96 protein-coding genes (1 of these 96 running past the window's edge) are annotated in these 115,343 nt (G+C 41.7%); 56 read left to right on the top strand and 40 right to left on the bottom strand.

Annotated features, from left to right (window positions below):
- On the top strand, positions 1-685 hold the 3' portion of the coding sequence (locus LLW17_RS09435; RefSeq protein ID WP_228230004.1) for an MIP/aquaporin family protein. The gene continues 47 nt to the left of window position 1, outside the view; 685 of the gene's 732 nt are visible here — the last part of the coding sequence; its start codon lies beyond the left edge, outside the window; its stop codon occupies positions 683-685.
- Between the two features lie 18 nt (positions 686-703).
- On the top strand, positions 704-1,483 hold the full coding sequence (locus tag LLW17_RS09430; RefSeq protein WP_228230003.1) for a hypothetical protein: 780 nt from the start codon (positions 704-706) through the stop codon (positions 1,481-1,483).
- A 1-nt stretch (position 1,484) separates the two neighbouring features.
- On the opposite strand, the gene LLW17_RS09425 is transcribed toward LLW17_RS09430, so the two are convergent.
- Both LLW17_RS09425 and LLW17_RS09420 read right to left on the bottom strand, forming a co-directional pair.
- The gene (locus LLW17_RS09425; protein WP_228230002.1) at positions 1,485-2,171 is read right to left on the bottom strand and encodes a potassium channel family protein; all 687 of its coding nucleotides are present in this window, start codon (positions 2,169-2,171) and stop codon (positions 1,485-1,487) included.
- Positions 2,172-2,182: 11 nt separating this feature from the next.
- Positions 2,183-3,949 (bottom strand): TrkH family potassium uptake protein, encoded by a 1,767-nt coding sequence (locus tag LLW17_RS09420; RefSeq protein WP_228230001.1) that lies wholly within the window; start codon positions 3,947-3,949, stop codon positions 2,183-2,185.
- A 169-nt stretch (positions 3,950-4,118) separates the two neighbouring features.
- On the opposite strand from LLW17_RS09420, the gene LLW17_RS09415 reads away from it, so the two are divergent.
- The gene (locus LLW17_RS09415) at positions 4,119-5,549 is read left to right on the top strand and encodes a pyridoxal phosphate-dependent decarboxylase family protein (protein WP_228230000.1); all 1,431 of its coding nucleotides are present in this window, start codon (positions 4,119-4,121) and stop codon (positions 5,547-5,549) included.
- A gap of 65 nt (positions 5,550-5,614) precedes the next feature.
- Here LLW17_RS09415 and LLW17_RS09410 read toward each other — a convergent pair whose 3' ends face one another.
- The 3 genes from LLW17_RS09410 to LLW17_RS09400 are packed head-to-tail and all read right to left on the bottom strand — an operon-like array spanning position 5,615 to position 9,376.
- Positions 5,615-6,508 carry a carbohydrate kinase family protein gene (locus LLW17_RS09410; protein ID WP_228229999.1) on the bottom strand — a complete coding sequence of 298 codons (894 nt, stop codon included), beginning with the start codon at positions 6,506-6,508 and terminating at the stop codon, positions 5,615-5,617.
- 48 nt (positions 6,509-6,556) lie between these two features.
- Positions 6,557-7,894, bottom strand: a complete 1,338-nt coding sequence (locus LLW17_RS09405) for a sugar porter family MFS transporter (RefSeq protein ID WP_228229998.1) — start codon at positions 7,892-7,894, stop codon at positions 6,557-6,559.
- A gap of 21 nt (positions 7,895-7,915) precedes the next feature.
- A complete protein-coding gene (locus LLW17_RS09400; protein WP_228230033.1) occupies positions 7,916-9,376 on the bottom strand; it encodes a glycoside hydrolase family 32 protein in 1,461 nt (486 codons plus the stop codon).
- 233 nt (positions 9,377-9,609) lie between these two features.
- Here LLW17_RS09400 and LLW17_RS09395 point away from each other — a divergent pair, with 233 nt between their 5' ends.
- From LLW17_RS09395 to LLW17_RS09380, 4 genes are all read left to right on the top strand, one after another.
- Positions 9,610-10,653 carry a LacI family DNA-binding transcriptional regulator gene (locus tag LLW17_RS09395; protein WP_228229997.1) on the top strand — a complete coding sequence of 348 codons (1,044 nt, stop codon included), beginning with the start codon at positions 9,610-9,612 and terminating at the stop codon, positions 10,651-10,653.
- A gap of 1 nt (position 10,654) precedes the next feature.
- Entirely contained in the window at positions 10,655-11,311 is a 657-nt protein-coding gene (pgmB, locus tag LLW17_RS09390; protein WP_228229996.1) for a beta-phosphoglucomutase, read from the top strand.
- Positions 11,312-11,315: 4 nt separating this feature from the next.
- Positions 11,316-13,622: a glycoside hydrolase family 65 protein gene (locus LLW17_RS09385; protein ID WP_228229995.1), complete on the top strand. Its 2,307-nt coding sequence runs from the start codon at positions 11,316-11,318 to the stop codon at positions 13,620-13,622.
- A 64-nt stretch (positions 13,623-13,686) separates the two neighbouring features.
- Positions 13,687-14,154: a DUF4564 domain-containing protein gene (locus tag LLW17_RS09380; RefSeq protein ID WP_228229994.1), complete on the top strand. Its 468-nt coding sequence runs from the start codon at positions 13,687-13,689 to the stop codon at positions 14,152-14,154.
- Here LLW17_RS09380 and LLW17_RS09375 read toward each other — a convergent pair.
- The 7 genes from LLW17_RS09375 to LLW17_RS09345 form a co-directional block, all read right to left on the bottom strand.
- Complete coding sequence (locus LLW17_RS09375; RefSeq protein WP_228229993.1) at positions 14,151-15,065, bottom strand: GyrI-like domain-containing protein; 915 nt, start codon at positions 15,063-15,065, stop codon at positions 14,151-14,153. The genes LLW17_RS09380 and LLW17_RS09375 overlap by 4 nt on opposite strands.
- 52 nt (positions 15,066-15,117) lie before the next feature.
- Positions 15,118-16,473 (bottom strand): vanadium-dependent haloperoxidase, encoded by a 1,356-nt coding sequence (locus LLW17_RS09370; RefSeq protein ID WP_228229992.1) that lies wholly within the window; start codon positions 16,471-16,473, stop codon positions 15,118-15,120.
- 25 nt (positions 16,474-16,498) lie between these two features.
- A complete protein-coding gene (locus LLW17_RS09365) occupies positions 16,499-19,705 on the bottom strand; it encodes a VCBS repeat-containing protein (RefSeq protein ID WP_228230032.1) in 3,207 nt (1,068 codons plus the stop codon).
- Between the two features lie 25 nt (positions 19,706-19,730).
- Entirely contained in the window at positions 19,731-23,081 is a 3,351-nt protein-coding gene (locus LLW17_RS09360; RefSeq protein WP_228229991.1) for a CRTAC1 family protein, read from the bottom strand.
- Positions 23,082-23,156: 75 nt separating this feature from the next.
- Positions 23,157-26,360 (bottom strand): VCBS repeat-containing protein, encoded by a 3,204-nt coding sequence (locus LLW17_RS09355; protein WP_228229990.1) that lies wholly within the window; start codon positions 26,358-26,360, stop codon positions 23,157-23,159.
- Between the two features lie 257 nt (positions 26,361-26,617).
- The gene (locus LLW17_RS09350) at positions 26,618-28,240 is read right to left on the bottom strand and encodes a RagB/SusD family nutrient uptake outer membrane protein (RefSeq protein WP_228229989.1); all 1,623 of its coding nucleotides are present in this window, start codon (positions 28,238-28,240) and stop codon (positions 26,618-26,620) included.
- A 19-nt stretch (positions 28,241-28,259) separates the two neighbouring features.
- Positions 28,260-31,346, bottom strand: coding sequence for a SusC/RagA family TonB-linked outer membrane protein (locus LLW17_RS09345; protein WP_228229988.1), 3,087 nt, complete (start codon positions 31,344-31,346; stop codon positions 28,260-28,262).
- A gap of 481 nt (positions 31,347-31,827) precedes the next feature.
- Here LLW17_RS09345 and LLW17_RS09340 point away from each other — a divergent pair, with 481 nt between their 5' ends.
- Complete coding sequence (locus tag LLW17_RS09340) at positions 31,828-33,099, top strand: BaiN/RdsA family NAD(P)/FAD-dependent oxidoreductase (protein ID WP_228229987.1); 1,272 nt, start codon at positions 31,828-31,830, stop codon at positions 33,097-33,099.
- On the opposite strand, the gene LLW17_RS09335 is transcribed toward LLW17_RS09340, so the two are convergent.
- Positions 33,092-33,568 carry a TspO/MBR family protein gene (locus LLW17_RS09335; protein WP_228229986.1) on the bottom strand — a complete coding sequence of 159 codons (477 nt, stop codon included), beginning with the start codon at positions 33,566-33,568 and terminating at the stop codon, positions 33,092-33,094. The genes LLW17_RS09340 and LLW17_RS09335 overlap by 8 nt on opposite strands.
- Positions 33,569-33,670: 102 nt before the next feature.
- Between LLW17_RS09335 and LLW17_RS09330 the strand changes: the two genes are divergently transcribed.
- From LLW17_RS09330 to LLW17_RS09320, 3 genes are all read left to right on the top strand, one after another.
- Complete coding sequence (locus LLW17_RS09330) at positions 33,671-34,753, top strand: diphosphomevalonate decarboxylase (RefSeq protein ID WP_228229985.1); 1,083 nt, start codon at positions 33,671-33,673, stop codon at positions 34,751-34,753.
- A gap of 28 nt (positions 34,754-34,781) precedes the next feature.
- Positions 34,782-35,720 (top strand): mevalonate kinase family protein, encoded by a 939-nt coding sequence (locus LLW17_RS09325; RefSeq protein WP_228229984.1) that lies wholly within the window; start codon positions 34,782-34,784, stop codon positions 35,718-35,720.
- A gap of 64 nt (positions 35,721-35,784) precedes the next feature.
- Positions 35,785-36,696, top strand: a complete 912-nt coding sequence (locus tag LLW17_RS09320) for a geranylgeranylglycerol-phosphate geranylgeranyltransferase (protein ID WP_228229983.1) — start codon at positions 35,785-35,787, stop codon at positions 36,694-36,696.
- Positions 36,697-36,746: 50 nt separating this feature from the next.
- Here the strand turns inward: LLW17_RS09320 and LLW17_RS09315 are convergent, their stop codons facing one another.
- Positions 36,747-37,091: a hypothetical protein gene (locus tag LLW17_RS09315; protein ID WP_228229982.1), complete on the bottom strand. Its 345-nt coding sequence runs from the start codon at positions 37,089-37,091 to the stop codon at positions 36,747-36,749.
- A gap of 372 nt (positions 37,092-37,463) precedes the next feature.
- Here LLW17_RS09315 and LLW17_RS09310 point away from each other — a divergent pair, with 372 nt between their 5' ends.
- The 7 genes from LLW17_RS09310 to LLW17_RS09280 all read left to right on the top strand — a co-directional run bounded on the left by LLW17_RS09310 (position 37,464) and on the right by LLW17_RS09280 (position 44,883).
- Positions 37,464-38,318: a pseudouridine synthase gene (locus LLW17_RS09310; protein ID WP_228229981.1), complete on the top strand. Its 855-nt coding sequence runs from the start codon at positions 37,464-37,466 to the stop codon at positions 38,316-38,318.
- 144 nt (positions 38,319-38,462) lie between these two features.
- Positions 38,463-39,863 carry an arginine decarboxylase gene (locus LLW17_RS09305; RefSeq protein WP_228229980.1) on the top strand — a complete coding sequence of 467 codons (1,401 nt, stop codon included), beginning with the start codon at positions 38,463-38,465 and terminating at the stop codon, positions 39,861-39,863.
- Complete coding sequence (gene speB, locus LLW17_RS09300) at positions 39,850-40,794, top strand: agmatinase (RefSeq protein WP_228229979.1); 945 nt, start codon at positions 39,850-39,852, stop codon at positions 40,792-40,794. The genes LLW17_RS09305 and speB overlap by 14 nt, the downstream gene beginning before the upstream one ends.
- Positions 40,784-41,758: a deoxyhypusine synthase family protein gene (locus LLW17_RS09295; protein ID WP_228230031.1), complete on the top strand. Its 975-nt coding sequence runs from the start codon at positions 40,784-40,786 to the stop codon at positions 41,756-41,758. The genes speB and LLW17_RS09295 overlap by 11 nt, the downstream gene beginning before the upstream one ends.
- A 149-nt stretch (positions 41,759-41,907) precedes the next feature.
- Positions 41,908-42,627 (top strand): glycosyltransferase, encoded by a 720-nt coding sequence (locus LLW17_RS09290; RefSeq protein ID WP_228229978.1) that lies wholly within the window; start codon positions 41,908-41,910, stop codon positions 42,625-42,627.
- Positions 42,620-43,249, top strand: coding sequence for a lipid-A-disaccharide synthase N-terminal domain-containing protein (locus LLW17_RS09285; protein ID WP_099647221.1), 630 nt, complete (start codon positions 42,620-42,622; stop codon positions 43,247-43,249). Before LLW17_RS09290 ends, LLW17_RS09285 begins: the two co-directional genes overlap by 8 nt.
- On the top strand, positions 43,246-44,883 hold the full coding sequence (locus LLW17_RS09280; RefSeq protein ID WP_228229977.1) for an ArnT family glycosyltransferase: 1,638 nt from the start codon (positions 43,246-43,248) through the stop codon (positions 44,881-44,883). The genes LLW17_RS09285 and LLW17_RS09280 overlap by 4 nt, the downstream gene beginning before the upstream one ends.
- Here LLW17_RS09280 and LLW17_RS09275 read toward each other — a convergent pair.
- From LLW17_RS09275 to LLW17_RS09260, 4 genes are all read right to left on the bottom strand, one after another.
- Entirely contained in the window at positions 44,880-46,280 is a 1,401-nt protein-coding gene (locus tag LLW17_RS09275; protein ID WP_228229976.1) for an MptA/MptB family glycosyltransferase, read from the bottom strand. The genes LLW17_RS09280 and LLW17_RS09275 overlap by 4 nt on opposite strands.
- A 147-nt stretch (positions 46,281-46,427) precedes the next feature.
- The gene (locus tag LLW17_RS09270) at positions 46,428-47,900 is read right to left on the bottom strand and encodes a cellulose synthase family protein (RefSeq protein WP_228229975.1); all 1,473 of its coding nucleotides are present in this window, start codon (positions 47,898-47,900) and stop codon (positions 46,428-46,430) included.
- Complete coding sequence (locus LLW17_RS09265) at positions 47,900-48,589, bottom strand: glycosyltransferase family 2 protein (protein ID WP_228229974.1); 690 nt, start codon at positions 48,587-48,589, stop codon at positions 47,900-47,902. Before LLW17_RS09265 ends, LLW17_RS09270 begins: the two co-directional genes overlap by 1 nt.
- Positions 48,589-49,059: a toxin-antitoxin system YwqK family antitoxin gene (locus LLW17_RS09260; RefSeq protein WP_228229973.1), complete on the bottom strand. Its 471-nt coding sequence runs from the start codon at positions 49,057-49,059 to the stop codon at positions 48,589-48,591. The genes LLW17_RS09265 and LLW17_RS09260 overlap by 1 nt, the downstream gene beginning before the upstream one ends.
- A 156-nt stretch (positions 49,060-49,215) precedes the next feature.
- Between LLW17_RS09260 and LLW17_RS09255 the strand changes: the two genes are divergently transcribed.
- Positions 49,216-50,097 (top strand): hypothetical protein, encoded by an 882-nt coding sequence (locus LLW17_RS09255; protein WP_228229972.1) that lies wholly within the window; start codon positions 49,216-49,218, stop codon positions 50,095-50,097.
- A gap of 41 nt (positions 50,098-50,138) precedes the next feature.
- Positions 50,139-51,167, top strand: coding sequence for a fasciclin domain-containing protein (locus LLW17_RS09250; protein WP_228229971.1), 1,029 nt, complete (start codon positions 50,139-50,141; stop codon positions 51,165-51,167).
- A gap of 207 nt (positions 51,168-51,374) precedes the next feature.
- Here the strand turns inward: LLW17_RS09250 and LLW17_RS09245 are convergent, their stop codons facing one another.
- From LLW17_RS09245 to LLW17_RS09235, 3 genes are all read right to left on the bottom strand, one after another.
- Positions 51,375-51,587 (bottom strand): PLDc N-terminal domain-containing protein, encoded by a 213-nt coding sequence (locus tag LLW17_RS09245; RefSeq protein ID WP_228229970.1) that lies wholly within the window; start codon positions 51,585-51,587, stop codon positions 51,375-51,377.
- A 43-nt stretch (positions 51,588-51,630) separates the two neighbouring features.
- Positions 51,631-53,220 (bottom strand): 4Fe-4S binding protein, encoded by a 1,590-nt coding sequence (locus LLW17_RS09240; protein ID WP_228229969.1) that lies wholly within the window; start codon positions 53,218-53,220, stop codon positions 51,631-51,633.
- A gap of 70 nt (positions 53,221-53,290) precedes the next feature.
- A complete protein-coding gene (locus tag LLW17_RS09235) occupies positions 53,291-54,577 on the bottom strand; it encodes an NAD(P)/FAD-dependent oxidoreductase (RefSeq protein ID WP_228229968.1) in 1,287 nt (428 codons plus the stop codon).
- Between the two features lie 125 nt (positions 54,578-54,702).
- Here LLW17_RS09235 and LLW17_RS09230 point away from each other — a divergent pair, with 125 nt between their 5' ends.
- From LLW17_RS09230 to LLW17_RS09220, 3 genes are all read left to right on the top strand, one after another.
- On the top strand, positions 54,703-55,722 hold the full coding sequence (locus LLW17_RS09230; RefSeq protein ID WP_228229967.1) for a glycoside hydrolase family 113: 1,020 nt from the start codon (positions 54,703-54,705) through the stop codon (positions 55,720-55,722).
- A gap of 86 nt (positions 55,723-55,808) precedes the next feature.
- The gene (locus LLW17_RS09225) at positions 55,809-55,964 is read left to right on the top strand and encodes a YqaE/Pmp3 family membrane protein (protein WP_099647208.1); all 156 of its coding nucleotides are present in this window, start codon (positions 55,809-55,811) and stop codon (positions 55,962-55,964) included.
- 60 nt (positions 55,965-56,024) lie between these two features.
- A complete protein-coding gene (locus LLW17_RS09220) occupies positions 56,025-56,555 on the top strand; it encodes a VOC family protein (protein ID WP_228229966.1) in 531 nt (176 codons plus the stop codon).
- Here LLW17_RS09220 and LLW17_RS09215 read toward each other — a convergent pair.
- From LLW17_RS09215 to LLW17_RS09205, 3 genes are all read right to left on the bottom strand, one after another.
- The gene (locus tag LLW17_RS09215) at positions 56,552-56,986 is read right to left on the bottom strand and encodes a hemerythrin domain-containing protein (protein WP_228229965.1); all 435 of its coding nucleotides are present in this window, start codon (positions 56,984-56,986) and stop codon (positions 56,552-56,554) included. The two genes, LLW17_RS09220 and LLW17_RS09215, sit on opposite strands and share 4 nt — an antisense overlap.
- A gap of 152 nt (positions 56,987-57,138) precedes the next feature.
- Entirely contained in the window at positions 57,139-57,843 is a 705-nt protein-coding gene (locus LLW17_RS09210) for a TIGR04283 family arsenosugar biosynthesis glycosyltransferase (RefSeq protein WP_228229964.1), read from the bottom strand.
- Positions 57,844-57,954: 111 nt separating this feature from the next.
- Positions 57,955-58,746 (bottom strand): DUF547 domain-containing protein, encoded by a 792-nt coding sequence (locus tag LLW17_RS09205; protein ID WP_228229963.1) that lies wholly within the window; start codon positions 58,744-58,746, stop codon positions 57,955-57,957.
- Between the two features lie 207 nt (positions 58,747-58,953).
- On the opposite strand from LLW17_RS09205, the gene der reads away from it, so the two are divergent.
- The 4 genes from der (at position 58,954) to LLW17_RS09185 (ending at position 66,365) form a co-directional block, all read left to right on the top strand.
- Positions 58,954-60,255, top strand: a complete 1,302-nt coding sequence (gene der / locus LLW17_RS09200; protein WP_228229962.1) for a ribosome biogenesis GTPase Der — start codon at positions 58,954-58,956, stop codon at positions 60,253-60,255.
- A gap of 122 nt (positions 60,256-60,377) precedes the next feature.
- Positions 60,378-63,185 carry an outer membrane beta-barrel protein gene (locus LLW17_RS09195; protein ID WP_228229961.1) on the top strand — a complete coding sequence of 936 codons (2,808 nt, stop codon included), beginning with the start codon at positions 60,378-60,380 and terminating at the stop codon, positions 63,183-63,185.
- Positions 63,186-63,210: 25 nt separating this feature from the next.
- Positions 63,211-63,450, top strand: a complete 240-nt coding sequence (locus LLW17_RS09190; protein WP_228229960.1) for a hypothetical protein — start codon at positions 63,211-63,213, stop codon at positions 63,448-63,450.
- A 113-nt stretch (positions 63,451-63,563) separates the two neighbouring features.
- Positions 63,564-66,365: an outer membrane beta-barrel protein gene (locus LLW17_RS09185; protein ID WP_228229959.1), complete on the top strand. Its 2,802-nt coding sequence runs from the start codon at positions 63,564-63,566 to the stop codon at positions 66,363-66,365.
- Here the strand turns inward: LLW17_RS09185 and LLW17_RS09180 are convergent.
- Positions 66,340-67,800: a hypothetical protein gene (locus tag LLW17_RS09180; protein ID WP_228229958.1), complete on the bottom strand. Its 1,461-nt coding sequence runs from the start codon at positions 67,798-67,800 to the stop codon at positions 66,340-66,342. The two genes, LLW17_RS09185 and LLW17_RS09180, sit on opposite strands and share 26 nt — an antisense overlap.
- Before the next feature lie 147 nt (positions 67,801-67,947).
- Between LLW17_RS09180 and yiaA the strand changes: the two genes are divergently transcribed.
- Positions 67,948-68,415 (top strand): inner membrane protein YiaA, encoded by a 468-nt coding sequence (yiaA, locus tag LLW17_RS09175; RefSeq protein WP_228229957.1) that lies wholly within the window; start codon positions 67,948-67,950, stop codon positions 68,413-68,415.
- A gap of 48 nt (positions 68,416-68,463) precedes the next feature.
- Here yiaA and LLW17_RS09170 read toward each other — a convergent pair whose 3' ends face one another.
- The 6 genes from LLW17_RS09170 to LLW17_RS09145 all read right to left on the bottom strand — a co-directional run bounded on the left by LLW17_RS09170 (position 68,464) and on the right by LLW17_RS09145 (position 72,415).
- Positions 68,464-68,925 (bottom strand): DUF5063 domain-containing protein, encoded by a 462-nt coding sequence (locus tag LLW17_RS09170; protein WP_228229956.1) that lies wholly within the window; start codon positions 68,923-68,925, stop codon positions 68,464-68,466.
- 310 nt (positions 68,926-69,235) lie between these two features.
- A complete protein-coding gene (locus LLW17_RS09165; RefSeq protein ID WP_228230030.1) occupies positions 69,236-70,006 on the bottom strand; it encodes a TPM domain-containing protein in 771 nt (256 codons plus the stop codon).
- Positions 70,007-70,041: 35 nt separating this feature from the next.
- Positions 70,042-70,482 carry a TPM domain-containing protein gene (locus tag LLW17_RS09160; protein ID WP_228229955.1) on the bottom strand — a complete coding sequence of 147 codons (441 nt, stop codon included), beginning with the start codon at positions 70,480-70,482 and terminating at the stop codon, positions 70,042-70,044.
- A complete protein-coding gene (locus tag LLW17_RS09155) occupies positions 70,482-71,096 on the bottom strand; it encodes a LemA family protein (protein WP_228229954.1) in 615 nt (204 codons plus the stop codon). The genes LLW17_RS09160 and LLW17_RS09155 overlap by 1 nt, the downstream gene beginning before the upstream one ends.
- A 12-nt stretch (positions 71,097-71,108) precedes the next feature.
- Positions 71,109-71,438, bottom strand: a complete 330-nt coding sequence (locus LLW17_RS09150; protein ID WP_099647197.1) for a MerR family transcriptional regulator — start codon at positions 71,436-71,438, stop codon at positions 71,109-71,111.
- Positions 71,438-72,415, bottom strand: coding sequence for a M23 family metallopeptidase (locus LLW17_RS09145; protein WP_228229953.1), 978 nt, complete (start codon positions 72,413-72,415; stop codon positions 71,438-71,440). Before LLW17_RS09145 ends, LLW17_RS09150 begins: the two co-directional genes overlap by 1 nt.
- A 210-nt stretch (positions 72,416-72,625) precedes the next feature.
- On the opposite strand from LLW17_RS09145, the gene alaS reads away from it, so the two are divergent.
- The 14 genes from alaS (at position 72,626) to LLW17_RS09075 (ending at position 87,536) form a co-directional block, all read left to right on the top strand.
- Complete coding sequence (gene alaS / locus LLW17_RS09140; protein ID WP_228229952.1) at positions 72,626-75,238, top strand: alanine--tRNA ligase; 2,613 nt, start codon at positions 72,626-72,628, stop codon at positions 75,236-75,238.
- Between the two features lie 526 nt (positions 75,239-75,764).
- Positions 75,765-76,712 (top strand): GSCFA domain-containing protein, encoded by a 948-nt coding sequence (locus LLW17_RS09135; RefSeq protein ID WP_228229951.1) that lies wholly within the window; start codon positions 75,765-75,767, stop codon positions 76,710-76,712.
- A gap of 71 nt (positions 76,713-76,783) precedes the next feature.
- On the top strand, positions 76,784-77,296 hold the full coding sequence (locus LLW17_RS09130; protein WP_228229950.1) for a DUF6252 domain-containing protein: 513 nt from the start codon (positions 76,784-76,786) through the stop codon (positions 77,294-77,296).
- Positions 77,297-77,548: 252 nt separating this feature from the next.
- A complete protein-coding gene (locus tag LLW17_RS09125; protein ID WP_228229949.1) occupies positions 77,549-79,453 on the top strand; it encodes an outer membrane protein assembly factor BamB family protein in 1,905 nt (634 codons plus the stop codon).
- A gap of 65 nt (positions 79,454-79,518) precedes the next feature.
- A complete protein-coding gene (locus LLW17_RS09120; RefSeq protein WP_228229948.1) occupies positions 79,519-79,869 on the top strand; it encodes a hypothetical protein in 351 nt (116 codons plus the stop codon).
- Between the two features lie 17 nt (positions 79,870-79,886).
- Entirely contained in the window at positions 79,887-80,624 is a 738-nt protein-coding gene (locus LLW17_RS09115; protein ID WP_228229947.1) for a DUF6498-containing protein, read from the top strand.
- Between the two features lie 10 nt (positions 80,625-80,634).
- Positions 80,635-80,985: a hypothetical protein gene (locus tag LLW17_RS09110; protein WP_228229946.1), complete on the top strand. Its 351-nt coding sequence runs from the start codon at positions 80,635-80,637 to the stop codon at positions 80,983-80,985.
- Between the two features lie 12 nt (positions 80,986-80,997).
- Positions 80,998-81,258, top strand: coding sequence for a hypothetical protein (locus LLW17_RS09105; RefSeq protein WP_228229945.1), 261 nt, complete (start codon positions 80,998-81,000; stop codon positions 81,256-81,258).
- Between the two features lie 82 nt (positions 81,259-81,340).
- Positions 81,341-83,119 (top strand): tetratricopeptide repeat-containing sensor histidine kinase, encoded by a 1,779-nt coding sequence (locus LLW17_RS09100; RefSeq protein ID WP_228229944.1) that lies wholly within the window; start codon positions 81,341-81,343, stop codon positions 83,117-83,119.
- Positions 83,120-83,228: 109 nt separating this feature from the next.
- On the top strand, positions 83,229-83,954 hold the full coding sequence (locus LLW17_RS09095; RefSeq protein WP_228229943.1) for an NUDIX hydrolase: 726 nt from the start codon (positions 83,229-83,231) through the stop codon (positions 83,952-83,954).
- 23 nt (positions 83,955-83,977) lie between these two features.
- Entirely contained in the window at positions 83,978-84,628 is a 651-nt protein-coding gene (locus LLW17_RS09090; RefSeq protein WP_228229942.1) for a response regulator transcription factor, read from the top strand.
- Between the two features lie 95 nt (positions 84,629-84,723).
- Positions 84,724-85,341: a DUF4230 domain-containing protein gene (locus tag LLW17_RS09085; protein WP_228229941.1), complete on the top strand. Its 618-nt coding sequence runs from the start codon at positions 84,724-84,726 to the stop codon at positions 85,339-85,341.
- 7 nt (positions 85,342-85,348) lie between these two features.
- Positions 85,349-87,166 (top strand): PAS domain-containing sensor histidine kinase, encoded by a 1,818-nt coding sequence (locus LLW17_RS09080; protein ID WP_228229940.1) that lies wholly within the window; start codon positions 85,349-85,351, stop codon positions 87,164-87,166.
- Positions 87,132-87,536, top strand: a complete 405-nt coding sequence (locus LLW17_RS09075; RefSeq protein WP_228229939.1) for a response regulator — start codon at positions 87,132-87,134, stop codon at positions 87,534-87,536. The genes LLW17_RS09080 and LLW17_RS09075 overlap by 35 nt, the downstream gene beginning before the upstream one ends.
- Here LLW17_RS09075 and LLW17_RS09070 read toward each other — a convergent pair.
- Complete coding sequence (locus LLW17_RS09070) at positions 87,533-89,299, bottom strand: aromatic amino acid hydroxylase (protein ID WP_228229938.1); 1,767 nt, start codon at positions 89,297-89,299, stop codon at positions 87,533-87,535. The genes LLW17_RS09075 and LLW17_RS09070 overlap by 4 nt on opposite strands.
- A 117-nt stretch (positions 89,300-89,416) precedes the next feature.
- Between LLW17_RS09070 and LLW17_RS09065 the strand changes: the two genes are divergently transcribed.
- On the top strand, positions 89,417-90,169 hold the full coding sequence (locus LLW17_RS09065) for an enoyl-CoA hydratase/isomerase family protein (RefSeq protein WP_228229937.1): 753 nt from the start codon (positions 89,417-89,419) through the stop codon (positions 90,167-90,169).
- A gap of 46 nt (positions 90,170-90,215) precedes the next feature.
- Here the strand turns inward: LLW17_RS09065 and LLW17_RS09060 are convergent, their stop codons facing one another.
- Together LLW17_RS09060 and LLW17_RS09055 are read right to left on the bottom strand one after the other, a co-directional pair.
- Positions 90,216-90,767, bottom strand: coding sequence for a DUF4136 domain-containing protein (locus LLW17_RS09060; protein ID WP_228229936.1), 552 nt, complete (start codon positions 90,765-90,767; stop codon positions 90,216-90,218).
- Between the two features lie 65 nt (positions 90,768-90,832).
- Complete coding sequence (locus tag LLW17_RS09055) at positions 90,833-90,994, bottom strand: C1orf53 family protein (RefSeq protein ID WP_228229935.1); 162 nt, start codon at positions 90,992-90,994, stop codon at positions 90,833-90,835.
- Between the two features lie 58 nt (positions 90,995-91,052).
- Between LLW17_RS09055 and LLW17_RS09050 the strand changes: the two genes are divergently transcribed.
- A complete protein-coding gene (locus LLW17_RS09050; protein WP_228229934.1) occupies positions 91,053-91,373 on the top strand; it encodes a hypothetical protein in 321 nt (106 codons plus the stop codon).
- 1 nt (position 91,374) lies between these two features.
- Here LLW17_RS09050 and LLW17_RS09045 read toward each other — a convergent pair whose 3' ends face one another.
- Positions 91,375-92,826, bottom strand: coding sequence for a phage tail-like protein (locus LLW17_RS09045; protein ID WP_228229933.1), 1,452 nt, complete (start codon positions 92,824-92,826; stop codon positions 91,375-91,377).
- Positions 92,827-93,088: 262 nt separating this feature from the next.
- On the opposite strand from LLW17_RS09045, the gene LLW17_RS09040 reads away from it, so the two are divergent.
- The 3 genes from LLW17_RS09040 to hemL are packed head-to-tail and all read left to right on the top strand — an operon-like array spanning position 93,089 to position 96,160.
- Positions 93,089-94,033 (top strand): 1-aminocyclopropane-1-carboxylate deaminase/D-cysteine desulfhydrase, encoded by a 945-nt coding sequence (locus LLW17_RS09040; protein WP_228229932.1) that lies wholly within the window; start codon positions 93,089-93,091, stop codon positions 94,031-94,033.
- Position 94,034: 1 nt separating this feature from the next.
- Positions 94,035-94,868: a glucosaminidase domain-containing protein gene (locus LLW17_RS09035; protein ID WP_228229931.1), complete on the top strand. Its 834-nt coding sequence runs from the start codon at positions 94,035-94,037 to the stop codon at positions 94,866-94,868.
- Between the two features lie 2 nt (positions 94,869-94,870).
- Positions 94,871-96,160, top strand: coding sequence for a glutamate-1-semialdehyde 2,1-aminomutase (hemL, locus tag LLW17_RS09030; protein ID WP_228230029.1), 1,290 nt, complete (start codon positions 94,871-94,873; stop codon positions 96,158-96,160).
- A 75-nt stretch (positions 96,161-96,235) separates the two neighbouring features.
- On the opposite strand, the gene LLW17_RS09025 is transcribed toward hemL, so the two are convergent.
- Positions 96,236-96,727, bottom strand: a complete 492-nt coding sequence (locus tag LLW17_RS09025) for a DUF4890 domain-containing protein (RefSeq protein WP_228229930.1) — start codon at positions 96,725-96,727, stop codon at positions 96,236-96,238.
- A 123-nt stretch (positions 96,728-96,850) separates the two neighbouring features.
- Here LLW17_RS09025 and LLW17_RS09020 point away from each other — a divergent pair, with 123 nt between their 5' ends.
- On the top strand, positions 96,851-97,105 hold the full coding sequence (locus LLW17_RS09020) for a hypothetical protein (RefSeq protein WP_228229929.1): 255 nt from the start codon (positions 96,851-96,853) through the stop codon (positions 97,103-97,105).
- A 47-nt stretch (positions 97,106-97,152) separates the two neighbouring features.
- Here LLW17_RS09020 and lysS read toward each other — a convergent pair whose 3' ends face one another.
- A complete protein-coding gene (gene lysS / locus LLW17_RS09015; RefSeq protein WP_228229928.1) occupies positions 97,153-98,853 on the bottom strand; it encodes a lysine--tRNA ligase in 1,701 nt (566 codons plus the stop codon).
- Between the two features lie 249 nt (positions 98,854-99,102).
- On the opposite strand from lysS, the gene LLW17_RS09010 reads away from it, so the two are divergent.
- Positions 99,103-99,255: a YqaE/Pmp3 family membrane protein gene (locus LLW17_RS09010; RefSeq protein ID WP_099647169.1), complete on the top strand. Its 153-nt coding sequence runs from the start codon at positions 99,103-99,105 to the stop codon at positions 99,253-99,255.
- Between the two features lie 35 nt (positions 99,256-99,290).
- Positions 99,291-100,016, top strand: coding sequence for a lipoyl(octanoyl) transferase LipB (gene lipB, locus LLW17_RS09005; protein ID WP_228229927.1), 726 nt, complete (start codon positions 99,291-99,293; stop codon positions 100,014-100,016).
- On the opposite strand, the gene LLW17_RS09000 is transcribed toward lipB, so the two are convergent.
- From LLW17_RS09000 to rnhB, 3 genes are all read right to left on the bottom strand, one after another.
- Positions 99,991-100,704 (bottom strand): TapB family protein, encoded by a 714-nt coding sequence (locus tag LLW17_RS09000; protein WP_228229926.1) that lies wholly within the window; start codon positions 100,702-100,704, stop codon positions 99,991-99,993. The genes lipB and LLW17_RS09000 overlap by 26 nt on opposite strands.
- Positions 100,705-100,889: 185 nt before the next feature.
- On the bottom strand, positions 100,890-103,376 hold the full coding sequence (locus LLW17_RS08995) for a hypothetical protein (protein WP_228229925.1): 2,487 nt from the start codon (positions 103,374-103,376) through the stop codon (positions 100,890-100,892).
- 103 nt (positions 103,377-103,479) lie between these two features.
- Positions 103,480-104,100 carry a ribonuclease HII gene (gene rnhB / locus LLW17_RS08990; RefSeq protein WP_228229924.1) on the bottom strand — a complete coding sequence of 207 codons (621 nt, stop codon included), beginning with the start codon at positions 104,098-104,100 and terminating at the stop codon, positions 103,480-103,482.
- Positions 104,101-104,310: 210 nt separating this feature from the next.
- Here rnhB and LLW17_RS08985 point away from each other — a divergent pair, with 210 nt between their 5' ends.
- The 6 genes from LLW17_RS08985 (at position 104,311) to LLW17_RS08960 (ending at position 115,111) form a co-directional block, all read left to right on the top strand.
- On the top strand, positions 104,311-107,556 hold the full coding sequence (locus tag LLW17_RS08985; protein WP_228229923.1) for a SusC/RagA family TonB-linked outer membrane protein: 3,246 nt from the start codon (positions 104,311-104,313) through the stop codon (positions 107,554-107,556).
- Between the two features lie 11 nt (positions 107,557-107,567).
- Positions 107,568-109,082 carry a RagB/SusD family nutrient uptake outer membrane protein gene (locus LLW17_RS08980; protein ID WP_228229922.1) on the top strand — a complete coding sequence of 505 codons (1,515 nt, stop codon included), beginning with the start codon at positions 107,568-107,570 and terminating at the stop codon, positions 109,080-109,082.
- A gap of 81 nt (positions 109,083-109,163) precedes the next feature.
- Positions 109,164-110,924, top strand: coding sequence for a CRTAC1 family protein (locus tag LLW17_RS08975; protein ID WP_228229921.1), 1,761 nt, complete (start codon positions 109,164-109,166; stop codon positions 110,922-110,924).
- A gap of 135 nt (positions 110,925-111,059) precedes the next feature.
- On the top strand, positions 111,060-112,403 hold the full coding sequence (locus LLW17_RS08970) for an FG-GAP repeat domain-containing protein (RefSeq protein ID WP_228229920.1): 1,344 nt from the start codon (positions 111,060-111,062) through the stop codon (positions 112,401-112,403).
- Between the two features lie 275 nt (positions 112,404-112,678).
- Positions 112,679-114,556, top strand: coding sequence for a putative porin (locus LLW17_RS08965; protein ID WP_228229919.1), 1,878 nt, complete (start codon positions 112,679-112,681; stop codon positions 114,554-114,556).
- Positions 114,557-114,937: 381 nt separating this feature from the next.
- Complete coding sequence (locus tag LLW17_RS08960; RefSeq protein ID WP_228229918.1) at positions 114,938-115,111, top strand: hypothetical protein; 174 nt, start codon at positions 114,938-114,940, stop codon at positions 115,109-115,111.
- The last annotated feature ends 232 nt before the right edge of the window (positions 115,112-115,343 follow it).

Genomic DNA, 115,343 nt, shown 5'->3' with positions numbered 1-115,343 from the left:
TTTAGGAGGAGGAATTGTTGCAAACGATATTTTAAGTAAAACCAAAGGACACGGCGGTGGCTGGATGACAATTACCACGGCCTGGGGCCTTGCTGTTTTTGTAGGCGTGGTGGTTGCCGGGCCTTACAGCGGGGCACATTTAAATCCGGCAGTTACTCTGGGGTTAGCAATTGGAGGGCTCTTTCCGTGGGAAGATGTTCCTGCTTATATCGCTGCAGAATTTATAGGAGCCATGATCGGGTCTGCATTGGTTTACCTGATGTATAAAGACCATTTTGACGCCACCGAAGATGCGGGGCTTAAGCGCGCTGTATTCTGTACAGATCCCGCAATCCCCAATAACTTTAGAAACATCATCAGTGAGATCATTGGTACTTTCGTACTTATATTTTGTGTTTTCTATTTCTCTGGTGCCGAAATTAACGATGGTACAGGGACAAAAGTGGGATTGGGTTCTATAGGAGCCATCCCGGTAGCCTTTGTCGTATGGGGAATAGGTCTCTCTTTAGGAGGAACTACAGGATATGCGATCAATCCCGCACGGGATTTGGGACCTCGTATTGTACACGCATTATTGCCCATTAAAGGCAAAACAGACAGCGGCTGGAGTTATGCCTGGATTCCTCTTTTAGGCCCCATAATAGGTGCCGTCCTGGCGGCCCTGCTTTACCTCGCTTTAAATTAAATAATCGAAAACACCATTATGAAATTTTTAAACACAGCCCTCGCGCTGGTGTGCTTTATGGCATTCCAGCAGCTGGAGGCTCAGGAAGACGTACGCTCATCTCAACTGGAAATCGCAGATTCAACGGCTCAGGAACAGCAGGCTTTTGACTTTAACGTCCGGGTAAAAACCATGCATTTATGGAAAGGTCTGCGGGTAACCGATGCGCCTGTAGTTGATGTCGATCTCAACTATACGTCAAAAGACGGTCGTTTTAAAGCAGGCTTATGGGGTGGTGCAGGTGTGACCGGATACTATACCGAGTTTGATTATTATGCGTCGTACTCGTATCGGGGTTTTTCACTTTCGGTCTGGGATATTAACAATTCCAGTGATTTTCCTGATGCAGACATTTTTGACTACGATCGAAGCACTACCTCTCATTTTATAGATGTAACCCTGGGTTATCAGTTTAAGTCTGTACCGCTCAAACTTTCGTGGAGTACCATCGTTCAGGGTAGGGATATTTATGTAACAGATTCCGGAAACCTACGGAATGCTTTTTCCAATTACGTAGAGGCCAGCTATAAACTCATTCAGAAGAGGTACTGGTCAATCAGTGCGTTTGCGGGTGGTGCATTCTCGTTTAAAAGCGCGTCTCATTTCTATGGGGACAAACCCAATGTGACCAATCTTGGAGTAATTTATACCAAAGAAGTTATGGTGCTTAAGAAATTCAGCTTACCCTTTGCCGCAACAGCGATGTGGAATCCCGAGCAGGAATACGGTGCGATTGAAGTGGCTGTAACCTTGTTTTAATCTAAGAGGCGCTTATGAATTTTTTAATATCCTTATTAGACCCGTACAAGACTAAAATATCGTCTTTTTCGAGCAGCAGATGAGGCGTGGCAACACTTTGCACATCTACGATGGTTTTGGTTTTGCCTACATTGGTATCAACCTGCGCATTTTTGAGCGTGGTAAGTACCAGCAGGTTATAACGTTCTCTAAATTGAACATCTTCAACCGTCTTATTCTCATACTTTCTGGGCAGTTTTACTTCAACAATACTGAAATAATCATTTAGCTCAAACGAGTCTACCACGCCGTGCATACATAACTTTTTGGCCCAGCGCTCGGCACTTTCCTGCTCCGGGTGCACGATTTCATCAACCCCAATGGCATTCAGTACATTTTCGTGCAGGTTGTTTACGGCCCGGCTGATGAGTTTTTTCACTTTCAGGTTTTTGAGCAGGGCACTTACCATTACATTGGTTCCCTGATTTTCGCCAATCGCCACAATTACAATGTCGGTATCTTTAAGAGGCAATCCGTTTACGGTATGTTCGTCTGTCGCATCGAGGCAAATGGTATGGGATATTTTTTCTTTCATCGCCTCTACCTTCTGCATATTGATGTCAATACCTATAACTTCATTGCCCTGTGCTGTGAGTTTTTCGGCCAAAGAGGCTCCAAAACTACCAAGTCCTATAATGATGTATTTCATAAACGAATGTCTTAATTGATTAAAATTTCTTCGGTAGGATAGCGGTATGCCTGTTGTTTTACTTTTCTAAATAATGCGATCATCAGGGTAAGCATACTTACTCTTCCTATAAACATAACCGCAATAATCACTCCTTTGCTTGCTGCCGAAAGACTTGAAGTAATACCCAGACTGAGTCCTACCGTACTGTAAGCCGAAAAGCATTCAAAAGCAATGCTGAGCAGCGTTTTTTGGGAATCGAAACTCGAAATCGCGATCACCGCAAACCCGATGACAACCAAAGAAAGCGAAATAATAGCAAACGCCCGGCGTACCGAAATTTCTGCAATCTCGCGGCGGTACACCTCGATGCGGGTTTTTCCTTTAGCAAGGCTGAAAAAGTTAAGAGTCGCGATGGCAAAGGTGCTGGTTTTAATACCCCCTCCGGTTGAAGCGGGTGAGGCTCCCACCCACATCAATAAAAAGATAAGCATCAGGGTAGAAAAGTGAAGCTGATTCATATCTACCGTATTGAAACCTGCTGTACGCGGGGTCGCGGCACCAAATAGCGCAGTTACCACTTTCCCAAAACCGTTGTGCTCTGCAAGCGTGTTGGAGTATTCGTTGATGTAGACCAAAACGGTACCGATAAGCAAAAGACTGCTGGTGGTTATAAGCGTTATGCGACTGCTTAGACTAAGCAACCATGGCTTGTAAACAATCTCGTGATCCCGGTCTGAAAGGGGTTTGATGATTTTATATTTCAAATACCGCAAAACGTTGATCACAATGGGGAAACCGAGTCCGCCAAAGACAAACAGCGCGATTAACGTGAGCTGCAAGCCGTAGTTATAGCGGTAGTTGATGTCGTAAATACCGTTTGATAAGGTTGAAAACCCGGCGTTGCAAAAAGCGGAAACCGAGTGGAAAATAGAAAAAGCGATGCGGTCACCCAATTCGGGAAGCACTTTCGCCTTTAGGCTTAAAAAAATGAGAAATGCGCCTACAATTTCGATAGAAAAAGTAATGGCCAGAATGCGTTTCAGCGTTGAAAAAACCTCGCCAATTTTCTTGGAATTGTTCATATCACTCAGCATCACCTGATTCTCAAAGGAAGAAACGCCTTTAAAAAAGTAGCTGAAGTAACTGGCAAAAGTAAGAATGCCCAGTCCGCCAAGCTGAATAAGAAAAACGATGATATTTTGACCAAAGGCTGTAAAATAGCTTCCGGTATCTACCACAATCAAACCGGTTACGCAAACGGCACTGGTTGAGGTAAACAAGGCATCCAGAAAACTGATTCCCTCGTAGGTAGCATTGGGAAGCATCAGTAAAAATGCACCCAGTACAATGATTCCCAAAAAGCTTACAATAAAGAGCTGAGCCGGGTTTAGCGCACTTTTTTTATAGGAAACTTTTTGCTCGGCAAATTCCCGTATAAACGTGAGTAAAATCGCTACTTTGATCCAGTTGTCGTTGTATAGGAAATCGAGATGCCGGTTAGCTTCCTGGCCCAGAAAATGTATGGCAATGATGTAGATGGTAACAGCAATACTGGCATAATCAAACAAGACCACCTGCCTGCTGCGTTTGATGTGTTCGGCAAAATACCGCGTAAGTGTGGCCCCAATACCAATAAACAGAATAATCAGGTAAAAAGCATTGAGCGCCCGCTGTATGGTTGAAGACTGTTCGTAACCAAAGTCGATGATAAAAGCAAAAACACCAATCAGGCTCAGTATAAAAGCTGTACGGTAAATCGTTTTGAGGAACTTAGATTTTGCTGAAGTGTCGTTCAAATCCCAAACATTAAGAATATGCGCAAAGGTATTGCAAATCTAAATTCTGTTGAGATTTGGGTCTTAAAGTATTCTAAAATTTGGTTTTAAAGCGTTAAATGAAATGACTACTGGTGTTGAGCATTGCGCTATGGTATTTTAAAAACTTAATTTTGCCAAAAACCGAAAGATGAAAGCAAAAACAGAGGCTCGTTTGGAGTTGACCGAAGCTCAAATGCGTGAATATGGCTATAAGGTGGTAGATGCCTTAGTCGCCCATCACGCGGGGCAGGAATCTAAAAAACCTGTGGCTGTGGCCAGCAGAGCCGAGATGGATGAGCTGTTAACCGAAAACGCACCCGAAGAGGCTACTTCTTTTGAAACGGTGATGCAGGGCGTGATGGAAAAAGTGATTCCGCATATCAATCTCTTGAGCCATCCCAAGTTTTTCTCCTTTGTCCCGGGACCCAGCAATTTTGTAAGTGTTTTGGCCGATACCCTGGCGACCGGTTTTAATGTCTTTTCAGGAGGCTGGGCTGCTTCTCCGGCAGCTGCCGAACTGGAGATCATTACCATCAACTGGCTGCTTAATCTGTATGGCTTCCCTAAAAAGCGGGGTGGCGGTATTTTTACCAGCGGAGGTTCTATGGCCAACCTCACGGCTTTGGTTACCGCCCGTAATGTAAAATGCGGCGATGATTTTTCGAAAGCGGTTATCTATCTTTCAGATCAGGCGCATTCCTCTAATGTAAAAGCGATACGGGTGATGGGTTTTACCAAAGAGCAAATACGCATCATCCCAACCGATATGGAGTTTAAATTTGCCATTAACAAGCTTAAAAACGCGATTAATAAAGACCGATTGGAAGGCTGGAAACCTTTTTGCCTGTTGGCTTCAGCCGGGACGACCAATACGGGAACGGTTGATCAGCTCACCGAACTTTCTGAAATCGCAAAGGCCGAAGATCTTTGGTTTCACATTGACGGGGCTTATGGCGGAGCGGCTATTTTGGCGAAAGACGGAAAACAATTGCTGAAAGGTGTTGATAAAGCCGATTCCTTAACCGTTGATCCGCACAAGTGGTTTTACCAGCCCTATGAGATGGGCTGTTTACTGGTGCGCAATCACAAATGGCTGAGCGGTACGTTTACCGAAAAGCCCGAATATCTTAAAGATGTAGAAGGAAACAGTTCTGAAATCAATTTTTACGATCACGGCATCCAACTTACGCGCAGATTCCGGGCGCTTAAATTTTACATGAGTATCAAAACTTTTGGACTGAAAGCTTTTCGCGAAGCCATAGATTACAATTTTAAACTTTGTGATGCGACCGAAAGTCTTTTACGTAAGAGCAAAAAATGGGAAGTAGTCTCGCCATCAACGCTTGCGATCATCAATTTTAGGTACAATCCTATTGATAAAAAATATTCTGAAGCTGAACTCGATAAGCTCAATTCAAAAATATCGGAAGCGGTAGTACAATCGCGTGAGGCGATGCTGGTAACCACGATTCTAAATGGACAAATCGTATTGCGTATGTGTTTGATAAATCCGCGTACTACCTTTGATCACGTCAAAGAGACCATTGATTTGTGTGAAGCCGTTGCGGAAAAAATTTAAAGTTCAAGATTCAAAGGTTCAAAATTTCAAATCTGAACCTTGAATCTTAAGTTTTGAACCTTGAATTATTCCTCCATCTTATCTAAAATCTCGTCTTTGGTGATTTTGGGGTTGGCACCTTTTTTACCGGCGACCATAGCCCCCAAAGCACAGGCAAAGCCCAGCGCATATTCGGGTTCCGATTCTTCTTTAAAAAGTTGGTAAAGCAGTCCGCCCAAAAACGAATCTCCCGCCCCAACGGTATCAACCACAGTGGTGGGATAACCGGGATGTGAGTATAATTTTCCGTCTTTGTAGAGTACAGCGCCCGCTTTCCCCAGCGTGACGCAGATCAGTGAAGTGTTGGTTTCTTTGCTTAACTGAGCCAGTTGATCTTCAATAGCACCGCTTTTTATACCGAAATGCTCCGCAAGTATCTCCAGTTCCTCGTCATTCATTTTAACCATTTGCGCCTGTTTCATAAACTGCACCAAATGCTCCATTTTATAGTGCGGTGCCCGAAGGTTTACATCAAAAACGGCATATTTACTTTGCGGAAGCAGTTCTTTTAAAGTTGCACGTGACGTTTCACACCGGGCTGCCAGAGAGCCAAACACAAACAAATCGGCATGAGAGACCGCTTTCATGTTTTCGTTAGAGATGGAAATAGCATCCCAGGCAACGGGCTCTTTAATCTCGTAAGAAGCACTACCGGAATCGTCAAGTGTAACCAGTACCTGCCCGGTTTCGAGTTCATCGTCCTCCTGAATGAGGCTTTGGTTTAAATCAAGCACATCTAGTTTAGCCCGGGTTTCTTCAGCCAGAGCATCGGTTCCCAGACGGCTGATCATGGTTGTGGAAACTCCAAGACTTTTTAGGCGAAGACAAAGATTAAGCGGGGCACCGCCCAGTTTTTTTCCGTCAGGAAATACATCCCAAAGGATTTCACCATAGCTTACTGCTTTTAAGGAGTCTTTCATAGCATTACGGGTTTACAGATCTTACTAGTTAGTTTGATTTAGAGTGATTTACTTTAATAGTTTTTCTTCCAGCTCTTCGAGCGAAATACCTTTGGTTTCAGGCATCATGAATTTAGTGAACAGCAATTGCAGCACCATCATAAAGGCAAAAAACGCAAAAATAGGCCAGGGATTGTCTTTAAAGATGCCGTCGTCACCGTCTAAAAATACAGGGGTGAGTAAGGTTATTAAGGCTGCGAAAACCCAGTGGGTTCCGGTTCCCCAGGATTGCCCGTAGGCACGTACTTTGTTCGGGAAAATTTCAGAAATAAAAACCCAGATCACGGCGCCCTGTCCCACAGCGTGCGAGGCAATGAACACCAAAATAAACGCGAGCAGCAAGGTAGGGCTTGCCGAAGCGTAAAAACACCAGGCTACAGTCGAAAGGCTTATAATGTAACCCAGCGAACCGATGTACATCAGGGTTCTGCGGCCCAGTTTGTCAATCAGACCCACACCCACAAAGGTGAAAATCAGGTTCACAAAACCTATGGAGATCGAGTTGAACAACGAATCTTCAGTCGCTAAACCGGCTTTTACCAAAATTTCAGGAGCATAATATAAAATGAAATTGATACCCGAAATCTGATTGAAAAAGGCGATCAAAAATGCCAGAATGAGCGGTTTTTTATAGCGTTTGGTAAACAAGGTGACCTCGTCTGAAGTTTTGGCAAGTTCGGTTTTAATAGCGTCAATTTTTTGCTGTACTTCCGCTTTTGGGTACACCCGGTTGAGAATTTCAAAAGCTGATTTTTCGTCTTTCTTTTTATGTAAAAGCCAGCGCGGACTTTCAGGCACGCTCAAAACCAGTATTACATAAAGAATAGCAGGAATGCCTTCTACGCCGAGCATCCAGCGCCAGTCGTTTGCACCCTGAAAACCTTCAAGCAGATAATTGGAGAAAAACGCGATCAGGATCCCAAAAACAATATTGAATTGGTACAACGCCACCAGTTTACCACGGTTTGAGGCTGTTGAAATTTCAGAAATATAGGTAGGTGCTGCTACCGAAGAAGCGCCTACGCCCACCCCGCCAATAAACCGGAAGAACGAGAACAGATAAGGATCTGGCGATAAAGCCGAACCTATCGCAGATACAAAATACAGCACCCCAATCCAGAACAGGGTTTTTTTGCGTCCAAAACGATCACAGGGTATGCCGCCGGTGAGTGAGCCTAGAACCGTACCCCAAAGCGCCATAGACATGATAAAGAGTCCATGAAACCAGGGCGATAAATTCCAGAGTTCGCGTACCGGTAAGTTAGCTCCCGAAATTACTACGGTATCAAAACCGAAGAGAAATCCGGCAAGCGCTACGGTTATTGACCATTTTTGTACTGCTTTCATAATAAATTAGGTTGTGTTTTTTTATTGGTTTTCGGTATTCCAGATTGACGGGATAGGGGTCAGGCTCAGTTCAGAAACCGGGGCGTCGGTCTTCAATTGAAAATGGGTATAGGGTTTTTTAGGGAAAAATACGGCTGTGAGTGCATTTGCTCCACCATCGGCAAAAAATTCTATGGATGAGGTATCCAAAAAGATCGAAAAAGGTACGGAATCCCCCGCTGTGAACCGGGCCGGGGCTTTCATAACGGGTTTGGCAAAACTATCGGCAAAATCGGTGAGTCCGCTTAGGGAACGGTCAAGACTATACGTGTTTTGCGCAGCGTTATAGCTAATGCTTAAACGCTCCCCGTCATCATTGCTCAGCATAATTTCAAAGTCAGTCACGGGTGATGGCAGACTAAAAGAAATTTCGGCTTGATTGAGTTTAGGATTTTTAAAATGAAGGATTCCGTCTTCCTTTATCGTTTCGGGTTTTTGCTTTTCTAATTGGTCAGTTATCGCAGCAACCGGGAAGTTGCTTAAAAAATACCCGTTGTTGTTATGCAAGTTCAGCTTTCGCGGAAGCGTCATCGCGCTGCGCCATTTTTCGGTAGGTACCTGCTGGCCGTATTCCCAGTTGCTCATCCAGCCTATAAAGATGCGATCCTCCCCGGGCAGGTTGTTGTAGGTAATTCCGGCGTAATTATCACGTCCCAGATCAATCCAAAGCTCTTCGGTTTGTGAAGTGGTAAAGTGTTCACCGTCAAATTCGCCCACAAAGTATTGCGTTCCCGAGCCGCTGTTTGGTGCACCCGGATTGATGCTGATGAGTAATACCCATTTGGTCTCGCCGGTCTCTGCGACTTTCAGCGGAAAGAGATCAGGACATTCCCAGACGCCGCCATGAGCGCCGGTGTCTTTTCCAAATTCGCTCAAATAATTCCAGTCTTTAAGATTTTCTGAATTGTAAAATAAAGCGCGGTCACCCGCCACCAGTATTAAAATCCATTTTTGGGAAGCTTCGTGCCAAAATACTTTAGGATCTCTGAAGTCGATAAAACCTTCGGTATTGGGTACTACGGGATTGCCTTCATATTTGGTAAAGGTTTTGCCGTTATCGAGGCTGTAGGCGATTCCCTGATACTGGTAATCGTTTGTTTTGGCCTGCGCACCGTTAGGCTCGTGATAGGTGAACATGGCAACCAGCGGCGGGTTTTCTTCAGTCCCAAAACCGGAAGTGTTTTGATGATCAATCACCGCACTGCCCGAAAAGATATATCCCAGCGAATCCGGCTCAAGCGCAATGGGCTGGTGTTTCCAGTCTCTGAGATTATCACTGGTTGCGTGACCCCAGTGCATGGGTCCCCATACGGTCGAATCGGGGTAAAACTGATAATATAAATGATAGGTGCCCTTGTGATAAACCAGCCCGTTTGGGTCGTTCATCCAGTGTGATTTTGGGCTAAAGTGGTATTTTGGACGAAAATTTTCGTGATATAACATATCTGCTGTATCTTTAGGGTTTAAATTTTGAGACGGGTCTGTTTTACAGGACCAGAATAGAGACAGTAATGCGCAGGTTATGCCTAGATTTTTGAACATAATCAACATTGTTTGATTAAAATAGCATCGAAAGTTAGCATAATTCAAGTAAACTTAATCGATTTAGTTGGTTAAATTTGCACGCGTAATGGATAAAATTATACGTAAACCTACAGAATTATACTAGAATACCCATGAAAAGGAAATTAACCCTTAAATCAATCGCTAAAGAGATGGATGTTTCCATCTCTACAGTGTCTAAAGCGCTGAGAGATAGCCCCGAAATCAGCGAAGAAACCCGCGAGAAAATCAAAGCTTATGCAAAGCTTTACAATTATAAGCCGAACAACATTGCCTTGAGTCTTAAAAACCGTAAGACCAATACCATCGGTGTTATCATTCCTCAGATTGTGCATCACTTTTTTACCACGGTAATACGCGGTATTGAGGCTGAAGCGCGTGAGAATAATTACAATGTTATTATTTGCCTTTCCAATAACGATTTCGATAAGGAAGTTCTTAATATGGAGCTTTTGGCAAATGGCAGTACAGATGGTTTTATTCTTTCGGTATCAAAGGAAACCATGCAAAAAGAAGATTATCATCATTTAAATGAAGTCATTGAGCAGGGGATGCCCGTGGTGATGTTTGACCGTGTGGTAGAAGGTATTGCCTGTGATCGTGTACTTATAAATGATACACAGGGGGCCAAAAAAGGCGTAAGCCACTTAATACGCTCCGGTTGCCGTAAAATAGGAATTATCACCAGCGAAGATTACGTGAGCGTAGGACGCCTGCGTACCGAAGGTTACCTGGATGCACATGATGATTTTGGTATTGAAGTAGATGAAAACCGCATCTTAAAACTGGATAATATTGACGATTTGGGCGAAGGTTCTAAAAAGCGTATCAAAGAGTTTATCCTGAACAACGATTTGGATGGCTTGTTTACCGTTAATGAACTTTTTGCCGTTTACGCGGCACGGGTAATTGCTCAGTCAGGCAAGAGTATTCCTGACGATATTTCTATTGTTTGTTTTACAGATGGTGAACTTTCAGAGCACATGGTACCCAGTATCACAGCCGTGAGTCAGCATGGTGAGGAAATGGGACGCAAGGCAGCTTCTATACTTATTAATAAGCTCGAACGTCCTGAGGATGAGACCGAAGAATACGGAACCACGTATATCGAAACCAGTCTTATTGAACGCGAATCAACCCGAAAACTCCTGAGATAAAATGGCAAAAAAAGGATTTATTTTTGACCTCGATGGGGTAATCGTAGACACCGCAGGTTTTCATTACCTGGCCTGGAAAAGTCTGGCAAATGAGCTGGGCTTTGAGTTTACCGAAGAGCAAAACGAACAATTTAAAGGTGTAAGCCGGGTACGTTCATTAGATATTCTTTTAGAAATTGGGGATATTAATGCCACGCAGGACCAAAAAGACAAATGGCTGGTTTCTAAAAATGAAGAATACCTGAGCTATATTGAGAAAATGACCGATGCAGATATACTGCCGGGCGTATTGAAAACACTCAATTATTTGAAGTCTAAGAACATCCCGATGGCTCTGGGTTCTGCCAGCAAAAACGCGCAGCCTATTTTAAAACGGGTGGGTTTGTTTGATATGTTTGACACCATTGTAGATGGTAATCATGTTCAGAAAGCAAAACCTGATCCGGAAGTGTTTACCATTGGAGCAGATGAGCTTGGCGTAAGCTATAGCGATGCAATCGTTTTTGAAGATTCTATTGCCGGAATTCAGGCCGCTAACTCGGTAGATATGGTGAGTATAGGTATAGGTGATCCCGGTATTTTGCACGAAGCAGATCATAACTTTAGAGACTTTACAGAAATAAATAGTACATTTCTAGACCAACTAATCAACGCTTAATAGTATGAATCAGGATTATATAGTGCCAGCACCCTGGGCCATTATTGAAGAAGGGTTTGAGAAAGATCGCGTAAAATCATCAGAGAGTTTGTTCAGTATCGGTAACGGTGCTATGGGACAGCGTGCCAATTTTGAAGAAGAATACAGCGGCAAAACCTTTCAGGGAAGCTACATTGGCGGAGTTTACTATCCCGATAAAACCCGTGTAGGCTGGTGGAAAAACGGTTATCCCGAGTATTTTGCAAAAGTGCTTAATGCACCCAGCTGGATAGGCATTAAGGTGAAAGTTGATGGCGAATCTCTGGATTTGAACACCGCTAAACGTGTTTCTAATTTCCGCAGAGAGCTCAATATGAAAGAAGGCTGGCTGGGCCGCAGTTTTGAAGCAGAACTGCAAAATGGCGTAAAGCTTAAAGTTGAGTCTAAACGTTTTCTGAGCCTGGCGCACGATGAGATCGGAGCGATACATTATGAGGTAACCCCGCTCAACAAAGACGTTAGCATCAGTTATGAACCTTATCTGGATAGCGGAATCACCAACGAAGACACCAACTGGGACGATAAATTCTGGAATACTCTGAGTGTTGAGGAAGATGGTAACAAAGCCTACATCACCGCGCATACGATGAAAACCTTTTTCTACGTGTGTACAGCGATGGCCAATACCTTTACCGTAGATGGTAAAGAGATTTCACTTACCCTTAGTACAAATAAAAGCGATACCTACATTGGTCACGTTTACGAGACCGATATTCGCGAAGGCGAGACTTTTGGCATTCAAAAATATGCCGGATATATTACCTCTTTCAACCACGATCAAAACGAGCTGAAACAGGCAGCTCAAAAGGTTCTTGACACGGCTCTAGATGCCGGTTTTGATAATTTGTTGGCAAAACAAAAAGAAGACTGGGCAGAAATCTGGTCAATGGCTGATATCGTGATAGAAGGTGACGTACGTGCTCAGCAAGGTATCCGTTTCAATATTTTTCATCTCAACCAAACGTATCTGGGTAAAGATTCCCGTTTAAATATTGGGCCAAAAGGCTTTACCGGTGAGAAATACGGAGGTTCTACCTATTGGGATACCGAAGCTTACTGTCTGCACTTTTATATGGCGACCAAAAATCAGGATGTTGCCCGCAGCCTCCTGACCTATCGTTACAATCATTTGACTAAAGCGATTGAGAACGCCGCTAAGCTTGGTTTTAAAGATGGAGCAGCCTTGTACCCCATGGTAACTATGAACGGCGAAGAATGCCATAATGAGTGGGAAATTACGTTTGAAGAAATACACCGTAATGGTGCGATGATTTTTGCCATTCGCGATTACGTGAAGTATACCGGTGATTACAGCTACATTCCTGAGAAAGGACTTGAAGTGATGATAGGCGTTGCCCGTTTCTGGAAACAACGCGCCACCTGGTCTGCTCAAAAAGAAAACTATGTAATTCTTGGTGTGACCGGTCCCAATGAATACGAAAACAACGTAAACAATAACTTTTATACCAATTATCTGGCTAAATGGTGTCTGGAATACGCTGTTGAGCATTGTAAAAATGTAGCAAAAGAATTCGGGTCAGATTACAAGCGTATTGTGGGTCAAACCGAATTAAAAGACGAAGAATTAAAAACCTGGGCTGAAGTTGCCGAAAAAATGTATCTGCCTTATTCAGAAGAGAAGGGCGTATACCTGCAGCAGGACGGCTTCTTAGATAAAGAATTGGTTACTGTGGCCGATTTGCCAAAATCAGAGCGACCCATTAACCAGAAATGGAGTTGGGACCGTATTCTACGTTCACCTTACATCAAACAGGCCGATACTTTGCAGGCGTTTTATGTGTTTGAAGACGATTTCAGCGAGGAGCAATTGAAGAAACATTTTGACTTTTATGAGCCGTTTACGGTACATGAATCTTCCCTAAGCCCTTGTGTACATGCCATACAGGCTGCAAAACTGGGGCAGATGGATCAGGCTTATGCGTTTTACCTGCGTACCTCACGTCTGGATCTGGATGATTATAACAAAGAAGTTCACGAAGGCTTGCACATCACGAGTATGGCCGGTACCTGGATGAGTGTGGTAGAAGGTTTTGGCGGAATGCGTATTAAAGACAATACCCTGTCATTTGATCCTAAAATGCCGGATGCCTGGGATGGATTTTCCTTTAAACTGAATTATAGAGATCAAATCTTGAAAGTAGCCGTGGGTAAAAATAAAACCGTTTTTACGCTCAACGAAGGCGACGACCTTAATCTTTTGATACACGGAAAAGGGGTGACTGTGAAAGCGGGCAGCTCAGTTGAGGTTTAGTCTTTAGAAAATGAATAAAACCAAATACTCCTAATACGTAAGTTATTAGGAGTATTTTTTTACTATGAAACGAAATACATTCTCTCTTATCAAGGTTTCTGAATCCAGGTTAGATAATTCTTGGCTAAAGTTTCATCTGGAAAGTTTTCAAAACCTTATAAAATCTCTTGAATCAGAGCAACTCAAGCCGGAAACTGTAGCATATATCAATACTGAAATTGAGCGTGTTAATATGGAGTTCAAAAATGAAAAACGCTTTAAAAAGCAACTGGTAAAAGCTAAGTCAGACCTATTGATATTTCTTGAAAAAAATGAAAATCTGGTAGCAAAAAATCATTACCGTAGGTTATGGATGGTCGTTGGGCTTTCGGCATTTGGAATGCCTATAGGCATCATAATAGGTTTGCTTGTAGGAAATATAGCTCTCTTAGGGGTGGGATTACCCTTAGGAATGGTTGCGGGCACTATTTTAGGCACCCGGTTAGACAAAAAAGCTGCCGCAGAAAACCGACAGTTAGATTTCACCCGTTAGTTTATCTTCACCGGACTTTCCTGCTTTAGTGGCATATAAATGTCTGCTTTCCATTCCAGCTCATTGCCTCCCATATTTGGGTTGTTAAAAAAAACCTCTAAAGGCTTGGCATCAACTTCGATATTATTTTGCTTTGCGTAAGCTAATAAAGCGTACCAGGCGCGGTCTGAAGTGATATAATTTCCATTATATACTGCGTGAATTGCTTCTTTTTCAAACAGGCGTTTGTATTTGATTCCGTCTGTTATAGGTAAATTTTCGGAGCGTATAATTGGGAAGCAAAAGTTGTATGAGATGCTGTCTGTTTCCTGATTCCACTCAGTTACCTCTACAAATGGAGGTCCGTTCATTTCTACATTATTACGTGCCAACACATCGCCTATATACCCGTAATTACGCATCATTCCCAGCGCTTTGGCTTCCTGCATACTTTTAAGCGGAATGTAGGCGCAATAGGTTGAAGGTGTTTTCTCAATGCCCGTTATTTCGATTTTTATTTGCTTGAGGTGTTCATTCAGCGTCTCAAAAAACTCCATCACATTTGCGGTACTACGCTCCTTAAAAAGTGTATTGGCAAAAGGCACCGTTAGCCGGTTTTTTAGGCTGTGCTCTGCATCTTTGATACCTACACTTACCTTGGTAATTGAATCGTTAAGGGCATAAGCGTGATAGGTATAGGTAACCGTAGAATCTCCAAACTGCCTTTTCTGAACAATAGCCGAAGTTCCGTGCTGCTCGGTAATTGTACTCGCCGTTAAATTGCTATTCCAGCTTTTTACAGACTGAACAACCGTACCCGGCGTGGTTTTTACTTTGAAATTGATGATGTAATCACTGGGTTTTACAAAAAGATACCAGGCGAGTGCAACAAAGAGCAGGGTAGCCACTACAAAACCAATTTTCTTGATCATAGATTCTAATTTAAATCGGGGTGTGATTTAGTATTTAATAAATTGAAAAGATCTAGTTTCCGCTGTGCGAAAGGGCTTCGCCGTCGTTTTTCATGTGGAGGTTATTAACGATATGCTGCCCCAGCTGGCGACCTTGTTTTAAGCCTTCCTCTATGGCCGCACGGTAATGAATACCACCATATAATCTGCTTAAAGCAGCTTCTGATGATGCTGCTCTAAATGAAGTAAAGCTGCGCACCGGTAAGCCATAAGCGGTCTCCGTGTCGTCATCAAACTGAAAATTATCCCCATAAATTTCGGTAAGTACTTCTGAGGCAGCACCGGAAACTACCGAATGACCGCTGCTGTATTCAGGAAATGGCGGGGTTTGTAATACCGGCGCCCAGCTGTCATCGATATATTGGTTGATCAGGGTCTCCGGACGAATGAGGTTACTGCGGTATTTTTCATCCCAGCAGCTGATAAAGCCATCAAACAGGGCGATTGAAGTTTTGGTATACGCATAAACCGTTTCCATCAGGTCTGCATTGTTCTTTTTGGTAGCGATCTTTACAATCCCAATCCAGTGCCCGCCCGGAGTGATTTTTTTGGTTGCAAACATCAGATGGCCTTTGTGGGTTGACACATAAGGGTTACAATCCCAGAATTTTGCGATTTGCGCTTCCTCAGAGTCATCACCCTTAGCCGTCATCTCGTTGCGTACGTTATAGACTTCCATCAATTGCTTGTGGAACTCGCTGCCTTCTTCCATCGAAAAGGCCGGTGGAGGCAGAGGCTTAAACTGTGAAGCCGAGTCGAGCACAAAAGGACGAATCTTCATCCAGTGTGGTTCAATCCCGTCCATATAAGCAGGAGGAGTGGGTTGCCAGCGTGAAGGATTATCAGCATTTACCGAAAATTTGGGCATCGTACGGGTTTGTTTGTAATTGTCGCCATCCATCCAGCTTTTGATGTGGTCGGCAACCTGAAGTCCGTATGCTTTTGACGCCGCGAGTTCGTCAGCGTTTTGATCTTCCCAGGTTTTATACAGACTGTCGCGAACCTCGGTGATTCGATCTTCACTAAAAATAAGGCTTTTAGCCATCTCCATTTGTGCGATCAAAGCCGCTACGTCATAGTTTACAGCAGGATTTTCAGCCTTTGGCGTTTCGCCCAGACCATTTAATTTACCGGCCAGCGAATTATACTCGGGATGGTTTTGGGCCAAAACTTCATAGGCCGCAATATTGGAATAGGCATAAATACGACTCGCCACCGGAGGTGAAAAAATATCGTGAATAATAACCTCGGTAACTTTATCTACGGCATTGTTGTAGTCATCGGGCGTAACGCTAAGAGGCTTCTGCTCGGTGTTACACGAGATAAAAACACATATACTGAAAGTCAGGATTGAAATATTCTTAAACATAATTCTAAACTTCTTGTTTCTAAAATCAGGGTTGTAAAGCATAAAGCTGAACAGGCGCGTCATTTACAGTTGCCATCAAATAAGCTTTCCCGTTTAAACGAATTACAGACAAATCACGTATGGACTTCCCGGCAAACTTTAACCCGAGTTTTTCACCCGAAATGATGTTGCTTTCACTGTTAATTAAAGCCCCCGTAAAACTGTCGAGCCTTCCGTGAAAGGGTTGTACGCCAAAATAATTTCCACCTGCGAGCACCTCTTCCTTACCATCGCCATCAAAGTCAAACAGGCAAAAAGCCATAACAGGAGCAACCTGTAAATCGCGCGCTAAAGGTACAAAATCAAATGAATTTCCATTATTTTGTAAGTATCCGGTTTTCAGGGTGCTTACGTTTAAAATTTTGGAATTCTTTAACTGTTCGGCGCTAAGAATTTCCTCGATGCTCTGACCTGCAAAATCCCGGTAACTTTGATACTTTTTACGGAGGCTTACCACCTGTGACGCCAGCGCATCGAGACCCATAAGCGGATAGTATTTACCGTCTTTTGCTGTGGTTACGATGGTTTCAGTTTGCCCGTTAGTGTCAAAATCGCTGTAGTACATTTTCATAGGCGATGCTGCCGAAGCCTGAAACTTGCTGTTTTCGCCCCAATTTCCCACAATATAATCGGTATCACCATCATCATCTATATCAAACGGAATGATGCTTTGCCAAAGCCCTTCGAGGTCTTTTTCGGTTTTAGAAACCCGTTTGAGTTTGGTGCCTTCGTTTTTTAGAAAGGTTGGCGCCATCCACTCGCCCACCGCGATCAAATCGGCTTTGCCGTCTGCGTCAAAATCATCCCAAACCGCAGCCGTGACCATACCCAGTTCTTTGAATTCCTGCGCTACGCGAAAAGTACCCTGATTGTTTTCGAGCAAATAGGAGGAAGGCAACTTCCCAAAACTTGCCGTGACGCTCTGTGAACCCGCAAATACGTCAAGATCGCCGTCGCCGTCGTAATCGTAGGTCGCTAAAACCGAAGTGTTTTCAAACAATTCCGGCAGGGCCGAAGCTTTAAAACTAGCTCCCTCGTTAAGATACAACACATCAAGCAAGGGTTTCGAGCGGTTGTAAAAATCACCTCCGCCGGTACCGGTCATCAAATCGTTTTTACCATCGTTGTTGAAATCGGCAATCACAGCAACCACTTCTTCGTTAATCGAATCGTTTTGGATTCCTGGATATTTCGTTTCTACAAAAGTTGAATCGCTTTGGAGATAGATTTTGCTGGAAATATACTTAGAGCCGCCAAAGAACAAATCGGTTTTGCCGTCGCCGTTTAAGTCGCCCTGAGCCACAGCAGGTCCGCGATCTCCCACCAGATAGGGAATTAATTTCTCGCGGTCAAAATCAGAATAGGCATCCTCGCGATGCACAAAATCAAGACCCAGCGAGTCGGTTACCGGTTTGAAAAGCAGTTGTCGCTTCGGTCTAAGTGCAGCATAGTCAAAGGGCGAAGTGTTTTCCTGTTTGACCTGCAACGTCTGATTTGTAGCAATATTGGTTAGCATCTGGCTCGTACGATCTGGCCAAATAATACGTATCGAATCTACCTGTTTTTGGTTTGCAAAGCCAAAATGAATCACCGGCTCAGACGATGCCTGAAAACCGCGTACCGGATACAGTTCTTTAAATTGCTGTACACCCTTTGCGTAGGCATAGACTTTCGCGCCCAGCGCAAAATCATTTCGCGAAGCCGACTTCAAATAGATTTTAAGATAACTGGCTTTGTCGTTGGTCTGATTGATATAAAGGGTAGGAGCGGTGTTGATGTTATTAGTGACCAAATCAAGATCTCCATCATTGTCGAGGTCAGCATAAGCTGTAGCGCCCGACACGAGCGTGTCGTTTGCGATCCAGGTTTCACTTCGGTCTTTAAACTGAAGGTCTTCACTGCCCTCATAAACATAGTTGCGGGTAACGCCGCCGGGCATAAGCTCCAGGGCTTTTTGATCTATCAGTGCCGTGTTGTTTATTTTATTCTGAATCTGATCGCTCGAAACAAACTTGATGTAATCCAGATCGTTAGGTCTTTTGGGGATTCCGTTTGAGATAAACAAATCCTGCTGCATATCCTGATTGTAATCGCCAAAAAGCGCACTCCAGCTCCAGTCGGTCGCAGCAACCCCACTTAATAATGCGGTTTCCTGATAATCGCCACCCTCACGGTTTATAAACAGCATATTGCGGGTAAACTGATAATGATAGCCGTAGCGGTCTGTGCGCAAACGCTGTGTTTGAATGTTGTCATCGCCTTCCGTTGACTTGAGTACGTTTTCATCCTGCGGCAACATATCAAGCGAAATCAAATCGGGCCAGCCGTCGTGATTGAGATCAGCCACATCGCTTCCCATAGAAAACCTGCTGGTATGCCCAAAATGGCCTTTTAAATCTTCGGTAAAAGTACCGTCGCCGTTGTTGATGTAATAGTAATCATCCTCGTGAAAATCGTTACCAATGTACAAATCGGGAAAGCCGTCCAGGTTAAAATCAGACACCGCGATGCCCAGGCCATACGAATTGATTCCGCCGTAAATACCGGCTTCTTCGCTCACGTCTGTAAAATGCCCATCGTCGTTGCGCATCAGGCGGTCTCCGGTTTGCGGATTTCGCTCGTAGCGCAATTCGGCTTTGCCAAAAGAACTCTGCGTATGCACCGCGTGATTGAGAATGTACATATCCAGATCGCCATCCAGATCGTAGTCTAAAAAAGCAGCAGAAGAGGAGAAGGTGTCAAGGTCCAGGCCGTATTGCGCAGCGCTTTCGGTAAAGGTGCCGTCGCCGTTGTTGATAAACAGTTCGTTGTAGCCATCCAGACCGTTGAGGCCTACCACGGCGCACACGTAAATATCCAGAAAGCCGTCACCGTTAACATCGCCCATCACTGCTCCGGTATTCCAGTCGCTGTTTCCGGCCACACCGGCGGTTTTGGTTATGTCTTCAAATTGCAAATTGCCCTTGTTGAGGTACAACTGGTTTTTTACCTGATTTCCTGAGAAATAAATATCCGGTAATCCATCGTTGTTGATGTCGCCTATCGCGAGTCCGCCCCCGTTGTAGAAATAGAGGTAGTCGAGGATGTTCATGTCCTCGTTGGCGGTCAGTGTATTCTGAAAGCTGATACCGGCCTTTTGCGTATCGGGATTGGTAAACAACTTGGGCTTATCTGAGCACGAGTAGCTAAGCATCCCAAGCAGGGCCAGCAGGCTTATTTTAGTTATTGAGTTCAAAAATCTTCGGTTTTTTATCGTTTATGGCAGCTATGACAAAGGTGTTTCCGTTTTTATCGCTAAAGGTCGCCAGTTGCTTCACTTCATCTTTTACAAAAAATCCGCTTTTGCTGTAATTCTGCCAGTCAAAATTATCGCCGCCCGTGTTGAGCAAAACGTTACCATAGTTGGCATCCAATTGCGAATATTGCGGTTTAAATTCAAAATTGTTGCCCGCCATAATAAGGTCTGCAAGGCCATCTTTATTTAGATCTGTGGCCAAAATATCACACACGCAGGACAATTGCGTCTGGTAAGGCAGGGCTTTAAAGCTGAAATTCCCCTTGCCGTCATTAATCGCGATCACTGATTGGGAGTAACTCACTTCCTTTTTGATCGCGTTTTTAAGGCTCTCGGGTGAAACGATCTCGTCAATAAAACGGCTTGCGTAGTCTGAAGCTTTCAGGTTTTGCTTTTTAAGCGAAGTCATTTGCGCCGTGATCTCTTTCTTCTGATGCAGCGGATAATCCTTTCCTTTTTTACGCATTGTGGTGATCTGCTCGATGGTGCCGTTGTTGTCAAAATCGTTGATGTACATCACCATCGGGTTTTCGACCGTGGGCAGGTAATGCAGGTTTTCGCCCTCGTTACCCAAAACCAGATCCATGTCGCCGTCGTTGTCAATATCGGTTGCCGCAAGCGTATTCCACCAGCCTGTTTTATCGCTCAGATTGCTTTCCTTTTCGGAAAGTCTGCGGCCCGAATTGCGGTAAATGTGTGGCGTGCCCCATTCGGAAACAGTGATCAAATCGTCAAAACCGTTGCCATCAATATCAAGCCAAAGCGCATCGGTGACCATTCCGGCATCTTTGAGATCGTAAGCCAGACGCTCAGTCGCATCTACAAAAATGCCGTTGCCGGTATTTTCTAAAAACAACTGCTGCGGATCAACCCCGTAAACGCCCACCACACTTCGGGAACCAATAAACACATCCATATCGCCATCGCCGTCAAAATCATTTGGTGCTACCACGCTCATATTCTGAAAGGCCGAAGGCAGTTCGTTAGGTGATTTGGTGAAATTCCCTTTGCCGTCGTTGAGGTATAATCGCGGTCGGAAAAGTTCTTTTTTATCTACCTCGTTTCCGCCCGAAGCTACCAATAAATCGAGGTCTCCGTCACCGTCTGCGTCAAAAAGCGCAGCGGCGGTATCTTCGAAATAGTCGTCAGTCGTAAAAACGGCCTGATTTTTAGGAGTCAGTTTTCCGTCACCGGAATGCAGATAGAGTGTAGCCACGCTTCCGCTAGGGGCACCCACAAATACATCGTCGTTTCCATCTCCATTAACATCGCCCACGGCAAGAGCCGGACCCTCCTGCGAAAGTTTTTTGGCGATCAAACCTTCATAATCAAAGTCGTTGTAGGCGTTCTCCGGATTGGCTTTGAGACTGCCATTGCTAAGCTCCGTGAGTAACTGGGGCCCTGTGTTTTGCTTGCGCGGAATAAAAGTTTCGGTGGCTTCTGCCTGACTAAGGTTTAGGGTTTGATTGGTGGCAACATCAGTCAGCAATTGGGTTTTGTCATTAGGCCAAAGTACGCGTAGCGAGTCGAGCTTTTGCGTTTGCCCCAGACCTATAGTCATCTCATAATCCATAGAAGACTGAAAACCGCGCACGGGATACAATTCCTGATAAATCTGCTGATTGTCAAAATACAGTCGTACCGAAGCACCCACGGCAAACGGATTTTTCTCGCCGCCTTTAAGGCTGATGTTGAGGTAGCGCTTTTGGGTTTGCTCTTCGGCCTCATTGCGGTACACAAAAGCCTGCATATTCACATTATTAACCACCAGATCCAGATCGCCGTCATTATCAAGGTCCCCGTAGGCCGAACCGTTTGACATACCCGGCTGGTCAAGTCCCCAGAGCGTGGCTGCATTTTCAAATTTCAGGTCTTTTTTGTTTCGGTAAACCGCATTCACCAAAGGTTTTTTCGGCATTTTATTGATGATAGAATCAATAGCCTGGCGTTTGCCGGTTAAAGCCATATTTTGAATGATTTCGTTGGCGAAAAAATCAACGAAATCCAGGTCAGTCAGATCGTGATTGATACCGTTTGTGACGTAAATATCGCGGTAGCCGTCATTGTCCAGGTCAACTAGCAAGCCCGCCCAGCTCCAGTCGGTCGCATCAACGCCACTGTAATAAGCGGTTTCTGAAAAACTGCCGTTACCGTTGTTGATCTGTAGCGTATTCTGAATGAACTGTTGGTAAAAGTCTTTGCTCTGCTTGAGTTTGTACACATTGTAGCTGTCAAACTCCATCACCGATTTTACACGCTCTTCCGGCTCGGGAAGCATATCGGTGATAAAAATATCCTGCAAGCCATCGTTGTTGACGTCTGAGATGTCAACGCCCATCGCCGAAAGCGAAAGGTGCGAGGTCCAGTCTTTAATCTCTTCGCTAAACGTACCATCCTGCTGGTTGATGTACAGGTAATCGCGCTCGTAAAAGTCGTTTGAAATGTAGATGTCGGGCCAGAGGTCGTTGTTGATGTCTGTGACCATCACGCCCAGGCCAAAGCCAATAAGACTGCCGTAAATGCCTGCTTCCTCGCTCACATCGGTAAAGGTGTCTCCGTCGTTACGCATCAAGAGATCGCCCACACCTTTAAAAATATCGGGTACATTTTCCCAGTTTTCAGCACGGGTATCGCGTTGCTCGGCATAGCCCAAACCACTTACAGGCACGTTGCTGTTGTTTAGGATATACACGTCGAGATCGCCGTCTTTATCGTAGTCAAAAAAGCTTGCTTGAGTGGAGAAGCCGGTTTTTGCAAGATTGTATTGTTCTGCTTTTTCGGTAAAAGTAAGGTCGCCGTTGTTGATGTACAGGTCGTTATCGTGGTTGTCGCCTTCCATATTCCCTGCGTTGCTGACGTAAATATCAAGCAGGCCGTCTGCATTTACATCGGCCATCACCACACCGGTAGACCAGGGTTTATCACCAGCTAAACCGGCTTTTTCGGTAATGTCTTCAAACTTGAAATCGCCCTTGTTGAGGTAGAGTTTGTTTTGGCCCATATTGGCAGTCAAATAGATGTCTGCAAGTCCATCGTTATTGATATCGCCAATAGCCACGCCACCGCCGTTGTAGAAATTGCGGTATTTGAAAATATTGAAATCTTTTTCGTTCTGGATGGCATTTACAAAATCGATACCTGTGGTTTCAGGCCCCAAAAGACTAAAAAGTTTGGGTTCCTGAGGCCCGGTTTCCTGGGTTTCTGAACTGTCTTTGCCGCAGGCTGCAAAAAGAAGGCATAAGCCGAAAAAGGTAATTTGCTTTAAGCTATTCATAAACACATTTTTCATCAATTATATTTTTTAAGCACAGGTGCGCTATGCTATAATCAGGTTTTCGGATATTAATTATTACAAGCCCATTTTGGGCTTTTTTATAAAAATAGGTTTGTCGTTGTTGCGCCCCAAAATAAGATAGGGTTCGCTGTTTAAATTAAAAAATGCACTGCTGCGCACCGCTCCGGTAATGTTAATTTTCGGTGCATCTGCGTACTCAAATGTTGTGCCTTTATTGAGTAAAAATACACCGTGAGAAGCGTCGAGTCTGCCCAGTTGGGTGCTGATTTCACTATCGTTGCCAAGCAAAAGCAGATCTTCACGTCCGTCTTCATTAAAATCGTAAGCCACGATGTTTTTCACGCTGGTAATTTGAGCCATAAAAGGAAGCTGATGTGCTTTAAAACTGAAATTACCGGTGTTTTCAAAATACGTACTTGCGAGAGTAAATACCTGTTTTTTTTCGGCTTTTTTCAGTTTCTCTGCGGAAAGTAAATCGGTAATGCTCGCTTTCGCGAAAGCTTTATAACTCAGAAAACGTTTGTTGAGATAGGGCAGCTGTTTTACGAGTTCGTCTTTAGTAGCCAAAACCGTTTCGGTTCCTTTATAAAAATAAGTAGTCACCGGATCAATTTTTCCGTTAGCGTCAAAATCGAAACGGTACAGGTTCAGCGGCTCTTCAACCGAAGCATTAAGGCGGGTATTCAGGCCCCAGTTTCCGGCAACGATATCTAAGTCTCCGTCTCCGTCAAAATCGGCCACCTGAAGGCTGTTCCAAAGTCCGTTTGTGTAGTGCAAACTTTCCGAATCCACCGGTTTTAATTGCTTTCCGTCATTAGTAAAGATGGAAATCGGCATCCAATGGCCGCATACGATAGCGTCGGGATAACCATTTTGATCGAGGTCTGCCCAAATGATGTCTTTTACGTTGCCGATGCTTTCAAATTCAGGAGCATAGCTTGAGGTAATATCTGTAAAATTACCGGAGCCGTCGTTTTTCAACAGGTACTGTTGTGGTGTGGCGCCAAATTCCTGCGGAACCAAATCAGCTGTAATCGAAAGATCGAGACTTCCATCCCCATTGAGATCTACCGCCTTAATCTGAGATGCATTAAGATTAATACCTTCAAATGCGTTTTCCGACTTCTGAAAGCTTCCGTTTGTGTTGAGGTAGAGGCGGGGAGTAAGTGCTTTTCCCTGAGTGAACTCGTTGCCACCGCTGGCGATGACAATGTCGGGAGTGCCGTTTCCGTCTGCATCAAAAATCGCGACCGCAGTATCTTCGTTGATGGCATCGTCATCGGCTTCGGGTAAAAAAGACTCGGTTAAGCTTCCGTCTTTATTTTGAAGGAAAAGTGACGTTTTTTGAGCTTTGGCACCGAGAATGATAAGGTCATCCAATCCGTCCTGGTTAAAATCGGCCCTTTCAATTTGCGGACCCGTATTAGTACCGGCGTAAGGCACGAGCGGATCGCGGCTAAATTCGATGGAAGAACCGTCTTTATGCGTGAAATTGAGGTTCAGAGAATCCTGAATCCAGTTGATTTCGGGCTTTATCAAAGTTCTTGTCAGGGGTTTTACCTGAGCATTTTTTTCTTCTAAAACCAAACCGGTTTTGATGTTTTTCAAAGACTGGGTTTTCCCAGAAGGCCAAAGGACCTGAAGTGAGTCAATTTTGGAAGCTTTACCCAAACCGATTACTACCGAAGGCGGTACGGCAGACATAAAACCGGTTGTGGTATAATTCTCAAAAAACTGAATGGTATCGCCAGAGAAGGTGGTGAGTTTTGTGCCGATTCCGAAGGTGTTTTCTTTTTCTCCCTTAAACTGAATCTGAATCCCGGGGTTTGTGGTTTTATTCTCCAGGATAAAAGCTTTCGCGTTGATGTTATTCACCACTATATCGAGGTCGCCATCATTATCCAGATCGGCATACGAAGCTCCGTTGCTAAACGAGGGAATGTTTGCGGTCCAGCTCTGGGTTACATCGGTAAAGCTGCCGTCAGCGTTGTTTTTGTAGGCGTAATTGGGCACATAGGTTTGGGGTAATTGCTTGATGAATTCGAGTTCGGCTTCAGACATGTTTTTGCCCAATCGCTTCTGAATAGATTCGTTTGAGATAAAACTCACGAAGTCCATATCATTGGTTGCGCCCAGAATCCCGTTGGCAATGTATAAATCTTTAAAGCCGTCGTTGTCAAAATCAGCCGCCAGCGGACTCCATGACCATTCGGTTGCGGCGATACCGCTTTGAAAGGCGGTTTCGGCAAAGCGGTTGTTGCTCAGATTGAGTTGCAACGCATTTTGCATAAACTGATAATCGTAACCGTTGCGCAATTGATTTTGATAGATGGGGTAAGTGTATTCGGTACCTGAAGCTTTCAATACTTCGAGATCTTCGGGTAGCATATCAAGGCTCAAAATATCGGGATGACTATCGTTATTGAGGTCTGCAATGGCGCTTCCCATTGAAAAGTGGGATGTGTGTCCTAACAAATCCTCGGAAGTATTTACCTCTGTAAAGCTTCCATCCTGATTGTTGAGATAAACGTAGTCGTTTTCAAAGAAGTCATTGGCAATATAGAGATCCGGGTAGTTGTCATTGTTTAAATCAGATACCGAAACCCCAAGGCCGTAGCCTATTTTGCTGCTTAAAATCCCGGCGGCAGAAGTAACATCTGTAAAATAGCCGTTGTTGTTTTGGAAGAGTTTATCGCCGCGCAGGCTGTCTGAAACCGTGCGTATTGCTGCCCGGCCGTAGTTTGAATTGGGATGAACCGAGTGGTTGAGCAGGTACATATCGAGATCACCGTCCAGATCGTAGTCAAAAAAAGCAGCTTGAGTTGAAAGCCCCGCATAGTCGAGACCGTAATCTGCGGCAGCTTCTTTGAAGGTAGGAACTCCGTTTTTTACGCCCTGATTGACATACAGTTTGTTGCGACCTTGAAGATCCAGATGTCCACTTACCGTACACACATAAATATCAAGAAGGCCGTCTGCATTTATGTCGACTGAGGTAACACCGGTATTCCAATCGGTATTTGTTATTCCGGCTTCTTTGCTGATGTCTTTAAATTTTAAGTTGCCCTGATTGAGATAGAGCTTATCGTTAACCAGATTTCCGGTAAAGTAAATGTCTTGCAGTCCGTCATTATTAAAATCTGCAATTGCGGTACCGGCGCCATTGTAGAAGTACAGGTAATTGAGAATGTTGAGTTGCGTTGTAGTGGTCAGGTCATTGCTAAAATCAATGCCGGTATCTTCAAGAGCCGTCAGCATAACAGACTCTCGGCTTTGTTTCGTACAGGATGCTACTAGCAACAGAGCAATTAATAAATAAAGACAACTTCGGGACATGAAGACTTGTTCTAAAATTTGGGGAAATATAGGCACAATGTGCCCAATTTTAAAAGGCTGGAGTGACTTAATACGTATTCTTTAAATGTGTTTGCTACTCTAAATACGTGCGTTCTTAAATTTAAAAAGAGGATCATTTAAAAAATGACCCTCTTTTCATATTTGGCAAATTCTAGAAATTAGTAGCCCGGGTTTTGAACTAAATTAGGGTTGAGAATAACCTGAGTGTTAGGTATTGGGAACAAATTCTTGTCTGTATTACCTACTGCAGAAGGATCTTTAAACGCCCAGTCTTTGGTGTATTGACCAAAACGAATTAAGTCATTACGTCTCCAAAATTCAGTGTATAATTCACGACCTCTTTCATCAATAATATCCTGATCGGTTAAACTTGTTAAAGGGGTTGCATCTCTTAATGTTCTCAACGCATTCATAAGAGTTAATGCATTATCTGAACTGGTTCCACCATTGTGAATGGCCTCAATTTTCATCAAATAAGCATCAGAATAACGGAAGAAAATTTCGTGCTCTCTAAAGGCACCGTTTCTCGGGTTGTATTTAATTACACGAATCCCCGTTTGCTCGCCGTTTTCTACAAGACTAGGTTGGCCGGTACTGGCGTCAACAAAATCACGTTTAAATTGTAAGGGCACATTACCTCTATCTGTAAGAGGAGCTCCATTTAGGGCGTATTGCTGGCCAATTAAGAATCCATAACCAACGTTTGAAGCATCAGCAAAGCCATCGTTATCAGCGTCAGTCATAAATTCCTGTCCAGTAAAAGCTACACCACGTTGTGCCACATAACCTCTGCGCTCTTCCTGTCCTTCACCTGGGTTGTTACTGTTAGCGGGACCTTCAAAAAGATCGTAATATTCAGCAAGTGTGGCAAAACCATTCCAACCACCACCTGTGTTATCAGGGTGGGTGAAGTTATAGTGCAGCGTATTCCAGATACGGTTACCGGTAGAGGTGTTGATATACCAGATGGTTTCAGTATCAGCTGTAGGCTCAAATAGTTCAAAGTAGCCATCGTGCAATGCGTATCCATCTTCTTCAATTTCTTCAACTAAAGAAATCACTTCATTCATATCTGAAGCAGCAGGACTTCCTGTTCCTTCATATATATGTCTATTCAAATGAAGTTTAGCCAATAGATAACGAGCCGCTGCTTGTGTTGCGCGTGGGTTGTCGTCTCCTGCAGAAGAACTCGGTAAGCCTGAAATAGCATTTTGTAAATCAGAAGCGATAAAAGCTACTGCATCTGCACCGGTAAGAACTTCGGGATTTTCACGTGGATCGGCTGTGGTATCTCTGTACGGAACCTGACCGAAATTATCTAATATCACAAACATACCTAAAGCTCTTAAGAAAGAGGCTTGTGCCCTTGAGTCAGATGAAGAAGCAGAGCGTTCGTCAAGTACTGTACTTGCGGTCAATTGCAACTCGTTCCACTGATCGAATACGGTTCTGATATATTGATGGTCTGCAGTCCAGGTGTGCTGGTGAAGCTGCCTCCAGATTCCGTTATCCCCCCAGTCAGATCCTCGGGTAGGTACTAATTGAGCATCGGTAGTAACTTCACTAAGAGCATACAGGTTTGCCTGATCACCAACATATCCTCTAATATTATTGTACATACCACTAACGGTACTAGCCGCTTCCTCAGCTGTAGGAATACCAGTAAAACCGTCAGTAAGTATTGAATCTGTCTCCTCAATTTCTAGATCGGTACAGGCACTAAAAGCTGTAACCGTTAGGACACTGAGAAAAACCAATTTAAATTTGTTTAGTCTTTTCATTTTATCAATTTTTTTAAGATTAAAATCTTGCATTTAAGCCAACTGTAACTGTAGTAGGTCTTGGGAATGACGTATAGTCAATACCTGCACTAGGAATACCACTACCAAAGTCACCGGTTGAAGAGGAAACTTCAGGATCCAAACCACTATACCCCGTGATCAGTAATAAGTTTTGACCAGTTACATTTACGCGCATCGATTGAATTGCAGAGCCCTCACGCATAGGAATGTTGTAACCTACAGAAGCGTTTTGAAGTCGTACAAAATCTCCGTTCTCTAAATAGAGAGTAGAAACTTCCTGTGAAACCAAAGCCAAACCATCAGATGTACTGTTTCTTGAAGTTAAGAATGTAGGTCTGTTTAAGAATGCGTTTGCAGTGTTGTTGTACACATAAAAACCGAACTGACCGGTAAAGAACGTAGAAAAATCCCAGTTTTTAACGCTCAGGTTAAGAGACAAACCGGTGTTCCAGTCTGGTAATGCATCTTTGCCAACAAAAACTTTGTCATCTGCAGAGAAATCAGGATTACCACTAGCATCTTCTGCATATTCAGCCATATAGTAGGAGAATAAGGATCTGCCTTCACCAAGTCTTTGAACAAACGCCCCGGTAAGACCAGGTCCATTTACTTCACCAAAATTTGCAACAGCACCATTTAATCCCGTTACCTCGTTATGGTTGTAAGAAATATTGAAAGAAGCTGAGAAGTTTACATCTTCAGTCTGTATAAGATCGTAGTTAAGAGCTAATTCCACACCTTTATTTATTACTTCTCCATCTTCAAGGTTAACAAATCGGAACGGATCAAATGCAGGAGCAGGAGCTGGTGATCTAAAAAGTAAGTCTCTTGTGGCTTTGCGATAAAGGTCAAGTGATCCATTAAAACGGTCATTATTAAATCCAAAATCAATACCAAAGTTTAGGTCTATTGTTGATTCCCATTTAAGATCAGGGTTTTGTACCGCAACAGTTTCGAGACCTGGTCTGTTAACAGTACCATCATCAGTAATACCAGGACCTCCAAAGCGCTGTCTGTTTAAATACTGAGCATAACCTAAACCTTCCTGGTTACCGGTAGAACCTGCACCAACTCTTAATTTAAGGGTTGAGAATGCATCGCCTATAAAATCTTCATCACCCAATTGCCAAGCGAATGCAGCAGAAGGGAAATATCCATATTTATTGTTTTCTCCAAAACGAGAAGAACCATCAGCTCTCATTGTGGCTGTAAGTAGATATTTTTCAGAAAATGTAAACTGTAATCGAGCAAAATAGGATTGTAATTCGTCTGTGTTATCAAAAGTGTCTAACCAAAGAGTTTCATAAACTCCGGTAAAAGATGGTAATACACCGCTGTCGTCAAAAGGTACAAGAGAATTTAAGAATGAATTAGCACCATTACTGTCATAACCAAATTGTTGATAAGGTACATTGATTCTTCCGCGAAGATCACTTACAGCACCTCTAAGAGCATCCTGCATATCTAACAGATTTGTTACAGGAGAACCATAACCTTGCGCATTGAATCCCTGACGTCTGAAATCCTGAAATGAATACCCTGCAAGTGCATCAATTTTGAAATTGTCAAATTCTTTAGCATAACGAAGGGTTGCTTCTAATAATTTGCTGGTGTTCTCCAGTGTATTGAAAGATGCCTGCCCATTATCAGTTACACGGTTAAAGTTATTGATGTTCGGAGATACCGAAGCTTGTGCCTCAGCGTCTGAGTTATCATAACCTAAACTTACTTTACCGGTAATGGCATCAGTAAATTTATATTCTGTAGATAAATTGATTAGATACCTGTTGGTATTTGTATTTGCATTGTAGTTGTTCAAATAGTTTGCGGGGTTCAAAAGGTTTCCCGCAAAAAAGAACTCAGGGTCAGCCGGCCAGGTAGGGTTAGCTGAGTAAGCAGCACCAATAAGGTTACCACTGGCTCCACCCTGCCCACTGATAGGTGGTGCTTCATCATTTACACGTGAATACGATGCCTGCAACGCAAAACTTAATTTATCATCAAAGAAACGCTGATTGGCGTTAAGACGCGTAGTGATACGCTCTTGAGAAGAGTTTTGGATAACCCCTTCTATATTACCATAACTTACGGTTGCACGTATATTACCTGAGTTGTAGTTATTCGAATAAGATAGGTTGTTGTTTGTAGATATTGTTGAACGGGTTATATAATCCTGCCAATCTGTATTAAAACCAAAGTCCAAATCATTAGCAATATCCTGCCCTCTTAACTCTTCAGTATTTGCAAGGAATTGTTGAGCATTAAATAAGTCATAGTTTTGAGCAGGAGCAGAAAAACTCATGTTTGAAGAAAATTCGAACACACCTCCCTGTGCACCGCGACCGCTTTTTGTGGTTACAATTACAACCCCATTAGCACCACGAGAACCGTAGATTGCTGTAGCAGAAGCATCCTTTAAGATAGAAATGCTCTCGATATCGTTAGGGTTGATAAAGTTTAACGGGTTTCTTGTAGCATTAGCACCATTGATGATATCACCTCCTGATGGTGTTGTTGACTCACCGGAAAGTGGAATACCATCCACTACGAAAAGAGGATTGTTGTTCGAGCGAATAGAGTTGGAACCACGGATACGAATATTATTACCAGCTCCTGGCTCACCACTATTTTGAGAAATGTTGACCCCCGCAGTTTTACCTTGAATAAGTTGTTCCGGAGATGCGATAGCACCCTGATTAAACTCTTCTGCGGTGACCGAAGAAACAGAACCGGTTGCATCACGTACGGTCGTAGTACCGTAACCAATTACCACCACTTCCTCAAGTGCCGCAGCATCTTCTTCTAGTGTTACATTTACGGTAGATCTTCCGTTAACAGCAACTTCCTGCTGTGCAAAACCTACATAACTGAAAACAAGTGTTGCATTTGAGGGAACATTATTTAAAGTATAGTTACCGTCAAAATCTGTTGTAGTACCATTGGTGGTTCCCTTAACAAGGACGTTAGCACCTGGTAATGGGCCGTTAGGCTCCGATACTGTCCCGGATACTGTTTGTGCATTCGCCATACCTGCCAGTAAAAGCGAAGCTAAAAACAACATACCTCTAAGTATTACATGCTTCATAAGTTTGAAATTTTTAATTGAATTATTTGGTTTTCCAAAAGTGTTTCTTGGTGATCAAATTTATATAAATAATTATTTAAAAATGGGCACTACAACGTTTAAGTAACGAAATCGATATCGTAATGAAAAATGTAAATTATACGTTTATCGACATTTTTTTATTGATAAATTAATAAGTTGATAAAATATACTCATAATTTTATCAAAAATTCAAAGCTTTTTGGAATAGGTTGAAAATGACCGTGTTGGTCTTCAAGCTTCAAAAAGGCTAATATTTTTATCTTAAAAATGTTAAATTTTATGAATTTTCGACTTAAAATGATAAATCGGACGCTAACAAAAAGCATAAAACGTCAGATTTGCGATTTTTGAGCATTTAGAAAATCAAGAAACCTTTATAGATAAAGAGCCTAAATCGATTAAGTATTTTTCTGTTTTAATGTAAAACTTACATTCGTTTTTAGCAGACTATATTTGCATTATGAAAGTTGATGTACTTGTACTTGGAGGAGGAGCGGCAGGTTTTTTTTCCGCAATTAATTGTTCCCAATTAAGCCCCGATTTATCTGTTGCCATTTTAGAACGCGGTGCCGAAGTTTTAGAAAAAGTGCGGATCTCCGGAGGAGGGCGCTGTAACCTCACCCACGCAGTTTTTGAGCCGAAACCCCTTACCGAATATTATCCGCGGGGCAAGCGCGAACTGTTAGGACCCTTTCATTCTTTTATGACGGGAGATACGATGCAATGGTTTGAAAATCTTGGAGTTGATCTTAAGATTGAAGATGACGGACGCGTTTTTCCGGTATCTAACAGCTCACAAACTGTAATTGATTGTTTTCTGAATCAGGCTGAGCAATTGGGTATTGCTATTTTTAAAAAGGCCACTGTTTTAAAAATCGAAAAGCAGGGCCTGTTATGGAGGGTAACGACAAAAAATCAATCTTTTGAGGCGCGGGTCGTAATCGTGGCTACCGGAAGCAATCCTAAAATACTTCAAATGCTTGGCGTTATGGGTTTTGATATTGTACCTCAGGTTCCTTCCTTATTTACGTTTAATATAACGGATACACGTATAAAAGATCTTGCCGGACTAAGTACAGATGCGGTTGTTTCTCTACTTGATTTGGATGAAAAGTATTTGGATATAGAAAATTCTGCCGTAGGTAAGGAAGGTGCCCGGGGTCCTGTTCTTGTCACACACTGGGGGCTTAGTGGTCCCGGTATTTTGAAGCTTTCTGCCTGGGGCGCGCGTAGCCTTAAAAATTTAAATTATGAATTTAAGATTAAAATTAACTGGCTGCCCGATTTTTCAAAGCAACAGGTTTTTGATTTGTTAAACCGCTATCGCCTGAAACTTGCAAAGCAAAACTTGTTTAAATACACTCCATTTAATTTGCCTAAACGTCTTTGGCAACGATTGATGACAGCTGCAGGTATTTCGGAAACGCAAAAATGGGCCGATCTTACTTCAGCTGAAATTTCAGCCCTCTCTGAGCAATTGTGTTCCGGGATTTTTCGCGTAAGCGGAAAAAGTACGTTTAAAGAAGAATTTGTGACAGCCGGAGGGGTTGATCTTAAGGAAGTTGATTTTAGAACTTATGAGTCTAAAAAGTTTGAAGGTCTTTATCTTGTAGGAGAAGTTTTGAATATTGATGCTGTAACCGGAGGCTTTAATTTTCAAAATGCATGGACCGGTGGGTTTATTGCTGCGCGGGACATAGCCGGCAAGTTGGTAGATGTTGAAACTAGTTGAGTCTCCAGATTTCAAAATTGAGGGCTGTGGCAAATCCCACCCAAATTATATAGGGTATGAGCAGGTAAGCAGCAACAGGATTTACAACTTTAAACCATTTGTACGTAAAGAGTAAGACGATAAAAAGTGTTACAATTATAAGTAATGCCGGTAGTATTAATCGCCCGCCAAAAAAGAAAATAGACCAGGAGGCATTTAAAATGAGCTGAAAACCAAAATGATACAAAGCGGTTTTCACCCATTTGTGATAGAAGCCCCTGTCCCAAACCAGTCCGGCAGCAATTCCCATTAATACGTACAACACAATCCATACCGGTGCAAAAAGCCAGGATGGTGGCGTAAAGAACGGCTTTTCGAGCGTTACGTACCACGTATTCACACTGGTCTGCGTTGCAATGGCAGCCAGAAAGGCCACCAGCAGGCAGATTGCGATGGGAATTAATATATGTAACGTTTTTCTGGTTGCCATGGTTAGTAGCTTGAGCCCAATTTATGAAATAATTGCAAGTTTAAGAGCTTTAAAATTGAGTAAGATACTTTCAAAAGTTGACAGAGGCTTTATATTTGCAGTATGACAATTACAAAATTTTTACCCGTCAAATCTGATGGTGTACTTCAGATGCAGTCGGTTAGCTATCAGTCTCCCAGCAATATTGCCCTTATTAAATACTGGGGGAAACACGGTTTGCAAATACCAAAGAATCCTTCTATAAGTTTTACCCTTAATACGTGCAGGACAACCACCACCCTGAGCTGGAACGAGCGTACTCAGCATAAAGATGATTACGAGGTAAAGGTTATTCTTGACGGTAAGCACAAACCGGGGTTTGAACCTAAAATTCATCAATTTTTTGGTCGCGTTGCCGAATATTTGCCCTTCATAAAGGATTATGCTTTTACAGTAGATACCAGTAATAGTTTTCCGCACAGCTCGGGTATCGCATCATCGGCGAGTGGTTTTAGCGCTCTGGCGCTTTGTTTGATGGAGATGGAACGGGAAATGAATCCGCAGATGAGTCAAAAGGCTTTTGATCAAAAAGCTTCGTTTATAGCCCGTTTGGGTTCCGGAAGTGGTTGCCGCTCTCTGAAAGGACCTTTGGTTGTTTGGGGTGAGCATCCCGAGATTAAGGGTAGCAGCGATATTTATGGAATAGAATATCCCTATCAGGTTAACCCGGTGTTTGATAATTATCAGGATGCTATTTTGCTGGTTGATCAGGGTGAAAAGCAGGTGAGTAGTACCGTAGGCCATAATCTGATGCATAATCACGCCTATGCTCCCAGTCGTTTTAGTCAGGCTATTGAAAACCTTTCGAGTCTCATCCCGGTTTTGGAAAGTGGGGATTTAGACCAATTCATAAATATTGTTGAGAGTGAAGCCTTAACGCTTCACGCCATGATGCTTACGAGTAATCCGTATTTCATTTTAATGAAACCCAATACGTTAAAAATTATTGAAAACCTTTGGCAATACCGCAGGGAAACTAAAATTCCGGTTTGTTTTACGCTTGATGCCGGGGCTAATGTTCACGTTTTATTCCCGCAGGAATACCGCGAAGATGTACAAGATTTTGTTAAAACTGAATTAAGCACGTATTGTCAGGATAATCGTTATATTTTTGACACCGTGGGCAATGGTGCTTTAAAATTGTAACTTTGCCTGTATTAATCTGTTAAGCTCGATGAAAGGACCTTTATTTTATTCAAAGATTTTATTGTTTGGTGAGTATGGCATCATCAAAAACTCTAAGGGTTTGTCAATACCTTATAACTTTTATAATGGAGCCTTAAAGGTTGATGAAAATCCGGACGAGGCCGCAAAGGCTTCAAACAGAAGTCTGGCTCGCTTTGCAGATTATCTGGCAACTCTTGAGCAGGAGAAACCCGAATTGGTGCGTTTTGATCTGGCAGAACTTAAGAAAGACATAGCTGCGGGAATGTATTTTGATTCAACCATTCCGCAGGGATACGGTGTAGGTAGCAGCGGAGCGCTCGTTGCCTCAATTTACGATAAATATGCTTTTGATAAGATTACGGTTCTTGAAAATCTAACCCGCGAAAAATTGCTGAAACTTAAAGCTGTTTTTGGCGAAATGGAGTCCTTCTTTCACGGTAAATCTTCAGGTCTTGACCCGCTAAACAGTTATCTGAGCCTTCCTATTTTAATAAACAGTAAAGACGATATAGAGCCTGCCGGCATACCTTCACAAACCCTTGATGGCAAAGGGGCCGTATTTTTATTGGACAGCGGAAGCGTGGGTGAAACAGCTCCTATGGTACAGATTTTCATGGAAAATATGAAGCAGGAAGGTTTCCGGAAAATGATAAAAAATCAGTTTGTAAAACATACCGATGCCTGCGTTGAAGATTTTCTTAAGGGCGATGTTAAGTCGTTATTCGGAAATGTAAAACAACTGTCAAAAACCGTCTTGCGTAACTTTAAGCCTATGATTCCTGCCAGTTTTCACGACTTGTGGAAACAAGGTCTGGATACAAACGACTATTACCTGAAACTTTGCGGCTCAGGTGGTGGTGGTTATATTTTGGGTTTTACCGAAGATATTGACAAGGCACGCGAAGCCCTAAAAGAGTATAAGCTGGAAGTGGTTTACAATTTTTAGATTCGGTTACTGAATTTTCCGGCTCGCTCAATTCCTTCAGATCTGAAGGTGTAATTACACTACTATGTCACATCTAAGCCGTAAAAACAAACTCTTACTTTTAAAATTCCTGAGTTTGTTTTCGGTTGTACGCGGCTATAATATTCTCATTATAGTAATCGCTCAATATCTGGCGTCCCTGTTTATTCTTTCTCCAGACCTTCCGCTTAAGGCTGTTATTTTTGATCTAAATCTTTTTTTGATTGTTCTGGCCACAGCTTTAGTCATTGCCGGCGGGTATATCATAAACAGTTTTTACGACAGTGAAAAAGATTTAATCAACAGGCCTCATAAAACCCGCTTAGATCATTTAGTGAGTCAAAAAAAAATATTGACCCTTTATTTTGTGCTTAACTTTTTGGCCATTATAGTAGCCAGTTATGTTTCCTTTTTTGCGGTGTTGTTTTTTTCGGGGTATATTTTCGGGATTTGGTTTTATTCCCATAAACTGAAGAAAATCGCTTTTTTAGGCAATTTGGTTTCTGCATCACTCGCACTTATCCCTTTCTTTGCGGTGTTTATTTACTACCGAAATTTTGAAACCGTAATCTTTGTTCACGCAACATTTTTGGGTCTTATCATTATGATACGCGAACTGGTGAAAGACCTTGAAAATTTAAAAGGCGATCTGGCACTGGGCTATCATACCATTCCGGTAGCTTACGGGGAACGTTGTGCAAAATCTTTAATCACCCTCCTGGGCGGACTTACCGTTATACCCACGTATTTTTTGATCAACAAGTTTGATGTGGGTCTCATGAATTATTATTTCTACGGCAGTCTGGTGCTTTTGGTGACTTTTCTATTTTGGCTCTGGCAATCAAAGGCAAAACCCCATTATGTGTTGCTGCATAATATCCTGAAATTGATTTTGGTTCTGGGGGTTTTTAGTATTTTACTCATAGATCCGGGACTTATAATCAAGCGATTTATATAAAAAAAAGCCATCGTTGAGATGGCTGTGGCTAAATTCAAAAAGCAGTTTAGTTATGCTTCGGGTTTCTTCACTTTATAGGTGAAGCTGTAAAAACGCATTTTGGTCAAGTCAGAGCCGCAGGACTTATAATTTAACCGGTCTTTAATATACTTCTCCATTACCTCATTTTTCGTTTTTACATCCAGGACAATTACAGTGCCTTTTTGTGTGATCATAAAATGAATGGTGTTTTCAATAAGTTCTTCTTCAAACTCGATTTGTGGCACGCCTAATAACTCAATGATCTTTTCCCGTATTTTTTGGCTCTCTGTTACGGGCTTAGGATCTGTTGCTGCTTGTAAAGCATTAAAACTTGATACAAACAAAAGGCTTAGAATAATGATTGCTTTTTTCATGGCTTTTTAGTTTTCGATTACAGGTCAAAGATATTGGGCTCGGGCGTCTCCGGGCTGATTTTCAGATTATGTAATTGTGTTTAAAAAGGGTTAAAGCGTAAAATGAAGCAGGCGTAACGATTTATAAACAATTGTAAATTCTTCAGGAACTCCCGGCTTTTTGTTTCAGTTTTAGTTGACTTTATGAGTTTTTGATAGTTAGGATTTGGTCTTGGATACTAATCAATTTGTTTTTAATAAAGCCAATTCGCTCTTACGTAAAGCAGAGGTTACGTTGGGATGAGCGACAGATGACGCAAAAGTATGCAGAGGTGTCTGTGCTTGGATGCCAAATGCTTTATTAAATATGTATCTTTGCCCAAAATTTTAACTATGAGCAGACATCAGGAAAGGAACAAGGGCGGAAAAGCGTCTGGTCGCGGTACTAATAATTCTAAAGGTAAAAGTCAGGCGCGAGGCAATGCACCTATACAGAAGGCAGCGCCTCAGGCAAGCCGTAATACTACACCTAACCCAAATAAAGGAGGAATCAGACTCAATAAATATATTGCCAACAGCGGTATATGCTCACGCCGGGAGGCTGATATGTATATTTCTACCGGGCAGGTCTCTGTTAATGGCGAAATCATCAATGAGATGGGATATAAAGTCAATCTTGATGATGATGTGCGTTTTGACGGGCGTCGCATAAATCCGGAAGCTAAAGCTTATGTGTTACTGAATAAACCCAAAGGTTTTTCGGTAACCACCAGCAATTCTAAAGGGATGACCGTGATGGATCTCGTGGCACCTGCCACAAAATCACGTATTCAGCCGGTGGGAAGATTGGGGCGCAATGCTACAGGCCTTATTCTTTTTACCAATGATGACAAAATGATGCAGAAGCTTACCAACTCTAAAGTGGGGATGCCGCGCCTTTTTCATATAGAATTAGATAAAAACCTTAAAGCCGAAGATTTAGAAAAAATCAAAAAAGGGCTTACGGTTCAGGGAAAAAAATATGAGGTAGAAGATATTAGCTATGTAGATGGAGCGCCTAAAAAAGAAATAGGACTCAAAATTCGCAACATCGGCAGCGGAATAATTCGTACCATTTTTGAACATTTGGAGTATCAGGTGGTGCGTGTTGACTGTGTTACACTGGGGCCTTTAACCAAAAAAGACCTGCCAAGAGGTAAATATAAACACCTGAGTCAGCAGGAAATTAACAACCTGATGATGCTTTAAGCTTTCCGTTTATTAAGTTGATACCTAAAAATACCGCGTTTAAAGCTTTATTTGTGAAAGAATTCATTCTTTCACAATACCTTAATAAAATGAGTTTGCGCTATATCATTTTCTTTTTTTATTTTTCAATTTCATAATCAATTAATGAATACTAAGTACATCGATCTTATAGATCAATCGTTTTACTTTCCACAGGAAGATTTTAAACTTGAAAACAATCAGCTTGAGTTTCACGACATCAATCTGATGGAGCTGGTAGAAAAATATGGAGCTCCGTTAAAGTTCAGTTACCTTCCTAAAATATCAGATAATATCAACAGGGCAAAAACCTGGTTTGCAGATGCAATAGCCAAGCATAATTATAAGGGAACTTATAGTTATTGTTATTGTACCAAAAGTTCTCATTTTAAGCATGTGCTTGACGAAGCGCTTAAAAATGATATACATATCGAGACCTCTTCTGCTTTTGATATCAATATTGTCAATAAACTGAAGGATAACGGTAAAATCGGAAACGATACCTATGTAATTTGTAACGGTTTTAAACGCGATCAATACATAGATAATATCGCAGATCTCGTCAATGGCGGGCATCAGAACTGTATTCCTATCATAGATAATTATGAGGAAATCAATCTCCTTACCGAAAGCATTAAAGGCGATTTTAGAATAGGGATCCGTATCGCTTCAGAAGAGGAGCCTAAGTTTGAATTCTATACGTCACGACTTGGTATAGGTTACAAGAACATTGTTCCGTTTTACGAAGACCAGATTAAAAACAACGATCAGGTTGAGCTTAAAATGCTGCATTTCTTCATCAACACCGGCATACGTGATAATGCCTATTATTGGAATGAGCTCAACAAATGTCTTAAAGTCTACATCAGGCTTAAAAAGATTTGCCCCACGCTTGACAGCCTGAACATTGGAGGAGGCTTTCCTATCAAAAATTCGCTGGCTTTCGATTATGATTATGCCTATATGGTAGATGAAATCATCAATCAGATTAAAATAACCTGCGATGAGGCCGAAGTGCCTGTTCCCAATATCTTTACCGAGTTTGGAAGCTTTACGGTTGGAGAGAGCGGTGGTGCTATTTATGAAGTATTGTACCAAAAGCAACAAAACGACCGTGAGAAGTGGAATATGATCAACTCCTCATTCATCACCACATTGCCCGATACCTGGGCGATTAGTAAGCGTTTTATCATGTTGCCTATCAATCGTTGGGACGATGAGTATGAGCGCGTGCTTCTGGGCGGTCTCACCTGCGACAGCGATGATTATTACAACAGCGAGCAGCACAGTAACGCGATTTACCTGCCGCGCTATAAAAAAGACAAACCTTTATACATAGGCTTCTTTAACACCGGTGCCTATCAGGAAACCATAGGTGGTTATGGAGGTTTACAACACTGTTTAATCCCTCAGCCTAAACACATTCTGATAGATAGGGATGAAAATGGTAACTTAACAACCCGTATATTTAATGAACAACAAAAGGCAGAACAACTGCTTAAGATTTTAGGTTATGAGTACAACTAAAAATTATGCCGGCATTCCTGATGAGTTTGCCAAGCTTGAGACTTCAAAGATTGTATTGATCCCTGTGCCTTATGACGGTACCAGCACCTGGGGTAAGGGAGCTGACAAAGGACCGCAAGCTTTTCTGGAAGCCTCTGAGAACATGGAAACCTACGATATCGAGACCGATACCGAGGTTTTTAAACAGGGCATTTATTTGGCTCCGGCGATTACTCAAAACAGCTCACCCGAAGCCATGGTTGCCGAAGTTCATAAGACCACAAAAGACTTCATAAAGCGCAATAAATTTGTCACCCTTTTTGGAGGTGAACATTCGGTTTCTATAGGTGCCATTAGAGCATTTAATGAGCTCTATGACAACCTTACAGTAATCCAGATCGATGCGCATGCAGATCTGCGTGAAGAATATATGGGCAGCAAATGCAATCACGCCTGTGCGATGTATGAAGCCAGCCAGAATACTAATTTGATTCAGGTAGGCATTCGCAGTATGGATGTGCTTGAAAAAACCGTAATGGATGAGGACAAAACCTTTTTTGCTCACCAAATGGTTCAGGACGAGTACTGGTTAGATAATGTAATAGATCTGTGTACCGAAAATGTATTTATAACCTTTGATCTGGATGGTCTTGACCCTTCAATTCTGCCTTCAACAGGAACTCCTGAGCCGGGCGGATTGTTCTGGTACGAGACTATGGACTTCCTGAAACGCGTTTTCGCAGAATGCAATGTGGTGGGGTTTGATATTATGGAGCTTTGCCCTAATCCTAATGATAAATCTTCAGACTTTTTAGCAGCAAAACTTTATTACAAGATGTTGAGCTATAAGTTTGAAGGAGAAGACGCAGAAGAAGAATATGATAACACGTATACCGCAAAAACTGGAAAAGGCGGTGTCAATAAATTCGATTTAGATGACGATGAAGACTAAGGGAGCAATCTCTCAATTTATAGAAAAATACTATTTACACTTCAATGCAGCTTCGGTTGTAGACGCTGCAAAAGCCTATGAAGCACAACTGGAGAACGGGGCCAAAATGCTCGTTTCTCTTGCAGGTGCAATGAGTACCGCAGAGTTGGGTAAGATTTTTGCCGAAATGATCCGTCAGGATAAAGTGCAAATCATTTCCTGTACCGGTGCAAACCTTGAGGAAGATATCATGAACCTTGTGGCGCATTCGCACTACAAGCGCGTGCCTAACTACCGTGATTTAACGCCGCAGGAAGAGTGGGATCTTTTAGAAAAAGGTCTTAATCGGGTGACCGATACCTGTATTCCTGAAGAAGAAGCTTTCCGCAGACTGCAACAACATATTTTCAAAATCTGGAAAGATGCAGATGATGCCGGTGAGCGTTATCTACCGCACGAATTCATGTATAAAATGTTGTTGAGCGGAGTGCTTGAAGAATACTACGAGATCGACCTGAAGGATTCCTGGATGTACGCAGCAGCCGAGAAAAACCTGCCTATTGTCTGCCCGGGATGGGAAGATAGTACAATGGGTAACATCTTTGCTTCCTATGTGTTGAAAGGAGAGCTTAAAGCATCTACGATGAAGTCGGGTATTGAGTATATGACCTTCCTTGCAGACTGGTACACAAATAACAGCGAGAATGGAATTGGATTCTTCCAGATAGGTGGTGGTATCGCAGGGGATTTCCCAATCTGTGTGGTGCCTATGCTGTATCAGGATATGGAACGAGAAGACACGCCTTTCTGGAGTTATTTCTGTCAGATTTCAGACTCAACAACCAGTTACGGTTCGTATTCCGGAGCAGTGCCTAACGAAAAAATTACCTGGGGTAAACTGGATATCAATACTCCAAAATTTATTATAGAGAGTGATGCAACCATAGTTGCTCCTCTTGTTTTTGCGTATTTGCTTGATATGTAAAGCAAATCTGCCAAAAGATTTAAAGCCTCATAAGCCTCGTGTTTATGAGGCTTTTTTCTGTTTTGTGTTTATAGGAGCATTAACAAAACTCATCAATCTTTAGATGTGCCTTAGAAGTATTGCTTATTTTCGCGTACTCATTTTTTACTATGACCTATCAACTAACAGTAGTCGTGCCGGTGTACAACGAAGAAGATAATTTGCTTCGTGTAGAACAGGTCTTTAAGGATTACTTCAAAATAGCAGACGTTCCCACACAGGTTTTATTTGTCAATGACGGCTCAAAAGATAACAGTCGGCAGCTTATTGAAGAAATTTGTACGCGCAGCAACGGTTTTCAGTATATATCCTTTCAAAAGAATTGTGGGCTGAGTGCCGCGATCAAAGCCGGGTTTGACTATACCAAAACGCCCTTGGTAGGTTATATTGACAGCGATTTACAAACCACTCCTGAAGATTTTAATATACTGCTCAAATACATTGGCGAGTACGATTTGGTTACCGGCCACCGTGCCGACCGTAAAGATTCTTTCGTAAAAAATATGTCGAGTACGATTGCCAATAAAATTCGCCGCGCCTTTACCCACGATGGGATGGACGACACCGGTTGTCCGCTTAAAATAATCAAGACAGACTATGCCCAGCGCATCCCTATGTTTAAAGGTTTGCATCGGTTTTTACCGGCGATGATTATGCTTCAGAATGGCAAAACCATTCAGGTCCCTATTCGTCACTTTCCACGTATTGCAGGCACAGCCAAGTTTGGCTTGTGGAACCGCCTCATAGGCCCGCTCATCGATTGTTTTGCCTATCTGTGGATGAAGAAAAAGTATATTAATTACCAAGTGGGCAAGAAGTCAGATGCATAGTCCGTTCTGGATATATACCATCGGGTTTTTGGCCCAGCTGATGTTCAGTGGGCGGCTCATTATACAGTGGTTTTTATCTGAAAAGCAAAAGCGCGTGCTTACGCCTTCAACTTTTTGGTGGCTGAGTCTGGGTGCTTCCTTTTTGCTTTTCGTTTACGGCTATTTGCGGGATGATTTTGCGATTATGCTGGGGCAAACGCTGACCTATTTTATTTACATCCGCAATCTGCAACTGCAGGGACAATGGGTAAAATCGCCCAAAGCCATCCGCTGGTTTTTATGGATTTTCCCCGTGCTCATAGTTATTTACGGTTATAATAACGGCGATTATGACGTGGATAAACTGTTTAGAAATGAGAATATTCCGCTTTGGCTTCTGCTTTTAGGCAGTATAGCTCAGGTGATTTTTACCCTTCGGTTTATTTATCAATGGATTTATTCCGAACGAAAGAAAAAATCAAGTCTGCCTCTAGGGTTCTGGTTGTTGAGCCTCGTAGGCGGACTCCTGATTTTAACCTACGCCATTTTACGCCGCGACCCGGTGCTTTTCGTAGGGCATTTAATGGGTGTTTTTATTTATTTTAGAAATATGCGACTCTCAATAGGAATTGATAAATCATGAACATTCCTGAAAAATATTATCCCGTTCTCCTCGTAGCGGTTTGCCTGCTGCTGTTTTTCCCGCATCTTGATGTGCTGTACGCAAACATTATGGAAGCGCGCAACTTCAACACTGCTCGCGAAATGCTGCATTTTGACAACTGGGTGTTTACCACGATGAATGGCGATGCGCGCTATGAAAAGCCTCCATTGCCCACCTGGCTCGCCGCTTTTTCGGCAGCTGTTTTTGGGTTGACTAAACTTTGGGCATTACGTCTGCCATCGGCTCTAATTACCACAGTTTTGGTTTTATTTAGTTATATGCTTTCGCGAAAGCGTCTCGGTCTCACGGCAAAGCAAAGCTTATATGCAGCACTTATTTTAGCGACCTCCTATTATGTGCTTTTTGCAGGGCGAAATGGTACCTGGGATATTTTTGCTCACGGCTTTATGCTGGGAGGTATCTACTTTTTGTTCGCGTTTTTCACCGAAACTAGCCGCAAGTATAAAAATGCCATCCTTGCCGGAATTTTTATAGGCCTGTCGTTTATGAGCAAAGGTCCTGTAAGCCATTTTGCGCTGCTTTTACCGTTTTTGATTGCCTATGCCTGGGTTTATAAATTCAGGAGTTTTAAGAGCAGGATAGTCCCATTTGCGGCACTGTTGATTATTGCTCTGGCACTTAGTGCCTGGTGGGCGTTGGCGATCTATTTTGGGGATTCAGACACCGCACAGGCTATTGCAGATAAGGAGTCTGCTGCCTGGGCCAATCACAATACCCGCGCTTTTTACTATTACTGGAGTTTTTTCACGCAAAGCGGAATCTGGACGGTTCCTGCATTTGTAGCCCTGTTATATCCCTATTTAAAATCCCGGGTTTCAGATCTCAAGGTGTATCGCTTCAGTCTGATCTGGACGCTGGCGGCTGTGGTTTTGCTTTCATGTATTCCGGAGAAAAAATCAAGATATCTGCTTCCTGTGCTCATTCCGCTGGCGCTTAATACGTCGTTTTACATCGAATATCTGGTGCGCTGCTTCAAAGCGTTTACCGATAAGCGCGAGACGTTTGCGGTTTATTTTTATTTCGGTCTGCTAACGCTTATAAATTTACTTGCAGGGCCTGCGGTATTGTATCTTTTTGCTTCAGATATGCAAACTACAGACTGGATTTGGTTTGCTCTTTTTCAGCTGAGTATGATTGCCATCGCATTCGTTTTTATTCGAAGCTTAAAAAGCAAAAGGATTGAGCCTGCGTTCTATTCGGTGGTTGCTATGTGTTGTGCCATCATCACTTTTGCCTTTCCGCTGGTGCGTTTGACCTATACCAATCCCGATTATCGCGAGATTGCTCCCGTAATTCGGCTTTATAAGGAAAGTGGAAAACCACTTTATTATCTGCAAACCAGCTCACCGGAGTTGATTTGGGATTTTGGAGAGCGGGTACCGGTTTTAATTTCTGAAGACGAAAGAGAATTGCCCAAAGCCGGCAGTTTTTATGTGGTAGTCGAGAAAGATCGGGTTGATGTTTTAGAGGAGCAACTTCCGGAATACAACCTGGAGCTCACCGAATGTTACGATGGTAACATCACTTCAAAAGCAGATCGCAATTACAAATCGCGGCGTATAGGCTGTATTTATAAAGCTACTAAGCGCTAGAAGGCCGCTGCTTTTTGGTTTTTTACAAACTCCCAAATCATAAAACCTGTCAGGATGAGATACTCCGTGGTAACAAGCCACAGGTTTTCTTCCACACCTTCAGGTTTGTAGGCCGAATAGCTCAGGATTACCACAAAACTCCATAAAATCGCAAAGCGAAAGCGTGTAAATACCGAGAGCAGGAGGGGTGTGGCGATGTACCAGGGATGCACGGTGGTTGAGAGCATAAAATAAGCCGTGCTGCCCAAAAGTAAGACGCCAAATACGCGTAGCGTAGTGTCGTTTTTTCTCAAAAAACCGAGCAATGCCAGGATGCCGATAACCACGAGCGGCAAAATTTTACCGGCAGTCTCAATAATATTATAACCCTTTACCTGAAATCCTACCCACCGAACGAGATAGTAGATGCTGGCGTTAAACTCAAATTTTTGAAACCAAAGCGCAATCGTTGCGGTGAAATGTTCCAGCAAAGCTGAATTTAAAAAAGGAAGAAAGCTTAGGGCGAAGACCAAAAGCACCACAACGTAATAGCGGCTCAGTCGCCACAGGGATTGAGTAAAGTTATTTTTTAAGTAGAGCCAAAAGTTTTGCGATTCGCTTGAAGGTCTAGCAGGCTTTATTAAAAATTGAAACAACAGCGGAAGCATCAGAAGCGGCAACAACTTTACCGAAATAGAGAGCGCCAGTAAAACGGCAGAAAAGAACCATTTCCCGGAATGCAGTAAATAAAGGGCTGCCAATAAAAAAAACAACATGACCCCTTCAAAATGCAGGTTGCCGGTGAGTTCGATCACAATAAAGGGATTGAGCATATACCAAAAAATCTGATGCTGTGGAAGCTTTAGTGCTTTGAGCAGCTTGCGGCCAAGCCATAAAACACCCAAATCTGCTGCGATGATGCACAGGCGTAAAACCAGTACCCCGCCAAAAATCGATTTGCCGGCAAACAAACCGGCCAGAGCAAAGAAAAACTGGTTTACCGGCGGATAGTTTGAATAATGCTGCCGGCTCAAAGAACCCATTCCGTTGAGGAGTTCGTTTGCCTGTGCTACGGGCAGGTTTCCTGTTTGTACCCACGCGTCAGGAGTTAATAGATATGGACTGAGGCCCTGAGCGATGAGTCGGCCGTCCCATAAAAAACGGTAGAAATCCTGGGATAAATTGGGTATGACAACCAGAAATACCAGTCGTACCAGAATTGCTAAAATCAGCAAGATTTTAAAATCAACCTTCAACAGTTGAATGAGCTTAAAGCTTATAAAAAATGAACCTGCGTAAAGTGTGATGAGTTTTATAAAATCACTGCGTTCCAGATCGTAAGCAAAAGCCGCGTAAAAAGCCAGAAGACTCAAAACGAGCAGAAGCTGAATTTTATAGGCTTTTAAAAGTTGAAGCATACGTATGGCACATGAATGTTCAAAAATAGGATTTTAATGCCTGCGCCAGCGATTGCAGCGGCATCCTTTAGGGCTGTGAAGCCCTAAAGATAGAGCGGAAAGCGCGGTGTTTGCGGGCCAAAAGCCCGAAAACAGGCGCCCATATACTTAAACCCGTGAAAAAATAGACTTAAAAGCGACAAAACCAAAGCCTGCAAATAACATCAGATGGAACAGGATGAGTCCAAAATCATTCAATTGAACAGCACTGTAAATGGCAAAGCCAAAATAAAGGAATAGTAAAGTCTCCAGCAGCGTGTTGAGTGAAAGGCTTTTTTTGAGGTAGATGTTTGATTTCCAGTTGTCGCCCAGTTTGCTGATGTTGAATTTCGGCGTACGTATAAACTCTGATTTTTTTCCGAAATGCCCCTCTAAAACAGCCAGCGAGTTGTGCACACTAAAGCCCATCGCAATCGAGAAAAAGGTAAAAAACATCCCGATGTAGTTGATGAAATTCTTGAAACCGCCCCCGTGTATGCGCTTGTAGGTCACCCAGTAGCAACCAAAGAAAATAAGCGTACTCAAGGCAAAACCTGCGATCACGTTGAAGTAGCCACTGTATGCAGGATTGTTGTTTTTGATATAGAGCACCGGGACGCTCAGGATTGCGACCAGTAAGACCAGCAAAAACATACTGCTGTTGAGCAGGTGGAAAAAACTGTGAAATTTAGTCTTCAAAGAAACCGAAGGGTCTTTGAGCAAACGGCCGTACAGCTTCTGAAAATTTTCTGCAGCGCCTTTGTTCCAGCGGAATTGTTGAGAACGCGCCGCACTAATGGCAACCGGAAGTTCGGCGGGTGTTTCTACATCAACCAGGTATTTAAAATCCCATTTTTTGAGCTGGGCGCGGTAGCTGAGATCGAGATCTTCGGTAAGGGTGTCGCCCTGCCAGTTTCCGGCATCAAGAATACAGGTTTTGCGCCAAATGCCCGCAGTACCGTTGAAGTTGATGAAGTGATGCCCAAAATTGCGGCCTACCTGCTCCAGCACAAAATGAAAGTCTAATGCAAATGCCTGAATGCGGGTTAGCAAGGAGTAATCGCGATTTAAGTGAGCCCAGCGGGTTTGTACCACACCGATGTTTTCACTTTTAAAATAAGGCACGGTTTTACGCAGCCAGTCTGCATTGGGCACAAAATCAGAATCAAAAATGGCGATAAATTCGCCTTTTGCGATGTCAAGCCCTTCTTTGAGCGCGCCGGCTTTAAAACCGCTACGGTTGGTGCGGGTGATGTGGGTTATGGGGATTCCGGCATTTTTTAAAACTTCTATTTTGGCGCGGGTGGTTTCGAGACTGGTATCGGTAGAGTCGTCAAGGACCTGAATTTCAAGTTTGTCTTTGGGATAATCCAGTTTCGCGATGTTGTCGAGCAGACGCTCTACGACGTAGAGTTCGTTATAAAGCGGGAGCTGTACGGTCACAAAAGGAACTTCCCCGGGATTATTCAAATCAAAAACCGGAGCATTTTCTGTTTTTTTGCTGGCCTTGAGGTAGTTGATGAGCAGGTTGAGCTGTGCCAGACTGTACAGAAAAATAACTGCCAGCGCAAGGGTATAGATAATGATGATTGCGGTTTCCATTATTTAAAACTGTACTTAAAAATCCAACCCAGAATTTTTATACCGGCAAATATAGCACCTTTAACGGTTCCCGAAACTTTAGAGACGCCTATACGATTGCGGTATTTTACAGGGATTTCTACATAACTGTAGTTTTTGCGCAGGGCTTTGAGCTGCATCTCGACCGTCCAGCCGTAGGTCTTGTCTTCCATATTTAAAGCCAAAAGCCTGTCGTATTTGATGGCGCGAAAGGGTCCCAGGTCCGTAAAACGGGAATTGAAAAACCAGCGCATCAGGGTAGTTGCAAGCTTGTTGCCGAAGCGCTGCGGGAAAGTCATACTGCCATTTTCGCGCAGGTGTTTTACCCGGGCGCCAATGACAAAATCTAGGTCTTTTTCAATAATAGGAGCCACCAGTTCCTTGAGTTGCTCGGGATAGTCGCTGTAATCCCCGTCCAGAAAGACCACGATGTCTGGCTTTTCAGATTTGGCGGCGATATAGTCCATTCCCTTGAGGCAGGCATAGCCATAGCCGGGTCTGGTTTCTGCCAGCACAGTGGCACCTGCCTCAGTTGCTACGGTTTCGGTGGCGTCTGTAGAATTGTTACTCACTACGATGACTTCGCTTACGATGTCTTGAATATCGCCCACAACCAGGCCTATGGAGTCTTCCTCGTTAAAGGCCGGTATGATTACGTTGATGTTATACATTAAAATCGGGCGTTAGGGTTATCTTTTTTAAATTGCGAAACACTGGTCCAGGAGCCGATACGAATATCATTTTTATACCGTTCTGCCTTAAAAAGTGTCCCATTTTTATAGATTAAGGCATAACCCTGACGGCTGCCGTATTTAAATTGTACTTTTTCTGAAATGCCGCCCGGTCTGTGGAAAATCCACCAGTCTGCAGCCTCATCATTTTTATAATGCCCTTCTTTAAGCAGTTGCTCGTCTGCTGCGTAAAAATACCAATATCCATTCTTTTTATTATCAATATAAGATCCTTTGGCATTAAGGTTTCCATCCCTGTTGTAAAAATACCAGTAATCGGTTTTTGATTCATTGAGCAACCAGCCTTCGGCTTTGAGGTTTCCGTTTTCATAATAGGTTTTGCTGTAGTGTTTTCCGCTTTGCGAAAAACCTACCGCACACACTAAAAGAATTATCAGTCGTAAAATCATTTGCCGTCTTTAAGTTGAATGAATAAAAGTACCTGACACCGGGTGTGAGGCATTAAGTATACGAGAATAAAGTGCTTTTGGTTCTTTAACAAAAAATTGGGAAAACCGCGCAGGAGATTCCAGCGTATGTGTTGCTGTAAACCAAAAACAAAAAAGATGAACTTAAATTTACGATTGCTGGCAGGTGCGCTTTTAATGCTTCCTGTTACGATGCTTGCCCAGAGTCCGGTAAGCGGCTTTATGAAGGCGAAGGGAGAAGGGAGCATTACAGCCTCTTTTTCTTCGGAAAAATACGATGAGGTATTTCTGGTACCGCAAAAGGTAGACGGTGTGCCGGTTTTTAACGAGGTGCAGACCACCAGTTATTCCTTATATGCTGAATATGGAATTTCAGATAACTTCAATCTGGTATTTAACCTTCCTTATATTAAGTCAGAAGGAGAAGCTACACCCGAAACCTTAGATAATCTAGGTTATGAAAACGAACGCAAAGGCGTACAGGACGTGAGTCTGTATGCAAAATACCGTTTTGCTTCTACTGCCACTCCTAATGGGATGATCAATTTTATCGCTGCGGCGGGTATTGAAACTCCTTTAGGTGATTACCGGGCAGATGAAGGCCTACAGTCGATTATCGCGATAGGTAACCGTTCTACAGACATCGCCGGTCTTGCGATTGCAAACTACAAGCACAACAACGGGATTTTTGCCACCGGGCAAATAGGCTACAGCCTGCGCAGCAACAGCGTTCCTAACGCGTTGTTAAGCGAACTCAAGCTGGGTTATGCTGCTTCTAAATTTTATCTGGATGCGTATATCGCCAATCAATTGTCTGACGACAGCGGCGTGGATATTTTAGGAGAGGGCTTTAACGGATTCTTTCCTGCGACCCGTGTAAACTATACCCGTATCGGCTTTAATGCGTATGTACCTGTTTATAAGGGCATTGGTGTTTCCGGCGGATATGCTAACTACATTGAAGGGCGTAACCTGGGAGATGCAGACGGCTTTAACTGGGGTGTAACCTATTCGTTCTAAGATCGATACCGATAATTAATTTCAATAAAACATAAAATATCATGAAAAATTTATATAAATATACCGGTATCGCGCTTGCGTTTTTAGGTACCGTTTTGACCACTTCGTGTGAGACCGACTCAGCTTATGAAGATGAGCCGGCGTCAATTGCAGCTATCGCTGTAGCGAATCCCGCTTTTACAACGCTTGAAGCTGCGGCCATTTTGGGTGATGTTGCGGTAACTTTGAGCAATAGCAATGCAGGGGATCCTTCAGGAGACTTTACGGTTTTTGCACCTACAGACGATGCTTTTGCACGTTTGGGATTAGAAGAAACCACTTTAGGTGTTTTACAACAACCCTTTTTAAAGAACACCTTATTGTATCACGTTTCTGATGGAAACTTATTGAGTGGTTCTATAATGGATGGTGGTACAGCTTCTTCATTGTTAGGACCTACACGACGCTTTATCAACCGTGACGGCACTTTATACATCAATGGTTCAGAGATTTTGGCTACCGATATTTCGGCTTCAAACGGAACGGTTCACGTGATCGATAAGGTGATGATTGCCTCGGGTGCTGATGTCGTACAGACAGCTTTAGCATTAAATGACGGAAATGTATTTAAGAATCCAGAGCTTACTTTTCTAGTGGCAGCAGTAGTTCACGCCGGTTTAGTTGAAACATTAAGTAATCCTGCTGCTAGCTATACTGTTTTTGCGCCAACTGACGCAGCATTTAAAACCCTTCTTGGTGGTGATCCGGCTGTTGCTGATGACGGTTTATTAGGAGCAGATTATACAGGTATGCCTTCTGATATAACAAAACTTCCAGTAGATTTAGTTACCACAGTACTAGCTTATCACGTTTTTGCAGATACCGCAAATGAGAAATTCACGCCGGAAATGAATCAAGGTCCTGTGGCGACTTTTCAAGGTGAAAATGTAACTCTTGGAGCGTTTACTGACGGAGTTTTAACTGTAAAAGGAATTAGTAATGCAACTCCCGCAAATATGGTAATCCCCGATGTACAAACTACTAACGGAATTGTACACGTAATTGATCAGGTATTATTGCCCACCTTATAATGTTGTTTAAATTTTGATTAGGGGAAAAAGCAGGGACTTCGGTTTCTGCTTTTTCTTTTGGGCTCAATTTAACAGGGATTAGAAAACCGGGACGGCAATTCGTCCGTATGTATGGTAATTAATGTTTGTTTAGTATTGATTTGTTAGCTGAGGCGCGGGTGGAGATCTGCGCCTTATTTTTTGCGCTTTCGCGAAAGCTTTTCAGCACTAAACCCGTTGCTTTCTGCCCATAGCGAAATACAGCATAGATCCGATGATGTTGAAGAATAAAACAACCAGCACCCAAATGATCTTATCGTTATTACCCTTAAAGTCGTTCCGCAAAATATCGATCAGCGCGATAAGGGGTAAGATGAGCCCGAAAACTCCTAAAATGAGGATTAATAAAATTTGCCAGGGGCCTACCATTCCTAATATCATAATTCGTGTTTTAGGTTATCAAAGTTAACCGATTTGTTTTAAACTAGTTTTGGTTAACATAATCCATTAAATCCACATCGTTGCCCAGAAGGATCTCGCGACTGTTGATGCGTTTATCCGCTGCTCCGTTCTCAAGCTTTAAAACGCCACGTGGACAAACGGCAGAGCAGATCCCACAACCCACACAACTGGCGCGTACAATGTTTTCGCCTTTTTGAGCATAGGCGCGTACATCAATACCCATCTCACAATAGCTCGAGCAGTTTCCGCAGGAAATACACTGACCGCCGTTTGTGGTAATTCGGAATTTTGAAAACAAGCGCTGTTGCAATCCTAAAATCGCTGCCATAGGGCATCCAAAACGGCACCACACGCGGTTGCCAAAAATGGGGTAGAAGCCTGTGCCAATTACCCCGCTAAAAATACTACCTATTAAAAAACCATAGGAGTCGCGAAGCGTTTCAGCAGGAATTAGAAAAAGAGTGCTTCCGCTGGAATAGTGAATACCGCTTAATGCCAAAACAATTACCAGATACCCAATAGCCCCGTAACGGGCATCCTGTTTTAATTCTTCCTTTTTAAAAAACCATATTCCGGCAAAAAGCAGGGTGAGAAAAACTGCTACGCCAATAAGGAATACATCTTTAGTCAGCCAGTATTTATCAGCATCGTAACCCAGATAGGTTGAAACCACCGCAGTGGTCATCACCACCACAAAAACCAAAACGCTGTGCACCACCCAGCGCTCTACTTTCCAGGCAAAAGTGCTTTTGTCGCTGAGGTGTCTAAAGGAATCTCCGGCAGTTTCGGCTAGTCCGCCACAACCGCAAACCCAGCTGCAATACCAGCGTTTTCCGTATTTATAGGTGAGAATAGGGGTAATGACAAAGATGGAAGCGATCCCGAAAAGCAAAAGAGCAAGACCTACATTTCCGGCAGAGATAAAATCGTTGACGCGGTACTGCTCAAAATTGTAGTAATTGAGCGGCCAGATATTCTTTAAATCATAATACGGCAGATTGAAATTCTCTGAATTGAGCCTCGCCATAAACTCGGGAATCAGAAAGGCAAAAGCGGTCTGAAAAAACATCACGCTCAGCGTGCGCAGCCTTTCATAACGGTTGTGGCGGTATTTCCAGATAAATTTGATCCCAAAAGCCAGTATAGCGATGGTATAGAGCGTACCGTACACAAACCATTGGCTTGCAGGGTTACCGCTCAATAATCTGCTCAGCGGATCAAAAAGCGCGATGAGTCCGGTATTGTCACCTTCAGTATTAAGACCTAACCATCCTGCCTTAAAATAAAGGATGATGTAAAATCCTGTCAAAGCCAGACCTGCAACCCAGGCTAAAAATCCCCTGCTGGAAACCGACTTAAACCAGACACCGTCATTCTTAATGCCTTCGTGCTTGCCGGAGTAAGCGCCGTAAGTAAAGATTAGGATTCCGCCAAACAGACTGCCGAGCGCAATACTAAGCCAAAGCGGTTTTTCCGGAAAATTGATGTTAAAGGCCGCCAGAAGCAGAATTAATAAGCCCACCACTCCAAGAGCAGTGCCCAGTTTTTGAATGGCGTTTATAGAAGCCGGCGGCTGGCCGGTAAGAGACATATCGCGTTGTATGGTGCTCATAAAGCTATTGTTATTTTTATTGCTATTATTATTTAGACCTCACAGGTTTTTAAAACCTGCGAGGTCTTGGCTAGACTTTAAATTCTTTTTGAATTTCAGATTCGTAACGCCTGTAAAACTCGGGGTTAAAATTGGCTTCTTTCAGGTTTTTGATAACGTACCGCACGTCCCGTTTTTCATTTAGCCAGCGGTCAAGTACCTCGTGGCGTAAGCGAATGCCAAAGCTGTTAATGCCTAAAAATTCGCGGGTGTCTTTATGAAAAGCGATAGTCATGCATTTGGTATCATCGGGATGTTTCCAGTGCAGGTGCTGCTCGTAATCTTTTTTGTTTTTGGTACTAAAAACCCAACCGTAGGTCTGGTATTCAATGTCAAAAAATTTGGCGCTGTTAAACCAATTTCCGGGATTGTACTCGAAAGGCTTACCGCAAATGGTCTGAGCAACCGTTTCGCCCATCATTCGGCCGGTGTACCACACGGCTTCGACCGGTTTCCGCAATCCTATGGCCTCGCGCTGTTGCGCACAATCTCCAATGGCATAGACGTTTTTAATATTGGTTTCAAGCATTCGGTTGACCAGAATGCCCCGGTCTGTCTCTATTTTGGAGTCTTTGAGAAATTCAATCTGAGGTTTTACCCCGGTAGTAACGCCGACCAGCTTACAATCGATCTGCTCTCCTTTTTTGGTGATTATCCCGCTTACATTCCCCCGGCCGTCATCCAGAATTTTATCAAGTTCTGCTCCGCATCTTAAATCAATTCCATGATTTTTAATGTGTCTGCTGATCATTTCGGCTTCTCCATCAGGTAAAACACCCGACCAAAATGCGTGTTCACGCACGAGCATAGTTACTTCAATCTTTCGGGTGTGCAGCATTTCGGCGAGTTCTACACCTATGAGGCCGCCGCCTACGATGACCGCTTTGGGACAGACTTCGTTATTGGGTGCATTTTTTTCGAGCAGTTCTAAATCCTGTTTGGAAACCAGACCCTGAACGCCGTTTAAATCCTGACCTTCCCAGCCGTATTTTGCAGGGATCGACCCCGTTGCAAGAATAAGTGTGTCGTAGGTGATGGTTTCGCCCTGTGCCAAATGCAGGGTTTGCGTATCGGTATCAACCCGTTCAACAAAAGCATTTTTAAGGTTGATGTTGTTTTTTGACCAAAACTGGTCTTCGTAAGGTTTAAGGTCTTTAAAGCGCATATGCCCCATATAGACATACATCAGTGCGGTGCGGGAGAAAAAATGATCACTTTCGGCAGAAATGATGGTAATTTTTTTATCTGAATTTTTCCGGATGTGCCGGGCAGCCGTAACTCCGGCGATGCCATTGCCTACAATGACCACATGTTCCATAAAAAAGCTGTTGCGTTGAGGTTGTTTCTAAAGATAATAACTTAGAATGTTGCCACCTTCAATTTGGTTGTTTTTTTCAACAAAATGACAACAGAGGAGTAATTATTTCAACTATTTTTAGTGGTATGAAATACACCTATTCATTCCTGTTGCTGGTACTAGGTTGCCTCGTGCTTGGAGGTTGCTCTGCCACGCCTTATGTAAGCCAAAAAATTGATGGTGTGAGTTTTGTTGCTTCGGGCGATACGCTGGTGCAAAAGGATATCGATCCGGTTTTGCGCGTGGGAGCTAATCACGCTGCCATAATGCCTTTCGGTTTTGTGCGCGATCTCGACAATCCGCAGTTGTATTTTAATGCGGAACGCCAATGGTACGGCGAGCGCTATGAAGGAGCGAAGCAATACATCGAAGCCTTACATCAAAACGGAATCAAAGTCATGGTCAAGCCCCATATCTGGATTGGCCGCGGCACGTTTACGGGCGATATGCAGATGAAGTCTGATGCAGACTGGGTTGCATTTGAAAAATCCTACAGGGAGTTTATTCTGTTGTATGCAAAGCTGGCTCAGGAAACCGGAGCCGAACTCTTTTGCATAGGTACGGAACTTTACAATTTTGTGAACGAGAGACCTGATTTTTGGAACAGCCTGATTGCCGAGGTGCGTGAGGTTTATACGGGGAAGCTTACCTATGCGGAAAACTGGGATAAGGTAGACAAAGTGAATTTTTGGTCTCAGCTCGATTATATTGGAGCTGATGCCTATTATCCGGTTTCAGAAGCCGAAACACCAACGATTGCCGAAGCCAAAGCGGGTTGGCAGCCGCATAAACAAATGTTTGTTGCGCTTTCGCGAAAGCATAACAAACCTGTTTTATTTACAGAGTTTGGGTACCGCAGTGCCGATTATGCGGGAAAAGAACCCTGGGTAAGCGATCGTCACGAAGGGAAGATGAATGCCGCGGCCCAGGTGAATCTATATGAAGCCTTGTTTGAAGAGTTTTGGAATGAGCCCTGGTTTGCGGGTGGTTTTGTCTGGAAATGGTTTCCCAATCACGAGCGCACTAGTTCGCAGGAAAATAATCGTTTTACACCTCAGGGAAAACCGGCTGAAGAAGTGCTTAAAAAGTGGTTTCAAAAAACGTGAAACTTATCTCAATTGGCAAAGTGTTAAGGCATTAGAAGAGGCAGGCTCCATACTTTTAGCCTGTACACTAACCAAAAATTTTTACAATGGGAATTATTTCAATTATCATAACCATATTGCTACCACCTCTTGCTGTTGCAATGAACAAAGGTCTGGGCAAAGATTTTATCATCAATGTAATCCTGACGCTTTTAGGATGGTTGCCGGGAGTTATTCACGGTTTCTATGTGCAGAGCAGATAAACGATAACGAATTGACGAAAGAAGGGTTTTGTAAAGTATCTTTACTAAAACCCTTTTTTTATGCGCCATCGTGTACTTCTTTTGCTAGCTCTTTTCGGTTTTGCTCTGGTTTCAAAAGCCCAGGAATCCAACTTTAAACCCGGAGCACTTACCGTTGCTGTGGTCGCGAGCGATGAACAGCAATCCTTACATTTCTACAAAGATATTTTAGGACTTCACGAAGTGGGGAGCTTTACGGTTGATGCTCCGTTTGCAACCCGTTTAGGGCTGTCGCAAGACCTTCCTTTTAAAGTTACCCGATTAGCCTTTGACACCATCCCCGGGAGTTCGCAGCTAAAAATTGCATCATTTGATTTGCCTAAAGCGGAAGTCGATTCGGTTAAAGCCGGAATTCAGCAGCAACTGGGATTGCAATACCTGACCCTGCAGGTGTATACGCTTGACGGTATTATGGAAGCAATCAAAAAAGAAGGCGTACAGCCCGAAGCCGATACGCCTATTAAACTTGGAGAACATAATTATTTGCTGTTACTGCGCGATCCCGATGGCGTTTTTATTGAAGTCATAGGAGATTACAGCAACGGCAATTAGCGATTCGCTTTCATTTCTTTTTGATATTCAGTAGCGATTTCGGTTTTTTGCTTTTCGGTGAAGACTTTTCCGGCCAGCTGAAAAAAGGTGTGTTCCTCATCTTCGAGATGATGCTCTACTTTTTCGCATAATTGCTTGGCATAAACCAGCCAGGCAGGGGAGTCCATCTCAGTCTCGTCAATTTTTTCAATGAGTTCGTCCATTTCGTGATGTTCGGCGATTCCGTGACGGGCGTGTTGCTGCATCATATCATTGTGAATAAGCGGGGAGTAGAAGGTGCGCTCTTCGGCATCAGCGTGGATTTGCAATTCTTTTTTAAGGTCTTCCCACATCTGCTTGCGACCTTTAGACTCACCACTGGTTGAGGTAAGCATTCGGCAGAGTTCGCGTTGTTTATCGTGGTCTTTACGTATGGCTTCAAAAATTGTCATGGTTGGTGTTTTTAAATTCAGTTTGAAATTACACCGAAGCCCGGGCGATTGTTGTTAAGAAACTATGAAAATTTAGTATTGAAAATAATATTTCAATTTCAACGCTAATTTTTTAGCAAAGCCAAAGATTGATTTGGTAAGTTTTTGAACTGCTACTTTTTAAGCACTTTGCAGTAATAGGCGTGAAGTTCTTCGGCCGAAGCACCCATCCATTTTTTGACGTAAATACTCCAGAAGTGGTATTGCACGTACCAGACTCCGTATTTTTCATACATACGGGCAGAAGATTTTAACGGCTGTTGAATGACCACAAATTTATTACGGGCATAAAGCTCATTGATGAGGATGTTGTCTTCGTAGATCACATAGCTTTCATTGTAACCGCCTATTTCATCAAAAAGTTCGCGGGTGATAAACTGACTTTGATCACCGCCACGACTGGCTCTCCAGCTGAATCTAGTGAGATAACTGGCCAGACGCAGCCACCAATGCTTGCTGTCAAACTGCATTCTGAAGCATCCGGCAGGATTGCCATTTTCAACTTCAACACGTATATACCGGTCAAAATGTTTAGGTGGAAAAGAATCGGCATGTAAAAAATAAAGAATGCTTCCGCGGGCAGCCCGAGCCCCGGTATTCATCTGTTTGGCCCTGCCTTTTCCGGATTGTAAAAGTTGAAGATTTACGTGGTTAGCGGCTTTAAATTTTTCGCCCAAAGCCCGGGTGTCATCAGTACTACCGCCGTCAACCACCAGAATTTCCATAAGATCTGGGGCTTTTGCACTGCACAGGAGATGCTCCAGCAACACCGGTAGATTTTCAGACTCGTTGTAAACGGGAATAATGATACTCAGCATAAAAGGGAATTCGGCGGGGGCAGAATAAGCATTCAAATCTAAACTAATTCGTCAGGACATAAAATTAAATATCCCGCATGGAGCGGGATATTGCTATATTAAGGGAGAAATCTATTGTTTATTAAGATTCCAATCGTAGTTTTTGTACGTCAGCGTAGCACCTTTATTGATTTTTGTCTTGCTGTATTGATTGATGTAATCAATTACGGTTGGCGTTTTGTCTGTGATAAAATCGCTCTTATACCAGTCAAAAATCGAAGATACTTTAGGATTTGAAGCCGTGATTTCATTTTTGTTTGAATTCACAAACTCTTTGGTCACTTTATCAAGCTGCTCATTAATTTTGCCTGCGGTATAGGCTTCATTTAACAATTTAGGGCAGGAAATCGAAGCGCAGTTGATGGCAAAATGAATACGAGGTTCGTTCATTTTACGCAATACGCCATTTTCAATTCCGCCTAAAGAAAGTTCGCGATTTCCTACAGGAACAATAGCTTTTGTCCAGGCACCGTTGATGTCTTTAATGCTTTTAACGGGGTAATTATCAAGAATCAACTCAACCGTATACGCATTGTATAAATTGATGTAATAGGCCAAAAGTTCCTGTACCGACCAGTCGTCACCCGGATTATAAGATGATAATTTCTTCAGGTAGGCATCCAGCTTTGCACGGTCTTTCTGAAAACCTTCGTAATCTACCATTCCGGCGGCGTTTACGTGTTTTTTAAGCAAGGCGTCCCAGGCGCTGTGGTCTACATTTTCGGCAGAATTTGCAGTGGTTGAGGTGAGATCCCCGCTTACTTCTTTTGTGGGTTGCCCGGCGCTGCTGAGTCCGGCTGCTGTAAGAAGATTGCAGCTATACAGGGTGAAAGCGGCAAAAAGGCATACTATAATACGTTTCATAATGCGATACATAACTTGTGTTGTTTGCTAATAGATACGTAAGGTACCTGTCTACGGATTTTTCATAGCGTGAATTAACATCAGTCTTAACAGTATTTAGTTAAAATTTAGTATTTCAGCCCTCCGGCAGACTAAAAACGAAAGCGTGACAGATGTGCAGGTATTTATCGTAATTTTGCAGCGCTTTTCAAGCACAAAGTATAACATATGAGTATTGTAGCTATTGTAGGGAGACCTAATGTGGGTAAATCAACCCTTTTTAACCGATTGATTCAGCGCCGGGAGGCGATTGTTGACTCGGTAAGTGGGGTAACCCGTGACCGTCATTACGGAAAAACCGACTGGAATGGAAAAGAATTTTCAGTCATTGATACCGGTGGGTATGTAAAAGGAAGTGATGACGTTTTTGAAGAACAAATTGATAAACAGGTAGAACTGGCCATAGATGAGGCAGACGCCATCATTTTTATGGTTGATGTGGAAGCCGGTGTGACCGGGATGGATGAGGATGTGGCCAACTTGCTGCGTCGCCAGAATAAACCCGTTTTTTTGGTAGTAAATAAGGTAGACAACGCGATGCGCGAGGAAAATGCTGTAGAATTTTACAGCCTGGGTCTTGGCGATTACTATACCATTGCCAGTATAAGCGGTAGCGGTACCGGAGACTTGCTGGATGCCCTTGTTAAGATTTTACCGGACAAACCCGAGGTTGAAGAAAATATTTTACCACGTTTTGCCGTGGTAGGCCGTCCCAATGCCGGTAAATCGTCTTTCATCAACGCCCTGATCGGTCAGGAGCGTTATATCGTGACTGATGTCGCAGGTACGACACGTGATGCTATAGATACCAAATACAACCGTTTCGGTTTTGAATTTAATCTGGTTGACACCGCGGGGATACGCCGTAAGTCAAAGGTTAGGGAGGATCTGGAGTTTTATTCGGTGATGCGCTCGGTACGTGCGATAGAACATTGTGATGTATGTCTGGTTGTTCTGGATGCCACCCGTGGTTTTGACGGGCAGGTGCAAAATATTTTTTGGCTCGCAGAGCGAAACCGAAAAGGGATTGTGATTCTGGTGAACAAATGGGATCTGGTCGAAAAGGAAAACAAAACCATGCGAGAGTTTGAGAAGCAAATTCGCCAGGAAATGGAACCCTTTACCGATGTGCCTATTGTATTTATTTCAGCTTTAACCAAACAACGGGTGTATAAAGCGATTGAGACCGCTGTTCAGGTTTTTGAAAACCGAAGCAGACGCGTTAAGACCAGCGAGCTCAACGAACTTATGTTGCCGGTTATAGAAGCCTACCCGCCACCGGCAAATAAAGGAAAATACATCAAGATCAAATATTGTATGCAGTTGCCTACACCGCATCCGCAGTTTGCGTTTTTCTGTAATTTACCCCAGTACGTTAAAGAGCCGTACAAGCGTTTTATCGAAAACAAACTTCGTGAACAATTTGATTTTCAGGGTGTGCCTATTTCGGTATACTTTAGAAAAAAATAATTTTTTTACAGCCTTAAGCCTTTAAAAGCCCGCTTTTTTCAAAAAAGTGGGCTTTTGGTTTTAAACCATTGTTAGAAATCAGCGTCTTATCAATAAATGTATTCAATACATATATTTATTTTATGAAGTATGCTCTACTGTTTTTCCTAACATTTTTAGGTACCACGACTCTTTTTGCTCAGGAATTCAAAATTAGTGGTCTTATAATCGATACTGGTACTAAAGAACCGCTTGAAGCGGCGACCGTATTTGCTGAGGCGGTTAAAGACAGTTCACTGGTGGTGTATTCGATTACAGATGCAAAAGGAAGGTTTGAGCTTGAAGGAAAAACAGCTTTAAAAAAGATCAATTTAATAGTTTCCTTCGTTGGCTTTAAATCCTATACCCAGGTTATAGATTTGAGTTCACAGCGTGAATACGATCTAAAAGAAATTGCTTTGAGTTCTGCAACAGAAAACTTAAATGAGGTTTTAGTGGTAGGCAGAACTCCTCCCATACGTTTTAAGCAGGACACCACCGAATTTAACGTAGCCTCCTTTGACACGAAAAAAGATGCGAATGTAGAGGATTTACTGAAAAAATTACCCGGGTTTGAAGTAGATGCGAATGGTGCTGTTACCGTAAATGGAATACCGGTAGATAAAGTGCTGGTTAACGGGAAGCCCTTTTTTGGCAACGACCCTACTATTGCCACCCGCAATTTGACCAAAGATATTGTTGAAAAAATTCAGGTGGTAGACAGCCGTACGCGAACACAGGCTTTTACCGGGGAGCAAAGTGACGGTGAGAATAAAACGGTTAACATTAAAATCGCAAAAGATAAAAACCGGGGGACTTTTGGGCGTGTTGCTGCCGGAGCGGGTACAGACGAACGCTTTGAGTATGCAGGTATTGCTAATTATTTTGATAATGATCTGCGCCTTAGTGTCCTGGGTGGCGGAAATAACATTAACCGCGCCGGGTTTAATTTTGGAGAAGTAAGCTCCACATTTGGTCGGGGAGCTGCCTGGTCGATAACAGGAGGAGGTAATGATGGCGGGATCACTAACTCGAGAGTTGGAGGCGCCAATTATGCTGATGACTGGGGTAAGAGCACCAATCAGGCCACTGCAAATTACATCTATCAGGCATCAAATACTACTCAGGATAGACGGTCCAGTGCCAAAAGTGATATTCCCGAGCGCGATCCGGATACAGATGAACTTGTGTATAGGACTCAATTTAGTGAGAGCATGAGTAATTCCTATAGTACTAACGACCGGCATAGATTCAATCCCGAATATGAAACAGTTATTGACTCAGCGTATTATATAGAGATACGTCCGGATTTTTCCTATAATGAGAGCTTTAATACCAGTAATTCTGAGGAAGACACTTTTGATGAGAATCGGGAAGTTCTTAACGAGAGTGAGGGCTTCAGCAGTAGAACTAGTTTTAGTCGTGATTTTAGGAATAGGTTAAGCGTAACCCGAAGGTATGGAAGCGGAGGAGGCTACATTAGGTTAGATTTGAACAATTCCTATTCAAAAGACGAAAGCAATTCGTCAAACCAAAATGAGGTTATTGCATACGTTCCCGGCACTCAGGGGCAGGTTATTGATGAAGAAAACAGCTTAATCCGGGATCAAATTATTGAAGGGAATCAACAAAATAACAATTTATATACCCGCCTACGCTGGAAAGCTCCTATCGTGAAGGATTTATTTTTCTTCTCTGCAGAATATAGTTACAATCAGGACTTGAGGGAGGATGAAAATTTTGTTTTCGATCAAAACCGGGATGGTGCTTTAGATACCGAGCAAAGTGCCGATTTTTCAAATGAAAACGTTGCGCACAGGCCAGAACTGGGTCTTGAGTATAGAGACAAAAAACTAAATATTGAAGTGGAAGGAGCCTTTATTTTTAGAGAGCTCGCCAGTAATGAAACAATCACAGATGTTGCTTTTGATAATTATTTTGAAGCACTTGAGATTGAGGTGGATCTGAGGTATCAATTTACCAAGAATACCCGCTTGCGTTTTGGTTATGATCTTGAAAACGACATACCCAATATTAATCAACTTTCCCCTTACGTAGATATAAGTAATCCAACATTTATTAGAACGGGTAATCCGGACCTGGATCCTACCACACAAAACCGTTTTAATTTAAATTTTAATACCTACGATGTAAATAAGGAAGCTAATTTTTATGTGTATTCTAATTATAGTGCCAGTAATAATGAGATCATCTCTAATACGATAAATGAAAACGGTTTTCGAAGGTCAACATTCGCTAACGTTGACGGTAATTATACGTTTTCATCCGGATCGGGATATGGTAAAAATTTTAAGCTTGATAGTCTTAATAGTGTACGTTTAAATTTGGCTATGAATTACAACCTGCGTCAAAGACAAAATCTTGTAAACGGTACACAATTTTCAGCCTTAAATGAATCGTATGGGCCCAGAGTTGATTTCAATTATACGTATTCAGAAAAGGTATCTGCCCGCATTGGATATAACCCCAATTTTGAGTACAATAAATTTGAAAATGAAAATCAGAATGATATTTATATTTTACGTCATGAGGCATCAGCAGACCTGCGTTTTACCTTTGGGAATCTTGAATTTGAGAATGTATTGAATTATAATTACAATTCAAACATTCAGGAGGGATTTCAGAAAGGGTCCCTTTTCTGGAACAGTTCTATACAATACAGCATACTTAAAGATAACGGCCTGATTACCCTAAGAGGATATGATGTGCTTAAACAAAATAACAACGCCAGACGAATCGTTCAGGGGCAGGGTTATGTAGATGTTCAGTCCTTAATTTTACAACGGTATTTTATGCTTGGGTTTAGTTATAAATTCAACACCCTGGGTGATAAACCTCCCGGATATGACCGGGGTGATGGTGGGCGGCGTTACCGGGGTCGCAGGTATTAAATCATTCCGCACCAAAAGCTTATAGTTGCTGGTTTTTAATACCAGGCTGTGTGATCAATTTCTGGACGAAAAAGCTAGGCTAAAAATTAAGGTCTATGATTTACCGGATCAGGTGGTTGATACCCGAAGGATTACCGGTGAAGATTTTGTACAGGACACAAATAGCCTGATTCTTACTCAATATGCGATGTTGAGTTTTACGTATAGGCTTAAGAGTTTTGTAGGAGCTAGTCAAAATAGAGGCAGGGGCGGTTACCGAAGATAGTTCATATTCAACACTTTTAGATTTGTTAATTATTTCTTAAAATATTAAACTAATTTTATAGTTTTAGAAATAATGATGTTATTCGCATATCAATCAATCAATCAAAAAACAAAATGAACATCCGTTTTCTCCTTAGCCTGATTTTGGGCCTGCTCTCCTTTTTTTCGTATTCACAGGATTTTACAATCACCGGCCGCCTGGTAGATCAGGAGCAAAAGACTCCACTTGAAGCAGCAACAGTTGTTCTCGAAACGCTTAAAGATTCCACAATGATTACCTATACGATTACAGATCGTAAAGGGGAATTTAAATTAAATAGTAAGGTAAACCTTAATCAGGCCAATTTGTTTGTAACCTTTGTAGGTTACCAATCTTACGAGCAAAGAATAGACCTGAGTAAAAATCGCACGCAAAACCTGGGTGATATAGCTTTAGAATTTCAGGTAGAGTCCCTGGGCGATGTCGTGGTCAAGGGCCGTGCAGCACCGGTTGTCATCAAGCAGGATACGCTTGAGTTTAATGCCGCCTCGTTTAAAACCAATCCGGATGCCACCTTAGAAGATTTACTTAAAGAATTACCCGGCGCAGAGGTTGATGCTGACGGTAATATACGTATCAACGGGAAGCCGGTAAGTAATATTCTCGTAAACGGAAAACCCTTTTTTGGTGATGATCCTACTATTGCCACCCGAAATCTTACCAAAGAACTGATCAATAAAATTCAGGTAGTAGATACCAAAACAGAGTCTGAAGAATTTACCGGTGAAGCCGGGGATAGTGAGAACAAAACGATTAACATCACTATAGACGAGGATAAAAACAAGGGTATGTTTGGTCGGGTTGCTGCCGGTGGGGGTACCGATGATCGTTTTGAATATGCAGGTATTGGCAACTACTTTGATAATGATTTGCGATTTAGTCTGTTAGGAAGTGGTAATAACATCAATTCGCCCGGTTTTAGTTTTGGTGAAATCGAAAAAATGTTTGGTAACGCCAGTTATATCTCAATCAGCGATAATGGAGGATTTAATGTAGGCGGAAGAAGTTTTGGCATGGGAGATGGTATTGTGAACTCTCGCAACGCCGGGATGAATTTCGCCAATGATTTTGGTGAAAAAATTGAAACTTCAGCAGACTATTTTTATTCGGGAGCAAATAGCTTTGAGGAAACCGAAAGGGTTCGGGAAAATATTCTACCTCAAAATCGCTTCCTCTCTACTAGCAATTCCCGTAGGGATGCTGAAACCGACAACCATACCGCTAACCTAAGATTCCAAACTAAAATTGATTCGACATTAATGGTTGAAATTTTACCCTCTTTTGAGTATTCGGAAGGATTAAATCAAAGTTCGGGAAGTTCATTAACGCGTAATGCAAGTGGCGATCTGGTTAATGAAAGCAGTTACGATAACAGCAATGACCGGCAGAGCCGCAATTTTGGTAACCGGCTTACGGCTACCAAACGTTACGGAAACAAAGGTGGTTTTATCCGCTTAAATGGAAACCTGCAATTAGATGAAACACAAAGCGCAGATTTTACCGATTCGGAAACTGAAGTTTACGGGGACGAACCTAATACAATTCTGCGGAACCAGTTTACGGATGGCGATAACAATAATAATAGTATAACGACAAACCTAACCTGGCGTATTCCGCTAATCGCGAAAAAACTTTTTATAGAGTCTGAATATGAGTTTGTAAATCAAAACCGAACCAATACGCAGTTGGTTTATGATTTTGATGGAAATACACAATCTTACGATCAGCTCGTTGAAATCCAAAGTACCGATTTTGAAAGTACCAACCGCAGTCATAAACCTCAACTTGGGCTTACCTATAATTCAAAAAAAATACGAGCCAGTGTAAGGGCCGCATATGTAAACCGAAAGTTAACCGGTGAAGATTTGCTGACAGATATTAACGAAAACCGGGTGCGCGATATCGATTTTGAGAATGATTTTGACGCTCTAGAAGCATCAAGCTATATCAATTTTAATATTTCTCAAAAGTTTAGCTTTTGGACTTCCTATAATTTAAGAAATGACGCTCCGGATGTACGACAACTTTCGCCCTATCTGGATGTTTCAGATCCCATAAATACGCTTCAGGGAAATCCAAACCTGAGCCCTACAAACAGTCATCGAGTAGGACTTGGTGCTAATAATTACGACTGGGAAAAAAGAACCGGATTCTATGTTTATGCGGGTGTTACAATGACTAACGATCAGATTGTAAACCGTACAACAGTTGATGATAATTTTGTGCGTGAAACTACTTTTGTGAATGTTGATGGAGTTTACGATGCTTACGCCAATATGAGTTATAATAAAGATTTTAAATTAGATAGTCTTAAAACTTTAAAAGTTGAAACACGTGTTTACGGTAGGATCGATCGTTTTGTCAACTTCTTTAATGAAGATCAATACGCCAGTATTACGAAAAGAATTGGACCTAGCCTGGGTTTGCGTTTTACCTGGACTGATTGGTTTGAGTTGCGGCCCGAGTATAGTATCGAGTTCAACAGAACAAATTTTAACCGGGATTTCTTCGATGGGCAGCGCTTTACGCAGCATAATGCAAGGTTGCGTACCACGACTTTTTTTCCGGAATGGCTGACCTGGGAAAATGACATACGTTACATCTATAACCCTAATGTGGGAGCCGGTTTCCAGGGCAATGCCGTCTTCTGGAACTCATCTTTGGCTTATTCCTTCATCAACGATAAGGCGCTCATAACCTTTAAGGTTTATGACCTGCTTGATCAAAACACCAATGCCAGGCGTAACGCCACCCAATCGTATATAGAAGATGTGCAGAGCACCGTATTACAGCAGTATTTTATGTTGAGCTTCAGCTATAAGTTTAATACCCTGGGTAAAAAAGGTGAGGTTAGTGAGAATGGCTGGTGGGACTAACCAATTCTAAAGTGGTCGTGTAAAGTGGCTTGCTTTCCATTTTTGATTTAAGCCACGCATAAAAACTCATTGCAAACAGGTCTTCGCGTTCAAATCCAAGCCATTTGAATGCCTGGTCAACACGGGATTCAAAGTGGGGTGTTGAGGCTTGTTTTGGATTTTCGTAATACGCTGATGCCAGTTTGAGAAATTGTTGCAGCTGCTCTTCCTGAGATGAATTGATTTTGTCACTAAACCTCCTTTTAATACTTGTTATCTTGCCTGAAATGAGATCCAGCTTATCCAGTTCAATCAACAGTAAGAGCCCTATGAGCTCCTTTTTAATTACCCAAAGTAAACCATTTTTTTGCTCGTAGTACTTATCGCTTTTTCGAAAACCTTTAAAGAGATCATAGGCTTCACGGATCTGATCTTGCTGAAAGCGAAACGTCACTAAAAGCAGTTTTAAGTTTTCTGAATCTTCAGCGTATAGCTCTGCGATACGAATAGCCTCTTTATAATTTCCCGAATAATTAAAAGCAAGTGCTCTGAGTGTTTCGATTTTGTGATTGAATAGCTCGCGATACTTCTCAGGGAGTGCGTTGTCAAGTTCATCGAGAATTTCGATGCAGGATCTGAAATCTTTGTTTCGCAAATTGACATCAGCGAGTAGATATCGTATCTGAAAATAATAGTACAGGTGCTTATTCGGGTTGCTTTTTTCCAATACAAACGCGTATGCTTCTTCAATGGTGTTGGCAATGCTGTAATAAGCTCCGGATAGCGCTGCAGCATCGGTAAGCAGCTCCATAAATTGATACACGGATTTGTAGGTGAAATGTTGGGATAGCTTTAATTCAAACTGATCTAAAGTTTCGTGAAGAAGCTCGATCGGATTTTTAGGATTAGATTTTAAGTTCAATTTTAAAGAAGCATAAGCCTGTTGAAGATGAAGTTCGTTTTGAACGTTTTTCATATTAACCGTGCTCACCTGTAAAACACGTTTTAGGAATTGATCATTCTTGAGGTGCGCGTATTGCAATTGCGTCTGGTAAATCTCCAGTAGCGCCGAGTAGAAATCAAAACTCTGGGCTATGGTTTCTGCCTTTGCCAAAGTTTTCCGCGCTAATTTATCCTGTTGTTTTTCGAATAGTAGTCTGCCGGCTAAAATCAATTTTAAAACGCGCATTTCATCACTGGCTTCTGTAGCAAAGCTTTTTGAAGCCAAAAAATCAATCAGTGTATCCTGTAAACGTTTGCTCAACGCATGATAGGCATTGCGACTTTTGGTGCCATAAAGTTTGTGTTGAATGTGGTCTGTTTTGTCTTGACACAATTGATCAAATAAAATCAGGTTTTTTACATCTCCCCGGCGATTGCGATTCTCAATAAATGCTCTTGCCTCCTTTTGTTCTGTTGCAGAAAAGCTTTGAACTAAAGAGAATACTGCCTTCATAAATCGTAAGTTTTAGTAAAGATAAGTTACTATTTTAATAGTTATTGATGGCATAAGTACAAGAATTAAATCGTAAGTTTTTTGAGAATTTGGTTTTTAAAATGTCTGTGGTGTTACCAATCTTTGTTTCAACAAAACAATCAAATTATGGAAACGAATTTTGAAAAATCAAAAAGCGAAACAACTGATTTTAAGACCAAAAGAAAAGAAGATTATCAATTTAAACCCACTGCCGCTTTTGTTTCAGCTGCCTGGACTGCGTTGCTGATTGGGATGGTTTCTTTTTGTGTCGGATTATGGAATGCCGATATGTGGCTAAGTGAAAAGGGCTATTACTTTACTCTTTTGCTTTTCGGCCTATTCTCGGTGGTTTCTGTGCAAAAGAGCGTGCGTGATCGCCAGGAAGGCATCGAGGTAACTGATATGTATTACGGAATCAGCTGGTTTACAACCCTGGCATCTATTTTACTACTCATAATAGGGTTGTGGAATGCCGATATGCTTTTAAGCGAAAAGGGTTTTTACGGAATGTCATTTCTTCTCAGTTTATTTGCAGCAGTAACCGTACAAAAGAATACGAGAGATCTCAAGTGGATCGAAAAAAATGAAAAATAGGCTTATTGGTATCAAATAGAAAAACAGGAGTTGCTGAAACTCCTGTTTTTAATTTTTATTATCCTCCAAAGCTTTTAAATACCCCAATAAATTAAGCAGGTGCTCTTCGGAGTGTATACGCATCAAGGTGTTGAAGTACCAAAGCGCATCGTCAAGACTGGTATTTTGCAATCTCCAGGCTACTTCGCTGAGGTCAATAATGAGGTCAGAAAGATCGTCTATCGCGTCGCCTGTGAGAATTTCGGGAGTTTTATAAAATTCAAAGATCTCATCTATTTGATGATACTCCATCAACTCCGGGAAATTTACTTTGACATGCGCGTAAACGAGTCCGTAATCCAGACGTTCAATCTCTTCGTACAAACGTTCGTCAAAAGAAGGTTCCAGATTCACATAGAGGGCATATAAATCTACCAATGCTTTTTTTAAGGCCAGCGGCTTATCTGGGTCTACAATGGTTTCGGTGCCGTATTGTGTAATGCGTTGAATGAGATTGAGAAAAGCTTCCAAAAGAGTTTATTAGGTTATTCGATTATTGAGTTATTGGTTTCTTTTGCTTCGCTAAAGCTTTGAGAAATATATTCAGCTACCGCTTAGAGAATTCTGAATTAAAAAACATCCCTCCATACCTCCCTTCAAAGGGAGGTTTTTCATTCTAATCATATTAAAAGCCCCCTTTCTTCGAAGAGGTTTCCTGAGTGATGCGACTAGAGGAGCATTGTATCGAAGGAAATGGATGTAATCTCCAAATTGGTTAGCAATAACAATAACAATAACAATAACAATAACAATAACAATAACAATAACAATAATTGTTGTTTTACCAACCCCCGGAAGCCCCACCGCCACCAAAGCCACCACCGCCGAAGCCGCCACCAAAGCCACCGCCTCCGCCAAATCCTCCACCGGAAGATCCGCCTCCAAAGCCACCGCCGCCCAGGCCGCCACGGCCCATACTGCTCAGGATGATGACGTCAAGCAGACTGCCTGCGCCGCCGCCTCTTCCGCCATTGCGGCCACCTCCACGCGAGCGGCTCAGGATAAAGATGATCACAATAAAAATGATAAGAACCGGCAGAATATTAAAGCCTTTGGAGTCGCTTTGACGCGTTCCCTGATATTCGCCTTGCAGCATTTGAAACAGCGCGTCTGCACCCTGATCGAGCCCCGCGTAATAGTCTCCTTTTTTAAACTGCGGAATCATAATGCGGTTGATGACCTGCTCGGCCATGCGGTCTGTGATGATGGTTTCAATCCCATAACCGGTATTGATATCTACCTTGCGGTCTTGCGTAGCCAGAGTGATGAGAATACCGTTGTCTTTGTCTTTCTGACCAATTCCCCATTTCTGGCCCCATTTGGCTCCCAGAAAACTGATGTCTTCGCCTTTGGTGCTGGGTATAATCACCACCACGATTTGGGTGGAAGTCGTGTCGCTGTATTTGACCAGTTTGTTTTCCAGAGCAGCTTTTTGCCCCGTGCTCAATAAACCGGCATAATCATAAACGCTGGTTTGTTTTTCAGGAACGGGAGGAATATCGTATTGCGCAAAACTTTTCGCCGTTAGGCAAAAAAGAAATGCCACGAGCAAAAAGTTACGGAATTGATATCGTTGAGTTATATAGGTCAAGAGGTTGATATTTCGTCTGAAAGTTCGTTGACATCATCAGCATCCCACGGAAAAAACTTCGCGAGCTGCTCCCCGGCAGAATTGATTCCCTTTACCAGACCGTCTTTGAACTTTCGGTTTTTAAATTCGGTTTGCATAAGGTCTTTGGTGCTTTGCCAGAAGTTTTCGGGAACCACTTTGTTAATGCCGCGATCTCCACAAATGGCGAACTTTTTAGCGTCGACGGCCACGTAAATGAGTACGCCGTTTTCAGCCTTGGTGTTATCCATCTTCAGAAAGTGAAACAATTCCTTTGCACGTTCAAAGGCGTCTATCTCACACTTGCGTTCGAGGTGCACCCGTATCTCTCCGGAAGTTTTCAGCTCTGCCTGGCGAATGGCTTCTACAACTTCCCCTTCTTCTTTGGCGTTTAGAAAATCTTCTACGACAGATGCCATTAGGCTGCATCGTTATTGAAGTCGAAGTTGACTTCAGGTGCATTTTCGGCGCCGTCATTGGCTTCAAAATAACCCATTTCTTCAAAGTTGCCTATGAAGTTGTTGACGATGTTATTTGGGAAGGTTTTGATGTGCTTGTTGTAAGGTCTAATCGCCTCGTTGTAGCGGTTACGTTCTACATTGATGCGGTTTTCGGTACGCTCCAGCTCGTTGATGAGTTCTTTAAAATTCTCATTAGCCTTAAGATCGGGATAACGCTCTACGGTAACCAAAAGTCTGGATAAAGCCGAACTCACCCCACTTTGAGCCTGTTGAAACTGCGCCAGCTGCTCGGGTGTGATGTTGGCCGGGTCGATATTAACACCGGTTGCTTTAGAACGGGCTTCTATTACGTCAGTCAGTGTTTTTTGCTCAAACTCGGCGTAGCCTTTTGCGGTATTTACAATATTTGGGATGAGGTCTGCGCGGCGCTGGTAGGCACTTTCTACATTACCCCATTGCGCGGTGGCATCTTCTTTTAACGTGATCGCAGTATTGTAAAAACCTTTAAAGAATGAATATCCTATAAAGACTAAAATAACCACAACTATAATTGCAATAATTCCTTTTTTCATGATTTTGATTGATTAGAGTTGATCTTTTAAATCCTGCAGTTGGGCCTTTATGGCTTCCAGCTTGCGGATGAGATCAAATTTATTGAGTGTTTGGTGTTTGTTTTCCTTTAAATGCGTTTTGGCGCCTTCCAGCGTAAAGCCCCGCTCCTTGACCAAATGGTAAATAAGCTCGAGATTTTTAATGTCTTCGGGCGTGAACTTACGATTGCCTTTCGCGTTTTTTTTGGGCTTTAATACATCAAATTCTTTTTCCCAAAAGCGCACCAGCGAGGTGTTGACGCCAAAGGCATCAGCAACTTCGCCTATGCTGTAGTATAATTTTTCGGGCAGGTCAACGTGCATTAATCCAGCGATTGGTTTTCGAGTTGTGCTTTCTGTAAAATTACGTCAAACTCTTCAGGCGATAGGTTTCCGTAGTAGAAATTTATCGGATTGATGCGCTCGCCATCCTTAAAGATTTCATAATGCAAATGCGGTGCTTCAGAACGCCCGGTACTGCCTACAAAACCTATGAGATCACCGCGTTTCACCTTTTGTCCCGGTCTCACATTGTACTTGTACAGGTGGGCATACAGGCTTACATAGCCATAGCCATGATCTACACGGATGTGATTACCATAACCTGTGGCATTATTATCGGCGCGTTCAACTACACCATCACCTGTCGCATAAACCGGAGTTCCTCGAGGCGCGGTAAAATCCATCCCATAGTGAAACTTACGTTCCTTGGTAAACGGGTCTGAACGATACCCATAACCCGAAGCGATGCGCGTAAGATTTTCATTAGATACCGGTTGAATGGCAGGGATTGCAGCCAGTAATTTCTCTTTTTCTTCGGCCAAAACTGCGATTTCATCAAGCGATTTGCTTTGTACAACGAGTTGTTTGGTCAAAATGTCCAGACGCTTATTCGTTTCAATAATCATTTTAGAGTTATCAAAACCTTCAAGGTCTTTGTAGCGGTTAACCCCTCCAAAACCGGCCTTGCGTTGCTCATCAGGAATGGGATTGGCCTCAAAATAAAGCCGGTAAATGGTATTGTCGCGTTCTTCGATTTCGCTCAGAACGGTCTGCACCTGATCCAGTTTTTTATTGAGAACCCCGTATTGCATTTTCATATTTTGCAATTCGCGTGCGAGTGCTTTTTCGCGGGGCGTTTCCAGATCGGGAATATTGAGATAAATGATTAGTAAAATAAAACCTGCAAGAAACGAGGCAACAATAGATAAAGCTACATAACCCAGTTTACGACCCTTGCGCTTCTCTATCTTTTTATAGGAAAGCGTCTCTTTGTCGTAATAATATTTAACCTTAGACATTGTTTAAATTATTCTATTTTTGCGTTAATGAAAACCCGCGAATCGTGGGTGAATCTTGAGTAAAACCTCAGGATTTAACGTAAGATTTTTAATGCTGAAACCAGTTTAAAATCCTCAAAAATCCCTCCTGAATCAGAAGGGTAACGAACAAATATAAAAAATAGTTTGCCGGTAAACTCATTTTGGCAAAAACCAGTCTAAAATTTACTCATGAAATCCCAGGAAATTCGCGATACTTTTCTTTCATTTTTTAAGTCCAAAAACCATTCCATCGTCGCTTCAGCACCTATGGTGATCAAAAACGATCCTACGCTGATGTTTACAAACGCCGGGATGAATCAGTTTAAAGAATACTTTTTGGGGAATGGAGTGCCCAAAGATACCCGGGTGACCGATACGCAAAAATGTCTTCGCGTTAGCGGAAAGCATAACGATCTGGAAGAAGTGGGTAAAGATACCTACCATCACACGATGTTTGAGATGCTGGGTAACTGGAGTTTTGGCGATTACTTTAAGCAGGAAGCCATAGATTGGGCCTGGGAGTTGCTTACCGAAGTGTTCAAAATGGATAAAAACAACTTGTATGTGACCATTTTTGAAGGGGATAGCAGTGAAAATCTGGAGCGCGATACCGAGGCGTATGACATTTGGAGCAAGCACGTGCCTGCAGACCGTATCTTAAACGGAAACAAAAAAGACAACTTCTGGGAAATGGGCGATCAGGGACCCTGCGGACCCTGTTCTGAAATTCACGTCGATTTGCGTTCTGAAGAAGAAAAGGCAAAAACACCGGGAGCCCAACTCGTAAATGCAGACCATCCTCAGGTGGTTGAAATCTGGAACCTGGTTTTCATTCAGTACAACCGAAAAGCAAACGGTTCGCTTGAAAATCTACCCGCAAAACATATTGATACCGGGATGGGCTTTGAGCGTCTCTGTATGGCGCTACAAGGCAAAAAATCAAATTACGATACCGATGTGTTTACACCGCTTATCCGCGAGATTGAAACCATCACCAATTCTAAATACGGAAATAAAGAAGAAACCGATATCGCGATTCGGGTGATTGCAGATCACGTGCGCGCGGTTGCTTTCTCCATCGCAGACGGACAGTTGCCCAGCAACACCGGTGCCGGGTATGTGATACGCCGTATTTTACGACGCGCGGTACGTTACGGTTTTACCTTTCTGGATACCAAAGAACCGTTCATTTACAAGTTGGTTGGCGTATTGACTGATGAGATGGGCAAAGCGTTCCCTGAGCTTAAAAAACAACAAAACCTCATTTATAACGTAATCAAGGAGGAGGAGCACAGTTTCCTGCGAACTTTGGATCAGGGCTTGATTTTGCTCGATTCGATCATTGCAGAGACACAAGGTAAAGAGGTTTCGGGTACCAAAGCTTTTGAGCTGTACGACACCTATGGTTTTCCTATAGATTTGACCGCTTTGATTTTGGGCGAAAAGGGGTACAGCCTCGACGAAAAAGGATTTCAATCCGAATTGCAAAAACAAAAAGACCGTTCACGTGCTGCCGGAAAAATTGAAGCCGGGGACTGGACGGTACTTGAGGATGATGCCGAAGAAGAATTTGTAGGTTATGACACGCTCGAAACGCCTGTGCGCATTACCCGCTACCGAAAAATAAATACCAAAAAAGAAGGCGACCAGTATCAACTCGTTTTTAATCTGACTCCGTTTTACGCAGAAGGTGGCGGTCAGGTGGGCGATAAAGGCTATCTCGAAGCGCCCAATGGCGATGTGATCTACATCACCGATACCAAAAAGGAAAACAACCTGATTATTCATTTGGCTAAAAACCTTCCGAAAAATTTAGAAGAGACCTTTACCGCGGTGGTAGATGCCAGGCAACGCAATCGTACGCAGGCAAACCATACCGCGACACACTTGTTGCATCAGGCCCTACGCGCTGTTTTAGGAACGCACGTAGAGCAAAAAGGTTCTATGGTGCACAGCGGTTATTTGCGCTTTGACTTTTCGCACTTCTCAAAAGTAACTATTGAAGAATTGAAAGAAGTAGAGCAGTTTGTAAACGCCCGTATTCAGGAGCAGTTGCCACTTGAAGAGCAACGCGGTATTCCTTACGATCAGGCGATTGCGGAAGGTGCGATTGCGCTATTTGGTGAAAAATACGGGGATGCGGTGCGTACCATACGTTTTGGCAAGTCTATGGAATTGTGTGGGGGTACCCACGCAGACAATACCGGTGACATCTGGTATTTTAAAATCAAATCAGAGGGAGCGGTTGCTTCGGGAATTCGTCGTATTGAAGCGATTACCGGCGACGCGGTGATGCAGTATTTTGAAGAACAGGACGAAACGCTTGAATCTGTACGCTGCCTGCTTAACAACACCAAAGAACCTGCAAAAGCCATTGAAAATCTGCAGGAAGAAAACAACGAACTCAAAAAGCAGCTCGAGTCTTTACTGGCTGAGAAAGCCAAGAATGTAAAAGGCGAACTCAAAGCAGATCTGGAAGAAATAAACGGAATTCAGTTTCTCGCCCGTGAGGTGGATCTGGATGCAAACGGCATCAAAGATTTGTCTTTCCAGTTGGGTGGTGAAGTAGAAAATCTCTTTTTGGTGCTGGCTTCGCGTCAGGGCGATAAGGCTTTGTTAAGTTGTTATATTGATAAAGATTTAGCTAAAGCGAAAGACTTAAACGCGGGTACTATTGTACGCGAACTGGGTAAATACATTCAGGGAGGTGGTGGCGGCCAGCCGTTTTTCGCTACTGCCGGAGGTAAAAATCCCGATGGGATTGTAGCTGCTTTGGGAGCGGTGAAGGAGTACCTGGGGTGATAGTTTGATGTTAATGGTTATTAGTTAATTGGTTTTTTGTTAGAAGTAAAAAGTGGGCAGTCTCAGTAGACAGTTAGGAAATACGAAATACAAAATCAGAAATTATAAATAACCCGATGTTGTCAGGTCGAGCGTGTCACACTGAGCTTGTCGAAGTGCAGTCGAGACCCATCCGCTCCCGCGCGATTGTATCACGCGTTGATAGTTTGATGTTAATAGTTATTAGTTAATTGGGTTTTGATTACAAGCAAAAAGTTGGCAGTCTCAGTAAGCAGTTGGCAAATACGAAATACAAAATCAGAAATTAGAAATAGCCCAGTTGTCAGGTCGAGCGTGTCACACTGAGCTTGTCGAAGTGCAGTCGAGACCCATACGCTCCTGCGCGATTATATCGCGCATTGTTTTTTGTCAGTTCAACAATAAATAAGAAATCATAAATACTGGACGCTTTTCAAATAACCCAATAATCAATAACTCTTAACCAAACAGCACCCAATTCCAATAATAGCAATACCAATAAAAATAAGTGCAACTCCAAACCAAAATCCCGCTACAGCCCACTGCCAATCCTATTGATTACGATTCGCAGATTATGCTGGTGGGCAGTTGTTTTGTAGAGAATATTGGGGCGAAATTTGAGTATTATAAGTTTAGGAATACCATAAATCCGTTTGGGATTTTGTTTCACCCGGAAGCTATTGCCCGGTTTTTTGAGCAGGTGGCTGAGCGCAGGGAATTTAAAGAAAGCGATTTTGAAGAAATAAACGGAAATTTTGTCTCGTTTGATGCGCATTCGAAACTTAGTGCAACTTCTGCAAAAGCTGCGACAGAGCAGCTCAATACAGCCCTGGCTGATGCCTATGACCAACTCCAAAAAGCCACTCATATCTTTATCACGCTGGGCACGGCCTGGGGATATCGCCATAAAACTCAAAATAAGATCGTAGCCAATTGCCATAAAATCCCACAGCGGGAGTTTAAGAAAGAACTGGCTTCGGTAGCTGAGGTTGAGGCGGCTTTGCAGCGCACGTTGACAGCTATAGCAAAACGTAATTCCAATGCTTCGGTAACCTTTACCGTTTCTCCTGTGCGCCATATTAAGGATGGTTTTGTCGAAAACCAGCGCAGTAAGGCACATCTTATTGCCGCGGTACATTCGGTAGTACAGCGGAGTGATCCTGCTTTTTACTTTCCAGCCTATGAAATTGTTATGGACGAGCTGCGGGATTACCGCTTTTACGACCGCGACCTCATACATCCTAACGCCCTTGCGGTTGATTACATCTGGGAAGCTTTTGAGTCGGTTTACCTTTCGCCGCAGGCTCAAGCTTTAAAAAAACAGGTTGAAGAAATTCAGCGTGGTTTAGAGCATCGGGCATTTAACCCAAATTCAGATCAGCATCAGCAATTCCTTAAAAAACTGCAGCAAAAAATAGCACAGCTGCAGCGGGAAATTCCTCATATTCAATTCTAAATACGGCAATTGCCTTATGGATTGGTGTTTTGATTAACAGGAGATTTGTCTTGTAATCAAAAACCAAAACCATGAACACAATTATCAAATTCACATCCATTTTTTTTCTGGGTCTTTCCCTAAGTCTCACGTCCTGCTCCACAGATGATGACGGGGGGGACAGCGCCGCAGGTGAAGGCAATCTTACCGCAAAAGTTGACGGAAAGGCCTACAAGTCTATGCCTGCTGCGACTACTGCTCAGGAGAGTTCTTCCGCCAATATCGAAATCATTACCATTAGCGGCGGTAGTGCAGATTCTGAAAACATTCAGATTACCATTATTGGCTTTGAAGGCGTTGGTACCTATACCCTGAACGCGGTAAGTCTGGGCACCTACACCTATCTTAAGGACAAATCTGATTTTATGAGCGCTCAGATTTTTTCTACTGCGACGGGCGCATCATCTAATGGCGAGATTAAAATCGCGGAGTATACCAAAGGTGAAAGCGTTAAGGGAACCTTCAGTTTTACGGGGTATCTTACCAGTGATACCACCAAAAAGGTGGTTGTGAGCGAAGGCGATTTCAACTTAAAAATTAAGTAAGTATTACTATCGAAAATCTCAAGTGTTGAGGTTTTTACACGAAGCCGGAAGTAGGAGCAATTCTGTTTTCGGCTTTATTATTTGCAGCGGAGGCCATATTTATTTAAAAGAGGTATTTAAACGCTGTTTTATCTCGAGCATCAGCTCTTGTTTTCTCTTGTACTACGTCAAAATATACGGCAATTGCCCTATTGATTAGCGGTTGATTTTCAGGGATTTTTGAAGTGTAAAAACTTTATAAACCGAAGACTTATGAAAATTCAATTACACCATTTAAGCAGCATCGTATGCTTGTTGCTTTTTACCGGAGGCCTTTTTGCTCAAAAAGCTGAAACTCCAGATTATACCTACGATGTAGGCGGAAATATCAATAATATGACTCTGACTTTGGCCGGAACGATGGTCGTCTCAACCAGTGATGGTCTCGTGGGTATTAAGCCGGGTTCTAACGAGCTGGTATTTAAGTTTACAGATTACGGTAGCGTAAAGCCTGAAGAGGTGACGTATATTCCTGCTTCACCTTATCTTATCGTAGATCAGGGAGGCGTTGGGGGTCTTAAAGCTTTGTCGGCTTTATCGAGCAAAAAAGCGGTCATTGATTACATTTCAGGTAAAGTGATTTTCACTACCGAAAGTAAAGGCTTGAAGACCGTTCAAACAGCAGATGTGATTATGCCCGATAACAAGCTGGTTATTAGTGGACTTCAAAAGGAGGGATCGATGGCTGAGAAAAACACAGCTAAACTGGCTGTTTATGATCTCATTACCGGCAATCTCGATTATTCCTTTTTCCTGAACGAGCCGGGTAAAACAACAGCTAAATATTTTGCCGTAACTGGGACGCCTTTATTATTAAAAGACAAACTATTGGTACCTACAACTCAGGGTATTTATGCGAAAAGTCATTCGGGGCAAACGCTTTGGGAAAATGACGTAAAAGATGTGAACTGGATGACCTCAAGCGCAGATGAGAAAGAAATTTATGCTTTTGACGTAAACGACACCGGGAGTAAAACCGAAATCATAAAAGTGAAGCCCGATGGCGGTGAAGCCTGGGGAGACAAGGTAAAAGTTGACGGGGTGGTAAGCAATTTTCAAATTGTACCCCAGGGTCTGATTGTAGTGAGTGATAAAGACACTTCCGGAAAAAGCGTACTTGCCGGTCGGTCTGAGTCAAAAATCAATCTTCTGAGCGCAGCTAATGGTGAGGACCTTTGGGATAAAGCACCTAAAACCGGTGGTTTTGTGCAGCATTTCTATGTGATGGAAGATGGGATTCTATTCGGTATTTATGAAGGTGGAATCAATAAAGTCGCTTTTGACGGTACTCCGTTGTTCAAAAAGCCGCTCAAAACCGGAGAAAACATTCAGATAATGGCCGAAACGCCAAAGGGATTGATCTACATCACCTCTGAAGATGCCAATATTGTAGATCTCAAAACCGGGGAATCGGTTTGGAATAAACCTTTAAAATTCAAGAAGGCTGAAAGTGTTACTTCGGCTTTTGATGAGGCACACAGCCGGTATTTAATCAATGCGGATGATGAGTTATTTGCTGTAGACGCAGCAAGTGGAGATGTATCAACTCTGGCGAATGTAAAGTTTGATGAAAAGGAAAATCCAACCACACTGGCAGTGCGCGATAATGGTATTTTCTTAGGGAGTGATCAAAACATGACCTTACTTGACTTTGACGGAAACGAAAAGTACCATGAGTATTATAAATCTCCGGGCCGAAGCACGTTTGGTAAAATTATGGGCGGTATTACAGCGGTAGCCACTACAACACTTACAGTTGCAATGGCAGCTAAAGCAGGTGCAAACCGTAATGGGATGGATATGAATAATCTGGATAGCTATAATGAAACCGGAAAGGAAGCCAAGCGCGCCCAGGATATGTTTGCATCGATGGCAGGAGCTTCATTTGAATACCTCAGCAAACGCTTCAAAGCTTCTGCGGCGACCGAAGATTCTCAGTTCATCCTTTCTAATCTGGATGACGGTGTAGGACTGGTAAAATTGAGTAAAGCTGACGGGAGTGTGAAAAAAGAAATTCTGCTTAAAGACAAAAAGCCGGAGTATGAGGTAGATGATTTTGGAGGCGTATTGTATTACAAAGCCGATAACAAAACCATTTATGCATACAATTTGAGGTAATCTCAAGCTATTAATTAATATTAGAAACTGCCTGAAGCTGCTTCGGGCAGTTTTGATTAAAAGGGATGTATTATTTTTTGATTTTAAGTTCTGTAAGCCTGGTAATTGGGCTGAGTTATTTTGGCTTCCGCTTTATAGAGCACCGCACCGGCGGGAGTTTTTCGCAGTCAAAAATTGCCTTCTTTTATGGTTACGCAGCTTTGGTTTACGCGCTGGCAGCGCTGGTGGTGAGTTGGATGTGGATGTTTTACATCAACGTGTTGATAGGCGTGCCTTGTTTGATTACAGGTTACTTCTGCGCTCGCAAATACCGCAGTTTGCAGGCGGGCAAAAAAAGGTATAAGCTGTATTTAGTCTTGGCTTCAATTGCGCTGCTTTTAGCCCTACTGAGTTTAATTGCATTTTTAAATCGCTAACTATTTCGTTTAAATCTATGAAAACCCTGGTTTTTGAATTGCTGAAGCCCAACACCAAAAATTACATGGTGTTTGTAAATGCTCTGTTTTTATTGGTTTTGTTGAGTGTGGGTTTTGTGAGTCCGTTGACTGTGGTGATGGCCTATTTTGTCGAAAGTATCATTATTGGGATTTTTAATGTCCTTAAAATGGGTTGGTGTGTGAGGCACACCAATAAACAGGATGGAGGGGGTTTAGGTAATTACAGCATCCTGATTTTCTTTGTCTTTCACTACGGATTTTTTATTGCCATACAGAGCATATTTGCATTTACTTTTTTTGAAATTGAAGGTTCTTCATTTTTTACCGATGGTTTTGCATTGCTGAAAAATTATAAGGCGTTATTGAGATTAGAAGGGATGTGGTTGCTTATCGCCAGCATTGTGTTTACAAACCTGCTGGCTTTTGTGATGAATTTTTTAGCCGAAAAGCGCTACACAGAGTTCACAGCAAACGAACTGATGTCCAAACCCTACTTGCGCATTTTTGTGCAGCAGTTTGTAGTCATACTCTCCGGTTTTTTTCTGGTGTTTCTCAAAGCCGGAATGATAGCTGCGGTGCTTCTGATCCTGTTTAGATTGGCGCTCGATCTGTTTTTGATAGGCTTACGCGAAAATACAGAAGCGCTAGACCGCTTCGCGTCCTGGTATGCTGAGAAGAACAGTCAAATGAGTTTTGACAAAATCAAAAAGCAATTGCTGCTGTTTACCGAATAAATTTTAAGTAATGGATGCGATTTCGGGATCTGTATGGTTGGTTTTTATGGTGGCTGGCTACACCTTGCTGTATTATGTGGCTTATAAATTCGTGTTGTGGATAGCGGGCAAATACGTTTTTGCGACCGAACCAGGCTATTTGAAGGGCATCCTGGCGGTACTGCTTCTCATTCCTATGCTTATTCTGGTTTGGGATTTTACGTTTACAGGTACCGTATTTACGGCTTTGCCCCCATACCTAACCGGACTTCTGGTTCTGGTTTCGGTAATAAAAAGCAATTTGAAGCCAAGGCTTAAAAGTATTCTTGCGGGTTTCTACGTTATAATAGGGATTGTATTTATCGGGCAGGCTATGATTTAAAACTGAATGGAAATGAGCAGTATTTTTTCAATACCGGGAGCATTAGTTGTAGCGGCTGTATTACTGCTGTTTGTGATGCTAGTGCTGTATTTTCAGAGGTTAAAACGGAAAGATCAAAAAGCTGCCGAAATGCGATTGCACTATCTAAATGAAAACATTCAGCGCAACCGGGAGCAACTGGCAAAGCGGAAGCAGCTCCTGAATACCTACAATCTTTTAGCCTATAACCTTAGCGAAGCGCTAATCATTCAGCCTGAAATCGCAGTGAGATAAAATTATTCCGGCCGATTTTTAAAAGAAATCTATTGTGGTATTTTTATATATTAGCTTGTAAAAAGCAAACAATCAGATTTTTATGAAACACTATTACGTTTGGATTACTTTTCTTTTTTTTAGTAGCGGGTTTCTTTCTGCGCAGAATATTCAACAAATTGATTCCATCAACGCGATATTGGTTCAAAACTCTTCCCTAAAGACAGATTCCCTATTGGTTATTTTTAAGAATAACCTTAAAGCTGCAGAGCAGATTGATTATAAAAAGGGTATTGGAGAGGCTTATAAAAACATCGCCACCATTTACGGTTATGAAGCCGACAGTAAAAAACGGGTAGAGTATAATCTGAAGGCCATACGTATTTTTGAAGAGAATGATCTCAAACCGCAGGCAGCCAACCTGTATGGAGAAATGGGCTATGGGATGAAGCGTGACAATATGGAGCGTGCTCAATATTATATGAACAAGGGCCTGAAAATGGCCGAAGAAGGAAACTATAAAGAAGTTTTAGACCGTACTTATAATAACTACGGTGTGCTAAAAGAAATGCAGGGTCAACTGGATAGCGCGCTTTATTTTTATAAAAAGGGTCTTGCTATTGTTGAAGAACGAAACTATACCGAAGGTTTGCCCTACAGTTACAGCAATCTTGCAGGGGTTTACGGGCAGATGGGCAACTACGATCTTTCACGCGAATATTTTTATAAGGCGAAAGCTATACGTGAAAAGATTAATGACCGCAAGGGTATCGCAGAAAATTATACGCAGATTGGAGAGGTGTATTTAGCTGAAGGTAAACCTGCTGAAGCGATACCTTTTTTCGAAAAATCGTTGCCTATCGCACGTAAGGAGGACTACCGCTTCCTGATGCAATATACCTATCAGCAACTTTCGGAAGCATTTAAGCAAATGAAACAGACCGATTCTGCTTTGTACTATTTTGAAAAATATGCGGTTTTCAAGGACAGTATAAGCAGTTTGGAAACCAGTAAACAAATTGCGGCCTTAGAAGTTGAATTTGAAACCGAACAAAAAGAAAATCAGATTTTAAAACAACGGGCACAGCTGGCAGAAAAGGATCTGGAGGTTAGGCGTAAAAATCTGTACATCTATGGAAGTCTGGGGCTTGCAATTGTTTTAGGCTTGCTGGGTTACCTGATTTACAGCCGTCAAAAATTAAAAAATAAGCAGTTGCAAAAAGAAAGCGAACTTCAGATCGCTCTGGCAAAAATCGAGACTCAAAACCGGCTTGAAGAGCAGCGTCTTCGTATTTCGCGTGATTTGCATGATAATATAGGTTCGCAGCTTACTTTTATTATTATGAGTCTTGACAATCTGAGTTATTTGCTGGGAGATGCAGGACAACAGGTTAAAGAGCGTATTGCCGCCATAAGTACCTTTACATCGGTTACCATTAATGAATTGCGCGACACGATCTGGGCCATGAATAAAGAAAGTATAAGCCTTGAGGATTTGCAGGCCCGTGTTGCCGGTATTATTGATAAGGCCGAAAGCACCGGAACCGAAACTCAGTTCAGGGTTGAGGTTGATAGCATTCAGGAAGATTTTGAATTTACCGCTTTAGAAGGAATCAATATCTACCGCATCATACAGGAGGCAGTAAACAACGCCATCAAATATGCCCAGGCAAACCGGGTAGATGTGATGATGCAGGTTGACCGGGATGTTTTTGACGTGCGCATAACTGATGACGGGCGGGGTTTTGAAGAGGCGCAGATTTTATCAGGTAACGGGCTTAATAATATGCGGAAACGTGCAGCAGACTTAAATGCAAATCTGCAAATACACAGCAATCCCGGAGCAGGCACAAGCATTCATCTTAGAAAACCCTTAAGCTGAATGCCTACAAATCTACCCGGTTTGAGTTAGGCATCAGTTGTGGTGAAAAGTTTACAAAGATTTCGCTTTACGAATAAAAAGCGTATTTTAAACGCTTAAAATCGAAACTATGACTCCCAGTTCTGCCAGCACGGCACAAGCTCCCAATAATGATTTTTATGCAGCTCACGATAAATTATACGTAGCTACAGACTGCATTATTTTTGGCTTTGATGACGGTGATCTTAAGCTGTTAATCTTTAAAAGAAGGGTAGAGCCAGACTCGGGAATCTGGTCATTAATAGGAAGCTTTGTCAAGATCGATGAGGATGTAGATGAAGCGGCACGCCGGGTTTTAAAAGAAATCACAGGTCTTGAAGCAATCTATATGGAACAGTCAAAAACCTATGGTAAAGCCGAAAGAGACCCCGGTTATCGCTGTATTTCAGTAGCGCATTACGCCTTAATGCGTATTAATGATCACGATCGCGAACTTACCCAGAGCCACGGCGCGTTCTGGTACACGCTGCAGGAAATCCCCAAACTTGCACTCGATCATACCGAAATGGTTAGCGATGCTCTTGATAAATTACGCAGAAGAGCGCGTTACCAGCCTATAGGCTTTGAACTTTTACCCGAAAAGTTTACCATTCCTCAACTGCAAAAGCTTTACGAATCAATTTACCAGCGAGAGCTTGATCCCCGTAATTTCAGAAAAAAGGTGCTGTCTCTCAAAGTTTTGGTTAAACTGGACGAAAAAGATAAATCAGGAAGTAAGCGCGGTGCTTATCTCTACCGTTTTGATTCTGAAAAATACCAGGAGCTGCTTGAAAGTGGCTATAACTTCGAAATTTGATCCCCCATCAATAGTTGTAAAAGATGCCTGTACGCATTGCCATAGCCGAGGATAAATTCTTTTTAGCCCAGTCGCTTAAAGAAAAACTCTCCTTTTTTAAGGATTTTGATTTGCGCTTAACTGCAGAGAATGGGCAGGTTTTGATAGAAAAGCTTCAGGAACAGCCTAACATAGACCTCATCTTAATGGATATTGAAATGCCCGTGCTTAATGGTATTGAAGCTACGTCGCAGGTTAAAGAGCAGTTTCCGCATATCAAGGTGATTATGCTAACGGTTTTTGATGACGACATTCACGTTTTTAAGGCTATTCAGGCCGGTGCAGACGGGTATTTGTTAAAAGAAACTCCACCCGAAGCACTAAAATCAGGAATTGAAGAAACCCTTGCCGGTGGGGCTGCAATGAATCCCACTATCGCTATGCGAACTTTAAAATTATTGCGCAATCCCGATGCGGTAAGCCATTTGGAGCAGCAGGAGCAAATAGCGCTTTCGCAGCGCGAAATTGAAGTTTTAGAGCAGCTGGCGAAAGGGTTGAGTTATACAAAAATCTCCGAAAATTTAGTGGTCTCTCCCAGCACGGTGCGCAAACACATCGAAAATATCTATAAAAAGCTGCAGGTGCATAACAAGCTTGAAGCTGTTAAAAAAGCCCGTAAAAACAATTTAATCTAGTATTACCAGAGATAATTTTGTAATATTAGATTCAAAGCGAAACCGGGAATGCCCGCCCTGTTTCACCACTTAAACTTAACCTCATCCTCTTAGCAGTGCGTAAACTTTTAATTATTTTACTTCTGGTAGTTCTGGGCATTTTCACCTATAACTATTTCGCTGAACGCAATGAATCGCGGCAACGTCTTATCGAGAGTTCTTCTTTAATTCAAAAAGAGGTTCGCAATGTGGGTAAGCTCATCGTGACCGAAGGAACCTTTGCTCAGGTTTTTACCTATAACGATTCTAAACGTATGTATTTTGACCTGCTTACCGCCAGTAAAAAGGCGCTTGTTGTGGTCAATGCAAAAGTGAATATTTCATACGATTTGCGCGCTATGGAGACCCAGGTCGATGAAGAAAACAGGACCATAACCATACTGAGTATCCCAAAACCGGAGATCAATATCAATCCCGATATTGAATATTACGACGTTACTCAGGATTACCTGAATCAATTTGAAGCTTCAGATTACAATACCATCAAAAAAAGGGTAACCGCAAGCATCCGCAAAAAAGTAGAGACATCCGGGCTTCCCGAGCAGGCCGAGCAGCGTCTCATTTCAGAACTCGCCAGTATCTACGCCGTTACTAACGCTCTTGGCTGGGAATTGAGATACAATAAGACGGTGATTAAGAGTAATGATGAACTTCAGAAAGTGATTGTAGATTAATGCGGGTATGGCAGCAGTGAAAACATCTCAGATTTTAATTGAGGCGATACGCGAAATGCCCGGCGTTTTTGCGATAGTCGATAAAGAGTTGGCCTTAATCTCAAAAAGCAAAGAATGGGATGCGGGCTTGCTTTCAAACTTTTCGACTGTGACTGAAGACATGACAAAGCTTCAGCTTAAGTTTAAAACAGCATTTGAGAAGGCAATTCAGGGAGAGAATTCCTATTTTATTCAAAATATTCCACAGAAACAGGTACGCTATAAGTATAAATTCAGCCGGATAGATCCAGAGCCGTGTTTGATACTGATTCAGCAGGTTTTGCTCACACGACCTCAGGATTACCGAAAAGAATTATTGCTACAGGAAACCAATAAGGTTGCAGAAATCGGGTTTTGGGAGTATAATAGTGTAACAGGTAAAATTTATTGGTCTGAAGTAACCCGAAAAATTCACGAGGTACCTGAGGATTTTGTCCCAAACCTGGAAACCGGGGTTAGTTTTTATAAAGAAGGGGAGAATAGAGAGCGCATAAGCCGTGCAGTACAAAATGGGGTTGAAACCGGTGAACCTTGGAATGGAGACTACACTATCATTACCCATAAGGGTAGGGAAGTTCACGTAAATGCCCGAGGTAAGGCTGAGTTTGAAAACGGGAAGTGCGTGCGCCTTTTGGGAACATTTCAGGATATTACAGAGCGTACAGAACGCAATATCCGGCTTAAAAAGAGTGAAGAGCAGTTTAGGCTGGCTTTTGAAAATTCTCCGATTGGGTTTTTGATTATTAGTGTTGATGGTTTTCATTTATTGAGATGTAACAGGGCTTTTCAAAATCTAATTGGGCTTGGAGAGAAAGAGCTTGTCAATAAAAAGTTTACTGATTTTTTCGCCCCTGAAGAAGCTAACCGCTATTACCTGAATTTCTTGAAATTAATTGACGGCAAGTTAGCCGAAATTCGAGGAGAACATTTCCTCAGGAATACAAATGGAGTGATTTTAACCTGTAGTGTGTTTGCATCTGTTATCTATGATCCCGACGCTAAGCCGAAAGAAATCATAGTTCAAATACAGGATGTTACAGAACTCAGGAGAAAGAGCCAGGAAATTGATCGTTTTGTTGAAGTCACTACCGAGCAGAATACACGTCTGATCAATTTTGCGCATATTGTTTCTCACAATCTACGTTCTCATACCAGTAACATAGCAATGCTCCTTAACTTTTTAAAAGAAGAAAAGGATTTAGATGAACGTGAGCTACAGTTAGATATGCTCAATCAGGCGTCAGATATGTTGACAGAAACGATTAAGCATCTCAATGAGGTGGTTTCTGTAGATATCGATATTAAGGATAAAGAAGAATTAGTGCTGAAAGATTTTGTGAAAAACACAGAACGTTCGTTAAGAGGCCTGCTTGTAAACGCAAACTTTAAAATTTATAATTATGTTCCTGAAGATTTAAAGGTTTACGCGGTACCGGCGTATTTAGAAAGTGTTTTGCTGAATTTATTTTCGAATAGCATAAAATATAGAGATCCCAGGAAAAAATCGTGGTTGCAGGTTACTGCCGAAACTGTAAATGGTTACACCGTAATCAGTGTGAGTGATAACGGTTTGGGGATTAATATGGAGCGTTATGGCGATCGTATTTTCGGTTTGTATAAAACCTTTCACGAGCATTCTGAAGCCCGTGGTCTTGGATTGTATATGACCCAATCACAAATTCAGGTAATGGGGGGTTCAATAGATGTAAAAAGTAAAGTAGGAGAAGGCACCACCTTTATAATTAAACTTCATGAAAAAGATAAAACTGGCATGTCTGGTAGATGATGATCCAATTGTTGTTTTTGGATTAAAGAAAATGATGAAGCTCGTTAAGTTTTGCGAGAATTTTTTGGTTTACAGCAACGGGCAGGAAGCTTTAAATGCACTCACGGCAATTTTTAAGACCGGTGATGAGATCCCCGATTTGATATTATTAGATCTAAACATGCCGGTTATGGATGGTTGGGAGTTTCTTGAAGCTTTTACCAAATATGATCCCCCAAAGAAAATTACCATTTATATTTTAACCTCGTCAATAGATCCCCGCGATCAGGAACGCGCGTTGCAATTTAGCAGTGTTTCTAACTATGTGGTTAAACCCGTAACACTTGAGCAGCTCGAAGCTATACGGGATACTTTCAGTGATGAAGATTAGATTTTAGCAGCACGTATAAGTTCAAGGCCGTCTTCAATAAGGTGACTTAAGTTGGGTCGTTGTTCTGAGATTTGATTAAGGTGTTCCTCGATTTCCCGGCAAAATTCACTTAAGTTTTCATCAACCGCGAGTTCGTAGAGCTCTACCGGTAACAGCCAATCCTCGGGATGGTATTTTTTAAGCAGATCAAAAACAGCCTGTGGTGAAAAGCGGGTGTCTTTGCCTTCCCGATACTTACGCACTGCGAGATAGAGGCTTTCGAGCTCCTGGCGCTTCTCACTTTTTGAAGCTTTAATGGTTTCAGAGCCGGGTTTGTGATGTATCAGATCAAAAGACCTAAAATCTGCCGGACCCGAGAATGCAGAAGTGATTTTTTTGCCTACACCCAGATGATAAACTCCCCATTCCGGTTTAAAAAGCATGCGCTCCTTGTGTGTTACGGTGCAGTCTTCAAAGCTGATGAGTATAATTTTTCCCTGTAAATTGCGCGTTCCCGTAATTATTTTTCCGGTTACAACAATATCGCCTTCAAATTCCAGGGTAATTTTTTCGCCTTCATAAATTTTATAAGCCTTAAGATCTTTGGGACTCATATCTTCAATCGCGAGATTGATTCCTTTAAGTTTGCCTATTGCGGTACCATAACCCCTGTTGTGATTCAAGGTGCCGTGTCCTACGAGTTCTTTTTCATGGTACGCCAGAGCAGTTGGTCCCTGCGTTTGTAAGTAGATTACCTTGCCTTTGTGTGTGATCATTTCATCAAAAACCCCGGAAATCTGTAGACCGGTACTCAACTGGGCTGTACCCAGATTGTTGCTTTCGATTAGCTTTTGCAATCCTTCAGGTCCGCCGGTGCGCAATGCCATCGTATTAGCAAATTCTTCGAGTACCTCGCTTAAAAAGGCAAAGTCCGGAGTCACATACAATTGAGGCTGCGGTTTTGTGATATCAAATTCCTTGTGCGCCGCTTCGGGGCCGTAGGGGATTTTTTCAACCGCGTCGGTCATACACCAGGCGCTCTCGCCTATAGATGATAGTAAGCCGGCGCCGTAAATTTTCGGATTTTCGGGAGTGCCTATAAGTCCGTATTCTACCGTCCACCAGTGCAAATTGCGTATCAGGGCCATCTCGCTGGTTTTTCCGATATTTTTCTGAAGATAATCAACCTGTTCCTCAATTTCCTGTATGACTTTTTCCGGAGTATTTTCGGCTTCTTTGAGAATGGAAAGCTTTCGCACCGCTTCATAAAGCTCATAGTCCTTAGCAGACGATATCGCTTTGCAGCCTATTTCGCCAAAACGTCTGAGGTATTCGGCATACTCGGGGTTTGCGATTATAGGGGCGTGGCCTGCGCCTTCGTGAATAATATCGGGAGCGGGAGTGTATTCAATATGCTCAAGCTGGCGTATGTCTGAAGCGATAACCAAAACATTATAGGCCTGAAACTCCATAAAGGCTGCGGGAGGAATAAAACCGTCAACTGCGACTGCTGCCCAGCCGATTTCTTTTAAAATGCGGTTCATCCCATACATATTGGGAATATGGTCAATAGAAATCCCGGTTTGTTTGAGTCCGTCGAGATACGATTTATGAGCCACTTTACTGAGGTAGCTCACGTTTTTACGCATTACATAACGCCATACCGCCTGATTAATCGGCGTATAATCCTCGTAGTTTTGAGGTTTTATATACTGTTTTAAATGCGGTGGCAGGCGGTCTATAAGTGGATTACTTTCAATATTTTTATCTAGAATCTCTGACATGCGTTATATTTTTTAAGCGGAATTTCCTCAATTCTTTCTCAACGGAGAAACAATACGTAATTTAGAGCTAAATTTGAAGATTATCCAATAAGAACCCACTTTTACTGAATAAAATTTATGCAAGAATCATTTGTTAATCTTGATATTAATGATACTATAGCTTCGGTTACTTTTTTTACACCGCATCACAATGCTTTGCCTACGGCAATATTAAATCGTCTTGAGACGGTGCTTGATGAAGTGGCAGATAATAGGGACGTTAATGTAGTTATTTTGCAAAGTGGGGGAGATCGTACATTTTGTGCAGGAGCCAGTTTTAACGAATTGATTGCGATTGACAACGAAAGCAAGGGCAAAGATTTCTTTATGGGTTTTGCTAAAGTGATCCTGGCCATGCGCAATTGCCCGCAGCCGGTTATTGTTCGCGTACAGGGTAAAACTGTTGGTGGCGGAGTAGGTATTGCCGCTGCAGCAGATTATTGTTTAGCAAGTACGTATGCGAGTATTAAACTAAGCGAACTGAGTATAGGTATTGGTCCGTTTGTGATAGGGCCTGCTGTAGAACGTAAAATGGGCCTTTCAGCATTCTCACAAATGACCTTAAACGCGCAGGAATTTTACACACCCGAATGGGCGAAAGCTAACGGACTTTTTGCAGAGGTTCTGGAATCGAATGAAGCCCTTGATGAGCGTGTAGCGGAATTAGCAAAGCATCTGGCTGGTTACAATCCTGAAGCTTTAAAAGCAGCTAAAAAGATTTTTTGGGAGGGTACAGAGGCCTGGCAGGACATTCTGAAAGCTCGTGCAGAGACGAGTGGGAAATTAGTCCTCTCTGCGTTTACCAAAGAGAAACTACAATCCTATAAATAAGAAAAGCCCTCATTTGAGGGCTTTTTAAAGTTTTGGCACTTCTGTTTTAGTTAGAAGCCATTTTCTTAGGAGGATACTCTTGCATAATTTCTCCTACAATCTCGTTGATGCGTTCTTGTTTGCGCTCTACATCACGGGCCAGATAACCTGTTCCCTGACCTTGCCATACCAGTTCTTTCTTTTGAGCGTCAATAAGATCTATGTACAAAGTGCCCTCGGTAGTGCGTGACACGGTATTGCCAAAACCACCGCCCCATGGACCCCAAGGACCCCAGGCGCCCCAAGCACCCCAGCCCCAGCCGTAATTATTAAAAACATCTACACGCTCCTGAGCGGTAGTAAAGATGCTTACCAGCATAGAAGGATTTTCAGATTTCACAAATCCCTTTGCGAGAAGGTTATCTTCAATTGCACGTAAGATTCGTTTTTTATCAAGGTCAGAAATTTCAGCCTTGTCAATACCGGGTTTGAAGAAGGCAAAGGTTTTATATTCGTTAAAATTGGCTGATTGATCATAGTCTGAAGATACGCGGACCGTGCTGCAGGAAGCCAGCATTGCGAAAAGCGCTAAAAGCAAAAAGGGTCTAAAATTTTTCATAAGTATATTTTTTTAATTCGACAGAAAAGCAATTTTAAAGGCACAATAATTGTACCAATGGCAGATTATTCTTTGGTTTTATCAAAACCATAAGGACAGTGCCTGCAACCGCTCTTGCAACAGTAGCCTCTTTTTAGATGATACTGCTCCGTAAAGCATCGATATCCTTCGGGTGTTAGATAATAATCTCCTTCTTCTATAGAAACTTTATTTTTAAAAAGTGTCATGATTTAAATTTACGAAAGAAAAGGTATAAGTTTTGTACCTCTGCGTAAAACTAGGTTAATGATTTGTATCACCGCTCCAAAACTTTTTAAGCGATTTTCAGGTTGTGCGTTCTGGCCTTTTATTTTGATAAGGGAAGAACGCTTAAAGCGGGATCTGGTTTTTATAAACCATGAACGCATTCATCTGAGGCAGCAGGCAGAATTGCTGGTGGTTCCTTTTTATATTTGGTATGCAACCGAATACTTGTATTACCTGCTAAAAGGCTATTCCAAACAAAAAGCCTATCGCTCCGTATGTTTTGAACGAGAGGCTTATAAGTTTGAAGCCGATTTTACGTATTTAGAAAAGCGAAGATTTTGGGGTTTTCTGAAGTCTTAAATTAACGCTGAACAATGATTTGAAAATGTTCATAGTCTGTTCCACCAAATAAGATCTGATAGTCAAAATTACCCCCGTAACCCAAGCCGAATAGTCTAACTGTATGAGTACCTGCAGGTAGTTGCACGTAAGTAGATCCGCTTAGATAATAAAAGCCATTTGCGTAAGTTCCACTACTGTCTGGACGGTTAGCATATGTGCCGGTGTCATACGCCAACGGCCTGTTGGTGTCTCCATTGACCTCAACCCAACCTCTAAATAGTCTTGGCTTACCATCGGTGATTGCGCCTCCTCCATTTCTAAAAAGTTGTGCGCTAAATTGATAATTTATAAAAACGAGAGATTGCTGTGTCAATGTAAAGGTGCTCGTATATAGGGTTGTAGTTACGCCACCTCCATTACTTGAGCTTATCGTGTTGCCAGTAGTAAAATTATAGACATCAACTGGCATATAGGTTTGCACCAAAGAAGGTCGTAGCACCATTGTCCCGTTATCATCTACATAAACAGGCATAGGATCGCCAACAACGTTTGTGGTATTGTTTGTAGTGTTCAAACCATCTACTCTGATAGTCGAGGTGTTTCCAGAAATATGTAATTTCTCTTTTGGAGCAGTATTGCTGATGCCAACATTTCCTGTAGAGGCGATATTGATGTCATCCTGATAGAGTCCCGGGGTGTCATTTTGAATGCCCAATTCGAGTAGGCTATTTTCGGCTGTACTTCCGTTTCCGCTACCATCATCAGAATATTTGAGATACCCGTAGTCACTGTTGTTATTAGACTGGCTTTTGAAAATTATAGAAGATTCTCCTCCTGCGTTACCATGTTCTAAAACTATGGTTCCGGTGCTGGGAGAAGCTATTGTGCCTGTTGTCTCATAGATATGTAGACTGGCGTTAGGATTAACCAGACCTATACCCACCTGCTTTTCTGAGTCAAGAGTTAAAACCGGTAAATTATCTATGTCAAAGCGTAAAGAATTGTCAGTAGTAAATAAGAACGGAGCATTATTATCAGAAATTAGGGCTCCTTCTAAATTGAGATAGCGTCCCACGCCATTATCAAATCTTAAGGTGTTTTCATCGAGATTAACTGTTCGTGTTTCGGTTAGTGTACCATCAGTATTGTAAATGTTAGTGTCATCATCACCAATGGTCATTTTCACCCACTTAGTACCATCCCAATAATAAAAACCTTGAGATACGGCAGTTGAACCTGTGGTCGTAGCAGTATTAAAGACAAGTAAGCCTGTGGTCGCCGCCGGGGTAACGGTAGTGGTGTCATTTGTTCCGGTAAGGGCCACTCGGGGAATCATCAGTCCTTTATCTGTTGCAGAAATATCTAATAAAGCACCTGAAACCGGATTAGTTGTGCCTATCCCCACTTGCGCGTGGACAGCGTAACTGGCGCTCAATAATGCGCCTGTTAAAATTAAAGAGCGTAGATTCATAGGGCTTTGAATTACTCATTCACAAATCAGATTAAATGCATTATTTTATCCTTAAAGCGAATGTGTTTTGTTATGAGCAACTAATATATGTGCTTTTATCGATATATAATAATTCTTTGTCGGTGTTTTTTGTTTTTGTGAGTTTTAAAGATGTCTAACTTTGATTAAGTTAATGATGTTAAGATTAGTCTGCTAGAAGTAGCACTTAGTTAAGTTTTACCCTTCAATTTCAATTCTTAGCCAAATGCGGTAATTTGCACCTATGCAAATCTGGAGCGCTACTACATTTCCCGAAACACCCGTAAACTCAATTTTAAACACAGTTTACTATGATAATCGTGTTGAAGTTGATCTCAAAAGGGAAGATCTGATTGATGCTGAAGTCTCCGGTAATAAGTTTAGAAAGCTCAAATACAACATGCTTCAGGCTCTTGAAGAGGGGCATTACTCAATACTAACCTATGGAGGCGCTTTTTCAAATCATATAGCCGCCGTTGCAAAAGCCGGAGGGCTTTTTGGTTTAAAAACCATTGGAGTGATCCGGGGGGAAGAGCTGGGTCATAATTTAGGCGAAACCCTTCAGAAGAATTCTACCTTGAGATTTGCACACGATTGCGGGATGCAGTTTGAGTTTGTAAACCGAACCGCCTACCACGAAAAACACACGGAATCCTTTCGCGTAAGCTTAAAAACTAAATACGGCACCTTTTACGAGATTCCTGAAGGTGGTACGAATGAACTCGCTATTAAAGGTTGCCGCGAAATACTTGATGAAACAACAGCTAATTACGATTACATCACCTGCGCAGTGGGCACGGGTGGCACAATCGCCGGTATTATTGAGGCCAGTTTGCCGCATCAAAAGGTTCTGGGTTTTCCGGCTTTGAAAGGAGATTTTTTAGAGACTGAAATCAAAAAATACACCTCAAAAACCAACTGGCAGCTGATATCTGATTACCATTTTGGGGGTTACGCAAAAACTTCTGAAGAATTAATTGATTTCGTCAATAGGTTTAAAGAAGAACAAAGCATTCAGCTTGATCCTGTTTATACGGGCAAAATGATGTATGGTTTGACAGATCTTATCCGCAATGGGTATTTCTCTAAAAATACCCGTATTTTTGCCGTTCATACCGGAGGCCTGCAAGGTATTCAGGGAATGAATGAAAGGCTTAAAAAACAGGGACGATCTACAATTAGTATCTAGAATGATCAAAAAAATAATTACACTTTTAGTATTAAGTATTTTACTGGCGGGTTGCGGCGGAAGCAAAAGAGCGTCAAAACGTAAAGTAACTGTCAGATCATCCAGAGCTACAGAACGGCCTGTTACCAAGAAAGAAAGCGCACCTGCAGCGGTAACCGAAGAAACAGAAAGGGCTTATGAATATGCGCCTTTCAATAAAGTAGAAGATTATATCGAGCATTTTGCACCCATAGCAAAAGAAGAAATGCGCCTGTATAAAATTCCCGCAAGCATCACGATGGCCCAGGCGGTTTTAGAAAGTGGTGCCGGTAATGGTAATCTTACCAAAAAAGCCAACAATCATTTTGGCATTAAATGCCATAACTGGACCGGTGCAGTGGTCTATCACGATGATGATGAAAAGGGGGAATGCTTCCGGAAGTATCGCGACCCTAAATATTCTTTTCGCGATCATTCGTTGTTTTTAACCGGAAGAAGTCGGTATGCAGATTTGTTCAAACTTGATCCCGACGATTATAAAGGCTGGGCCCGTGGTTTGCGTAAGGCCGGTTACGCCACAGATCCCAAATACCCGGAAAAACTTATCGCTATTATAGAACGTTATGCGATGTATAATTACGACGCCGAAGTTTTAGGCAGAAAGATTAAAGAATTTAAACCTGAACCGTCTGATAAGGTGGTTCTACATACAGTCAAAAAAGGGGAAACGCTTTACAGTATTTCCAGAATGTATAACCTGACTGTAGACGAATTGAAAAAGAATAACGGCTTGCGTGATAATACGATAAGCATCGGGCAACAATTGAATGTTACCCCACAGTATAACGGATTTTAATGATGATTTATAAAAGAAGCAGCGCACTTTTTGCAGAAGCACAACAGGTAATTCCCGGCGGAGTAAACTCTCCGGTACGGGCTTTTAAGGCCGTGGGAGGCGATCCCATCTTTGTGAAAGAAGCTAAAGGTGCTTATTTATATGATGAAGACGGTAACCGCCTTATCGATTATATCAACTCCTGGGGGCCTATGATTTTAGGTCACGCCTATAAACCTGTAGTAGATGCGGTGGTTGAAAAGGCTCAGAAGGGAACCTCTTTTGGTATGCCCACGCAAATCGAGACCGAAATTGCACAGCTTGCCGTAAAAATGGTGCCGGGTATTGATAAAATACGTTTTGTAAATAGCGGTACCGAAGCCTGTATGAGCGCCGTACGCCTTGCACGCGGGTTTACCGGTCGCGATAAGATCATCAAGTTTGCCGGGTGTTATCATGGGCATTCCGATTCATTTTTGATTCAGGCGGGTAGTGGTGCGGTGACTTTTGGTACCCCAAATAGTCCCGGAGTAACTGCTGGTACGGCAAAAGATACGTTGCTTGCACCGTATAATAACCTGGCGGAAGTTCAAAAGCTTTTTGAGGCTAATGAACATGAAATAGCAGCAATCATTATTGAGCCCGTTGCCGGAAACATGGGCTGTATTCCTCCCTCCGAAGGATTTCTGGAAGGGTTAAGGGTACTCTGCGATACGCACGACAACCTGCTCATTTTTGATGAGGTGATGACCGGTTTTAGACTGGCCGCGGGAGGTGTGCAGGAATTGATGGGTGTGCAAGCTGATATTGTAACCTTCGGGAAAGTTATAGGTGGCGGTTTGCCTGTGGGAGCCTTTGCAGCTCGCAACGAAATTATGGACTACCTGGCGCCTGTTGGTCCCGTGTATCAGGCGGGGACTTTAAGCGGAAATCCGCTGGCGATGGCCGCCGGTCTGGCAATGTTGAAAGAATTAGACTCCGATCCTCAGATTTTCAAACGTCTTGAAGAAAAAACCGAATACCTGCGCAAAGGAATGGCAAAAGTACTCACCGAAAATGGTGTGGTGCATACCATAAACCGATTGGGTTCTATGATATCCGTTCATTTTGCTGAAAAACCTGTAATTGATTTTGCTAGTGCTGCAAACGCGGCTACAGATACTTTTAAAAAATTCTTTCACGGCATGCTGGCAGAAGGTATTTATATCGCACCCAGTGCTTATGAAACCTGGTTTATCACCGATGCCTTGACCTACCAGGATCTGGACGAAACCATCAATGCGGTAGCTAAAGTGGCTCCCGGTCTGAAGTAATTTTATAGCTTTGAATAAACTAAAAATCCCCTTCGATCAAACCGAAGGGGATTCTTTTTTGACATAAAACCGGGGTTATTTGCCTTCGCGGTGATTTCTTTTGCGGCCATCAGGTCGCTCGCCATCTTTACCATCACGCATACTCATACGCTGTTTCTGCTTTGCTTTCATTTTGCGCCATTGGTCAAATTGCTCTTCGTTTAAGATTTTCTGCATTTTTTCCTGATGTGCAATCTGTTTGTCGAGCATTGCAGCGTAGCGATCTTTACGTGCTTCGCGCATTGCTGCGCGTTCTTCTTCGCCTGGTTTTTCACCGTTTTTCATTTGCTCGGCACGTTCCTGCCAATGCGCCTTGCGTTCTTTGGCTGCGGCCAACTCCAGATCGTAAATTGCTTTCTGCTGTTTGTCGTCAAGAACGAGAGCCAGAGTAAGACGCTTGGTTTGAATATCGGCCATTTCCTCGGGGCTGGCTTCCATCATTTTTTTCATACGATCCTGTCGCCCGTCTCGCTGTGCAAAAACCGAGCAGCTTACCAAAATCGTAAGGATTAAAGCTAATTTTTTCATACTTCTAAATGTTTAAGTTATGTTCTTATGACTTTTGTATTTTAAAAAGGTTTAAATCTGAAAATTCGTAATATTTGTAACGTTTACCTGATTGGGCTTACTTATAGATAAATACCTAATCTTATGAATCAAATCTATTCACAACCCAACAACAATCTGGGAGCTAAGCGCTGGGCGCTTTATATCTTTATTTCAAGCATTCCCATTATCGGTTTTATAATGCTTCTGGTTTGGGTATTTAGCAGTAGTGAAAATCTGCATTTACAGGAATGGGCAAAAGGTAAATTGCTTATTTCCTTAATCGTACTCCTAATCGTTCTTGGGTTTTTATTTCTGGCAGGCGGCATTGGGATTTTAACCGCTATCTTTAATCAATAAAAAAAGCCTTTCAGGTTGACTGAAAGGCTTTAGTTGTTTTGCTTTTTTTAAACATATTCAATCACAGAGACGGCAAGATTATCACCTTCTTTCTCTACTTTGGCAAGTTTATTTTTGGTAAGGCCTTTAATGCCTTTATCCCATTTCTTATTGCTGAGACCACTTGCGTCTTTAAGCTGATCAAGTGCCATAGATTTTTCCTTTTTAAGGATCGCGAAAATGGTTTTTTCTTCTTCGCTAAGCTCTACTTTCTTACGTTCGGGTTTCATTTGCGGGAAGAACAGAACTTCCTGAATAGACTGATTGTTGGTCAAAAACATAATCAGACGGTCCATTCCTATACCCAGCCCCGAAGTAGGTGGCATACCGTATTCAAGTGCTCTTAAGAAATCCTGATCGATAAACTCGGTAGCTTCATCATCTCCTTTTTCAGCCAGTTTAAGCTGCTCTTCAAAACGCTGGCGCTGGTCTATAGGATCATTTAATTCTGAATACGCGTTTGCGATTTCCTTACCACAAACCATCAGCTCAAAACGTTCCGTTAATTCCGGGTTTTCGCGATGCTCTTTACACAGCGGACTCATCTCTTTGGGATAGTCAGTTATAAACGTAGGCTGAATAAAATTACCTTCGCATTTTTCACCGAAAATCTCATCAATAAGCTTGCCTTTACCCATCGTCTCATCAACTTCAAGACCCATGCCAAGAGCAGCTTCGCGCAGCTCCTTTTCGTTCTTTCCGGTGATGTCATAGCCTGTGAATTGCTTAATGGCATCGGTCATCGTAACTCGTGCATACGGAGCCTTAAAATCTACTTTATGTTGCCCGAAGGTAGCTTCGGTAGTACCATTAACCTCCATCGCGCAATGCTCGAGCAGGGTTTCGGTAAAGTTCATCATCCAGTTGTAATCTTTGTAGGCCACGTAGATTTCCATTGCCGTAAACTCCGGGTTGTGGGTACGGTCCATCCCTTCATTTCTGAAGTTTTTAGAAAACTCATAAACCCCGTCAAAACCTCCTACGATAAGACGTTTTAGATAGAGTTCATTCGCAATACGCAGGTAAAGCGGAATATCTAAAGCATTATGGTGTGTGATGAATGGACGTGCAGCTGCACCTCCTGGAATAGACTGAAGAATTGGCGTTTCTACTTCAAAATAGCCCTTATCGTTGAAGAAATTTCGCATCGCGGCAAAAAGCTTGGTGCGCTTTACAAAAACTTCTTTCACTTTAGGATTAACTACGAGGTCTGCATACCGCTGGCGGTAACGCATCTCAGGATCGTTAAATTTATCAAACTCGTTCCCGTCCTTGTCAACTTTAGGCAGAGGAAGAGGCTTTAGGGCTTTACTAAGCAAGGTGAATTTTTTAACCATTACAGTTTTTTCGCCCACCTGAGTGGTAAAAAGATCGCCCTCAACACCAATAAAATCGCCTATGTCCAGCAATTTTTTGTAAACGTCGTTGTAATGGGTTTTATCCTCACCGGGACAAATTTCATCACGGTTAAAATACACCTGAATACGACCCGTAGAATCCTGCAACTCGGCAAAGGATGCTTTGCCCTGAATTCTGCGCGACATTAATCTACCGGCAATTACCACCTTTTTACCTTCCTCAAAATTCTTTTTAATTTGGGTAGCGGTATGATCTACAGGGAATAAATCTGCAGGATAAGGGTTGATGTTTAGTTTGCGTAATTCGGCAAGTTTTTCGCGGCGTATTTGTTCCTGTTCTGAAAGTTGCATATTTCGTTCTTTGTTAAGCAATTAAAATAAATGCTCGCATCGTTTATTGGCAGCGCTAAAGGGCAAAATGCCCACAAGTTTGACCCGAAATTAAAAGTTTGTTTTCAAATGAATGTTCCGGGGACTTGTTTCTAGCTAGTTTATTAGGCTGGCAAATATAGCAACTCAGGGTCTAGAAATCAATGATTGTAACGAAAGCTTATAATTTTACACTTATAGGAACATCAATCATCATCAATCAAATTTAAAATGAGTTTTTTTAGAGCTTTAATCGCAATTTTTTTACCACCTCTTGCTGTGTTGGACAAGGGTTGTGGTTCTATTCTTATCGTTACGGTTTTATGGTTTTGCGGCTGGATTCCGGGAGTTATCGCGGCTTTGGTCATTGTCAATAAAAAGTAAAGCAGGTCTCTTTCCAGGAATCGTATCTTTGCAGTATGAATAAGCAGATACAACTTGAAGATTTAGGAAACAAGGACTATAAAGAAGTTTGGGATTACCAGGAAACGCTTTTTAAGTCTATTCTGGATTTGAAGATCAAAAATCGAAGGGAAGAGACCAATCATCCCACGCCCAATTACTTTTTGTTTGTAGAGCATCCCCACGTTTATACTCTGGGTAAAAGCGGAGATATAAGTAATCTGCTTATTAGCGAGGAACAGCTCGCGGCTAAAAAGGCTACCTTCTATAAGATCAATCGGGGAGGGGATATTACCTATCACGGACCCGGGCAGATTGTGGGATATCCTATTCTGGATCTGGAAAATTTCTTTACAGATATTCATAAATACCTGCGTCTGCTTGAGGAAATGATCATTCTTACTCTGGCTGACTATGGCATTAAAGCCGAAAGGTCTCCGGGAGAAACCGGGGTTTGGCTTGATGTAGGCACTCCTTTCGCCCGCAAAATCTGCGCGATGGGTGTCAGGGCAAGCAGATGGGTAACTATGCACGGCTTTGCGTTTAATGTAAATGCAAATCTGGGTTATTTTGATAATATCGTTCCTTGTGGGATTAAAGAGAAAGCGGTTACCTCACTTAATGTTGAGTTGGGTAAAGCGCAGGTGGACGAGGCAGAGGTGAAGCAAAAATTGCTTGAGCATTTTAAAATTCTATTTGAAGCCGAATTCGTAAATCTTAATTCTGTACAAAACCCGAATTAGTTTCAGAAGTATTGATTCCTGTTAAAAGAGTCAATCCGGTCATTTCGCCATTTTTAGTATAATGCATTTGTTTAACAAGACCGATGCCGGGAGCAAACCATTGTTTTAGTCTGCCGTCTTCATCACTTTGAGGAGTTATATGAGTTATAGATTCTACAACAAAACATTCGAAAGTGCCCGCTGAAGTGTTCAGAACCTCCCTTTTTGTAAAACGTCTGTTCTTAAGCGTGTATTCTAAAGTGTGTACAATAGGCACAACCCTTAGACTTATAGTAAGTTGTGCATCAGGCAACTGCTGACCGGGATAAAAATCAACTGGTATTTCAAAAGTTCCCGATTCTATGTTCAGTTGCATGTTGCTATAGGAATCAAACATATAGCCCGGCAGTATGTTTTTAATGCCCAGTGTCATACACTGTGAGTTCTGTTCTAGGTAATTATAAGTTGAATGTGAAGGATCCTCTAAGGGTTTTACGTCAGCGAGTAGCATAATCTTTTTGCCTGTTAATGTGTTGAAGCTTGAAGTGACCCGGTAAAAGGTTTCCGAAGTAATTTGGTTTTCGGCATTGTAGGTGGTGTAGCTAAGGTTTGAAATATTTGAAAATACATCAGTAGTAAGGTCCTGTGATTGTCCTTTAGCTAATAGAGGAATCAATACGAAAGCAAGCAGGTTAAAAATAGTTTTCATAATTGGCTGTATTTCTTTTTAAACAAAAAGGGAATTACAGCATATCTGAAAAAAGCTTTAGGGGAAGAAAATAGCTTTTAAATCAGAAAAGGGGAAATGCTTGTACGTATCGAAAATACAATATTATTTCTAACTATACCTGTGGAAATTTTAAATTTAACAGATTAACTTTCAGTAAGTTGTATTTACAGGTTGATTTGGTAAATAAGTACGCTGTCTGACTCACCTTTGCAAGTAAGCAGAAGATTTTTAGCGTTTCCGGAATGTGCGAGATCAACATTTGAGGCTGCATAAACAGGAAAATTTGGAAGAAGATTAGCTTTTGCGTCGTACAAATAGACTCTATTAGTTTGTAAGTCTGTTAATGCAACATACGAGGAGGTTCCGTAGGTAAATACGTGAAGTCCGCTGTAGATGCCTAGGTCAAGCTCTTTTTTCTCATTATTTATGGTAAGCACGTTTCCTTCCAGTTTGGCTGTTATGCTTCCGCCCCGATCGAAGAGGGTTTCGGTATCTGAATTTGATTTTTTTCGTGTGACTTTTCCGCTTTGCGAAATAGAAACGCTGCTTCCGTCTGCTTCGATAAGAACAAAGTCAGATTTTTCAGTAGCGATAGGATTTCCTGAAAAATTGAATTTCTCAGCAACATTTACCCTTAAGTCACCTGTTCTACTCAGAATCTTTAGTTTTCCATTTTCTAAGGGAAAAATGAGATAATCTTTTGAGCCTATGCGCAGATGTTGTGGTTTTGCGTTTACTGCGGCTTCAGCTTTCTCGTATTTAAAGCCTTTTACATTTTTACCTTCCCGGTCGAGCATACTCACCACGTTATCCTGGATGATTACAAAACGGTAATCCCGGTTTCCATCGTAATCAAATACTGCAAGAGGTTGAGTGAGGGTGTTTTTGTAGTTGATGTCAAAGGGTTGTACAATGACGCCGTCACTTGCAATCACATAGAAGTGGTGTGGTGTTACAAAAGCGTATTGCAGTCTTCCGTTTTTATAGAGGTCCACCTGCTCAATTGCGCCAAGAATAGGTCCGTCAAGCTCTTTTTTCCAGTCGATTTTTCCGCTTTGATTTATTTGATATAAGGTGTTTGAAACATCCTGGACTAAAATATTTTGACCTTTGGTACGGTAGTTTTTAAGAAGCTGAGGATTGTTAAGCAAATCGTTGTCCAGTTTTATACTTGCGATTTGAACAACCTGTGATTTCTTTTGAGAAACGGGTGTCTCGTAAATCCCCCCGTTTATATAAACATAATCATCAGAGGCACTCAACTGCAGGGCAGCATGCGGATAGGTCTTGAGGTCGATATGTTTTAGGCCTTTAGCGTGCTCTTTACTGAGTTTTTGATCCAGGTATTGAGCGGTTTTACCGGTGTTTGTATAGTATTCTAAAGTGTAGGTGTCGCTAAGGTTTTTTCTAAATTGTTTATAGGTCTGGTCATTATTTAGAACAGCGCCATTTTGATAATTAGCGGTTAGATCTTTAAGCTGATTTATTGATTTAGCAAAGAAAAAATGAGCATCCAGAGCAATATAGTACTCAAGCGCGGGTAGATTAAGCAGTTCTCTGAATGCGGTTTGAAAAAGTGTAGAGTCATTGAGCTTGCGTATGGGGTATTCTCTAAATATTTCGGCTTCGCCGGAAATGGTCTGGAGCGAAATACCGGCTTGTTCTGCATCTGTAACTTCAGAAAAAACAATTACATCATCTTCCTGCTGAAGGCTTCCTACTCCTGTAGCATATTGCATATAGTCGTCTAGCGGAAGTTTGAAATCTTTAAGTAATGCACCGCGGTATTCTGCCAGATTCGATTTATAAACCTCCCAATCCTGAAAATTAAAATAGGAATATCCTCTCGCTGAAATTGGGATAAGGCCTCCAAAATTTGTTGTAGCCGGACTTAAGCCTTCAAAAAGGCGTGCGTTTTGATCGGAGTCTTTAGAATATTGAAGCACTCCACTGAATTCTATAGCATCGGTTTCTATATCCAGATCTACGGCCAACCAGTCAAAAGACTTTTTAGAGCTTTGAAAACGGTGATGATCAAAAATATCTCTGAATAACGACTTATAATAAAAGCCATTAATAAGGAGGTTGGGGCTTTGGGCAGAACTGGTTTTTAGAATATTCTTAAGTGAAATGTCTTCGGGGTCTCGACCGGAATTAGCCTGAAGCACCGCGTTTTCGAGAATTAGTTTTGATGTACTCGCCAGAAGATACGTATCATTGGTTATAAAGTAAATCTCCTGATCGTCGATCTTGAGGTAATTTATAGCTACCCCTTCATAATCATAGTTGTTGAGCTGTTTTGTAAAAGAAGAATCTTTGGGCAGCAGGTTTTTGTGCGCTTCAGTTATAAAGGCAAGGTCATAATCATCATCCCCAAGAGCAATCCAGGCTATATAGGATTCCTTTTCGGGGTTGAAATAATTTAGAAGGTTTCGTTTTTGGTCGAGTTCTTCATATAAACGCGTTTCAGAGACAGATTTTAAAAATTTTGCACTTTGCAGGCTGTTTTTCAAATCCTGCCACTTAGGAACCCGCAGAATCGCTGCAGTTTTTTGAGGAATGAGATGTATGAGATCTGTTTCGGTCTCCGGGTGGCTGGTGCAACTTTGTAAAACGCTTAAAATGATAATTACCCAAATACTATTCCTCATTTCTTGAAAATTGTGCTTTTGTGAGACGCAGGTAAAATTAAAAAGTAAATTGGAGCGGCGGTGATTCTAATGACATTAAATGTAAGTGTAAAGTACGATAGGTTTATAAATCAAGACTCAGTTGTTCGGGCAAAAGCCTGAAAGACTTTCTATGGAAGGGAGTTGTACCATATTCCTTTATGGCCTGGCGGTGTTCTTTTGTAGGATAGCCTTTGTTCTTTTTCCAGTTATATTGAGGAAATTTTTTATGCATATCAGTTAGGTAGCGGTCGCGTTCTGTTTTTGCTAGAATAGAAGCAGCTGCGATAGACAGGTACTTTTGATCTCCTTTGATGATGCATTCGTGTGAGGAAGATTTGTAGGGTTTGAATTTATTGCCGTCAACGAGAATGTGTTCTGGTTGAGGATTTAGCTTTTCGATAGCCTTATGCATTGCCAGAATAGAAGCGTTTAGAATATTGATTTTATCAATCTCTTCTGGAAAAACGTGGGCAATGGCATAGGAGACAGCTTCATTTTCAATCAATTCCTTTAGTTGTTCTCTGGATTTTGCAGAGAGTAACTTAGAGTCATTAATAAACATATTGTTGAAATCTGCTGGCAGAATTACCGCTGCAGCAGTGACAGGGCCTGCTAAACATCCTCTTCCGGCTTCATCTGTACCGCATTCGGTTAGCAATTTTTGGGATAATAGTGTTAAAGGCATCGGATTAAATATAATCATTAATTCTAAAATAGGATTTTTAGTCTGAGACCAGTCAATGAATTTTTTTTAGAGTTCCTGTAAAAACCTTGGTTTTTCAGTAAAATAAAACGGCGTTGTGGTAAAATTTTACAGATTTGCTATGTTAAATTAAGATAGCATTAAGATTATTGTTGCATTTCATTAAAAGTTTTAAGATGTTTGCGACGGCTAATTCAAATAAATAAATTTATGAAATCAAAAATTACATGGTGTTTTGCATTGGTATTTCTGCTTATGATGCAGTTTGCCTTTGCGCAGCAAAAAACAATTACGGGTACGATTGTAGACTCAGAAGGTCTTGCTCTACCTGGAGTTAATGTTCTTGTAGAAGGTACAAGCACAGGTACTCAGACAGACTTTGATGGAAATTATTCGATTTCCGCAAATGTGGGGGATAATTTAATCTTTTCTTATGTAGGTTTTCAGCGCCAAGCTATTACAATAGGTGCGGCTGATTCCTATAATGTAACAATGCAGGCAGGAGAATCTCTTGACGAAGTAGTAGTAGTAGGATACGGTACTTCTACCAAACAGGCCTTTACAGGTTCTGCCTCCACAATTGAGGCTAAGAATATTGAACTTAAGAACTTTTCCAACGTTTCGCAGGCCCTTGCGGGTGAGGCTGCAGGTGTTCAGGTAATTAATACCTCCGGACAGCCGGGTACAGTTTCTACTATTCGTATTAGAGGTTTTGGTTCAATAAATGGTAATAGAGATCCGCTTTATGTAGTGGATGGTGTTCCTTTTACTGGTGGTCTAAACTCTATTAACCCTTCAGATATCGCTTCAACTACAATATTAAAAGATGCTACAGCAACTGCCATTTATGGTTCGAGAGGTGCGAATGGTGTTGTTTTGATTACTACAAAAAGCGGAACATCAACAGAAACATATATTGAGGTTGATGTTAAAACAGGTGTTAACGCCTCTATAATTCCGCGTTATAGTGTAATTACTTCTCCAGAAGAATCAATAGGTTTGATGTGGGAAGCAAAAGTTAACAGACAAGTTTTAAACGGTTCGACAAGGGCTGAAGCAATTAATTTTGTTAATACAAATCTTTTCGGAGGTGGTACTGCTGGTAATCAAATTTTGGCTCCGGGTTATAACATGTGGAATGTTGCAGATGGAGGGGAGCTTATAGATCCCGCTACAGCAATGGTAAGACCGGGTGTGACAAGACGATATACTCCGGAACGATATGAAGATGCTGCATTTGATTCAGCTATTAGAACTGAAGCCAACCTACGTATGGGTGGTGGTACCGACAAGTCAAGATATTATTTTTCTGTTGGTTATTTAGATGATGATGGTTATGCTATCAACACAGGGTATAAACGTTATACAACGCGTTTAAATGTTTCTTCCCAAATTAAGCCTTGGGCTAATATAGGTGCGAATATAGGATATGCCTATTCTGAGACTATTGCAAATGGTCAAACTGACGGAGCTGAAAACTTATTTGAATTTGCAGATAAAATCCCACCGATTTATCCGGTTTTTCTAAGAGACGATAATTATCAATTAGTCCCTGATCCTATTTTTGGTGGTTTCCAGTATGATTATGGATCGGAGTCTGGATTCAGACCTAGACCTAATGCAGATAACCTTAACCCTATAGCATCAGCTAAGTATGACTATAATGGTGCAATTCGAAATGAGATCAATGCGAATGTTAATGCGACTATCGATATTCTTGAAGGTTTGACATTTGAAACGCGCTTTGGTTTGCAATACTTTAATAATATTGATGATGAGTTAGGTAACCAGTTTTATGGTGTGGCATCTGGTAGCGGAGGGACGCTAGATCAAGACGTTACAGAGCGCACTGTGACTAACTTCTTACAATTACTTAGGTACAAAAGAAATTTTGGTTTACACTCTTTTGAAGCCTTTGCTGCTCACGAGAGCAACGAATATAGACAAAACGTTACATCTACATTTAAGACCAAAGCCATCATTCCCGGAGGAAGAGAGTTAAGTAACTATATTGTTTTCCCTACAGCACCAACAGGAACTGAAGCTGGAAATACTCTAGAATCTTATTTTGGTCAAATTAATTATGATTTTGATAATAAGTACTTTATCACTGGTTCTTTACGAAGAGATGGTTCGTCAAGATTCTACCGCGATAAGTGGGATACCTTCGGTTCTGTAGGTGCAGCTTGGGTAGTTTCCAATGAAAATTTTCTGAATTCTAACGACTTAATTAGATTCTTAAAGTTAAAAGCATCTTACGGTTTAACAGGAGATCAGGGTGGAGTAGGCTTTTTCTCAGGAATTAACCTATTTGGTGTGACTAATGTAAACGGAGGATTTGCTGTAGCTCCAGATACTTTTGCTAATGCTGATTTAACCTGGGAAACGGCTAAACAGTATCAGGCAGGTCTTGAATTGGATTTAGGTAGCTGGTTAGATTTAAGTGTAGATTATTTTGTTAAGGATACAGAAAACTTAATCTTTGAAAGACGTATTGCGCCATCAACAGGTATTGCTATCATAGATGTTAACGATGGAGTTTTAAGAAACTCTGGTCTTGAATTCGATTTAACAGGACATCTTGTTAAAACGGCAAACTACTCGTTAGATCTATCCATTAACGGTTCTTTGCCAAATAATGAGATCACTACGATGCCACTAGATAATCAAACTCAGGAGCCAGCGGTATTTCAAAATGTTGGCGCTTATGGTTATGCCAATGGTAGATCTATTTACGATTTCTATATGAGAGATTATGCAGGTGTTGATCCAGCAGACGGTTATCCTATGTGGTATCAATATTTTAACGATGCTAATAATAATGGGGCTTTTGATGATGGTGAAGATCCTATTGCATCTCTTACACCGTTTCTAGATGAAAACCCTGATGCAACAGTAGCACGCCAAACTACAAAAGCTTATGCTGATGCTACTCAGTTGTTTATTGAGAAAAAGGGTATCCCTGTGGTTTATGGTGCATTTAGACTTTCAGCTCAGGCATATAATTTCAGCCTTTCAACTCAATTTACCTACTCTCTTGGTGGTTATGCTTATGATTCACAATATGCTGAACTTATGCACGACAATAATGGTGGTATTATTGGTACTAATCGTCACACTGATGTGAGAAACAGATGGAGACAACCTGGAGATATAACAAGTGTCCCATTAATTGCAGATAATGTTATACCTAACGTAAACTCTCAGTCGTCTAGATTTATCACAAGTACAGACTTTATAGCTTTAAACAATGTTTTATTAAGTTATGCTTTCAATAATAAGAGTTTGTCAAGTATGGGCCTTTCAGGTTTAAGTTTGTTTGCCTCAGGAGATAATTTAATGTATAAAACAGCGCGTCAGGGCTTTTTACCTACAACCAGTCAAAGTGGTAATTCAGGAAGAGCACTATATGCACCATTAACTACCTTTACAGTTGGGGTACGAGCTAAATTTTAAAAAAAAGAAATATGAAAAATTTTATTAAAAACTCAATTAGACTTACGGTTCTCGCAGTGCTGTGTGTGGGCTGTAGTGATGATTTTTTGGTCGAGGAGCCTACTGGTTCTGTGATCAACGCAGATCAATTAGGTGATGCTATAGCCTTAAATCCAGAATTAGGAGAGGCAACAATGACAGGTATTTACGCAACTATGTTTGATACTGGAAGCGGTGGAACAACCGGGCACGATGACTATGGACATAAAGGTTATGATGTCTTTGCTGATATGCTTTGCGGTGATATGGCTTTATCGCTGAGTACTTTTGGTTGGTACCGTTCAAGTATTACTGAATTTCAGGGTACTCAAGATTTCACTTTCTTAGACAACTATCAGGTTTGGAGATATTATTACAGAATAGTAAACTTATCAAATCTGGTTATTGAAAGTTTGGGAGGAAATGATGTAGTTCCCGAAAGTGCTGATGAGGGGTATGTTTACGGTCAGGCTTTAGCGATGAGAGCGCACTCTTATTTTTATCTTACTCAGTACATGATTAATGATGTTGAAGCTAGCTGGACACAACCAACACTACCTTTATATACTGAGCCTTTAATTTCTGGTAAAGAAAAATCTACAACTGAAGAAGTGTATATTCAGATGGAGAATGATCTAAATAGAGCTATAGATTTGCTTGATGGTTATGAAAGACCAGCTGGCTCAAAATTGCAGGTCGATAAACCCATTGCTCAAACTATTTTAGCATATGTTTTAGGTTCCAGAAGAGATCGTTGGAATGATGTAGTTACACTTACTAATGAAGCTCTTGCAGGTACTAATGCTAGTTTGATGGATAATAGCAGAACTGCAAATGGTGTTCTTGGTGGTTTTAACGATGTTAGCTCTCAAGGTTGGATGTGGGGTGTTGATATCAATGCAGAAATTGGTTTAGGTTTGATTTCTTGGTGGGGTCAAATAGATACCTTCTCGTATAGTTACGCAGCATACGGAGATTATAAGGCGATGGACGCAGCTCTTTATAGTAGTATGCCTGCAGATGATATTAGAAGAACTCAGTTTTTAAGTAACCAGTCTTCAGGTAGATATCTTCAACCTATAAATAAGTTCTATGATAGTGACAGAGTTGTTACAGGAACCTCCCAAATTGTAAAAGCCGACTATTGGTACATGAGGTATGCTGAAGTTTTACTTTTAAATGCGGAAGCAAAAGCAAGAGCGGGTCAAACTGGTCCTGCACGTACCGCTCTTAAGACTTTAGTTGCTGCACGTGTTACAGATCCTTCATTTGTAGATGGACTTAGTGGCCAGGCTCTTATCGATGAGATTTACAAACAAACACGTTTGGAACTTTGGGGTGAAGGAAAAAGTTATCTTGCTATGAAACGTAATGAGGCTACGGTAACACGTGGTAGTAACCACTTGTCTTTCGTTGGAGTGCCTATTCGTTTTGATGATGAGCGCATGTCTTTCGAAATTCCTCAACAAGAGATTCAGGATAATAATTTCATTGATTCTCAGAATTAGTAAATAATTTATTTTAATTTAAAGCCTCTGATATTCAGTTATCAGAGGCTTTTTATTTTTCCCTAAAAATAGATTAAGTTCATGCGGTTTTTTTTTGGTGCCAGTTTCAGTCTTTTTTTAATAATTGCTTGCTCTGAAAAGGGCGAAGATTTTAAAAAGGAATCTTATTTATTTGAAAAATTAGATCCCAAATTTTCATCTGTTGATTTTGTAAATCAAATACGCGAAGATCAGGATCATTCGATTTTAAATTATATCTACTATTATAACGGCGGTGGTGTTGCTGCAGGGGATTTAAATAACGATGGTTTGCCTGATCTTTATTTTGTTTCCAATCAGGGACCGAATCAATTGTTTTTAAATAAGGACGATTTAAAATTTGATAATATAACAGATTCTGCAGGAGTGTCTGGTGAAGGGAGTTGGAGTACAGGTGTTTCAATCGTAGACATTAATGCAGACGGGTGGCTCGATATCTACGTTTGTAATGTTTCAGGGCTTCTCGATTTTAAAGGGCACAACGAGCTCTTTATTAATAATGGAGATGGAACTTTTAGCGAGAGATCAAAGGAATTCGGACTCGATTTTCAAGGCTATTCAACCCAAAGTTATTTTTTTGATTACGATAAGGATGGTGATTTGGATATGTATTTAGTTAATCATGCAATACATACGACTTTATCACACGCAAATGCTATTCTTCGGGAAGAGCTAGTTCCATTAGTAGGAGATGTTCTATTCCGAAATAAGGGAGGTAAATTTGAAGACGTGAGCGAGGAAGCAAATATATATGGAGGAGTAAATAGTTATGGCCTCAGTGCTGCCATTGCTGACTTCAATGGAGATGGTTGGGATGATATATATGTGTGCAATGATTTCCAAGAAGACGACTATTTATATATAAATAATCAGGATGGTACTTTTTCAGAAAGACTGGCTGAGTATTTTTCTACCATAAGCAGATTTTCAATGGGTAGTGATGTTTCAGATGTTAACAATGATGGTCTTGTTGATTTGATGACTTTAGACATGCTACCTAAAGATGAGTTTGTTATAAAGGAAACTGAAGGTGATGAAGTTATGTATAATATGAGAGAGAACCTTCGAAATTTAGGCTATAAAGACCAATTTTCTAGAAATATGCTTCAACTTAATCATAATGGGCAATTTTTTGTAGAAGCAGCAATAATGAACAATGTTGCAAATACAGACTGGAGTTGGGCACCCTTATTCGCGGATTTTAATAATGATGGAAACCAAGACCTTTTTATCACTAATGGAATTTTGCGCAGGCCAAATGGGCTTGATTTTAAAAATTATGTTGCAAATTCATTTGCAGGAAGAGATCAAAAGCAAGGTGTTAAGTGGTTATACAACTCAATAAATGAAATGCCTGGTGGAAGCGCGATAAATCAAATTTTTTCAGGAAATCAAACAGGCTTCAAAAATGAAACAGGAAAGTGGATTAGGAATAATTCATCACTTTCAAATGGGAGCGTTTACGTAGATTTGGATCTTGATGGAGATTTGGATCTTGTGGTAAATAATCTTAATGCGCCTGCAAGTATTTATGAAAACAAATGTAAATCTTCAAACTTTATACAGTTTGGGCTAAAATATAAAGGTAAAAATATAGAAGGTATAGGCTCTAAAATTTCTATTTATAGCTCATCAGGCGCGCAAACTAAATGGGTTTATAAGTCTAGAGGTTTTCTTTCTTCGGTGGACTCTAAAATACACTTTGGTTTAAATGACGTCCAGAATATTGATTCTGTTAAAATTGTATGGCCAGACTTAAAAAGTCAGACACTTTACAATTTAGAGGTCAATGGAGATATTTAAATTTCATACCAGCCTAATCTATTAAAGGAAGAAAATAATTCAGCTAAAACAACGTCTAAAGTCTTTAAGAAGATTGCAGCAATAGATTATGAGCATCTTGAAAAATCTAGATATGACTTCTTAAATGAGCGTCTTATGCCCTACCGAGTATCTATGGATGATCCTGCATTAGCTGTTGGGAATTTTGATGGAAATGGCTTGAAAGACGTTTATATAGGTAATTCCTCTGGTAATGCGGCAAAATTTTTTTTAAATAACAGGTATGAGTTTAAGGAAAAAAGTATTGAATGCTTCGAGCAAGATGCAGTTTTTGAAGATAATGCAGCTCTTTTCTTTGATGCAGATAATGATGGTGATTTAGATCTTTATGTTGGATCAGGAGTTCCTCTGATTCAAGAGGAGAAGTTTTTTGTTGACAGATTATATATAAATTATGAAGGTGATTTTAAAAAATCTGATAATAAAATTCCACTAAATTTTTACAATACATCTGTAGTTCTGTCTTTTGATTATGATTTTGATGGTGATTTAGATCTATTTGTTGGAAATCGCTCCAAACCATATCATTTTGGGGAGCCTGTAAAATCTCATATTTTAAGAAATGACGGTTATGGGAATTTTACAATATCTGAGGATTTTATAATTGAAGGTAATGTTAGCGATGCTATAATTAAAGATGTTAACGGTGATGAGATTTTAGATCTTTTAATAGCGTTAGAATGGGATGCACCAAAGATTTATCTTGGGACGGGAAAAAAATTTAAATCTGTAAATTTCAACTCAGAATTAAAAGGTCTTTGGCAGGCTATCGAAGCTTTTGATGTTGATCGTGATGGGGATTTAGATATAGTTCTAGGAAATTGGGGCTTAAATACTAAGTTTAGCCTCAATGAAACCCCAATAACGATGTATTATTCAGATTTTGATCGTAATGGTGAGAGTGAAATAATAACTACTTATAGTATTAATGGGGAAGAATATCCACTAAATTCTTTGGGAGAGTTAAAATCTCAAATGACACAAATAGGTAGATATTTTACAACTAACGCATCTTTTGCGGGTAAGTCCATTGATGAGATTTTTGATAGTTCCGTGTTTGAAAAATCGATATCATACAGTATAAATCAATTAGCATCTGGTTACATACGCAATGATGACGGTATGTTTTTATATTTCGAGCCATTTGATAAAAGTTTGCAAACTGCTCCAATACGCGTTTTTTTACCTATTACGATCAAGAACGATAAAGGTTTGCTGGTTTTTGGTAATGCTTTAGATGTAAATACTTATCACGGGGGTTATTCTTCTTTAAAGGGAAGTTGGCTTAAATCGGCTAACGAATTTATAATGTTATCAGATTTGGGTATTGATCCTTTAAGCGAGCAAGTCAAGGCAGCAGCATTGGTGAATTTTAATAATCAGGATATGCTAATTATTGTGTCAAATAATTCTGAAATTAAAACGTTTATATTTAATTAAGGGAAGGGTTGACTATATATTAGTATTGACTTACAAGTAGTGAATCTTGATTAGGTTGGTTTTAATTACTAAAGGGATATTGCCTCATTTCAATTTGTGTTGCTGAGGGGGTTAATTATATTTCCAAAAATTCAGGCAATAACAGTTTCTTTTAAATATTTTCGCAGTAAAGTTTAAAGTAGATGCGCTTAAAGAATCTGTTTTTTTGTTATTTTTTGTTATTTCTTGGGTTTAATCACGTCCAAGCCCAGCGTAAATTAGGTAGTGGTGGCTTTGTGAAAACAGAAGAGGATAAGGAATTAGAATCACAGGGTCTTGGCAATTCAGGGAGTAGACCTCGAGTCGAACGCCCCCCCATCAATCTCTATAAAATCATTTCCGTTGAAAATGATACTACCCTGGTAGATACTTCGCTCACGATAAAGAAATTCTACAAGTTTAATTACCTGCGTAAAGATAATTTTGAGTTGCTACCCTTTTCTAACGAGGGGCAATCTTATAACTCGTTGATGCGTGACTTTTCCAATTCACAGATATTACCTGTATTTGGCGCTCGGGCGCGGCATTTCAATTATATGGAAGTAGATGACATCTATTATTATAATGTGCCAACTCCACTCACAGAACTATACTATAAGAGTGTATTTCAACAGGGGCAGAATTTGGATGCATTTTTTACAATGAATAAGTCAAAGCGCTTCAACTTTTCAATAGCTTATAAGGGTTTACGCAGTTTGGGCAATTATCAGAACATTCTCACCAGCACCGGTAATTTTCGATTCACAGTAAATTATCAGAATAAGAGTGGTCGTTACGATCTTAAAGCGCATTATGTAGCTCAGGATTTACTCAATCAGGAAAATGGCGGACTCACAGAACAAGGTCTGATAAACTTTAGAAGTGACGACTCCCAGTTTGATGATAGAGCTGTACTCTCTGTGAATTTTGAAAATGCCGAAAGTATATTAGATGGCTCACGGTTTTACCTTAATCATAAATACGATTTGATCCGGCAGGATACCCTTTCCAAAAACCGGATTGAGCTAGGGCATATTTCAAATTACGAAACCAAATTTTACAAGTACGACCAGACCAGTCCTGCGACAAGTCTATTTGGCAACTCGTTTGTAACACAAAACATTTCAGATAAAACAGATCTTAAAACATTCGACAATACAGCCTACGTGGCTTATACCAATAATATCCTGGGAAGATTGAGTTTTCAGATTTCTCACTCCTATTATAAGTACGGTTATAATTCAGTATTGATACAAGAATCAGGTCGTATTCCAAACCAAATTGTAGGCAATAACATAGCTGCAGGCGCTTCCTATAAAAAAGAATACAAAGGTTTTCAGCTTTCGGGTAAAGCCGCGCTAAATGTAGCCGGAGATTTTGCAGGCTACAATCTCGATGCAGAAGCCGGGTATGCGTATAAAGACAAGGCAACATTTACAGGAGGTCTACATATCAATGCCTCTCCCGCAAATTATAATCACCTGCTCTATCAAAGTAGTTACGAGAATTACAATTGGTACAACTTAGAAGCCTATCAAACCGTTAAAACACAATCGCTGGATTTTAATATGAAGTCCGATACCTGGTTAAATGCATCAGTCAGTCTGGTTAATATGTCTGATTACGCCTATTTTGGCAGAAGCACTCAGGATACTTTAGTTCAGTCCTTTCAAACAGGCGATAACATTACTTATCTAAAAGCAAAAGTAAATAAGGAGTTTCGCCTGGGTAAATTTGCGCTAGATAATACCATAGCCTATCAAAAAGTAACCGGTGGGGAGCAATACCTCAATGTGCCGGAGTTCATTACGCGAAACACACTTTATTTTTCGGATGAATGGTTTAAAAAGGCACTCTTTATTCAGACGGGTTTAAGCTTAAAGTACTTCACCTCTTATGCGATGGATGCTTATGATCCGGTTTTGGCTGAGTTCTACGTTCAAAATCAAGAGGAAATAGGAGATTTTCCGTTGATCGATTTATTTTTCAATATGAAAGTGCGTCAAACCCGTATCTTTTTCATTGGTGAGCACATCAATGCTTTAGTGGCTCCTAACGACTATTTCAGCGCTCCGGGTTATCCGTATAGGGACTTTACGTTTCGTTTTGGCTTGGTGTGGAATTTCTTTCTCTAATTTTTATGGAGCTTTGATTGCTTTTTGCAATCACCGCGCTGTCGCTACTCGCTTTTTTCACTTCCTTCGGTCGTAAAAAAGAGCTCACACAGGCCGCTCCATCGCTAAGCCGTATTTCGGGCAGATGGGTTTTAAAAGCAAACAGTCTTATCTAGTAAGTTTTTTATTTCTTTTGAATAACCCAATAACCCAATAACCCAATAACCCAATAACCCTCATTTCAGCTTTTCGATAATAAAGAACTTTTGATTTAAAATAGGCAGAACCTGCATTTCAACGTTTTTTTTAGGGAATATCAGTGGATTCGCGGTTTTTAAGTTTTTTGTTTCAGGAGTAATTTGAGATTGAGAGTCGGGTTTTTAGAAAACTTTAAAAAAACTTTTGGGTGTAAGTGATTGGCAATTAGGCTTTGGTAAAAAAGATTTCAAAAAGTGGAGTAAAGCTGTTGCAGGGTTAGATAATCGTTCTATATTTGCGCCTCAAAAATCGGGTATAAAAAACGGTTTTACGTTCATTAAAAGGCTTCAAAAAATAAACTTAAAAAAAGTTTGTTAGTAAAGGGAAAAGGGTAGTATCTTTGCCCTCCGCTTTTTCGGCAACGAAGGCGGTGAAGTTCTTAAAAAATGTGCATTTGTCGGGCTAAAAATTTTAACATTTTTATTCTTGTTTGGCAAAGAAAAAAGGTTGTATATTTGCAGCCGCTTTCGCAGAGAGCAACGCACGATGAAATAGAGTGATTTGGTGATTTAGAAATAGGGTTCGATTCCCTTACACTTAGCAAGAAAAT

The organism is Leeuwenhoekiella parthenopeia (assembly GCF_020782115.1).
GTDB lineage: Bacteria > Bacteroidota > Bacteroidia > Flavobacteriales > Flavobacteriaceae > Leeuwenhoekiella > Leeuwenhoekiella parthenopeia.
The sequence above is the reverse complement of the archived record's forward strand: the minus strand, read 5'-3'. Positions and strand labels throughout refer to the sequence as shown.

Coding starts and splice junctions, on each gene's coding strand:
- LLW17_RS09430 (WP_228230003.1), top strand. CDS start 704: ATGAAATTTTTAAACACAGCCCTCGCGCTGGTGTGCTTTATGGCATTC.
- LLW17_RS09425 (WP_228230002.1), bottom strand. CDS start 2,171: ATGAAATACATCATTATAGGACTTGGTAGTTTTGGAGCCTCTTTGGCC.
- LLW17_RS09415 (WP_228230000.1), top strand. CDS start 4,119: ATGAAAGCAAAAACAGAGGCTCGTTTGGAGTTGACCGAAGCTCAAATG.
- LLW17_RS09410 (WP_228229999.1), bottom strand. CDS start 6,508: ATGAAAGACTCCTTAAAAGCAGTAAGCTATGGTGAAATCCTTTGGGAT.
- LLW17_RS09405 (WP_228229998.1), bottom strand. CDS start 7,894: ATGAAAGCAGTACAAAAATGGTCAATAACCGTAGCGCTTGCCGGATTT.
- LLW17_RS09400 (WP_228230033.1), bottom strand. CDS start 9,376: ATGTTATATCACGAAAATTTTCGTCCAAAATACCACTTTAGCCCAAAA.
- LLW17_RS09395 (WP_228229997.1), top strand. CDS start 9,610: ATGAAAAGGAAATTAACCCTTAAATCAATCGCTAAAGAGATGGATGTT.
- pgmB (WP_228229996.1), top strand. CDS start 10,655: ATGGCAAAAAAAGGATTTATTTTTGACCTCGATGGGGTAATCGTAGAC.
- LLW17_RS09385 (WP_228229995.1), top strand. CDS start 11,316: ATGAATCAGGATTATATAGTGCCAGCACCCTGGGCCATTATTGAAGAA.
- LLW17_RS09380 (WP_228229994.1), top strand. CDS start 13,687: ATGAAACGAAATACATTCTCTCTTATCAAGGTTTCTGAATCCAGGTTA.
- LLW17_RS09375 (WP_228229993.1), bottom strand. CDS start 15,065: ATGATCAAGAAAATTGGTTTTGTAGTGGCTACCCTGCTCTTTGTTGCA.
- LLW17_RS09370 (WP_228229992.1), bottom strand. CDS start 16,473: ATGTTTAAGAATATTTCAATCCTGACTTTCAGTATATGTGTTTTTATC.
- LLW17_RS09365 (WP_228230032.1), bottom strand. CDS start 19,705: ATGCTTAGCTACTCGTGCTCAGATAAGCCCAAGTTGTTTACCAATCCC.
- LLW17_RS09360 (WP_228229991.1), bottom strand. CDS start 23,081: ATGAATAGCTTAAAGCAAATTACCTTTTTCGGCTTATGCCTTCTTTTT.
- LLW17_RS09355 (WP_228229990.1), bottom strand. CDS start 26,360: ATGCTGACGGCTCTTGAAGATACCGGCATTGATTTTAGCAATGACCTG.
- LLW17_RS09350 (WP_228229989.1), bottom strand. CDS start 28,240: ATGAAAAGACTAAACAAATTTAAATTGGTTTTTCTCAGTGTCCTAACG.
- LLW17_RS09345 (WP_228229988.1), bottom strand. CDS start 31,346: ATGAAGCATGTAATACTTAGAGGTATGTTGTTTTTAGCTTCGCTTTTA.
- LLW17_RS09340 (WP_228229987.1), top strand. CDS start 31,828: ATGAAAGTTGATGTACTTGTACTTGGAGGAGGAGCGGCAGGTTTTTTT.
- LLW17_RS09335 (WP_228229986.1), bottom strand. CDS start 33,568: ATGGCAACCAGAAAAACGTTACATATATTAATTCCCATCGCAATCTGC.
- LLW17_RS09330 (WP_228229985.1), top strand. CDS start 33,671: ATGACAATTACAAAATTTTTACCCGTCAAATCTGATGGTGTACTTCAG.
- LLW17_RS09325 (WP_228229984.1), top strand. CDS start 34,782: ATGAAAGGACCTTTATTTTATTCAAAGATTTTATTGTTTGGTGAGTAT.
- LLW17_RS09320 (WP_228229983.1), top strand. CDS start 35,785: ATGTCACATCTAAGCCGTAAAAACAAACTCTTACTTTTAAAATTCCTG.
- LLW17_RS09315 (WP_228229982.1), bottom strand. CDS start 37,091: ATGAAAAAAGCAATCATTATTCTAAGCCTTTTGTTTGTATCAAGTTTT.
- LLW17_RS09310 (WP_228229981.1), top strand. CDS start 37,464: ATGAGCAGACATCAGGAAAGGAACAAGGGCGGAAAAGCGTCTGGTCGC.
- LLW17_RS09305 (WP_228229980.1), top strand. CDS start 38,463: ATGAATACTAAGTACATCGATCTTATAGATCAATCGTTTTACTTTCCA.
- speB (WP_228229979.1), top strand. CDS start 39,850: ATGAGTACAACTAAAAATTATGCCGGCATTCCTGATGAGTTTGCCAAG.
- LLW17_RS09295 (WP_228230031.1), top strand. CDS start 40,784: ATGAAGACTAAGGGAGCAATCTCTCAATTTATAGAAAAATACTATTTA.
- LLW17_RS09290 (WP_228229978.1), top strand. CDS start 41,908: ATGACCTATCAACTAACAGTAGTCGTGCCGGTGTACAACGAAGAAGAT.
- LLW17_RS09285 (WP_099647221.1), top strand. CDS start 42,620: ATGCATAGTCCGTTCTGGATATATACCATCGGGTTTTTGGCCCAGCTG.
- LLW17_RS09280 (WP_228229977.1), top strand. CDS start 43,246: ATGAACATTCCTGAAAAATATTATCCCGTTCTCCTCGTAGCGGTTTGC.
- LLW17_RS09275 (WP_228229976.1), bottom strand. CDS start 46,280: ATGCTTCAACTTTTAAAAGCCTATAAAATTCAGCTTCTGCTCGTTTTG.
- LLW17_RS09270 (WP_228229975.1), bottom strand. CDS start 47,900: ATGGAAACCGCAATCATCATTATCTATACCCTTGCGCTGGCAGTTATT.
- LLW17_RS09265 (WP_228229974.1), bottom strand. CDS start 48,589: ATGTATAACATCAACGTAATCATACCGGCCTTTAACGAGGAAGACTCC.
- LLW17_RS09260 (WP_228229973.1), bottom strand. CDS start 49,059: ATGATTTTACGACTGATAATTCTTTTAGTGTGTGCGGTAGGTTTTTCG.
- LLW17_RS09255 (WP_228229972.1), top strand. CDS start 49,216: ATGAACTTAAATTTACGATTGCTGGCAGGTGCGCTTTTAATGCTTCCT.
- LLW17_RS09250 (WP_228229971.1), top strand. CDS start 50,139: ATGAAAAATTTATATAAATATACCGGTATCGCGCTTGCGTTTTTAGGT.
- LLW17_RS09245 (WP_228229970.1), bottom strand. CDS start 51,587: ATGATATTAGGAATGGTAGGCCCCTGGCAAATTTTATTAATCCTCATT.
- LLW17_RS09240 (WP_228229969.1), bottom strand. CDS start 53,220: ATGAGCACCATACAACGCGATATGTCTCTTACCGGCCAGCCGCCGGCT.
- LLW17_RS09235 (WP_228229968.1), bottom strand. CDS start 54,577: ATGGAACATGTGGTCATTGTAGGCAATGGCATCGCCGGAGTTACGGCT.
- LLW17_RS09230 (WP_228229967.1), top strand. CDS start 54,703: ATGAAATACACCTATTCATTCCTGTTGCTGGTACTAGGTTGCCTCGTG.
- LLW17_RS09225 (WP_099647208.1), top strand. CDS start 55,809: ATGGGAATTATTTCAATTATCATAACCATATTGCTACCACCTCTTGCT.
- LLW17_RS09220 (WP_228229966.1), top strand. CDS start 56,025: ATGCGCCATCGTGTACTTCTTTTGCTAGCTCTTTTCGGTTTTGCTCTG.
- LLW17_RS09215 (WP_228229965.1), bottom strand. CDS start 56,986: ATGACAATTTTTGAAGCCATACGTAAAGACCACGATAAACAACGCGAA.
- LLW17_RS09210 (WP_228229964.1), bottom strand. CDS start 57,843: ATGCTGAGTATCATTATTCCCGTTTACAACGAGTCTGAAAATCTACCG.
- LLW17_RS09205 (WP_228229963.1), bottom strand. CDS start 58,746: ATGAAACGTATTATAGTATGCCTTTTTGCCGCTTTCACCCTGTATAGC.
- der (WP_228229962.1), top strand. CDS start 58,954: ATGAGTATTGTAGCTATTGTAGGGAGACCTAATGTGGGTAAATCAACC.
- LLW17_RS09195 (WP_228229961.1), top strand. CDS start 60,378: ATGAAGTATGCTCTACTGTTTTTCCTAACATTTTTAGGTACCACGACT.
- LLW17_RS09185 (WP_228229959.1), top strand. CDS start 63,564: ATGAACATCCGTTTTCTCCTTAGCCTGATTTTGGGCCTGCTCTCCTTT.
- LLW17_RS09180 (WP_228229958.1), bottom strand. CDS start 67,800: ATGAAGGCAGTATTCTCTTTAGTTCAAAGCTTTTCTGCAACAGAACAA.
- yiaA (WP_228229957.1), top strand. CDS start 67,948: ATGGAAACGAATTTTGAAAAATCAAAAAGCGAAACAACTGATTTTAAG.
- LLW17_RS09160 (WP_228229955.1), bottom strand. CDS start 70,482: ATGGCATCTGTCGTAGAAGATTTTCTAAACGCCAAAGAAGAAGGGGAA.
- LLW17_RS09155 (WP_228229954.1), bottom strand. CDS start 71,096: ATGAAAAAAGGAATTATTGCAATTATAGTTGTGGTTATTTTAGTCTTT.
- LLW17_RS09150 (WP_099647197.1), bottom strand. CDS start 71,438: ATGCACGTTGACCTGCCCGAAAAATTATACTACAGCATAGGCGAAGTT.
- LLW17_RS09145 (WP_228229953.1), bottom strand. CDS start 72,415: ATGTCTAAGGTTAAATATTATTACGACAAAGAGACGCTTTCCTATAAA.
- alaS (WP_228229952.1), top strand. CDS start 72,626: ATGAAATCCCAGGAAATTCGCGATACTTTTCTTTCATTTTTTAAGTCC.
- LLW17_RS09130 (WP_228229950.1), top strand. CDS start 76,784: ATGAACACAATTATCAAATTCACATCCATTTTTTTTCTGGGTCTTTCC.
- LLW17_RS09125 (WP_228229949.1), top strand. CDS start 77,549: ATGAAAATTCAATTACACCATTTAAGCAGCATCGTATGCTTGTTGCTT.
- LLW17_RS09120 (WP_228229948.1), top strand. CDS start 79,519: ATGTATTATTTTTTGATTTTAAGTTCTGTAAGCCTGGTAATTGGGCTG.
- LLW17_RS09115 (WP_228229947.1), top strand. CDS start 79,887: ATGAAAACCCTGGTTTTTGAATTGCTGAAGCCCAACACCAAAAATTAC.
- LLW17_RS09110 (WP_228229946.1), top strand. CDS start 80,635: ATGGATGCGATTTCGGGATCTGTATGGTTGGTTTTTATGGTGGCTGGC.
- LLW17_RS09105 (WP_228229945.1), top strand. CDS start 80,998: ATGAGCAGTATTTTTTCAATACCGGGAGCATTAGTTGTAGCGGCTGTA.
- LLW17_RS09100 (WP_228229944.1), top strand. CDS start 81,341: ATGAAACACTATTACGTTTGGATTACTTTTCTTTTTTTTAGTAGCGGG.
- LLW17_RS09095 (WP_228229943.1), top strand. CDS start 83,229: ATGACTCCCAGTTCTGCCAGCACGGCACAAGCTCCCAATAATGATTTT.
- LLW17_RS09090 (WP_228229942.1), top strand. CDS start 83,978: ATGCCTGTACGCATTGCCATAGCCGAGGATAAATTCTTTTTAGCCCAG.
- LLW17_RS09080 (WP_228229940.1), top strand. CDS start 85,349: ATGGCAGCAGTGAAAACATCTCAGATTTTAATTGAGGCGATACGCGAA.
- LLW17_RS09075 (WP_228229939.1), top strand. CDS start 87,132: ATGAAAAAGATAAAACTGGCATGTCTGGTAGATGATGATCCAATTGTT.
- LLW17_RS09070 (WP_228229938.1), bottom strand. CDS start 89,299: ATGTCAGAGATTCTAGATAAAAATATTGAAAGTAATCCACTTATAGAC.
- LLW17_RS09065 (WP_228229937.1), top strand. CDS start 89,417: ATGCAAGAATCATTTGTTAATCTTGATATTAATGATACTATAGCTTCG.
- LLW17_RS09060 (WP_228229936.1), bottom strand. CDS start 90,767: ATGAAAAATTTTAGACCCTTTTTGCTTTTAGCGCTTTTCGCAATGCTG.
- LLW17_RS09055 (WP_228229935.1), bottom strand. CDS start 90,994: ATGACACTTTTTAAAAATAAAGTTTCTATAGAAGAAGGAGATTATTAT.
- LLW17_RS09050 (WP_228229934.1), top strand. CDS start 91,053: ATGATTTGTATCACCGCTCCAAAACTTTTTAAGCGATTTTCAGGTTGT.
- LLW17_RS09045 (WP_228229933.1), bottom strand. CDS start 92,826: ATGAATCTACGCTCTTTAATTTTAACAGGCGCATTATTGAGCGCCAGT.
- LLW17_RS09040 (WP_228229932.1), top strand. CDS start 93,089: ATGCAAATCTGGAGCGCTACTACATTTCCCGAAACACCCGTAAACTCA.
- LLW17_RS09035 (WP_228229931.1), top strand. CDS start 94,035: ATGATCAAAAAAATAATTACACTTTTAGTATTAAGTATTTTACTGGCG.
- hemL (WP_228230029.1), top strand. CDS start 94,871: ATGATTTATAAAAGAAGCAGCGCACTTTTTGCAGAAGCACAACAGGTA.
- LLW17_RS09025 (WP_228229930.1), bottom strand. CDS start 96,727: ATGAAAAAATTAGCTTTAATCCTTACGATTTTGGTAAGCTGCTCGGTT.
- LLW17_RS09020 (WP_228229929.1), top strand. CDS start 96,851: ATGAATCAAATCTATTCACAACCCAACAACAATCTGGGAGCTAAGCGC.
- lysS (WP_228229928.1), bottom strand. CDS start 98,853: ATGCAACTTTCAGAACAGGAACAAATACGCCGCGAAAAACTTGCCGAA.
- LLW17_RS09010 (WP_099647169.1), top strand. CDS start 99,103: ATGAGTTTTTTTAGAGCTTTAATCGCAATTTTTTTACCACCTCTTGCT.
- lipB (WP_228229927.1), top strand. CDS start 99,291: ATGAATAAGCAGATACAACTTGAAGATTTAGGAAACAAGGACTATAAA.
- LLW17_RS09000 (WP_228229926.1), bottom strand. CDS start 100,704: ATGAAAACTATTTTTAACCTGCTTGCTTTCGTATTGATTCCTCTATTA.
- LLW17_RS08995 (WP_228229925.1), bottom strand. CDS start 103,376: ATGAGGAATAGTATTTGGGTAATTATCATTTTAAGCGTTTTACAAAGT.
- rnhB (WP_228229924.1), bottom strand. CDS start 104,100: ATGATTATATTTAATCCGATGCCTTTAACACTATTATCCCAAAAATTG.
- LLW17_RS08985 (WP_228229923.1), top strand. CDS start 104,311: ATGAAATCAAAAATTACATGGTGTTTTGCATTGGTATTTCTGCTTATG.
- LLW17_RS08980 (WP_228229922.1), top strand. CDS start 107,568: ATGAAAAATTTTATTAAAAACTCAATTAGACTTACGGTTCTCGCAGTG.
- LLW17_RS08975 (WP_228229921.1), top strand. CDS start 109,164: ATGCGGTTTTTTTTTGGTGCCAGTTTCAGTCTTTTTTTAATAATTGCT.
- LLW17_RS08970 (WP_228229920.1), top strand. CDS start 111,060: ATGCCCTACCGAGTATCTATGGATGATCCTGCATTAGCTGTTGGGAAT.